Origin of the sequence: Ferrimonas sp. YFM (assembly GCF_030296015.1) — a bacterium.
Taxonomy (GTDB): domain Bacteria; phylum Pseudomonadota; class Gammaproteobacteria; order Enterobacterales; family Shewanellaceae; genus Ferrimonas.
Genome location: NZ_AP027368.1, coordinates 1,193,534 through 1,308,876 on the forward strand (window position 1 = coordinate 1,193,534; position 115,343 = coordinate 1,308,876).

At 54.7% G+C, this 115,343-nt stretch carries 98 protein-coding genes (2 of these 98 running past the window's edge); 80 read left to right on the forward strand and 18 right to left on the reverse strand.

From position 1 onward, the window contains the following. The 31 genes from QUE41_RS05720 to QUE41_RS05870 all read left to right on the forward strand — a co-directional run. On the forward strand, positions 1–224 hold the end of the coding sequence (locus tag QUE41_RS05720) for a sigma-54 dependent transcriptional regulator (RefSeq protein WP_286341928.1). 1,210 nt of this gene lie to the left of the window's left edge; the window shows 224 of its 1,434 coding nt (coding positions 1,211–1,434); its start codon lies beyond the left edge, outside the window; the stop codon is at positions 222–224. A gap of 146 nt (positions 225–370) precedes the next feature. Next, positions 371–1,408, forward strand: coding sequence for a sensor histidine kinase (locus tag QUE41_RS05725; RefSeq protein WP_286341929.1), 1,038 nt, complete (start codon positions 371–373; stop codon positions 1,406–1,408). Further along, positions 1,405–2,748 carry a sigma-54-dependent transcriptional regulator gene (locus tag QUE41_RS05730; protein WP_286341930.1) on the forward strand — a complete coding sequence of 448 codons (1,344 nt, stop codon included), beginning with the start codon at positions 1,405–1,407 and terminating at the stop codon, positions 2,746–2,748. The genes QUE41_RS05725 and QUE41_RS05730 overlap by 4 nt, the downstream gene beginning before the upstream one ends. 68 nt (positions 2,749–2,816) lie before the next feature. Beyond that, positions 2,817–3,131, forward strand: coding sequence for a flagellar hook-basal body complex protein FliE (gene fliE / locus QUE41_RS05735; protein WP_286341931.1), 315 nt, complete (start codon positions 2,817–2,819; stop codon positions 3,129–3,131). A gap of 18 nt (positions 3,132–3,149) precedes the next feature. Continuing rightward, a complete protein-coding gene (gene fliF, locus QUE41_RS05740; protein ID WP_286341932.1) occupies positions 3,150–4,889 on the forward strand; it encodes a flagellar basal-body MS-ring/collar protein FliF in 1,740 nt (579 codons plus the stop codon). Continuing rightward, positions 4,882–5,937 (forward strand): flagellar motor switch protein FliG, encoded by a 1,056-nt coding sequence (gene fliG / locus QUE41_RS05745; RefSeq protein WP_286341933.1) that lies wholly within the window; start codon positions 4,882–4,884, stop codon positions 5,935–5,937. Before fliF ends, fliG begins: the two co-directional genes overlap by 8 nt. A 3-nt stretch (positions 5,938–5,940) precedes the next feature. After that, the gene (gene fliH, locus QUE41_RS05750) at positions 5,941–6,906 is read left to right on the forward strand and encodes a flagellar assembly protein FliH (RefSeq protein ID WP_286341934.1); all 966 of its coding nucleotides are present in this window, start codon (positions 5,941–5,943) and stop codon (positions 6,904–6,906) included. Next, positions 6,893–8,233 (forward strand): flagellar protein export ATPase FliI, encoded by a 1,341-nt coding sequence (gene fliI / locus QUE41_RS05755; protein WP_286341935.1) that lies wholly within the window; start codon positions 6,893–6,895, stop codon positions 8,231–8,233. Before fliH ends, fliI begins: the two co-directional genes overlap by 14 nt. A gap of 10 nt (positions 8,234–8,243) precedes the next feature. Further along, positions 8,244–8,687, forward strand: coding sequence for a flagellar export protein FliJ (gene fliJ / locus QUE41_RS05760; RefSeq protein ID WP_286341936.1), 444 nt, complete (start codon positions 8,244–8,246; stop codon positions 8,685–8,687). A 135-nt stretch (positions 8,688–8,822) separates the two neighbouring features. After that, positions 8,823–10,757, forward strand: coding sequence for a flagellar hook-length control protein FliK (locus QUE41_RS05765; protein ID WP_286341937.1), 1,935 nt, complete (start codon positions 8,823–8,825; stop codon positions 10,755–10,757). A gap of 49 nt (positions 10,758–10,806) precedes the next feature. Beyond that, positions 10,807–11,316 (forward strand): flagellar basal body-associated protein FliL, encoded by a 510-nt coding sequence (gene fliL, locus QUE41_RS05770; protein WP_286341938.1) that lies wholly within the window; start codon positions 10,807–10,809, stop codon positions 11,314–11,316. A 10-nt stretch (positions 11,317–11,326) separates the two neighbouring features. Then, on the forward strand, positions 11,327–12,394 hold the full coding sequence (fliM, locus tag QUE41_RS05775; RefSeq protein WP_286341939.1) for a flagellar motor switch protein FliM: 1,068 nt from the start codon (positions 11,327–11,329) through the stop codon (positions 12,392–12,394). Next, on the forward strand, positions 12,387–12,794 hold the full coding sequence (gene fliN / locus QUE41_RS05780; RefSeq protein WP_286341940.1) for a flagellar motor switch protein FliN: 408 nt from the start codon (positions 12,387–12,389) through the stop codon (positions 12,792–12,794). The genes fliM and fliN overlap by 8 nt, the downstream gene beginning before the upstream one ends. A gap of 1 nt (position 12,795) precedes the next feature. Further along, on the forward strand, positions 12,796–13,170 hold the full coding sequence (fliO, locus tag QUE41_RS05785; protein ID WP_286341941.1) for a flagellar biosynthetic protein FliO: 375 nt from the start codon (positions 12,796–12,798) through the stop codon (positions 13,168–13,170). Positions 13,171–13,208: 38 nt separating this feature from the next. After that, the gene (fliP, locus tag QUE41_RS05790; protein ID WP_286342916.1) at positions 13,209–13,919 is read left to right on the forward strand and encodes a flagellar type III secretion system pore protein FliP; all 711 of its coding nucleotides are present in this window, start codon (positions 13,209–13,211) and stop codon (positions 13,917–13,919) included. Next, positions 13,916–14,185 (forward strand): flagellar biosynthesis protein FliQ, encoded by a 270-nt coding sequence (gene fliQ, locus QUE41_RS05795; RefSeq protein WP_136854335.1) that lies wholly within the window; start codon positions 13,916–13,918, stop codon positions 14,183–14,185. Before fliP ends, fliQ begins: the two co-directional genes overlap by 4 nt. Then, positions 14,185–14,970, forward strand: a complete 786-nt coding sequence (gene fliR / locus QUE41_RS05800; RefSeq protein ID WP_286341942.1) for a flagellar biosynthetic protein FliR — start codon at positions 14,185–14,187, stop codon at positions 14,968–14,970. Before fliQ ends, fliR begins: the two co-directional genes overlap by 1 nt. Beyond that, on the forward strand, positions 14,970–16,133 hold the full coding sequence (flhB, locus tag QUE41_RS05805) for a flagellar biosynthesis protein FlhB (protein WP_286341943.1): 1,164 nt from the start codon (positions 14,970–14,972) through the stop codon (positions 16,131–16,133). Before fliR ends, flhB begins: the two co-directional genes overlap by 1 nt. Before the next feature lie 773 nt (positions 16,134–16,906). Beyond that, positions 16,907–19,009, forward strand: coding sequence for a flagellar biosynthesis protein FlhA (gene flhA, locus QUE41_RS05810; protein ID WP_286341944.1), 2,103 nt, complete (start codon positions 16,907–16,909; stop codon positions 19,007–19,009). Between the two features lie 26 nt (positions 19,010–19,035). Then, a complete protein-coding gene (gene flhF / locus QUE41_RS05815; RefSeq protein WP_286341945.1) occupies positions 19,036–20,469 on the forward strand; it encodes a flagellar biosynthesis GTPase FlhF in 1,434 nt (477 codons plus the stop codon). After that, positions 20,462–21,352, forward strand: a complete 891-nt coding sequence (locus QUE41_RS05820) for a MinD/ParA family protein (RefSeq protein ID WP_286341946.1) — start codon at positions 20,462–20,464, stop codon at positions 21,350–21,352. The genes flhF and QUE41_RS05820 overlap by 8 nt, the downstream gene beginning before the upstream one ends. After that, positions 21,345–22,058, forward strand: a complete 714-nt coding sequence (locus tag QUE41_RS05825; protein ID WP_286341947.1) for an RNA polymerase sigma factor FliA — start codon at positions 21,345–21,347, stop codon at positions 22,056–22,058. The genes QUE41_RS05820 and QUE41_RS05825 overlap by 8 nt, the downstream gene beginning before the upstream one ends. A gap of 64 nt (positions 22,059–22,122) precedes the next feature. Next, positions 22,123–22,506: a chemotaxis response regulator CheY gene (gene cheY / locus QUE41_RS05830; RefSeq protein ID WP_028110171.1), complete on the forward strand. Its 384-nt coding sequence runs from the start codon at positions 22,123–22,125 to the stop codon at positions 22,504–22,506. An 18-nt stretch (positions 22,507–22,524) separates the two neighbouring features. Beyond that, the gene (locus QUE41_RS05835) at positions 22,525–23,250 is read left to right on the forward strand and encodes a protein phosphatase CheZ (RefSeq protein ID WP_286341948.1); all 726 of its coding nucleotides are present in this window, start codon (positions 22,525–22,527) and stop codon (positions 23,248–23,250) included. Between the two features lie 254 nt (positions 23,251–23,504). Further along, positions 23,505–25,742, forward strand: coding sequence for a chemotaxis protein CheA (locus QUE41_RS05840; RefSeq protein WP_286341949.1), 2,238 nt, complete (start codon positions 23,505–23,507; stop codon positions 25,740–25,742). A gap of 25 nt (positions 25,743–25,767) precedes the next feature. Further along, entirely contained in the window at positions 25,768–26,910 is a 1,143-nt protein-coding gene (locus QUE41_RS05845) for a protein-glutamate methylesterase/protein-glutamine glutaminase (protein ID WP_286341950.1), read from the forward strand. Beyond that, complete coding sequence (locus QUE41_RS05850; protein ID WP_286341951.1) at positions 26,907–27,263, forward strand: hypothetical protein; 357 nt, start codon at positions 26,907–26,909, stop codon at positions 27,261–27,263. Before QUE41_RS05845 ends, QUE41_RS05850 begins: the two co-directional genes overlap by 4 nt. 15 nt (positions 27,264–27,278) lie before the next feature. Continuing rightward, positions 27,279–28,064, forward strand: a complete 786-nt coding sequence (locus QUE41_RS05855) for a ParA family protein (RefSeq protein WP_286341952.1) — start codon at positions 27,279–27,281, stop codon at positions 28,062–28,064. Next, entirely contained in the window at positions 28,057–28,815 is a 759-nt protein-coding gene (locus QUE41_RS05860; protein ID WP_286341953.1) for a chemotaxis protein CheW, read from the forward strand. Before QUE41_RS05855 ends, QUE41_RS05860 begins: the two co-directional genes overlap by 8 nt. A 4-nt stretch (positions 28,816–28,819) precedes the next feature. Continuing rightward, positions 28,820–29,314: a chemotaxis protein CheW gene (locus tag QUE41_RS05865; protein WP_286341954.1), complete on the forward strand. Its 495-nt coding sequence runs from the start codon at positions 28,820–28,822 to the stop codon at positions 29,312–29,314. Next, positions 29,311–29,721, forward strand: coding sequence for a DUF2802 domain-containing protein (locus QUE41_RS05870; protein ID WP_286341955.1), 411 nt, complete (start codon positions 29,311–29,313; stop codon positions 29,719–29,721). Before QUE41_RS05865 ends, QUE41_RS05870 begins: the two co-directional genes overlap by 4 nt. A gap of 401 nt (positions 29,722–30,122) precedes the next feature. Here QUE41_RS05870 and QUE41_RS05875 read toward each other — a convergent pair whose 3' ends face one another. Then, positions 30,123–31,160, reverse strand: a complete 1,038-nt coding sequence (locus tag QUE41_RS05875; protein ID WP_286341956.1) for an IS110 family RNA-guided transposase — start codon at positions 31,158–31,160, stop codon at positions 30,123–30,125. Between the two features lie 500 nt (positions 31,161–31,660). Next, positions 31,661–32,698 (reverse strand): IS110 family RNA-guided transposase, encoded by a 1,038-nt coding sequence (locus QUE41_RS05880; RefSeq protein WP_286341956.1) that lies wholly within the window; start codon positions 32,696–32,698, stop codon positions 31,661–31,663. 180 nt (positions 32,699–32,878) lie between these two features. Here QUE41_RS05880 and QUE41_RS05885 point away from each other — a divergent pair, with 180 nt between their 5' ends. Then, positions 32,879–33,916 (forward strand): IS110 family RNA-guided transposase, encoded by a 1,038-nt coding sequence (locus QUE41_RS05885; RefSeq protein WP_286341021.1) that lies wholly within the window; start codon positions 32,879–32,881, stop codon positions 33,914–33,916. A 577-nt stretch (positions 33,917–34,493) separates the two neighbouring features. Here the strand turns inward: QUE41_RS05885 and glmM are convergent. From glmM to QUE41_RS05900, 3 genes are all read right to left on the reverse strand, one after another. Next, positions 34,494–35,831 (reverse strand): phosphoglucosamine mutase, encoded by a 1,338-nt coding sequence (glmM, locus tag QUE41_RS05890; RefSeq protein ID WP_286341957.1) that lies wholly within the window; start codon positions 35,829–35,831, stop codon positions 34,494–34,496. A gap of 180 nt (positions 35,832–36,011) precedes the next feature. Then, on the reverse strand, positions 36,012–37,079 hold the full coding sequence (locus QUE41_RS05895) for a response regulator (protein ID WP_286341958.1): 1,068 nt from the start codon (positions 37,077–37,079) through the stop codon (positions 36,012–36,014). 120 nt (positions 37,080–37,199) lie between these two features. After that, on the reverse strand, positions 37,200–37,961 hold the full coding sequence (locus QUE41_RS05900; RefSeq protein WP_286341959.1) for an MlaA family lipoprotein: 762 nt from the start codon (positions 37,959–37,961) through the stop codon (positions 37,200–37,202). A gap of 487 nt (positions 37,962–38,448) precedes the next feature. On the opposite strand from QUE41_RS05900, the gene QUE41_RS05905 reads away from it, so the two are divergent. Further along, positions 38,449–39,381 (forward strand): HIT family protein, encoded by a 933-nt coding sequence (locus QUE41_RS05905; RefSeq protein WP_286341960.1) that lies wholly within the window; start codon positions 38,449–38,451, stop codon positions 39,379–39,381. A 3-nt stretch (positions 39,382–39,384) separates the two neighbouring features. After that, positions 39,385–39,681 (forward strand): EscU/YscU/HrcU family type III secretion system export apparatus switch protein, encoded by a 297-nt coding sequence (locus QUE41_RS05910; RefSeq protein WP_286341961.1) that lies wholly within the window; start codon positions 39,385–39,387, stop codon positions 39,679–39,681. Positions 39,682–40,810: 1,129 nt separating this feature from the next. Here QUE41_RS05910 and QUE41_RS05915 read toward each other — a convergent pair. Beyond that, positions 40,811–42,277, reverse strand: coding sequence for a peptide MFS transporter (locus tag QUE41_RS05915; protein WP_286341962.1), 1,467 nt, complete (start codon positions 42,275–42,277; stop codon positions 40,811–40,813). A gap of 465 nt (positions 42,278–42,742) precedes the next feature. On the opposite strand from QUE41_RS05915, the gene QUE41_RS05920 reads away from it, so the two are divergent. From QUE41_RS05920 to galU, 24 genes are all read left to right on the forward strand, one after another. Beyond that, a complete protein-coding gene (locus QUE41_RS05920) occupies positions 42,743–43,228 on the forward strand; it encodes a transcription termination/antitermination NusG family protein (protein ID WP_286341963.1) in 486 nt (161 codons plus the stop codon). A 331-nt stretch (positions 43,229–43,559) separates the two neighbouring features. Further along, entirely contained in the window at positions 43,560–44,075 is a 516-nt protein-coding gene (locus tag QUE41_RS05925) for a transcription termination/antitermination NusG family protein (protein ID WP_286341964.1), read from the forward strand. Positions 44,076–44,408: 333 nt separating this feature from the next. Next, positions 44,409–47,144 (forward strand): SLBB domain-containing protein, encoded by a 2,736-nt coding sequence (locus QUE41_RS05930; protein ID WP_286341965.1) that lies wholly within the window; start codon positions 44,409–44,411, stop codon positions 47,142–47,144. 92 nt (positions 47,145–47,236) lie between these two features. Next, entirely contained in the window at positions 47,237–48,208 is a 972-nt protein-coding gene (locus QUE41_RS05935; RefSeq protein ID WP_286341966.1) for a Wzz/FepE/Etk N-terminal domain-containing protein, read from the forward strand. A gap of 243 nt (positions 48,209–48,451) precedes the next feature. Then, positions 48,452–49,225: a glucose-1-phosphate cytidylyltransferase gene (gene rfbF, locus QUE41_RS05940; RefSeq protein ID WP_286341967.1), complete on the forward strand. Its 774-nt coding sequence runs from the start codon at positions 48,452–48,454 to the stop codon at positions 49,223–49,225. 4 nt (positions 49,226–49,229) lie between these two features. Continuing rightward, positions 49,230–50,330, forward strand: coding sequence for a CDP-glucose 4,6-dehydratase (gene rfbG, locus QUE41_RS05945; RefSeq protein ID WP_286341968.1), 1,101 nt, complete (start codon positions 49,230–49,232; stop codon positions 50,328–50,330). Next, positions 50,318–50,725 carry a WxcM-like domain-containing protein gene (locus QUE41_RS05950; RefSeq protein ID WP_286341969.1) on the forward strand — a complete coding sequence of 136 codons (408 nt, stop codon included), beginning with the start codon at positions 50,318–50,320 and terminating at the stop codon, positions 50,723–50,725. The genes rfbG and QUE41_RS05950 overlap by 13 nt, the downstream gene beginning before the upstream one ends. Then, the gene (locus QUE41_RS05955) at positions 50,715–51,584 is read left to right on the forward strand and encodes an SDR family oxidoreductase (RefSeq protein ID WP_286341970.1); all 870 of its coding nucleotides are present in this window, start codon (positions 50,715–50,717) and stop codon (positions 51,582–51,584) included. Before QUE41_RS05950 ends, QUE41_RS05955 begins: the two co-directional genes overlap by 11 nt. 96 nt (positions 51,585–51,680) lie before the next feature. Then, entirely contained in the window at positions 51,681–53,069 is a 1,389-nt protein-coding gene (locus QUE41_RS05960; RefSeq protein ID WP_286341971.1) for a lipopolysaccharide biosynthesis protein, read from the forward strand. Continuing rightward, positions 53,062–54,135, forward strand: coding sequence for a nucleotidyltransferase domain-containing protein (locus tag QUE41_RS05965; RefSeq protein WP_286341972.1), 1,074 nt, complete (start codon positions 53,062–53,064; stop codon positions 54,133–54,135). The genes QUE41_RS05960 and QUE41_RS05965 overlap by 8 nt, the downstream gene beginning before the upstream one ends. After that, positions 54,132–55,355: an alkaline phosphatase family protein gene (locus QUE41_RS05970; protein WP_286341973.1), complete on the forward strand. Its 1,224-nt coding sequence runs from the start codon at positions 54,132–54,134 to the stop codon at positions 55,353–55,355. Before QUE41_RS05965 ends, QUE41_RS05970 begins: the two co-directional genes overlap by 4 nt. Next, positions 55,352–56,377 (forward strand): glycosyltransferase family 2 protein, encoded by a 1,026-nt coding sequence (locus QUE41_RS05975; protein WP_286341974.1) that lies wholly within the window; start codon positions 55,352–55,354, stop codon positions 56,375–56,377. Before QUE41_RS05970 ends, QUE41_RS05975 begins: the two co-directional genes overlap by 4 nt. Before the next feature lie 228 nt (positions 56,378–56,605). Next, positions 56,606–57,780 (forward strand): IS3 family transposase gene (locus tag QUE41_RS05980; protein WP_286341975.1). Its coding sequence is split into 2 segments (ribosomal slippage): positions 56,606–56,885 and positions 56,885–57,780, totalling 1,176 coding nucleotides; the frame shifts between segments, so codons are not numbered across the junction. A 269-nt stretch (positions 57,781–58,049) separates the two neighbouring features. Then, positions 58,050–58,979, forward strand: a complete 930-nt coding sequence (locus QUE41_RS05985; protein ID WP_286341976.1) for a glycosyltransferase family 2 protein — start codon at positions 58,050–58,052, stop codon at positions 58,977–58,979. Continuing rightward, on the forward strand, positions 58,972–60,030 hold the full coding sequence (locus tag QUE41_RS05990; RefSeq protein WP_286341977.1) for an EpsG family protein: 1,059 nt from the start codon (positions 58,972–58,974) through the stop codon (positions 60,028–60,030). Before QUE41_RS05985 ends, QUE41_RS05990 begins: the two co-directional genes overlap by 8 nt. Positions 60,031–60,308: 278 nt before the next feature. Then, positions 60,309–61,307 (forward strand): acyltransferase family protein, encoded by a 999-nt coding sequence (locus QUE41_RS05995; RefSeq protein ID WP_286341978.1) that lies wholly within the window; start codon positions 60,309–60,311, stop codon positions 61,305–61,307. Positions 61,308–61,341: 34 nt separating this feature from the next. Further along, complete coding sequence (locus tag QUE41_RS06000; protein ID WP_286341979.1) at positions 61,342–62,478, forward strand: glycosyltransferase family 4 protein; 1,137 nt, start codon at positions 61,342–61,344, stop codon at positions 62,476–62,478. After that, a complete protein-coding gene (locus QUE41_RS06005; RefSeq protein ID WP_286341980.1) occupies positions 62,478–63,440 on the forward strand; it encodes a UDP-glucose 4-epimerase family protein in 963 nt (320 codons plus the stop codon). Before QUE41_RS06000 ends, QUE41_RS06005 begins: the two co-directional genes overlap by 1 nt. Beyond that, on the forward strand, positions 63,437–63,991 hold the full coding sequence (locus tag QUE41_RS06010; RefSeq protein ID WP_286341981.1) for a sugar transferase: 555 nt from the start codon (positions 63,437–63,439) through the stop codon (positions 63,989–63,991). Before QUE41_RS06005 ends, QUE41_RS06010 begins: the two co-directional genes overlap by 4 nt. A gap of 21 nt (positions 63,992–64,012) precedes the next feature. Next, positions 64,013–65,989, forward strand: a complete 1,977-nt coding sequence (locus tag QUE41_RS06015) for a polysaccharide biosynthesis protein (RefSeq protein ID WP_286341982.1) — start codon at positions 64,013–64,015, stop codon at positions 65,987–65,989. A 38-nt stretch (positions 65,990–66,027) separates the two neighbouring features. After that, positions 66,028–67,026, forward strand: a complete 999-nt coding sequence (locus tag QUE41_RS06020; protein WP_286341983.1) for an NAD-dependent epimerase — start codon at positions 66,028–66,030, stop codon at positions 67,024–67,026. 289 nt (positions 67,027–67,315) lie between these two features. Then, positions 67,316–68,347 (forward strand): UDP-glucose 4-epimerase GalE, encoded by a 1,032-nt coding sequence (gene galE, locus QUE41_RS06025; protein ID WP_286341984.1) that lies wholly within the window; start codon positions 67,316–67,318, stop codon positions 68,345–68,347. A 121-nt stretch (positions 68,348–68,468) separates the two neighbouring features. Continuing rightward, a complete protein-coding gene (locus tag QUE41_RS06030) occupies positions 68,469–69,635 on the forward strand; it encodes a nucleotide sugar dehydrogenase (protein ID WP_286341985.1) in 1,167 nt (388 codons plus the stop codon). Positions 69,636–69,826: 191 nt separating this feature from the next. Beyond that, positions 69,827–70,714 (forward strand): UTP--glucose-1-phosphate uridylyltransferase GalU, encoded by an 888-nt coding sequence (gene galU / locus QUE41_RS06035; RefSeq protein WP_286341986.1) that lies wholly within the window; start codon positions 69,827–69,829, stop codon positions 70,712–70,714. 369 nt (positions 70,715–71,083) lie between these two features. Here galU and QUE41_RS06040 read toward each other — a convergent pair whose 3' ends face one another. Beyond that, positions 71,084–72,439 (reverse strand): capsule assembly Wzi family protein, encoded by a 1,356-nt coding sequence (locus QUE41_RS06040; RefSeq protein WP_286341987.1) that lies wholly within the window; start codon positions 72,437–72,439, stop codon positions 71,084–71,086. Between the two features lie 400 nt (positions 72,440–72,839). Here QUE41_RS06040 and QUE41_RS06045 point away from each other — a divergent pair, with 400 nt between their 5' ends. Further along, positions 72,840–73,085 (forward strand): hypothetical protein, encoded by a 246-nt coding sequence (locus QUE41_RS06045; protein ID WP_286341988.1) that lies wholly within the window; start codon positions 72,840–72,842, stop codon positions 73,083–73,085. A gap of 576 nt (positions 73,086–73,661) precedes the next feature. Here the strand turns inward: QUE41_RS06045 and QUE41_RS06050 are convergent. Beyond that, positions 73,662–74,699 (reverse strand): IS110 family RNA-guided transposase, encoded by a 1,038-nt coding sequence (locus tag QUE41_RS06050; RefSeq protein ID WP_286341021.1) that lies wholly within the window; start codon positions 74,697–74,699, stop codon positions 73,662–73,664. Between the two features lie 511 nt (positions 74,700–75,210). Beyond that, the gene (locus QUE41_RS06055; RefSeq protein WP_286341989.1) at positions 75,211–76,608 is read right to left on the reverse strand and encodes an MBL fold metallo-hydrolase RNA specificity domain-containing protein; all 1,398 of its coding nucleotides are present in this window, start codon (positions 76,606–76,608) and stop codon (positions 75,211–75,213) included. 724 nt (positions 76,609–77,332) lie between these two features. Between QUE41_RS06055 and QUE41_RS06060 the strand changes: the two genes are divergently transcribed. Both QUE41_RS06060 and QUE41_RS06065 read left to right on the forward strand, forming a co-directional pair. Beyond that, positions 77,333–79,120, forward strand: a complete 1,788-nt coding sequence (locus tag QUE41_RS06060; RefSeq protein ID WP_286341990.1) for an ABCB family ABC transporter ATP-binding protein/permease — start codon at positions 77,333–77,335, stop codon at positions 79,118–79,120. A gap of 116 nt (positions 79,121–79,236) precedes the next feature. Further along, entirely contained in the window at positions 79,237–80,274 is a 1,038-nt protein-coding gene (locus QUE41_RS06065) for an IS110 family RNA-guided transposase (protein WP_286341956.1), read from the forward strand. A gap of 632 nt (positions 80,275–80,906) precedes the next feature. Here the strand turns inward: QUE41_RS06065 and QUE41_RS06070 are convergent. Further along, positions 80,907–81,203 carry a GIY-YIG nuclease family protein gene (locus QUE41_RS06070; protein WP_286341991.1) on the reverse strand — a complete coding sequence of 99 codons (297 nt, stop codon included), beginning with the start codon at positions 81,201–81,203 and terminating at the stop codon, positions 80,907–80,909. Positions 81,204–81,363: 160 nt separating this feature from the next. Here QUE41_RS06070 and QUE41_RS06075 point away from each other — a divergent pair, with 160 nt between their 5' ends. Beyond that, complete coding sequence (locus tag QUE41_RS06075) at positions 81,364–82,401, forward strand: IS110 family RNA-guided transposase (RefSeq protein ID WP_286341956.1); 1,038 nt, start codon at positions 81,364–81,366, stop codon at positions 82,399–82,401. An 880-nt stretch (positions 82,402–83,281) separates the two neighbouring features. Here the strand turns inward: QUE41_RS06075 and QUE41_RS06080 are convergent. Continuing rightward, entirely contained in the window at positions 83,282–83,653 is a 372-nt protein-coding gene (locus tag QUE41_RS06080; RefSeq protein ID WP_286341992.1) for a DUF2750 domain-containing protein, read from the reverse strand. Between the two features lie 154 nt (positions 83,654–83,807). Between QUE41_RS06080 and QUE41_RS06085 the strand changes: the two genes are divergently transcribed. Beyond that, positions 83,808–84,791: an NAD(P)H-dependent flavin oxidoreductase gene (locus QUE41_RS06085; protein ID WP_286341993.1), complete on the forward strand. Its 984-nt coding sequence runs from the start codon at positions 83,808–83,810 to the stop codon at positions 84,789–84,791. A 72-nt stretch (positions 84,792–84,863) separates the two neighbouring features. On the opposite strand, the gene QUE41_RS06090 is transcribed toward QUE41_RS06085, so the two are convergent. From QUE41_RS06090 to QUE41_RS06105, 4 genes are all read right to left on the reverse strand, one after another. After that, positions 84,864–86,303, reverse strand: coding sequence for a PepSY-associated TM helix domain-containing protein (locus QUE41_RS06090; RefSeq protein WP_286341994.1), 1,440 nt, complete (start codon positions 86,301–86,303; stop codon positions 84,864–84,866). After that, on the reverse strand, positions 86,303–86,869 hold the full coding sequence (locus tag QUE41_RS06095; RefSeq protein WP_286341995.1) for a hypothetical protein: 567 nt from the start codon (positions 86,867–86,869) through the stop codon (positions 86,303–86,305). The genes QUE41_RS06090 and QUE41_RS06095 overlap by 1 nt, the downstream gene beginning before the upstream one ends. Continuing rightward, a complete protein-coding gene (locus tag QUE41_RS06100; protein ID WP_286341996.1) occupies positions 86,859–88,991 on the reverse strand; it encodes a TonB-dependent siderophore receptor in 2,133 nt (710 codons plus the stop codon). Before QUE41_RS06100 ends, QUE41_RS06095 begins: the two co-directional genes overlap by 11 nt. Positions 88,992–89,328: 337 nt before the next feature. Further along, positions 89,329–89,691 carry a four helix bundle protein gene (locus tag QUE41_RS06105; RefSeq protein WP_286341997.1) on the reverse strand — a complete coding sequence of 121 codons (363 nt, stop codon included), beginning with the start codon at positions 89,689–89,691 and terminating at the stop codon, positions 89,329–89,331. A gap of 463 nt (positions 89,692–90,154) precedes the next feature. Here QUE41_RS06105 and QUE41_RS06110 point away from each other — a divergent pair, with 463 nt between their 5' ends. Next, a complete protein-coding gene (locus QUE41_RS06110; RefSeq protein ID WP_286341021.1) occupies positions 90,155–91,192 on the forward strand; it encodes an IS110 family RNA-guided transposase in 1,038 nt (345 codons plus the stop codon). A 1,067-nt stretch (positions 91,193–92,259) separates the two neighbouring features. Here QUE41_RS06110 and QUE41_RS06115 read toward each other — a convergent pair. Next, on the reverse strand, positions 92,260–93,567 hold the full coding sequence (locus QUE41_RS06115) for a dicarboxylate/amino acid:cation symporter (protein WP_286341998.1): 1,308 nt from the start codon (positions 93,565–93,567) through the stop codon (positions 92,260–92,262). 339 nt (positions 93,568–93,906) lie between these two features. Here QUE41_RS06115 and QUE41_RS06120 point away from each other — a divergent pair, with 339 nt between their 5' ends. Next, positions 93,907–97,041, forward strand: coding sequence for an invasin (locus QUE41_RS06120; RefSeq protein ID WP_286341999.1), 3,135 nt, complete (start codon positions 93,907–93,909; stop codon positions 97,039–97,041). A gap of 665 nt (positions 97,042–97,706) precedes the next feature. Here QUE41_RS06120 and dusC read toward each other — a convergent pair. Further along, positions 97,707–98,693: a tRNA dihydrouridine(16) synthase DusC gene (gene dusC, locus QUE41_RS06125; protein ID WP_286342000.1), complete on the reverse strand. Its 987-nt coding sequence runs from the start codon at positions 98,691–98,693 to the stop codon at positions 97,707–97,709. A 225-nt stretch (positions 98,694–98,918) separates the two neighbouring features. Here dusC and QUE41_RS06130 point away from each other — a divergent pair, with 225 nt between their 5' ends. From QUE41_RS06130 to QUE41_RS06200, 15 genes are all read left to right on the forward strand, one after another. After that, the gene (locus QUE41_RS06130) at positions 98,919–99,347 is read left to right on the forward strand and encodes an HvfA family oxazolone/thioamide-modified RiPP metallophore (protein ID WP_286342001.1); all 429 of its coding nucleotides are present in this window, start codon (positions 98,919–98,921) and stop codon (positions 99,345–99,347) included. Positions 99,348–99,719: 372 nt separating this feature from the next. Next, positions 99,720–100,550: an HvfB family MNIO-type RiPP peptide maturase gene (locus QUE41_RS06135; RefSeq protein WP_286342002.1), complete on the forward strand. Its 831-nt coding sequence runs from the start codon at positions 99,720–99,722 to the stop codon at positions 100,548–100,550. Further along, positions 100,547–101,290 (forward strand): HvfC family RiPP maturation protein, encoded by a 744-nt coding sequence (locus tag QUE41_RS06140; RefSeq protein WP_286342003.1) that lies wholly within the window; start codon positions 100,547–100,549, stop codon positions 101,288–101,290. The genes QUE41_RS06135 and QUE41_RS06140 overlap by 4 nt, the downstream gene beginning before the upstream one ends. A 159-nt stretch (positions 101,291–101,449) precedes the next feature. After that, positions 101,450–101,845, forward strand: coding sequence for a response regulator (locus QUE41_RS06145; RefSeq protein ID WP_051215809.1), 396 nt, complete (start codon positions 101,450–101,452; stop codon positions 101,843–101,845). Between the two features lie 122 nt (positions 101,846–101,967). Then, positions 101,968–102,513, forward strand: a complete 546-nt coding sequence (apt, locus tag QUE41_RS06150) for an adenine phosphoribosyltransferase (RefSeq protein ID WP_286342004.1) — start codon at positions 101,968–101,970, stop codon at positions 102,511–102,513. Positions 102,514–102,625: 112 nt separating this feature from the next. After that, positions 102,626–105,043 (forward strand): DNA polymerase III subunit gamma/tau, encoded by a 2,418-nt coding sequence (gene dnaX, locus QUE41_RS06155; RefSeq protein WP_286342005.1) that lies wholly within the window; start codon positions 102,626–102,628, stop codon positions 105,041–105,043. 234 nt (positions 105,044–105,277) lie between these two features. After that, a complete protein-coding gene (locus QUE41_RS06160) occupies positions 105,278–105,607 on the forward strand; it encodes a YbaB/EbfC family nucleoid-associated protein (protein WP_028108078.1) in 330 nt (109 codons plus the stop codon). After that, positions 105,607–106,206 carry a recombination mediator RecR gene (recR, locus tag QUE41_RS06165; RefSeq protein WP_286342006.1) on the forward strand — a complete coding sequence of 200 codons (600 nt, stop codon included), beginning with the start codon at positions 105,607–105,609 and terminating at the stop codon, positions 106,204–106,206. The genes QUE41_RS06160 and recR overlap by 1 nt, the downstream gene beginning before the upstream one ends. Positions 106,207–106,382: 176 nt before the next feature. Continuing rightward, on the forward strand, positions 106,383–107,228 hold the full coding sequence (locus QUE41_RS06170; RefSeq protein WP_286342007.1) for a hypothetical protein: 846 nt from the start codon (positions 106,383–106,385) through the stop codon (positions 107,226–107,228). A gap of 229 nt (positions 107,229–107,457) precedes the next feature. Beyond that, complete coding sequence (gene htpG / locus QUE41_RS06175; protein ID WP_286342008.1) at positions 107,458–109,365, forward strand: molecular chaperone HtpG; 1,908 nt, start codon at positions 107,458–107,460, stop codon at positions 109,363–109,365. Between the two features lie 47 nt (positions 109,366–109,412). After that, positions 109,413–110,267, forward strand: coding sequence for a tetratricopeptide repeat protein (locus tag QUE41_RS06180; protein ID WP_286342009.1), 855 nt, complete (start codon positions 109,413–109,415; stop codon positions 110,265–110,267). A gap of 303 nt (positions 110,268–110,570) precedes the next feature. Continuing rightward, on the forward strand, positions 110,571–111,215 hold the full coding sequence (gene adk / locus QUE41_RS06185) for an adenylate kinase (RefSeq protein WP_286342010.1): 645 nt from the start codon (positions 110,571–110,573) through the stop codon (positions 111,213–111,215). Between the two features lie 148 nt (positions 111,216–111,363). Then, positions 111,364–112,350 carry a ferrochelatase gene (gene hemH / locus QUE41_RS06190; protein ID WP_286342011.1) on the forward strand — a complete coding sequence of 329 codons (987 nt, stop codon included), beginning with the start codon at positions 111,364–111,366 and terminating at the stop codon, positions 112,348–112,350. Positions 112,351–112,496: 146 nt separating this feature from the next. Continuing rightward, positions 112,497–113,798 carry an inosine/guanosine kinase gene (locus QUE41_RS06195; RefSeq protein ID WP_286342012.1) on the forward strand — a complete coding sequence of 434 codons (1,302 nt, stop codon included), beginning with the start codon at positions 112,497–112,499 and terminating at the stop codon, positions 113,796–113,798. Between the two features lie 210 nt (positions 113,799–114,008). After that, entirely contained in the window at positions 114,009–114,239 is a 231-nt protein-coding gene (locus QUE41_RS06200; protein WP_286342013.1) for a hypothetical protein, read from the forward strand. On the opposite strand, the gene QUE41_RS06205 is transcribed toward QUE41_RS06200, so the two are convergent. After that, positions 114,216–115,343: the 3' portion of a cryptochrome/photolyase family protein gene (locus QUE41_RS06205; RefSeq protein ID WP_286342014.1), read on the reverse strand. The gene runs 417 nt beyond the window's last position; 1,128 of the gene's 1,545 nt are visible here — the last part of the coding sequence; the start codon falls outside the window, past its right edge; it ends in the stop codon at positions 114,216–114,218. The genes QUE41_RS06200 and QUE41_RS06205 overlap by 24 nt on opposite strands.

The following is a 115,343-nucleotide window of genomic DNA, read 5'->3' on the forward strand; positions in this document are numbered from 1 at the left end:
TCTCCGGTGAAGAGCCGGTGGAACTGCCGGAGCAGCGTTTCTCCTCCGAGCTGCCCGAAGACGGGGTCAATCTCAAGGACATGCTGGCAGACCTGGAGGTGGAGATGATCCGCCAGGCGCTGGAGCAGCAGAACAGCGTGGTGGCCAAGGCCGCCGAGATGCTGGGGATGCGTCGTACCACCCTGGTTGAGAAGATGCGCAAGTACGGACTCGGCAAGTCCTGAATCCAGATCACAGAAAAAGGCTTTCCGGTCTCGATCGGAAAGCCTTTTTTTGTATGCTGGCCCCCACTCTCCACCAATATCTGGCATGGAACCTGCACATTTTGTGCGTTGCGTGACCATTTACGAATTTTTGACAGGACGACTACATGGCGTTAAGCCAAACCACCCCAGAGGCCAAGGAGAGATCAGAGAATCAGGCGGAGAGCCGGTTGCACCATCTGATGCAGTGTTTGCCTGCGGGCGTATTGCTGCTCAATGATATGGGTGTGGTTGAACAGGCCAACCCTGCGGCGGTGGAACTGCTGGGGATGGAGCTGGAAGGTCGCCCCTGGCGTCAAATCATTGACTCGGCGTTTGCCCCCCGGGCCGACGACGGTCACGAAGTCTCCCTGAAAAACGGTCGTCGTGTCAGCCTGACCACCCGCTCACTGACGCCGGAGTCCGGCCAGTTGCTGATGCTCACCGATCTCACCGAAACCCGGACCCTGCAGCGCAACGTCTCCCACATGGAGCGCCTGTCTGCCCTGGGTAAGATGGCCGCGTCTCTGGCGCACCAGATCCGAACCCCTCTCTCTGCCGCGCTGCTCTATGGTGCCAATCTCTCCAGCCCCCAGCTGGATGAGGCCGGTCGCAGCCGCTTCCAGCAGAAGCTGATGGCCCGGCTGGGCGAGCTGGAGCAGCGGGTGAACGACCTGCTGCTGTTTGCCCGTGGCGGCCATACCCAGAAGAGCGAGCCGGTCAAGATCTCTGCCCTGCTGGAGGAGCTGAAAACCAGCTGCGAGGCGGTGCTGGCCCAGCGTCATGCCGACCTGAGTCTGGTGATCGACTACGACGTGTGCATCCTGGCCAACGCCAACGCCCTGCAGGGCGCCCTGCAGAATCTGGTGAACAACGCCCTTGAGGCGGAAGCCACTGCCCTGCGCATCAGCACCAGTGAGCTCAAGGGCCGGGTGGTGATCCAGGTGGCGGACAACGGCAAGGGGATGACCCCGGAGCAGCAGCGTCAGGCGATGACCCCCTTCTTCACCACCAAGGCCAACGGCACCGGCCTGGGACTGGCGGTACTCCAGTCCATCTGCCGGGCCCACGACGGCACTGTCAGCCTGGCCTCCCTGCCCGGACAGGGCAGCCAATTTACCTTGACCTTTCCCCGAGTCGAACACCATGAGGAACTGACTGCATGAGTAAGCCCACCATCTTGGTTGTTGAAGATGACCTGGGACTCAGAGAAGCCCTGGTGGACACCCTGCTGTTGGGTGGCTACCAATGCCTGGAGGCCAGCGATGGCGCCGAGGCCCTGATCCAACTGGGTCAGCAGCGCCCCGCCATGGTGATCTCCGATATCCAGATGGCCGGCATGGACGGTCTGGCCCTGCTTAAGGCGATTCGGGCCAAGGACCTGAATCTGCCGGTGCTGTTGATGACCGCCTACGGCACCATCGACGCCGCCGTGGAAGCGATGCGCTGCGGCGCCAACGATTACCTGGCCAAGCCTTTCGCCCCCGAGGTGCTGCTGCATCAGGTGGAGCGCTACCTGCTGGCCCCGGCCGCCGAGGTACATCAGCCGGTGGTGGCCGATGAGGCCAGTCTCAGGCTGCTGGGCCTGGCGGAGCGGGTGGCCCAGTCCGACGCCTCGGTGATGATCACCGGCCCAAGTGGCTCCGGCAAGGAGGTGCTGGCCCGCTACCTGCACCAGTGCTCCCCCAGAGTGGATGCCCCCTTCGTGGCCATCAACTGTGCCGCCATTCCGGAAAACATGCTGGAAGCCACCCTGTTCGGCTACGAGAAGGGCGCCTTCACCGGTGCCGTTGCCGCCTGTGCCGGTAAGTTTGAGCAGGCCCAGGGCGGCACCATACTGCTGGATGAGATCACCGAGATGGATCTCGGCCTGCAGTCCAAGTTGCTGCGGGTCCTGCAGGAGCGGGAAGTTGAGCGCCTGGGCAGCCGCAAGACCATTCAGCTGGACGTGCGGGTGCTGGCCACCTCCAACCGGGACCTCAAGCAGGCGGTGGCCGAAGGGCGCTTCCGTGAGGATCTCTACTACAGACTGAATGTGTTCCCCCTCAACTGGCTGCCCCTGAGTCAGCGTCCCGGTGACATCGTGCCTCTGGCCGAGCACCTGCTGGGCCGCCACCTGGGAGCCAAGGGGGTGGTCCCCCGTCTGGACGACGCCGCCAAGGCCAAGCTGACCGCCCACAACTGGCCCGGCAACGTCCGCGAGCTGGAGAACGTGGTCCAGCGCGCCCTGATCCTCTGTGTCGGGGACACCATCGGGGCCAACGACCTCTTTATCGATACTCTGGAGATGCCCAGTGTGGCACCCAGGGTTCAGCCCGAGGTGGAAGTTAAGCCAGACAGCCTGGGTGATGAGTTAAAACTTCAGGAACATCAGATTATTGTGGATGCTCTTGAGCAAAATGGCGGCAGTCGCAAGGCGGTGGCCGAGCAGTTGGGCATCAGCCCCCGTACCCTGAGGTACAAATTGGCCAAGATGCGGGACATGGGGATTGAATTGCCAGCCTGAAGGCTGCACACTTGCCCCCCCGCCGTGTAGATAGATTGATGAACAGGTGTAACCAGGAGTAGCGCACAATGGAGATCGGCTCTAATCCCCTCATCAGCGAGATGCAACAGATGTCGCTGGAGGCAGACCCTACGGCCCTCAAGCCCACGGCGGGTCCGGCGGGCGACTTTGAGTCCCTGTTGGGCGATGCCATCAGTCACGTCAATGGCCTGCAGCAGACCGCGTCTGAACTGGCCACCCGCATGGAGCTGGGCGACACCAGTGTCACCCTGTCGGAGACGATGATCGCCAAGGAAAAGGCCGGCGTCGCCTTCGAAGCCACCATCCAGGTGCGCAACAAGATTGTAGAAGCATACAAAGAGATCATGAGTATGCCCGTCTAACGGGCTTAAGGTGTAGCGGTGGCAGAGGCGAATCAGTCAACACAATTGGCCCTGGGCGGTAATGACGCCCCCCTACCCGCCATTGGCGGTGAGGGCAGCGGTGCCGTCGAGGAGAACAAGGCCAGCCCCCTAGGGGCCTTGGGGAATTCCGATACCCTGCGACAGGTCTCGCTGATCCTGGCGCTGACGGTGTTCCTGCTGATGGCGGTGTTCATCTTCCTCTGGGCTCAGGAGCCCGAGTATCGCCCCCTGGGCAAGATGGACACCGGCGAACTGGTTCAGACCCTGGACTTCCTGGATCAGCAGAAGATCGACTATCAGGTCGAGGGCAACGTGATCTCCGTGCCCGAAGAGATGTACGCCGACATCCGTCTGCAGATGACCCGCGCCGGCCTCCAGGGCAAGAGCAACACCGAAGAGGACTTCCTTAATCAGGAGAGCGGCTTCGGGGTCAGTCAGCGCCTGGAGAGTGCCCGCCTCAAGCACACCCAGGAGCAGACCCTGGCCCGCGCCATCGAAGAGCTGCGCAGCGTCAACCGCGCCCGGGTGATCCTGGCTCTGCCCAAGACCAACGTCTTTGCCCGTCAGCAGGCCCAGCCCTCCGCCACCGTGGTGGTGGGCTTGACCCGCAACACCGAACTGCGTCAGACCGAAGTGGACGCCATCGTCGACATCGTCGCTTCCGCCGTGCACAACCTCTCCCCCAGCCGGGTGACGGTGACTGACCAGCATGGCCGCTTGCTCAACTCCGGCAGCCAGGACGCCATCTCCAGTCGTGCCCGCCGGGAGCTGGAAGTAGAGTCCCAGCAAGAGCAGGCGATGCTCAAGAAGATTGATTCCATCCTGATCCCGGTATTGGGCCTGGGCAACTACACCGCCCAGGTGGACGTCACCATGGACTTCTCCGCGGTGGAGGAGACCTCGAAACGCTTTAATCCGGACCTGCCGTCGCTGCGCAGTGAGATGGTGGTCACCGACAATCAGAACGGCCAGGGTTCCATGGGGATCCCCGGTGCCCTGACCAACCAGCCGCCCATGGAATCGGCCATCCCCCAGGAAGCGGGCGCCGGTACCAATGAAACCCTGGTTCAGGGCAACCGCCGTAACCGCTCCGAAGCCACCCGCAACTATGAGCTGGACTCCACCATCAGCCATGTGCGTCAGCAGGTGGGGGTGGTCAGCCGGGTGACCGTGTCCCTGGCGGTGGATTACGCCCTGGTGCCCGGTGCCGAGGGCGAGCCCGCCCGGCCTCAGCCCCGTTCCGCCGAGGAACTGGCCAGCCTGAAGCGACTGCTGGAGGGCAGCATCGGTTTTAACAATCAGCGCGGCGACCTGGTGGAGGTGATCTCCATCCCCTTCGCCGAAGGGATCTCCCTGGAGGAGCCGGAACTGCCGATGTGGGAGCAGCCCTGGTTCTGGCGTAGCCTGAAGATGGGCGGTGGCCTGATCATCATCGTGGTGTTGCTGCTGGTGGTGGTGCGTCCGCTGATCAACCGTCTGCTCAACCCCGATGGCGACAAGACCAAGGCCCTGGAGCCTGGCGAGGAGCTGGCGGAGATCGAGGACCAGTACGCCGCCGATACCCTGGGTGTGCTGGCCCAGACCGAAGGCGACTACAGCTATGCGGAAGACGGCTCCATCTTGCTGCCGGATCTTCATAAAGACGATGACATGCTGCGGGCCATTCGCGCCCTGGTGGCCAACGAGCCAGAGCTGTCGACCCAGGTAGTTAAACATTGGTTGGAAGAAGATGCCTGATCTGCCACAGACCACAGGCGGGGCGGTGACCCCGGCCGGCGACTTTGATGTCAACAATCTGAACGGGATTGAGAAGACCGCCATTCTGCTTCTCAGCCTGTCCGAGTCCGACGCCGCCCAGGTTCTGAAGAATCTGGAGCCCAAGCATGTCCAGAAGGTGGGCATGGTGATGGCCGGCATCAACAACTTCAGCCAGGACAAGGTGACCGCGGTCCATCGCCTGTTCCTGGAACAGATTAAGAAGTTCTCCTCCATCGGTCTCAACAGCCAGGAGTTTGTGCGTAAGGCACTGACTCAGGCCCTGGGTGAGGACAAGGCAGGCAACCTGATCGACCAGATCGTCATGGGCCACGGCGCCACCGGTCTGGACTCCCTGAAGTGGATGGACGCCCGTCAGGTGGCCAACATCATTCAGAACGAGCACCCGCAGATTCAGACCATTGTGCTCTCCTACCTGGAGCCGGATCAGGCGGCTCAGATCATGAGCCAGTTCACCGAGCGGGTGCGCCTGGATCTGATGCTGCGTATTGCCAACCTGGAGGAGGTGCAGCCCGCGGCCCTGCAGGAGCTGAACGACATCATGGAGAAGCAGTTCGCCGGCCAGGCCGGAGCCCAGGCAGCCAAGATGGGCGGCCTGAAGGCGGCGGCCAACATCATGAACTACCTGGATACCGGCATAGAGGGTCAGCTGATGGAGTCGATCCGCGACTCCGACGAAGAGCTGGGCCAGCAGATTCAGGATCTGATGTTCGTGTTCGAGAACCTGGCGGACATGGACGACCGGGCGATGCAGGTGATTCTGCGCGACCTGCAGCAGGAGGTGCTGATTCGTGCCCTCAAGGGCGCCGACGACCAGCTCAAGGAGAAGATCCTGGGCAACATGTCCAAGCGTCAGGCGGACCTGGTACGGGACGACCTCGAGGCGATGGGGCCGGTGCGCATCTCCGAAGTGGAAGCGGCTCAGAAAGAGGTGCTGGCGGTGGCCAGACGCCTGGCCGATGCCGGCGAGATCATGCTGGGCGGCGCCGGTGGCGAAGAGTTCCTCTAATCCATGAGTCAGGAAACCCGGGTCAAATTCAACCGTCGGCTAGCTGGCCAGTTAGAGGCCAGCGAGGCGGAGCAGTGGGAGCTTCCTGATGTGGGGGAGGAGATCACCGAACCCTCTCCTCTGGCACTGAACATCTCCAGCGGCGAGCCTGAACCCCAGGCCGACGAAGAGGAGGCTCCGGCGCCTCCGACCCTGGCGGAGATCGAATCCCTCCGTGAAGACGCCCGTCAGGAAGGTTATGACGAAGGCCTCAACCAGGGGACCCAGAAGGGTCTGGAAGAGGGTCGTCTCAAGGGCCTGGAAGAGGGCCACACCCAAGGTTATGAACAGGGCCTGGAGCAGGGTCTGGAGGAGGGCAGGGCCCGCATCCAGGCTCAGATGGCCCAGCTCGATGCCCTGCTGAACCAACTGGTGGCGCCCCTGCAGGCGGTGGACAACCAGGTGGAACAGGAGCTGGTGGAACTGACCCAGCATCTGGCCCGGGCGGTGATCGGCTGTGAGGTGAAAACTCAGTCGGAACCGCTGCTGCTGGCCCTGCGTCAGGCGATGGATGCCCTGCCCAGCCGGGATCAGAAGGTCACCATCCAGCTGTGCGCCGAGGATCTTCAGTTGGTGCGCGACAGCTACGGCGATGAGGAGCTGACGCGCCGCCACTGGCAGCTTGAGCTGGAGCCTAGCCTCAGCCGGGGCAGCCTCAAGGTGCTGACCCAACGCTCCGAGGTGGCCATGCCCCTGGCGGAGCGCATCGAGACCATCTTCAATCAGTTTATCAATCAGCCTCGTCCCGCGGTGGATGAGCCTGCCTATCCCCAGTTCCAGAGTGTGCCGCCTCAGCCCGAGGTGAACGATGCGCCGGACCAAGCCGGCCCGTCTTCAGAACCGGCGGACACCACCACTCAGGCTGCCGACGCCGAGGTTGACGCCGACGGCGCCACTGCCCAGGAGAGCCCGGGTCATGGAGCAGCGTAGTCAACGACTCACCCAGCGGCTGAAGGCCTGGCACTACAATGTAGCCAGCAACAAGCCGGTGGCCTCAGGCCAGCTGCTGCGGGTGGTGGGCCTGACCCTGGAGGCCGTAGGCTGCCGCGCCCCTGTGGGCTCCCTCTGCTCCATCGATACCCTCTCCGGTGAGATCCTCGCCGAAGTGGTGGGTTTCGACGACCAACTGCTCTACCTGATGCCCATCGAAGAGATGAAGGGGGTGCTGCCCGGTGCCAAGGTCACCCCCATCGGTGGCCGTCGCGGTCTGGCCGTTGGCGATGCCCTGCTGGGCCGGGTCATCGACGGCAATGGTGAGCCCATCGATGGTCTGGGTCCCTTAAAGACCCGCCACCGCGCCGCCCACAGTGCTCCTCTGCTCAACCCCATGGCCCGCCGGGCCATCAGTCAGCCCATCGACACCGGGGTGCGCACCATCAATGCCCTGCTGACCGTGGGCCAGGGGCAGCGCATGGGGCTGTTTGCCGGTTCCGGTGTGGGCAAGTCGGTGCTGCTGGGGATGATGACCCGAGGCACCAACGCCGACGTCATTGTGGTGGGCCTGGTGGGTGAACGTGGCCGCGAGGTGAAGGAGTTCATCGAGGAGATCCTCGGCCCCGAAGGCCGGGCCCGCTCCGTGGTGGTGGCCGCCCCGGCGGACAACAGCCCGATGATGCGCCTGCGCGCCTGTGAAACCGCCACCCGCATCGCCGAGTACTTCCGTGACTGTGGCAAGAACACCCTGCTGCTGATGGACTCTTTGACCCGTTACGCCCAGGCGCAGCGGGAGATCGCCCTGGCCATCGGTGAACCACCGGCCACCAAGGGCTACCCGCCCTCGGTGTTCGCCAAACTGCCCAAGCTGGTGGAGCGCGCCGGCAACGGCGGCCCGGGACAGGGCAGCATCACCGCGTTCTATACCGTACTGACCGAGGGTGACGACCAGCAGGATCCCATTGCCGATGCCTCCCGGGCCATTCTCGACGGCCACATCGTTCTCTCCCGACAATTGGCGGAGAGCGGCCACTACCCGGCCATCGACATCGAGGCGTCCATCAGCCGGGTGATGCCCATGGTCACCGAACAGCTGCACCAGACCGCCGCCCAGATGATCAAACAGCTGTGGTCCGCCTACCGTCAGAACCAGGACCTGATCGCCATCGGCGCCTACTCCCAGGGCTCCGACCCCAAGGTGGACAAGGCGATCGCCATGCAGCCGGCCTTCAACGCCTTCCTGCGCCAGGAGATGCGCCGCCCGGCCAACTACACCGAGAGCCTGGAACAGCTGGCCCGGCTTGCGGCCAACTGCAAGTACTAGGGGCTGAACCATGGCGGATCCCAAGCAGCTGGCAAAGGTACTGGAACTGGCGGACAGGGAGCTGGAAGCGGCCCAGTTGCAGCTGCGCAGTGCCCAGTCCCAGGCCAACGCCCTGCGGGAGCAACTTAAGAGCCTGGAAGCCTTTCGCATGGACTATGTGCGTCAGGCGGCGGAGAAGACCGGCGACAAACTGGCGGCCAACCATTACCAGCAGTACTACCACTTTGTTGCCCGCCTCGATGGCGCCATCGATCAGCAGCATCAGCAGATCCAGGCCGCGGATCAGGCGGTGGGCCAGTTCCAGCAGCAGTGGCAGAAGATACAGCAGAAGCAGAAGGCCCTGGCGCTGCTCATCGACAAGGAGCACGCCCGGCGTCGCGCCCGGGCGGACAAACAGGAGCAGGTGGAGCTGGACGAGTTTGCCCTACAGCAGTATCTCCGGCGTCAGTCGTAGGGCCTTCAGAGTTCAATTCAGTCTTTTGGCGGCAGTTGGGAGTTGTGGCACGAAGTTTGCTCTTAACTTGGCATTAACGTAGAGCCGTCACCGGCCTCTGCCGGTTCCATTGTCAGCCAGGAGTTGTAACGACCCATGGAAGCTCGACTGCAGGTCACACAGACCCCCTCGGTGCTCAGCACCGCCCCCACCTCAAAGGGTTCGTCCGACGACGGCTTCGAGGCGGCGCTGGCCAATGCGACAGAAGCCGGTCAAAGCCCGCTGTCGCAGCCCCAGGCGACAGACGAGCAACCCGATGAAATATCAGGTGCTTCGCAGGAAGTTTCCGAAGCGGAAAACGCAGAGGCGCCTGCCGGGTCCTCTGAGGCAAAGGGCGCGGCTGATGCCCAGGTGACGCCTCAGGGTGAAGAGCAACAGCAGACTCAGGCTGAAGGGAAGGGGCCTCTCCTTACTCAGGTGGTGCCGACCGAAGACGCAGGTGACGAGCAGGCCGCAGCATCTGAGCCGCGGGATCCCTTTGCCGCCATCGAGCCCAAGGTGGCAACCCAGGCTGACCCGGAGCGGCAACAATCTGCCCCCGGCAACACCCAGGGGAGTGGGGTGCCAGCGCCTGAGGAGGTTGAGCCGGGCACACTGACCGCCGCCACCGAAACCGAACAGGTGGCCGCCAAGGCCGCTCAAGCTGGTGGTGAGGGGAAACAGCCTCCCATGGACAGGGTGGACCCCATTAAGGGGCACCCAACCGCCGACAGCGAACATCCGAAGGCGGAAGCCCCAGGTCAGGGCGTTGCCGCCCAGGCCAAACCCAGAAGAGGCGCGTCTGAACAGGGTTTGGAAAGCCGTTCCGGCATCGCCGCGGTCGCTTCCGTCAAATCGGACGCTGCCCCCTCGGTAGAACCGGAAGGAGAGGGGCTTCAGGATAAGGTTGCCGAACACAAAGCCGTGGGGCAGTTGCCTGCAGAGAAACCGGTGGACACCAAGGCCGAGGGTCAACCTGACCAGGCTAAGACCGAGGCTTCGCCCTTCGCTGTGCTCAAGCAAAGTGACGGCGAACTGGTCGAGGGCGAAGAGCTGGCCGCGGCCAGCGACAGCCCAAGGGCGGTGACCAAAAAGGCGCTGGCCGAGGCCCTGGGGGCTCAGCCAGGCGGCAAACCGGAAACGCCTCAAGCGGCGGATGGCAAGGACTCCCCCAAGACCGGGGCTAAAGAGGGGCCCAGGGCGCTCTCAGGCAGTGAGCTGCTGGCCCAGCTGCAAGGCAGCCGCGAGGTTCAGAGCAAGCTCGAGGGAGAGCCCCAGCCTCAGAAGCTGGACGCGGCCACCCGCCAGGCCCAGGGTGATACCGGCGCCATGAGTCAGGCCCCTGTCAGTCAGAAGCTGGCCGGGGAGAAACTGGACCCAGAGCTGGCCAAAGAGGTCAATGCCCTGCAGGGGGCTCAGGCCAAAGCCGAATCTGGGCTGCGCACCGCCCAGGGCACCGCAGAGATGACGCTGCAGCCTCAATTGCCGGAGGCCGTGCCTGTGGCGGCCACCACAGAGCAGGGTGAGGGGCTGGAGCTGGACACCGCCCATCGACTCCAGCATGGCAGAACCCCAGAGGCGGCCAGACCCGCCCAGGCTGAGGCTCAGCAGGCCGCCCTGCGACAGCCGGTCGCCGCAGAGCGGATGGCGCCAGAGCTGCGTGAGCGGATGATGATGATGATCAACAGCCGCACCAACCAGGCGGAGATTCGCCTGGATCCGCCGGAGCTGGGTGCCCTGCAGATCAAGATTCAGATGAACGGCGACCAGGCTCAGGTGCAACTGCATACCCAGCAGGCCCAGACCCGGGAGATGGTGGAGCAGGCATTGCCCCGTCTCAGGGAGATGCTGGCTCAGCAAGGCATCACCCTGGCCGACACCCAGGTCAGCCATGGCGGCAGCGGCCAGGCCGGTGCCCAGGAGGGCGACGGCAGCGGTGACGGTTCAGGCTCCGGCGCAGACGGCATGGTGGAAGCCAGTGATGAGGCCCTGGTCACTGTCCAGCAAATGACCGGCCGCAACGCCGATGGCGGTATCGATTATTACGCATAATTCGGGGTATGTTACCCTGAACAGGTTTTAGAGAAGACGGACTGACAACATGGCAGAAGAAGAGTCCCTGCAACTGGAAGTGAACGAGCCGAAAAAGCGCCCCAAGTGGATGATGATCGCCATCATCGCCGGTGCCGGCGTCCTGTTGGCCGCCCTGGTGGCGGGTGTGGTGATGTTTCTCAGTGATGACGGTGAAGAGGGTGCCGAGCAGGTGGAGATCAGTACACCGCTGACCCCGGGGGATGCCCTTTACGTGGGGATGCCACGGCCGTTCCTGTTCAATCTGCCCGGCGAGAAGCGCAGCTACCTGGTGCAGATTAAGGTGCAGATCCAGGTTCGCGGCTATTCGGACCAGGAGATTGCCAAGAAGCATATCCCCCTGATCGAGGACTCTCTGCTCTCCACCTTCAGCGAGGCCGATGCCAAGCAACTCTCCTCCCGCGAAGGGAAAGAGGAGCTTCGCACCCAGGCGCTGATCAATGTGCAGACCACCCTTCAGGGAATCACCGGCAGGCCCGTGGTGGAACGTGTCCTGTTTACCGGCTTTGTGATGCAATAAGAGAGTCTGAATGAGCGACCTGCTTAGCCAAGACGAAATCGATGCCCTGTTGCACGGGGTCGATGAGGTCGAAGAGGATGTTGAGGAGTCTGGCGGTCCCGATGCCAAGACCTATGACTTCTCCTCTCAGGACCGCATCGTGCGTGGGCGTATGCCCACCCTGGAACTGGTGAATGAGCGCTTTGCCCGTCACCTGAGGATCAGCCTGTTCAACCTGATGCGCCGCTCTGCGGAGATCTCCATCAACGGCGTGCAGATGATCAAGTTCGGCGAGTACGTGCATACCCTGTTCGTACCCACCAGTTTGAACATGGTGCGCTTCCGCCCCCTCAAGGGGACGGGCCTTATCACCATGGAGGCCCGCCTGGTGTTTATCCTGGTGGACAACTTCTTCGGCGGTGACGGCCGTTTCCAGGCCAAGATTGAGGGGCGTGAATTTACCCCCACCGAACGGCGCATCATCCAGCTGTTGCTGAAAACCGTTTTCGAAGATTACAAAGAGGCCTGGTCTCCGGTGATGGACGTGGAGTTCGAGTACCTGGATTCCGAAGTGAACCCGGCGATGGCCAACATCGTCAGCCCCACCGAGGTGGTGGTGGTCTCCTCCTTCCATATCGAACTCGATGGCGGTGGCGGGGACTTCCACATCACCCTGCCATACTCCATGATCGAGCCCATTCGCGAACTGCTGGATGCCGGTGTGCAGTCCGACAAGCAGGATACGGATCAGCGCTGGGGTAAGGCGCTGCAGGAGGAGATCCTGGATGTGCCTGTGGAGTTCTCCGGTACCCTGCTGGAAACCGAGATGTCCCTGAGTGACATCATGGAGCTGCAGGTGGGTGACATCATCCCGGTGGAGATGCCGGAGGAGATGATGGTACGGGTGGAAGATCTGCCCACCTTCCGCGGACGCCTGGGACGGGCGGGAGATCACAAGGCAATTCAGATCACCGAGCGCATTCCCCGTCCGGAAAGCTTTAAGTCCGAACTGCAGCTGATGCAGGGGCGCGGCGGTGGCAGCGACGAGATGGCCCATACAATGTTGGAAAAACTGAAAGAGAGCTCAAGCGATGAGTAACGACGACGATCTGTTTAGCCAGGACGACCTGGCCGATGAGTGGGCCTCGGCCCTGGCAGAGCAGGATGATGCGGTCCAGCAGGTTGAGCTCGAGGACTTCAATGAGCCAAAGCCAAGCAGCGGCATCAGCGACGACGAGCGCAAGAAGCTGGACTCCATCCTGGATATTCCGGTGACCATCTCCATGGAGGTGGGTCGCAGCAGCATCAGCATCCGCAACCTGCTGCAGCTGAACCAGGGCTCGGTGGTGGAGCTGGACCGGGTGGCCGGTGAGCCCCTGGATGTGATGGTCAACGGAACCCTGATCGCCCACGGCGAAGTGGTGGTGGTGAACGAAAAATTCGGTATCCGTCTGACCGACGTGATCAGCCAGACTGAGCGAATCAAGAAACTCAAATAAGATGCGATTGTTACTATTGCCCCTGTTGCTGCTCAGCCTGCCCGCCGCGGCGGAGCCGGTCTCCTCCGGCGAGCAGCTGGCCACCACCATCGCCACCCTGGTGGGCGTGGTGGCCCTGATTCTGGTTCTGGCCCTGGTTGCCCGCAAAATGAACTTGCCCACCAAACTGGTGGGCAAGATTCGTCTTATCGCCAGCCTTCCCCTTGGCACCAAGGAGCGGGTGGCGGTGATTCAGGTGGGGGAGCAGCAGTACCTGATTGGTGTCAGCGCCGGCGGCATCCAGCTGCTGGACAAGCTGGAGACCCCCATCGAAGCCCCCCAGGGCGCAGACTTTGCCAAGGTGCTCTCCCGGGTGAACAAGGAGTCCAAGTCGTGAAGCGCCTGCTGACCTGGGCGGCCCTGCTGCTGCCGCTGATGATGCCGGCCCTGGCTCTGGCCAACACCGGCATCCCCGCCGTCACCGTGACCACCAATCCGGACGGCACCCAGGATTACAGCGTGTCGCTGCAGATCCTCGGCCTGATGACGGTGCTCACCTTCCTGCCGGCCATGGTGGTGCTGATGTCCAGCTTCACCCGAATCATCGTGGTGCTGGCGATTCTGCGCCAGGCCCTGGGCCTGCAGCAGACCCCGTCCAATCAAGTGTTGCTGGGGATGGCGCTGTTCCTGTCGCTGTTCGTGATGACCCCGGTGATGGACCGGGTCTATGAGGACGCGGTGGTGCCCTACATGGAGGAGCAGGTGACTGCGGTGGTGGCCCTGGAACGGGCCAGCGTGCCGGTGAAAGCCTTTATGCTGTCCCAGACCCGGATGTCGGATCTCAACACCTTCATCGAGATCAGCGGCGTCACCGGGCTGAACGGCCCGGAGGATACCCCCCTGCGGGTGCTGATCCCCGCCTTCGTCACCTCCGAACTCAAGACCGCTTTCCAGATAGGCTTCATGCTGTTCTTGCCCTTTCTGGTGATTGACCTGGTGGTGGCCTCGGTGCTGATGGCCATGGGTATGATGATGTTGTCGCCGATGATCGTCTCGCTGCCCTTTAAGATCATGCTGTTTGTTCTGGTGGACGGCTGGAGCCTGGTGATGGGCACCCTGGCCACAAGCTTCGGGGTGGGGACATGACCCCGGAAGCCTTCGTCGATCTGTTCCGCCACGCTCTCTATGTGATCCTGATGATGGTCTCCGCCATCATCGTGCCCGGATTGCTCATCGGCCTGGTGGTGGCGGTGTTCCAGGCGGCCACCTCCATCAACGAGCAGACCCTCTCCTTCCTGCCGCGCCTGCTGGTCACCCTGCTGACCCTGGCCTTCCTGGGCCACTGGCTGGTGCGCACCCTGATGGAGTTCACCTTCGAACTGGTGGACAGGATACCCTCGGTGATCGGCTGATGGAGCTGCCACTGGAGGTGATCTTCGATTGGCTCAGGGCCCTGTTGTGGCCGCTGATCCGCATCAGCTCCATGCTGATGGTGATGGTCACCATCGGCGGCTCCTCCACACCGGCCCGGGTGCGAATGGCCCTCTCCGTGGCCATTACCGCCGCGGTGGCGCCGGTATTGCCAGCGCCGCCCCCCATCGAACTGCTCTCCGCCCAGGCGGTGCTGGTGACCGCCCAGGAGATCCTCATCGGCGTCGCCGCCGGCTTTGTCTCCCTGCTGGTACTCAACACCTTCATCCTGGCCGGGCAGATCATCGGCATGCAGACCTCATTGGGTTTCGCCTCCATGGTGGATCCCAGCAACGGCCAGCAGGTGCCCCTGGTGGGGCAGCTGTTTTTGCTGCTCTCCACCCTGATCTTCTTCCTGGTGGACGGCCATCTGCTGATGATTCGGATGATGGTGGCCAGTTTCACCACATTGCCGGTGGGGCAGGGGCTGCTGCCGGACAATTTCATGGAGCTGGCCAAGTGGGGCAGCCTGATGTTTGCCGGGGCCCTGACTCTGGCCCTGTCGGCGGCCACCGCCCTTTTGATGATCAACTTCTCCTTCGGGGTGATGACCCGGGCCGCGCCCCAGCTGAACATTTTTGCCATCGGCTTCCCCATCACCATGCTGTCCGGCCTGTTGATTCTGTGGCTCTCCCTCTCCGGTTTCATGCCACACTTCGAGGCGGCCTGGGACAATGGCCAGCAGACCCTCTGTTCCCTGCTCAGATTGCAATGTGAGGTGCGCTGATGGCGGAAAACAGCAGCGACCAGGAAAAAACAGAAGAACCCACGGCGAAACGATTACAACAGGCCAAGGAGAAGGGCCAGGTTCCCCGATCCAAGGAGCTGGGCACCACCTTCGTGCTGGTGGGGGCGGCAGTAGCCATGATGATCTTCGGCCAGGCCATGGCCAACAGCCTGATGTCGGTGGCCACCTCTCTGTTTACCCTCAGCCGCAAGCAGGTGTTCGACGTAGGTGAGCTCTCCATGGTTTTCGGCCGCATCCTCACCGAGGTGGGCCTGCCGGTGCTCGGCTTCGTCCTCTTCCTCACCGTGGCCGCCTTCGTGGGCAACATCCTGCTGGGGGGCATGACCTTCAGCTGGAAGGCCGCGGCGCCGAAGATGAGCAAGTTCAATCCCCTCAGTGGCTTCAAGCGAATGTTTGGCATTCAGGCGGTGGTGGAGCTGGTCAAAGCCATCGCCAAGTTCTCCGTGGTGGCCCTGGTGGCCTGGATGCTGCTGAGCCTCTATTTTGACGACATCATGTCCATCTCCACCGGCACCCCCTTTGCCGCCATCGCCGGGTCGGTTTCCCTGCTCAATAAGCTGTTCACCTTCCTGTGTTGCTCCCTGCTGATCATCGTCATCATCGACGCCCCCTATCAGCTGTGGAACCACAACAAGCAGCTGAAGATGACCAAGCAGGAGATCAAGGATGAACATAAGGACAGCGAGGGTCGCCCCGAGGTCAAGGGCCGCATCCGACAGCTGCAGCGGGAGATGTCCCAGCGGCGGATGATGAGCGAAGTGCCCGAGGCGGACGTGGTGGTGGTCAACCCGACTCACTACTCTGTGGCGCTCAAATATGACAAGGAGCAGGCCAGGGCTCCCCTGGTGGTGGCCAAGGGCACCGATGAGGTGGCCCTGAAGATCCGGGAGATTGCCCGGGAGTACGAAGTGCCGGTGATCAGCTCCCCTCAGCTGGCCCGGGCCATCTACTACTCCACCAAACTGAAGAAACAGATTCCGGACGGCCTGTTTACCGCCGTGGCCCAGGTGCTGGCCTACGTGTTCCAGCTCAAGCAGTTCCAAAAAGGCAGTGGTCGCCGGCCCATTCCCCTGCCTGATCGCATGCCGATCCCCGACGAGCTGCAGGTGGATAATGACGGCAATCCCCTGGAGCGGGAGTAGGGCAGCTATCTGCGCCTAGACTGCTTCGACTGAACCCCTTCCTGGCCAAAGACACTGGCTCCCGGCCTGCGCCGGGAAGACGATTGTGCGTGTGGGTTGGGGAGCGCGTTGTCGCTGGTGAATGTGCGTGCTGAGAGACTGTTGAATCAAAGGAATTGTTTAGCTGAATTAGCAGATTCGCACAGAGCTGGCTTAACCCTGCGACGCTCCCTTTAGCACAGTCACTCCGGCGAACGCCGGAGCCCAGCGTCTTTTCTTTTTTGATCTTCGGGTTGAGGACGGACACTGGATCCCGGCCTGCGCCGGGAAGACGATGGTGCGAGTGAGCGTGTTGAGCACTTCGTAGTCGTTTGCGCAGTGGGCTGCAGGCTTGAATAGGAGCCGTTCAGACCAAGGCGGCCCATCTCAGCACAGTCACTGGGGCAAACGCGGTCGCCGAGCCTTTTTACCCACTGACGATGCCTTTACCCAACGGGGTGTTTTTACATCTGCGTCCATGGCGAAGTAACCACTCACCAACTCGTCATTTACAATGCCGGGTTTTTACAGGCCTTCTCAGGAAAACTTGATAAAGCGGCCATTTTTCGACGCAGACACCATAAAGCCAAGGGATAAGCCAAACTGAAAAGCCAAATCACCATCAGTGGGAGTTATTGAATTGTAGATTTTTTCTACGGTAAATCCACCACTGTAGCGGTTCTGAGGCGGGTTACTGGTATACTCCTTGCTTATTGGGTAGCATGCCCTCCACGGCGTCAATTTTAAGACGGAAGATGAATTTACAGGCCAGCGCAAACACCCTATTCCAGAAATATGGCATCTACCTGAAAGGGATAGGCACTCCGGTCATGGTTCTGGCGACCCTGGCCATGGTGACCCTGCCCATGCCGGCCCTGCTGCTGGACATGCTGTTCTCCTTCAACATCGCCCTGGCGCTGGTGGTCCTGCTGGTCTCCATCTACACCCTGCGTCCCCTGGATTTTGCCGCCTTTCCCACGGTTCTGCTGATCGCCACCTTGCTGCGATTGGCGCTGAACGTAGCTTCCACCCGGCTGGTGCTGCTGGAGGGCCACAATGGCGGCGATGCCGCCGGTAAGGTGATTGAGGCGTTCGGCTCCGTGGTGATCGGTGGTAACTACGCCGTGGGCCTGGTGGTGTTTACCATCCTGGTGATCATCAACTTCGTGGTGGTGACCAAGGGTGCCGGTCGTATCTCCGAAGTGACCGCTCGCTTTACCCTGGACGCCATGCCCGGCAAGCAGATGGCCATCGACGCCGACCTCAACGCCGGCCTGATCAACCAGGAACAGGCCAAGCATCGCCGGGAAGAGGTGGCCAAAGAGGCGGACTTCTACGGGGCGATGGACGGTGCCTCCAAATTCGTTAAAGGGGATGCCATCGCCGGCATCCTGATTCTGTTTATCAACATTCTCGGCGGCTTTGTCATCGGCATGGCCCAGCACCAGCTCACCTTCGGTGAAGCGGTGGAGATCTACACCATGCTCACCATTGGTGATGGCCTGGTGGCGCAGATCCCCGGCCTGCTGCTCTCCATCGCCGCCGCCATCATCATCACCCGTCAGAACGAAGCCCAGAAGATGGGCGAGACCCTGATCACCCAGATGTTCGACGACCCCAAGGTGATGATGGTGACCTCAGGGGTGCTGGTGGTGATGGGCCTGGTGCCCGGCATGCCCAAGCTGGCCTTCCTCGGCTTCGGCCTCACCGGCGCCGGCCTGACCTATTGGAGTTACAAGCGTCGCCAGAAGCAGGCGGCCGATGCGGCCAAGGAGGCGGAGGAGACCGCCGTGGCCCAGCGAGTGGAATCCGACAGCAAAGAGCTCTCCTGGGAGGACGTCAATCAGGTGGATACCATCGGCCTGGAGGTGGGCTATCGGTTGATTCCCCTGGTGGATAAGGCGCAGAAGGGCGAGCTGCTGGCGCGCATCAAAGGGGTGCGCAAGAAGCTGTCTCAGGAGCTGGGCTTCCTGGTGCCGGCGGTTCACATCAGAGATAACCTGGATCTGGCGCCCAACGCCTACCGCATCAGCCTGATGGGCGTGGTGGTGGGGGAAGCGGAGATCCGTCACGATTGCGAACTGGCCATCAACCCGGGTCAGGTGTTCGGTCAGTTGGAGGGACAGACCACCACAGACCCCGCCTTCGGCCTGGAAGCGGTGTGGATCGGCGCCGACCGTCGTGATCACGCCCAGACCCTGGGGTATACCGTAGTGGACGCCGCCACCGTGGTCGCCACTCACCTCAGTCAGCTGCTCACCAACAACGCCTCCCAGCTGCTCGGCTACGAAGAGGTTCAGCAGCTGCTGGATATCCTTGCCAAGGATTCGCCCAAGCTGGTTGAGGGCCTGGTGCCCGAGACCCTGTCCCTTGGGGTCATCGTCAAGGTGCTGCAGAACATGCTCAACGAAGGGGTGCCGGTGCGGGATGTCCGTACCCTGGTTCAGACCCTGGTGGAGTATGGGCCGAAGAGCAAAGACCCGGATGTGTTGACCGCGGCAGTGCGCATTGCCCTGAAGCGGCTGATTGTTCAGGAGATCAACGGCGCAGAGCCTGAGATACCCGTCATTACTTTGTCTCCTGAGCTGGAACAGATATTGCATCAATCATTACAATCCAGTAACGGCGAGAATACCGGATTGGAGCCTGGCCTGGCGGAGCGACTGCAACGCTCGCTGTCGGAGATGGCTCAGAAGCAGGAGATGGTGGGTGAACCGGCCGTCCTGCTCACCTCAGGGGTGCTGCGCACCACCCTGAGCCGGTTCGTCAAACACACTATCCCATCCCTGAGGGTGCTGTCCTATCAGGAGATACCGGATGATAAGCAGATTAGAATCGTCCATTCCGTGGGCCAGTAAGCGGTAGGAGTGGGGAGTAACCCAAAGTGAAAATAAAGCGTTTTTTTGCCAAGGATATACGTACTGCACTGGCCGAAGTGAAAGAGACTCTCGGCACCGACGCGGTGATCATGTCCAACAAGAAGGTCAACGGCGGCGTCGAAATTGTGGCGGCCGTAGACTTTGACGATCAGAGTGGCGCCAGTATTCCGACGCCCAGCGTCAGCACCCCTCGTCCTGCCACCGACCTGGCCGAAGACCGGGTGACCCTGGGGCAGCCTCGCCCCAGCCGTCCTGCCCAGCCTCTGCGCACCGAAGCGCGCCGACCTGCGCCCAGCGAGCCAGGACCCGGCGACAGCCTGCGCGGCCTGCTGGAGCGTCAGCAGCAGCGGATGAAGCAGCGCGGTTTCGAAGAGGAGCAGCCCCGCCAGGCCTCCGGTCGCCCTGAAGCGCTGCCGGATTGGGCCAAAGAGGCGTTCGGCAAGAAGGAGCAGCCCAAGAAGGCGCAGCCTCCTCGTGCCAAGGCCCGCTCTGCCGATGCCCGCCCCAGCCAGGGCGCCCAGGAGCTTAAGGCGGTACGCGACGAGATGGCCTCCATCCGCCAACTGTTGGAGCACCAGGTGGCTGGCCTGATGGACCAGGACCTGGCCCGTCGTGAGCCGGTCCGGGCCATGCTGGCCGACAAACTCCGGGAGAACGGCTTCCACCGCAGCGTGGCGGATCACTTCGCCTCCCTGGTGCCCGAGCACCTCTCCCTGCACGAGGCCCTGGGTCAACTGCCGCGCCTGATTGGCGCCGAACTGACTCAGACCACAGAAGAATCACTCAGCCGGGGCGGCGTCATCGCTCTGGTCGGTCCAACCGGCGTGGGCAAAACCACTACTGTAGCTAAATTGGCCGCACGATACGCCGCCCGCTACGGTGTAGATCAAGTTGCGCTGATCACGACCGATAACTACCGTATTGGCGCTAAAGAGCAGCTGGCCACCTATGGCAAGATCATGGGTTGCCCGGTGCGAGCCGCCAGTAACGTGAAAGAGTTGGAAAATGTGCTGTACCAGCTGCGTAGCCGTCGATTGATTCTGATCGACACCGCCGGTATGGGGCAGAGAGACATGCGTCTGGTGGAGCAGCTGGATAACCTGGTTGCCGCCACACGCCTGCCCATTCGCCCCTACCTGGTGCTCTCCTCCACCGCCCAATACCGGGTGTTGAAGGAGACGGTGGAACAGTTCCGCCGCATCGCCCTGGCCGGGTGCATTTTCACCAAGCTCGACGAGGCCCACAGCATCGGCGAAGCCCTCAGTGTACTGATTCAGAATGACTTACCAATCAGCTACCTGACCGACGGACAGCGCGTTCCCGAGGATCTGAGGATCGCCGAACCCGAGTATCTGGCACGCCGTGCCGTGGTGCTTGAGGAGACGCAGCAGTGGGATGAGCCCGTGCAACGACAGAGTGTGGCGGGCAGCTATGAATAGATGGTTTCTGCAGGATCAGGCAAGCGGACTAAGAAAGATGGCACAGCAAAAGCAAAAGATGGTAAAGGTCATCGCGGTAACCGGTGGCAAAGGCGGTGTCGGCAAAACCAATGTCTCCATCAACCTGGCAACCTCCCTGGCCCAGAAGGGGCAGAAGGTGCTGGTACTGGATGCGGACCTGGGTCTGGCCAACGTGGATGTATTGCTGGGGCTTCGGGTGAAGTACAACCTGTCCCATGTGCTGTCCGGTGAGTGCAAGCTGTCCGAGGTACTGGTGGAGGGCCCGCAAGGGGTGTTCATCGTGCCTGCGGCGTCCGGCACCCAGGCGATGGTGGAGCTGACCCCAGCCCAGCATGCTGGCCTGATCCGGGCGTTCAGTGAGCTGGAGGAGGAGTTTGACGTTCTCATCGTGGATACCGCAGCCGGTATCTCAGAGATGGTGCTCAGCTACTCCCGGGCCGCCCAGGAGGTGGTTGTGGTGGTGTGCGATGAGCCCACCTCCATCACCGACGCCTACGCTTTGATCAAGATTCTCTCGCGGGAGCATGGGGTGTTCCGCTTCCGCATCGTCGCCAACATGGTGCGCAGTCTCCGTGAAGGGATGGAGTTGTTTGCTAAGCTCTCCAAGGTGACGGATCGCTTCCTGGATGTGGCCCTGGAACTGGTGGCCACCATCCCGTTCGATGAGAACGTGCGCAAGTCGGTCCGTAAGCAGCGGGTGGTGGTGGAAGCCTTCCCTCGCTCACCGGCGGCCATCGCCTATCAGGGACTCTCCAATAAGGTGATGAGCTGGCCGACGCCGGACAATCCTGGCGGCCATCTGGAGTTCTTCGTTGAGCGCCTGGTCCGCCGCAACATGTATGGAGAAGCGGTTGGTGAATAAGGCGGCGGCCTACACCCAGTTCGATAACCGGGCCTCCCTGGTGGAACGCTATGCCCCTCTGGTGAAGCGCATTGCCCACCACCTGATGGCCCGCTTGCCTGCCAGCGTCCAGTTGGACGACCTGCTCCAGTCGGGGATGGTCGGTCTGCTGGAGGCTTCCCGGAACTTCGACGCCTCCAAGGGCGCCAGTTTCGAAACCTTTGCCGGCATCCGCATTCGCGGAGCCATGCTCGATGAGATCCGCCGCGGAGACTGGGTGCCGCGCTCGGTTCATCGAAACTACCGACAGGTTACCGACGCCATCAAGGAGCTGGAAAAGCGTCTGGGTCGGGACCCCCGCGACAATGAAGTTGCTGATTATCTTGATATTTCAATCGACGACTACCACCAGATGCTGAATGAAGCCAGCATGGGTAGGATGGTTGGCATTGAAGATCTTGGCGTATCGGTCGATAGCTTTGTTGATGAGGATGCGCCACAACGTAACTTCGAGCAGGTGGCCCAAGAGCGGTTCCAGGAGGCCCTTTCGGCCGCCATCAAGAGCCTTCCCGAAAGGGAAGCCCTTGTTTTGTCGCTCTATTACGACGAAGAACTCAACTTGAAAGAGATAGGTCAGGTCATTGGCGTCAGTGAGTCGCGAGTGAGCCAGATCAACAGTCAGGCAATGATGCGCCTGAAAAGTCGCTTATCAAGTTGGCAACAATAAGATTTAGATTAATAATGCTCGCTGCAACAGTGGCTCTATGGGGAAACCCCGGTTGGAGGATGTTTTGAACACTAATATGAAGATTCTGATCGTTGATGACTTTTCAACAATGCGTCGGATCATCAAAAACTTGCTGCGCGATCTGGGGTTTAACAACACCTTCGAAGCGGACGACGGCAACACCGCTCTGCCCATGCTGAAAGAGGGTGACTTCGATTTCGTGGTCACCGACTGGAACATGCCTGGCATGCAGGGCATCGACCTGCTGCGCGCCATTCGTGCCGACGCCAACCTCAAGCACCTGCCTGTGCTGATGGTGACCGCGGAAGCCAAGCGTGAGCAGATCGTCATGGCTGCCGAAGCCGGCGTAAACGGCTACGTAGTGAAGCCCTTCACTGCCGCCACACTGAAAGAGAAGCTCGAAAAGATTTTTGAACGCCTCAACTGATAGTCACTGGGAGCGCATATGCAACAGGACGCTTTGATCTCGTTGGATGATGCCCGTGAACTGGTGACCATGCTGGAACAGGGGCAAGTAGAACAGGCAAATCAACTGATCCAGATGGTGTCCGCACCTCTGAATCAGCAGCTGTTTGATGAAGTGGGAAAACTGACCCGACAGCTGCACGATGCACTGAGGGACTTCCAATTGGACGATCGCATCTCCGATCTGGCCAAACATGAAATTCCCGACGCAAAAGAACGGCTTAACTACGTTATTGAGATGACGGAGCAGGCCGCTAACCGTACCATGGACGCTCTGGACGAGAGCATGCCCAAGGTTTCCGACCTGCAGAACCGCATCAAGGGGCTGCAACCGGGTTGGAACAAGCTGATGCAGAAGCAGATTGAACTGGCTGAGTTCAAGACCCTGTGTCACGAGATGGACGCCTTCATGACCACCTCTGTGGATGACGCAGAGCTGATCAAGGACCACCTCAACCAGGTGCTGATGGCCCAGGATTTCCAGGACCTCACCGGTCAGGTGATTCGTCGGGTGATCGAGCTGGTGCGCGAGGTGGAAGAGAACCTGGTGTCCATGCTGACCGTGTTTGGTGAACAAGCGGACGTCAACCGTCAGACCGTGGACAGCACGGCGGCTGAAGGTCCGGTAGTGAGCTCGGAAAACAAAGCGGAAGTGGTCAACGGCCAGGATGAGGTCGACGATCTGCTTTCCAGCCTCGGATTCTAGGGCTAGTTGACCTTTGGTGGTGAGAATTTGACCGAGGATGACGGCAATCAATTAAGGCGTTCGATGACAGGCAGAGTTGCCTAGATGAAAATCGAACCACCTGGAGTGGGTGTCGTCAGACCGGGCCCGCAGGGCGCAGCATACGGCCTGAGTCACTGGCCATTGTGAGCAAGCTCGATTGGGGTTGCTCCGTAATAGTTAAACTTTGGCGCAAAAATATGCAGCAAAGATCAATAGGCCCTAGGAGTTAGGCGATGGGTTTTGACATAGATGATGAGATTCTGCAGGACTTTCTAGTCGAAGCAGGCGAAATTCTAGAGCTTTTGCAGGAGCAGCTGGTGGAGCTGGAGAACAACCCCACCGACGCAGATCTGCTTAATGCTATTTTCCGGGGATTCCATACCGTTAAGGGTGGCGCGGGCTTCTTGAGCCTGACTCACCTGGTAGACGCCTGTCACGGCGCCGAGAACCTCTTCGATATGTTGCGCAATGGCCAACTCGACATGTCTTCAGATCTGATGGACGTGATCCTTCAGGCTCTGGATACGGTCAACGAGATGTTTGGCTGTGTGCAGAACGGTGAAGAGCTGGAGCCGGCCGACCCAGAGCTGCTGGCGACCCTGCACGCCATCACCGATCCCAATACCCCATCGCCCTTCGATGCCCCAGCCCCAGCCCCAGAGCCCGAGCCACAGCCTGAGCCCGTGGTCGAAGCGGCCCCCGAGCCTGAGCCGGTGTCACTCAATGGTGGCGGCATCGACAGCATGACCCAGGGTGAGTTTGAGCACATCCTCACCGGCCTCGACGGCGACGCGGCCCCCCTGCCAACGGCAGACAGCCAGACTGCTGCTGAGCCTGCGGCGGCCTCCGACAGCGATGAGATCTCCGACGACGAGTTCGAAAAGCTGCTGGACGATCTTCACGGCAAGGGTAAGTTCAGCGGTGAAGTGGCTCAGAAAGCCGAGGCAGAGCCTCAGGCTTCTGCCGGTGGTGGCGACCTCATCTCCGACGACGAGTTTGAGAAGCTGCTGGACGATCTTCACGGCAAGGGCGGAGCCCCGGGTAAGGCCGAGGCTACCGTCGCCGCCGAGCCTGAGTCCGATGAGATCACCGACGACGAATTTGAAGCCCTGCTGGATCAGCTTCACGGCAAGGGCAATGCCCCCAAGGCCGTAGATAGCGCCCCGGCAGCGCCCCAGCCAGCCCCCGCGCCTCAGGCCGCCCCAGCGGCGACGCCCAAGCCAGCGGCTGCCCCGGCGCCGAAAGCGGCGTCTAAGCCTGCGGCCAAGGCCAAGGCAGGCAAGGGACAGGCCGCCGCCAGTGGTGAAACCACGGTGCGTGTGGATACCGCCCGCCTCGATGAGATCATGAACATGGTCGGCGAACTGGTGCTGGTGCGTAACCGCCTGGTGAACCTGGGCGTGGAGCGCGAAGACGAAGAGATGAGCAAGGCACTGGCCAACCTGGATCTGGTCACTGCCGATCTTCAGGGCTCGGTGATGAAGACCCGGATGCAGCCCATCAAGAAGGTGTTTGGCCGATTCCCCCGGGTGGTTCGCGACCTGGCCCGCAGCCTCAACAAGGACATCTCCCTGACCATGGAAGGGGAGGAGACCGACCTGGATAAGAACCTGGTCGAAGCCCTGTCCGATCCCCTGGTGCACCTGGTGCGTAACGCGGTTGACCACGGCATCGAGATGCCCGACGACCGGGAAGCCGCCGGCAAGCCCCGTCAGGGTAACATTCTGCTGTCCGCCTCCCAGGAGGGGGACCACATCCTGCTGTGCATCCGCGACGACGGTGCCGGCATGGATGCGGAGAAGCTCAAAGGGATCGCCATCAACCGCGGCATCCTCGACGAAGACGGCGCCGCTCGCATGAGCGATCAGGAAGCCTATAACCTGATCTTCGCCCCTGGCTTCTCCACCAAGACCGAAATTTCCGACATCTCCGGCCGCGGCGTGGGGATGGACGTAGTGAAGACCCGCATCACCCAGTTGAACGGTTCGGTTTACATCGACTCCCACAAGGGCAAAGGCACCATCCTGGAGATCAAGGTTCCCCTGACTCTGGCGATCATGCCCACCCTGATGGTGGAGGTGGGCAAACAGATCTTTGCCCTGCCGCTCTCCTGCATCAACGAGATTTTCCACCTGGATCTGAGCAAGACCAACGTGGTGGATGGTCAGTTGTCGGTGACCGTTCGGGACAAGGCGATTCCCCTGTTCTATCTCGACAAGTGGCTGTGCCACGGTCCGGGCAGGGTGGAGCGCGAAGACGAGGGCCATGTGGTGATAGTCCACATCGGCACCATGCAGGTGGGCTTTGTGGTGGACGGCCTCATTGGCCAGGAGGAGGTGGTGATCAAGCCACTGGGCTCCCTGCTCCACGGCACCCCCGGCATGGCCGGCGCCACCATCACCTCTGACGGTGGCTGTGCCCTGATTCTCGATGTACCTGGACTGCTGAAACAGTACGCGAAGCGTCAGTAGTCGTAGGAATGGTTGAAGGATAGGTATGTCGATTAAAGTGTTGGTGGTGGACGATTCCAGTTTCTTTCGTCGCCGCGTGTCAGAAATCATTAACGCCGACCCCATGCTGGAAGTGGTCGGCACCGCCTCTAATGGTAAAGAGGCGATAGAACAGGTGCGCCGCCTGCGTCCGCAGGTGGTGACCATGGACATTGAGATGCCGCAGATGAACGGCATCGAAGCGGTGCGTGAGATCATGCGCACCAACCCGGTTCCGGTGCTGATGTTCTCCTCCCTCACCTATGAGGGCGCGCGCTCGACCCTGGAGGCCCTGGAAGCCGGTGCCGCCGACTTCCTGCCGAAACGCTTCGAGGACATCGCCAACGACCGGGCCAATGCCATTGCCCTGCTGCAGCAGCGGGTCAAGGCCATTGCTTCCCGTCGCAGCTTCAGTGCACCGCGGCCAACGGCTGCGCCAGCGCCCCGCGCCAGCGCGACCCCCACCCGCAGCGTGACTCAGCCCAGCACCCAGTTCTCCTCTGCGCGTCCGGCGGCCAAACCGTCCGCCAGTGAAGTGGGGGCGCCGCGCCTGCCGACCCGTCCCTCCGGCAAGAGCTACAAGCTGCTGGCCATCGGCACCTCCACCGGCGGTCCGGTGGCACTGCAGAAGATTCTGACCCAGCTGCCGGCGGACTTCCCTCTGCCTATCGTTCTGGTGCAGCACATGCCTGCGGCCTTTACCCCGGCCTTTGCCCAGCGCCTCGACAGCCTGTGCAAGATCTCGGTGAAAGAGGCCCAGGGTGGCGAGATGCTCAAGCCCGGCTGTGCCTACCTGGCACCGGGTGGCAAGCAGATGCTCATCGACGGCAGCAGCCGCGCCGCCAAGCTCACCATCCGCGAGGGTGGTGAGCAGCTGAACTACAAGCCCTCGGTGGACGTGACCTTCGGCTCTGCTGCCCGCATCTACAGCGGCGACGTGCTCGGTGTGATCCTTACAGGCATGGGCGCCGACGGCCGCGAAGGCTGCCGCATGCTCAAGCGGGAAGGGGCCCACATCTGGGCCCAGGATGAAGCCAGTTGCGTGGTCTACGGCATGCCCCAGGCGGTGGCCGCCGAGCAGATCTCCATGTACTCCATCCCCCTGGATAAGATGGCGGACTGCATCCTAAAAGAGGTCGGGCGCCGATGAGCAGCGCCTCAGGCTATAAGTTCAGGGGCTACCTGCTGGCGCTGACCGCCAGTGTGGCCCTGATCAGCCTGATGTGGGCCGTAGACAAGCACCACTACGCCGCCGAGTTGCAGCAGCAACTGGTGAATGAGCAGGCCAAGAGTGCCCAGCAACAAGAGCAGCTGGAGACTCTGGCCGAAGAACTGCGCCAGTGGCGTCAGCTCGAGGAGCAGCGCCGGGAGATCCGCCGCCGCTATCAGGAAGCTCAGGAGAGCGGCAAGCCCGTGGTGCTGGAGACTAACGGCAAGGGTGTCACCATCTTTGCCCAGCCCCATGGCGGGGTAAAGATCACCCGGACGCCCGACGTCCAGTAACAGTGGGGTTCCTCTTTGCAGGTCTGGACCGTATCCAATCAAAAAGGTGGTGTAGGTAAAACCACCACAGTCATCACCCTGGCCGGGCTTCTGGTGAAGCGCGGCTACCGGGTGCTGGCCGTCGATACCGATCCTCAGGCCTCCTTGGGTTACTATCTGGGCGTGGACCCCGATGAGCTGCCCGGCTCCCTGTATGACCTGTTTCGTGGCCACGATGAGCTGGACCTGCCCATGGTGGAGTCGGTGATTGTGCCCACAGGCACCCCTCAGCTCGACCTGCTGCCTGCCAGCACCGCCCTGGCGACCCTGGACCGCACCCTGGGTACCAAAGATGGTATGGGCCTGATTCTCAAGCGCATCCTCTCCATGGTCGCCCATCGTTATGACGCCGTTCTTATCGATTGTCCCCCGGTGCTCGGAGTATTGATGATCAATGCCCTGGCAGCCTGTGACCGCATCGTGGTTCCGGTGCAAACGGAGTTTCTGGCGCTGAAGGGACTGGATAGAATGGTCCGGACCCTGGACATGGTGGGCCGTTCAAAGGGCACCAGTTACCCCTTCACCATAGTGCCCACCATGTTTGATAAGCGCACCCGCGCCTCGTTGCAGGCGCTGACCGCCCTGACCCAGAAATACCCCAGGGACCTGTGGCACTCGGTGATCCCGGTGGACACCCGCTTCCGTGACGCCAGTCAGGCCCACCTGCCGCCGTCCCATTTTGACGCCGGCGCCCGCGGGGTTCAGGCTTACAGTCAGTTGCTGGATGCGCTGCTGGACCAACAGGGGGTGGCCCATGTCTAAAGCCGCCGAAAAGGCGTTGATGGAGTACTTCGACGTGATGCTGACTCCTCCCAAGGAGCAGCTGGACGAGGTACAGAAGGCCAACGTCAGCCGCTTGCTGGAGCAGGCGGCGGAGCCCGAAGCGGCCCCCGAGCCACAGCCCGAACCCGTGGCGGAAGTGCCCGAGGTGGTGGCCCCGTCAATCGTGGTTGAAGAGACGATTGAAGCAACACAACATTCTGAGGTGGCCGAACCCGAGATAGAATCGGAGCTGGCCACCGAAACCGCGCCTCCCTCCATCGACAATTGGCGGGAGGAGCTGGATGAGGAGTTCCAGTGCCTCTACTTCGAAGTGGCCGGCTTGGTGATCGCCGTCCCTTTGCTTACACTGGGTGGTATTAAAAGACTGGGCAAACTGAACCACCTTCCCGGCAGCCCCGACTGGGTGCTGGGGGTGCAACTGGATGCCCAGGATGGAAAACTCAACGTGGTGGACAGCGGCCGCTGGTTCCTGTCTGACCGACCACAGAGTGACGCCGACGAGTGCGACTACAAGTTCGTGGTGTGTCTGGGGGAAACCCCCTGGTCCCTGGCTTGTGAGTCCCTGTTGGATGCGGAGCCGCTGCTTAAGTCCGAAGTGAACTGGCAGTCGTCGTCGAAGCGTCCATGGCTTGCCGGTATCGTACGGGATAAGAAGTGTGTGGTGCTCGATGTCCCTGAGCTGACCCGCATGCTGGATGCTGGTTTGGATATTACCGTTAAGGAGTCCTGATAGGATGAGTGAATTACGCGCAGCGGTGGGAGAGTCCACCGAAGGTGAAGACAAGGTGCTGCAATGGGTCACCTTCCGCCTGGATAACGAAACCTATGGTGTAAACGTGATGCAGGTGCGCGAGGTGCTGCGTTTCAGCGACATCGCCCCTGTGCCTGGCGCGCCTCACTACGTTCTGGGGATCATCAACCTGCGTGGCAACGTGGTGACCGTGATCGATACCCGAGCCCGTTTTGCCCTGCCTCAGGCTGAGGTGACCGATACCACCCGTATCGTCATCATTGAAACCGAGAACCAGGTGGTGGGCATTCTGGTCGACAGCGTTGCCGAGGTGGTTTACCTCAAGTCCTCCGAAATCGATACCGCGCCAAACGTGGGTACCGAGGAGAGCGCCAAGTTCATCCAGGGCGTAAGCCACCGCGATGACGAGCTGCTGATCCTGGTCGACCTCAACAAGCTGTTGACCGACGAAGAGTGGCAGGAGATCGCTGGACTGTGATCGAACTGATCCTCGCTGCGGCAGCCGCAGCCGTTTCCCTGGTTGCATTGCTGTACGCCTGGACGTGTCACCGTAAGATCAAAGGGGTTGAACGTAAGCAGGATGCCCTGTCATTGCTTCTGAAGGAAGCGGAGCGACAGCGGGACGGACTGCGCCGGGAACTCAATGAGCTGCGCAGCGGCGCCCTGGGCGTTGGCCGTAAGGTCAAGGGCCTGGAGGAGCAGCTGGCACACACCCAGGCTCGTCAGGACGAGATGTCCCATAACGACCCTGACGCTCGCCTCTACAGCCGCGCCATGAAGATGGTGGAGCTTGGAGCCGGCGTCGAGGAGATCGTCAAGGAGTGCGAAATCCCCATGGCAGAGGCCCAGCTACTGGTCACCCTGCACAAGGCGCCCAAATCCTAGAGGCGGTAATATCGAATCCAAAAGCGGAGCCTGGGCTCCGCTTTTTTGTGCCCGTAACTAAGCGCTGGGGGAGCGCGCCGAGCCCTGGGTTCATTTGGTCCGAACCTGCAGCCAAGTGCGCGGGCAGCTACAAAGTGCCTGGCCCGCTTCATCGCACAATGTCTTCCCGTATATGGACTCCTCCCGAGTTTCAACCTCCAGCGCAAACAGAAAAAGTAAGATGCAGGCGTATATTCGGGCTCTTGATGGGTTGCGATCCCTGGCCACTGATGTTTTCGCACCACCATGCCTCTACGCGAACGCGGAATTGAATTCTCGCCGGCAAGATCAGGCTCTTGGTGGTCGGTCTCACCTGTTTGTTATGCGCTCTTGGTTGTCACTCTTAACTCTTGAATCGATGGTTAGATAGCTTGAGATTGTTGATAATCCTGATCTCGGTGCAACATGGCCCAGGCAGTGCGAATGGTTTTGTTAACTAGCGCCACTGCCGCGCGTCGAAGCCCGCGTCGCTCAATAATTGCCAACAGCCATCTTTCTTTGAGTGTCTTAGGTGGCCTACGGCCTAATTGCATGGCCACAGCTAATGCCCCCTGAATCAGGTTGGCGCGCAGCCGCTTATGGCCTATCCGCTTGCCAATACCACCTAAAGAAGTGACGCCCCCGGTACTGAATTGCTTAGGCGTCACTCCAATGCAGGCCGCGGCTTCCCGGCCATTCTTAAACCCTTCACCACGCTCACCTAAGATGAGATACAAGGCCAAGGCATTAACCTCGCCAACGCCTTCAAGCTTCATGAGCCTCTTGCAGGGCGACTGCTGCTTTATCAATTCTGATAGCTGCTTCTCTATTTGTTTGAGCTCATCTCTCCCCCGTTGCCATTGCTGGTACACCTTTGAAAGCTGAGCTTTGAAGGCCTGAGGAAGAAGCTCAGACGAGCCGTCTAGAAGCTCTGGCATGATCCGTATAAGTGCTGTATTCCCTTTTGCGATGGTGATACCAAACTCATAGAGCAAGCTACGCATCATGTTGCTGGTTGAGCGGTTATGATCCAGCCAGTGCTGACGCATCCGCTCAATGCTTTGCAAAGCTTGTTGTTCAACCGATTTGACTGCTGCAGAGCGAGTGCTTGGCTGACGGGCTGCTATCGCGATGGCCAGTGCATCGTTGCTATCGGTTTTATGGCCCTGCCGATATGGGGTGACTGTTTTGGGGGCGATGATCATGACGGTGTGGCCAAAAGATTCAGCGAAGCGGCCCCAGTAGTGGGCGGAGCCACAGGCCTCCATGGCAACAATGGAGGGTTTCTGCTTGGCCAGCCATTGCTCAAGTCGTGCGCGTGACATACTGCGGTTATTCAACACTTGATGTTCCGGACTGAGCGTTGCCACTTGGAAAGAAGATTTTGCCAGGTCGATGCCGATGATATTAAGGTTAAGCATGTATGGGCTCCTTTCGCTGTTAGAGCGGTTGTGGTGACTTAACTCTAGCCCCTTAGGGGAGGGAGGAGTCCATACATCGCGAACGCCGGGATCCAGCGTCTTTGGAATCCAGGTGCAGTGCAAGCCAAGCCACTGGGCGACCGCGTGCGCCGGAGTGACCGTGCTGGGGGAGCTGCAGAGGTTTGAATTGACCCAACACGAACCTGCAGCCATGCTCGTGGGTTACTACGCAGTACCTAACCCGCTTCATAGCACAATCGTCTTCCCGTATATGGACTCCTCCCGAGTTTCAACCTCCAGCGCAAACAGAAAAAGTAAGATGCAGGCGTATATTCGGGCTCTTGATGGGTTGCGATCCCTGGCCACTGATGTTTTCGCACCACCATGCCTCTACGCGAACGCGGAATTGAATTCTCGCCGGCAAGATCAGGCTCTTGGTGGTCGGTCTCACCTGTTTGTTATGCGCTCTTGGTTGTCACTCTTAACTCTTGAATCGATGGTTAGATAGCTTGAGATTGTTGATAATCCTGATCTCGGTGCAACATGGCCCAGGCAGTGCGAATGGTTTTGTTAACTAGCGCCACTGCCGCGCGTCGAAGCCCGCGTCGCTCAATAATTGCCAACAGCCATCTTTCTTTGAGTGTCTTAGGTGGCCTACGGCCTAATTGCATGGCCACAGCTAATGCCCCCTGAATCAGGTTGGCGCGCAGCCGCTTATGGCCTATCCGCTTGCCAATACCACCTAAAGAAGTGACGCCCCCGGTACTGAATTGCTTAGGCGTCACTCCAATGCAGGCCGCGGCTTCCCGGCCATTCTTAAACCCTTCACCACGCTCACCTAAGATGAGATACAAGGCCAAGGCATTAACCTCGCCAACGCCTTCAAGCTTCATGAGCCTCTTGCAGGGCGACTGCTGCTTTATCAATTCTGATAGCTGCTTCTCTATTTGTTTGAGCTCATCTCTCCCCCGTTGCCATTGCTGGTACACCTTTGAAAGCTGAGCTTTGAAGGCCTGAGGAAGAAGCTCAGACGAGCCGTCTAGAAGCTCTGGCATGATCCGTATAAGTGCTGTATTCCCTTTTGCGATGGTGATACCAAACTCATAGAGCAAGCTACGCATCATGTTGCTGGTTGAGCGGTTATGATCCAGCCAGTGCTGACGCATCCGCTCAATGCTTTGCAAAGCTTGTTGTTCAACCGATTTGACTGCTGCAGAGCGAGTGCTTGGCTGACGGGCTGCTATCGCGATGGCCAGTGCATCGTTGCTATCGGTTTTATGGCCCTGCCGATATGGGGTGACTGTTTTGGGGGCGATGATCATGACGGTGTGGCCAAAAGATTCAGCGAAGCGGCCCCAGTAGTGGGCGGAGCCACAGGCCTCCATGGCAACAATGGAGGGTTTCTGCTTGGCCAGCCATTGCTCAAGTCGTGCGCGTGACATACTGCGGTTATTCAACACTTGATGTTCCGGACTGAGCGTTGCCACTTGGAAAGAAGATTTTGCCAGGTCGATGCCGATGATATTAAGGTTAAGCATGTATGGGCTCCTTTCGCTGTTAGAGCGGTTGTGGTGACTTAACTCTAGCCCCTTAGGGGAGGGAGGAGTCCATACATCGCGAACGCCGGGATCCAGTGATGTGATGGACGCCCCCTACGATACGGCGTCAAATGCGCCAGAATTAAGTTGCGACACATAATTCAGAGAGGAGCGTCCATCATGTCTATTAAAGCCATTGGAATTGATTTAGCCAAGAGTGTTTTTCAGGTTTGCGTTCTGCTGGAGGATGGCTCCATCCTTTGGAACCGCAAGGTCAAAAGAGAAAAGCTGCTGCACACACTCCTTGAATTCCCAACGGATACACTGGTGGCCATGGAGTCTTGTGCTCGTTCTCACTATTGGGGAAGGCGGCTCCAGCAAGCCGGTTACCAGGTGAAGCTCATCCCCGCACAACATGTAAAACCCATGGTGTCTGCGCAAAAGAACGATGCCAATGATGCGCTGGCCATTTGCGAAGCGGCTTTCCGCCCTAAGTTGCATCCAGTTCCCATAAAGACCATTGAGCAGCAAGACATTAAGGCTCTGCGCTGCGTCCGGCAGAGAATGGTCGACTACAGAACGGCACTGGCCTGTCAGATACGTGGCTTGGCAGGAGAATATGGCGTTAACTTCAGTACCGGGATAAAGCTGTTGAGAAATCAGTTACCCGAATCCGTTGAAGATGGCGATAACGGGTTGAGCTTTGTCATGCGGGGGCTGTTGCTGCGGATGGAGCGGGAGCTCAAGGCTCTGGATGAGGAGATCAAAGCCATAGAGCAGGAGATTCATCAGCTGTGCAAACAGCAACCCCGCTATCAACTTTTGCAGAGCATTCCGGGGTTCGGTCCCATTGTCGCGGCAGCTTTCGTCAGTGAAGTGGGTGACGGCCGACAGTTTTCCAACGGTCGTCAACTGGCGGCTTGGTGTGGCTTGGTTCCAAAGCAGCACAGCACCGGAGGCAAAACCCGGCTGGGCAGCATTACCAAGGCAGGAAACAAGCAACTGCGGGTGCTGTTAATTCACGGGGCAAGAGCGGTCTTCGCTCATGTGGCCAAACGAAATGACAGGCTGGGAAGATGGCTGAGCAATCTGATAGTGCGCCGGGGCAAGCGCAAGGCAATCGTGGCCCTGGCCAATAAACTGGCCCGGATTGCCTGGAGCATGACGGTCAGCGGCAGCCAGTTCGAGTTGAATCACGCTTTCACAGCTTCCAAATAACCACTTCCTCCACTTTAAGAGGGGAATAGAGGGTACCAAGCAACCTGAGTTTGCATAACTTGATGAAAAACGGTTATCCGGCCTGGCAAGAGCCTGACATAAGACCGACAGAGAATGTCGTTCCAGCGTGAAGGTGGTCAGGTTCGGACCACATTGTGGCGCTACCTCTCGAAGGTAATACAGACGCCGGATATACGTCCGCAAACCGATCTCATCAATGTCTTGCAACTGCAGGGGCGTCCATATACGTCTTTAGGAACCAAGCAAAGTCACTGGGCTCCGGCGTGCGCCGGAGTGACCGTGCAGGGGGAGACTGTCGAGTATTGAATTACCTCAATGCGAACCTGCAGCTATGTGCGTGGATTCCTACGCAGTGCCAAACCTATTCCTTCGCACAATGTCTTCCCGGCGCACGCCGGGATCCAGTGTCTTTCAATCTCAGGCCTGTCAACAAAGCGCCATAGCAACTCATTCGTACAATCGCCTAGCCGATGCATATTGGGGAATTCAGCCAAGGGCAGAAAACAAAAAAGCTCCCAGTTGGGAGCTTTTTGAAGCAAAGGAGAGCTCGAAGGCCTTAGGCGCCTTCTGCCCGAATAACGTCGGCGATGGAGTCAGCCAGTTGCTGTACCTGAGCTTGGTCTTCGCCTTCCACCATCACCCGGATTAGGGGCTCGGTGCCGGATTTACGCAGCAGAACTCGGCCTCGGCCTGCCAGAGCCGTTTCGGCATCAATCACAGCCTGCTTGACGGTCTCGGCTTCCAGGGGCGCATTCTCACCGGAGAACTTCACGTTAACCAGCACCTGAGGAAGCAGGGTCATCCCTTCGCGGGCTTCACCTAGGGTCTTGCCAGTTTCTGCCAGGACCTGAAGGACCTGCAGGGCAGCGATGATGCCATCTCCGGTGCTGGAGTGCTCCAAGGAGAGGATGTGACCGGAGTTTTCACCGCCGAGGGACCACCCTTTCTCTTTGAGCATCTCGACCACATAGCGGTCACCCACTTTGGCGCGGGCAAAGGGAACCTGCATCTCGTTGAGAGCCAGCTCCAGGCCCATATTGGCCATCAGGGTGCCGACAACACCGCCAAAGGCGATGTTCTTCTCTTTCCAGTGCTTGGCCAGGATGTAGAGAATGACGTCACCGTCGAGCACGCTGCCATCGGCATCGACCATCATTACGCGGTCGCCGTCGCCGTCGAAGGCGATACCGTAATCGGCGCGAACCTCGACAACCTTTTTACGCAATGCGGCAAGGTGGGTCGCGCCGCAGTGGTCGTTGATGTTAGTGCCGTTGGGTTCATTGCAGATGGTGATCACTTCGGCGCCCAGTTCGTTGAATACCGGTGGACCTACGTGGTAGGTGGCACCATTGGCACAGTCGAGAACAATGCGCTGGCCCTTCAGGCTGAATTCACGGCTGAAAGATGCCTTGCAGTACTCGATGTAGCGACCGGCAGCATCACTGATGCGGCTGGCTTTGCCCAACTCTTCGGAGGCCACGCAATCCATCTCTTTATCCAGCCAGGACTCAATCTCCAGCTCGATTTCGTCGTTGAGCTTGGTGCCGTCGGCGGAGAAGAACTTGATGCCGTTGTCATGGTATGGATTGTGGGATGCGCTGATGACAACCCCAGCTTCACTGCGGAAGGTGCGGGTCAGGTAAGCAACAGCAGGAGTAGGCATGGGGCCCAGGAAGGCGACATCCACACCTGCGGCGGCGAAGCCTGCCTCCATGGCGGATTCCAGCATATAGCCAGAGATGCGGGTATCCTTGCCAATGAGTACTCGGCTGCTGCCCTTGCTGGCCAAGACCTTACCGGCTGCCCAGCCCAGTTTCATTGCAAACTTTGGAGTGATGGGGTATTTCCCCACCAGGCCGCGAACACCGTCGGTGCCAAAATACTTTCTAGACATAGTCAAACTCTTTGCTGCTTTCCCTTCACTGGGAGCACTGCGCTAGCGGCACAGTGCGCTGTATACCTGTGAGTTCATTAGGGGGCGTTGATTTTTGGGGTGGCTCTGCTTCTGAAAAGCAGGGCGTTTCTCTGGGTTAAGATATTACAGAAAAGAGGAAGGCATTGACAGTTAGCCGCGTCACTCCACCTGCAGATAACCGCCTTCTATCAGCGCTTCCTGGAAGCCTGGGTACTCATCGTTGAGCAGCTGTTTGCGTAGGCTGGAGTTGCCGCCAAAGAGCACCAGTTGGCTGTCAGGCTCCAGGGTGCGGGTGACGGCGGCGCACATCAGTGGCGAGTCCAGCAGAGAGCGGCCTGAGCGCAGCATGATGGGGGTCAGGTGCTGGTTTTGACGCACATAGCCCTTAATCTCACTGCCCACCAGAGCCAGGGAGAGTTTGCGCTCGACACTTTGATAGGTGTAGAAGCCTACCTGCACCGGCGCCTTCAAACCGGAGGCGGCCACCTCGTGGGCCAGGGTATTGAGTATCACCTCGGCGTGCAGGGCGATCTGCTGGTCCTGACGACGCCTGCGGCGCAGGCCATTGAGGTAGGTTTGCAGCATCAGGCTGACAAAGGCCACCTGCTCATCTTCGGCGGGTATATAGGCCACAAAGCCGGCGACGGTGTCGTCGGTCAGTTGAGTATGGCTGACAAACCACTTGGAAATAAGTCCCTTGCTGTAGACGCCGTAGCGGGTGAGGGCACCGGCCTGGGTCAGCTTGGGGTCCTGAAAGATCAGTTGCTGGGAGAGAATGGCCACGCCAGGATCGGAGAATACGTCCATGTTGATTTCGGAGAGCTCTCCCTTGAGGCTACCCCGACGATCCTCTTTGGGGGTCACCGCGTCTTCGATGGTGTTGCCCAGCTCGGCCAGATCATGGATAGGCTTCTCGAAGCTGGCAACGATAAAGGGGTAGCGGGAGCGTACCTGAGTGGTCAGCAGCGTCTTACTGGAGATCAGGATCAGTGGTGGTGGTTCATCGATTTCACCCATGGAGCGAAGCAGCCCCACGCCATCCATGCCAGGTAGGTTGAGATCCATCAGGATGATGTCCGGCCGACGGCCAATCACCTTTCCAAGCGCCTGGCCGGCGGTTTCGGCCAGGTCTACGGTTAACCCCATTGATTTCAGGTATTCTGTCAATCTGCCGGAAACGGCAGCATCGCCCTCGACCAGCAGGGCTCTAACAGAGCTTAACGTCATTGTTGTTATCCTTGGCACCGCTGGCGCGATGTCCGACCCATGAGTTTAGGGCGGTCTGTTGTCCGCCCCCAAGGATGGCTTTCCTGGCCGCATCTGTTGCAGCTCTATAGTAGTCAGGACTTACTCAATTTCGTCGAGGTACTCTTCCAGCAGCTCGTCATCGTCCTCTTCAATGGGCGGATTGCCATCGTACAGATTGTAGGCAATATACTGGTAATAACCCTCTTTCACAAACACATATGGGTCAAGAGAGTTGTCCAGGATTGGTTCCTGATCCACCAGTTTGGCGCGGGTAGCCAGACCATCTAGCGCCCAGTGAGCTGCCTTTTGCCAAAGGTTCAAGTTGGCATAGGGAAAGTAGAGGCCATCCACGTAGTCACCTACTTCATCCCGCACAGAGCTGGGACCAAACACCGGAATCATCAGGTAGGGGCCATCGGGTACGCCATAGAACCCCAGCACTTCACCAAACTCGTCCTGCTTGCGCTCCAGCCCCATATCTGAGGCCACATCGAACACACCGGCAATGCCCAAGGTGGTGTTGATAACAAAGCGCCCCGCAGCATTGGCAGACCATTTCACTTTGCCCTGTAACAGGTTGTTGACCACCGAGTAGGGTTCATCGAAATTCTTGACGAAGTTCTCCACCCCAATCTGGGCGCCTACTGGGACCCAGTCGATGTAAAAGTAGGTCACCGGCCGATACAGGTGTTTGTCGAGCACGTTGTAGTTGAAGTCCCAGATCCAGCGGTTCACCGACTCAAAGGGGTCGCGGGGGTCTCTATACTCAACGTCGGCCATATCCTGGTCAGGCTCTTCAGCCTGGGCCGGAGCAACGAACAGAGCTGCCGCGGCCAACCACAGTGGCAGGCAACGTCTCAAAACGGTTCCATTGCGTTTAAGAAAGTTGTTCAATCGTCGATATCCTAGTTAAGGTGCAGTCACACTCTGTGGCTGTCTCCCTCTGCGGGTACAGCACCTGAACGATTTTACCCTTGGGCTGCGCTAGCTTGCAGGGCACAAAAGGAACCTATTGAGTTCCTTCTGGAGTTTTAAGTATATGGCCATTATGCCAACGGCGCCCGTAGGGGCGGCGGCGAACGCGACATCGGGACAAACCCAATCTTCTCTGCTGGCTACGGTTCAGTCTCAGTCTGGCGGACTGCTGAATCTGAAGCTGGGCAGTCAGATGTTGTCGCTGGAGTCACAGGCGCATCTGCCTGTGGGGGCCATGGTGGCACTCAAGCGTTTCGGGCGGCAAGCGTACCAGGTTCGTACTTTAACACTGGTGCAGAACTTAACAAACTCCAGTGTATTTAAAAATATTGAACAGGGTGTTTCTAAAAATTCATCAATGTTGATGGAGTTGATGATTAACAGCCGTGGGCAACTGGTCCCCAAGGGGGGCGGAAAGCCCATCGCCGAAGGCCTTTCCGGTCAGCAACCCGGCCCGATATTGGGGAGAGTGGAGACCCAGGGGGGTAAGCCCTCACTCGCTCTTTATCGCCCAGGTGATGTGAAAAACCTGTCCATTCCCACCAGTACTCAGGCGGCCAGCGCCACGCCGGTGATGACCCAGTCGCTGTCCCCCGGATTGCTGGAGCTTCTGGGGGCGCGGCCCGAACTGGCGCCCATACTGGCGGCACTGGGTCGGCGCATCGGTGATACCCAGGAACAGACAACCCTGAATTCCCTTGCCCGGCTGGCGGACCCATCCATGTTGCGCGCTCTGATGGGCGCCTCACCTCTGGCCAGCGGGCCCGCGTTGCCGCTTTTGCTGAAGCTGTGGTATCAGCTGCAGGGAAGGGCGGCTCAGGCGGGGCAGGGCAGCACTACCCTGAATGCTTTGCCTGATGAGCTTAAGGCACTGCTGGGGGGCAAGGCGGCGGAGATGCTGACCGGTGCCTCGGAGTTTCACCGACACAGCCAGGCGGACGGTGATAACCTCATCCTCTACTATGCGCTGCCCTATGAGCAGGAGCGGGTGCAAAGAGAACTGCAGTTGGCCCTGGCGCGTTACAAGGAGAAGCAGGGAGAGTTCTGGTTGCTGACGTTGCGATTTGAGCTGTCACTGGGGCATTTATTGGTGAGGGCTCGCTATCAGGATGAGTCACTGCAGCTGGCGATGGTCAGCGACAGCCGCGCCTTGGCTCATCAGGTGGATGATCGCATCGAAGCCCTGGGTGAGCGCCTGACACAGCAGGGGCTGTCCACCAGCTTTAACCGTTGTCAGGTGGGCGAGGTGCCGGACTCCATTGCCCAGCCTGCCCGCAAGATGACCTACGGCGCCATGGGAAGGTAACCGATGAGTGATAAGAAGGCGGTAGCCCTCCAGTATGATCAGAAAAGCGCCCCCAAGGTGGTGGCCAGCGGCGAAGGGGCCCAGGCCTACGACATTGAGCAGGCTGCTTTGGAGGCCGGCATTCTGGTGCACGAAGACCAGCAGCTGGCGGAGGTGCTTTCCAAGCTGGAGGTGGGCCAGGAAGTGCCGCCGGCACTCTACGTGGTGGTGGCCGAGCTCATCGCCTACGCCTACATGCTGGAAGGGAAGTTCCCCGAGCAGTGGACCAACATCCACAACAAGATCGACTTTAAGGTGTAGCATCCTTAGAAATAGGGCCTATCTTACAAACTCTTACGAAATAGTCTCCTGCAGCGTTATTATTCACATCGTTTAAAAAAGCATGCGAATAATTCCCTCGACTCATTACTGGCCACTAAGGCAAATAACTAATAATTGTGTGGTTCTTAGATTCTATTTGAAAGCTGTGCAGGGAATTAAATTTAACTATTTCGTACAATCATCGTCCCGGTGAAGGTCGAGGCACAGTGTCTTTCAGCTAAGTATTAGCAGGCCCTCTGTAGCAAACTACGTAGTGCTCCCATTCGTACACGCACAATGTCATCCCGCAGCATGCTGGGATCCAGTGTCTTTCAGACTGGAATAATCGTGCGAGCCAAGCCACTGGGCTCCGGCCTTCGCCGGAGTGACCGTGCTAGAGGGAGGTACTGAGTATTAAAGTGCTTCAGAGCGACCCTGCAGTCACGTACATGTATAGCTACAAAGTACCAAGCTAACCCCACCGCACAATGTCATCCCGGCGCACGCCGGGATCCAGTGTCTTTCAGCTCGGTATTAGCATGCCCCCGAAGCAAGCTACGTAGTGCTCCCATTCTTATACGCACAATCGTCATCCCGCCGCATGCCGGGGTCCAGTGTCTTTCAGACTGGAGTAATCGTGCGAGCCAAGACACTGGGCTTGGGCTCCGGCCTTCGCCGGAGTGACCGTGCCAGGGGGAGTCAAAGTGACCTCAGCTTCTTTAGCTCTAACCTGCAGCTACCCACGGAGCAGCTACAAAGCACTACGCTAACCGCACCGCACAATCGTCTTCCCGGCGCATGCCGGGATCCAGTGTCTTTCAGACTGGAATAATCGTGCGAGCCAAGCCACTGGGCTCCGGCCTTCGCCGGAGTGACCGTGCCAGTGGGAGCTAAAGTAGCCTGATCTTCTCTAGCCCGAACCTGCAGCTACCCACGGAGCAGCTACAAAGCACTACGCTAACCGCACCGCACAATCGTCTTCCCGGCGCACGCCGGGATCCTGCGTCTTTAGATATCAGGCCCTAACCCCTACACCGGCTCTTCAATCAACCACTCAACCCCAATCCCAATCACACAAAAACAAAAAGCCCGGCGCTAGGCCGGGCTTTTCAAACTCAAAAGAGGGCTATCAGTTCTTGATGCCTTCGTGTTCGGCAGTAACCGCCACTTCCTCTTCCAGAGCTTCTTCTTCGGTCTTGGGGTGAGAATCCTCGGCACCGTGCATCCAATCAACCAGCTTGTCGGAGATGAAGTACAGCAGAACACCGGAGGCTACCGCAGTGATGAAGATACCGGAGAAGATGGACATGGCGTTGGCCAGCTGCTCTTCGGCTTCGCCACCGTGACCAATGAAGGAACCCACGAAACCGGCAACCTTGTTGGCTACGGCTACGAACAGGAACCAGGCACCCATCATCAGTGAGGCGATACGCAGGGGAGCCAGCTTGGTTACCATGGACAGACCGATGGGGGACAGACACAGCTCACCCATGGTGTGGAAGAAGTACGCACCTACCAGCCACATCATGGAGGACTTGTTGGAAGCGTCGCCGTCCATCTGAACTACGGCACCCATCATGAACAGGAAGCCGATACCCAGCAGTATCAGACCCATAGCAAACTTCACGGGGGAAGTCGGCTCGCGGTCACCCATGCGCACCCAGATGGACGCAATCACAGGGGCGAATACCACAATGAAGATGGCGTTCAGAGACTGGAACCAGGTGGTGGGGACTTCGAAGGAACCGATCATACGATCGGTGAAGTCATTGGTGAACAGGTTCATCAGACCACCGGCCTGCTCGAAGCCTGCCCAGAATACGATGGTGAACAGACCCAGCACCATGATCACCTTGATGCGGTCTCGCTCAACGGCGGTCAGGGGCTCTTTGCGAACTTCGGTGGCTTGCTGACGCTCCAGCTTTGCAGCGGGAACGGTACCGATGTTACCCAGCAGCTTCTGTGCGAAGGCAAACTGGATGATCAGGGACAGCACCATACCGATACCGGCACAGATAAAGCCAGCCTGGAAGTTGCCGTCGTAGGCTTCAACCACGGAGCCTACAACAATACCGGACAGAGCGGCACCGATGTTGATACCCATGTAGAAGATGGTGAACGCACCGTCACGGCGGTGATCGCCTTCCTGGTACAGGTCACCCACCATGGTGGAGATGTTTGGCTTAAACAGGCCGTTACCGATGATCAGGGTAAACAGACCGGCGTAGAACATCTCGGTTTCCATGCCTGGAACCCAGGCGTGAGGAGTACCCAGCATAAATTGGCCGGCGGCCATCAGGGCGCCACCAATGATGATGGTCTTACGCTGACCCAGCAGGTTATCGGCGATCCAGCCACCGAACAGAGGGGTCAGGTACACCAGACCAGTAAAGGTACCGTAGAGATCCAGCGCTTCGGCTTGGGTCCAGCCCAGACCGTGACCGCCTTCAGATTGAACTTTGTCTACCAGGTAAAGTACCAGGATGGCACGCATAGCGTAGTAGCTAAAACGTTCCCATAGCTCGGTAGTGAACAGCAGGAACAACCCCTTAGGGTGTCCCAGCATGGTGCCGGCTTGCGGTTTCGCTGCGCTCATTGAGTATGTAACCTTCTTTGCATTTTTAAACAGAAAAGCCCGCGTCCTTGACGGATGAGCAGGCGCCCCACCCAAATGTTGTGATAGTTGAAAGCGGAGGGATGCACTTGTATACCCTTTATTGCCCTGTTAAGTCAATGTGGACGGGCAGTTGAAGCCCCGTTGACAGCGGCTTTCAGCCCGTATGAGTCATCTTCAGCGATAGGGTGGCGCAGTGAATAAAGTGCAGATAGATACAGCTTCGACAGGGGGTTAACTGCGTGTGAGCCTGATCACAAGAATCTGTGCCAAAGCGAGGGCGACCTCACGGAATGAACAACTAAAGTCGCGAACGGGATTTTTTTGACGTGTGGGGCTGGGAATGGCGTAATAGTCGTGTCACAATCTTCGGCCGTCGTTGACTGGACCGAGCAGTAGACAAGGATATGTCGCTGAAGGCCGCGCTGAGAAAACAAGGAAGTACCTATGCTGCAGTGGTATCTGTTCCGCGTTCGTGTGTGTAGCGAACGCAAAGTCTCCCAACAGGTGGAAGCCATGGGCTTCAGCACCTTCTTGCCCCAGATTCAGAATGACGCCAAGGGCGCCAAGCTCAAGCCGTTGTTTCCCGGGTATCTGTTCATTCGCCTGGATCCTTATCAGTCCAGTTTCTCGTCGGTACTGCGCCTGTTCGGTATGATCGATGTGGTACGCACCACAGGCGAGCTACGCCCCGTAGAGTTGTCCATAGTGGTGAATCTGCGCCGCCGCTGTAAGCTTCAGCCGCAGCTGAAACAGCCTGTTCCGGTAGAAGTGCCCAAGACCGGCGAGTCGGTGGTATTCAGCCATGGCGCCTTCCACGAAGTCGAGGCACTGTTCCAGGAGATGTCCGATGATGAGCGTTGCCGCTTGTTGGTTAAGTTAATTAATCGTCAACATGAAATTGAAGTGCCTTTAAATGCGCTGAGGTTTTAATTTGATAGATTGTCATTTTATTGGTGGCGTCAAATTTCTGGCTGCCACTATTTGCTTTTAACATTGCTTGTGGCAATTTCGTCATAAAAACGACGCATGATGTAAATTCCCTTTTTCTTTGCATGTTATTTTACAGAAGAAAAATACTAGGCATTACAGTTCGATAGAGATGAATAAATATTTAACTCATTGATCTTTTAGGTCGACGAATAGCTTTTGTTAAAGCTTATTAGTTCGTTTGGTATACAGTTTGCACAAGACAGAGTCGGCCCATGCTGGTAGTATCGAAACTCTTTTCTCTCTGACTTGGCAATTTAGGAAACGCTTATTTATGTTGGGATGGTATCTGTTCAGAACCAAAGCTAGGTGTGAGCTTCAGGCTGAGCAGCAACTCAAGAGCTTGGGCTACCAGGTGTACCTGCCAGCCATCCCAGCTAAGACGAGCACGCACCAAGAGGCTGAAGCATCCGAGCGCGCGCAGCCGCTGTTTCCTGGGTACCTTTTTGTCCGTCTTGACCCTTTCCAGGACTCGATTCGAAAGATAGTCACCCTCTCCACCATCTCCCAGGCAGTAAAAACTTGCGGTGCACTGTTGCCCGTAGAGTTAGCTCTGGTGAGAGAGTTACGAAAACGTTGCATGAAGTTTCTTGAAAGCCCTTCAAAAACAACATTTTGTTCTGGTGATAGAGTGACGGTTAAAGAAGGACCATTTGCGCAAGTCGACGCCATTTTCAGTGAGACAGTAGGCAGCAAACGCTGTAAGCTATTGCTCGAAATGCTGGGCAAGGTTCAGGTCGTCGAAACGGACATGAACAACCTGGCTATTTGCGATCGCATCGCAAGCTAACACACTACAGAATTCGGTGGCCTTTGTTGTCACCACCCTCCGGCCCGCCTAGCGGCCAGAGTCAAAAACTTGGAACTTGTGGTCATGGCTAGCCAGAAAGCATGGGCGGAGCTATATCACGAGAAAATGTTTTTGATTTATCATTTTCAAAATTATCAGAAACTTGCATGTTAGTATGTGCTAACCTGTGCTGGTTTTTTAATCAGTCCTATACGGGCAATATTTCGGGGTGCTGACGGCGATAGCTGTTGGCTTGGGCTTGGTCTGCCTTAGACCTAATCACTGCTTGTGGTACCACCTTGCCGGTACCACGCATTATTCAGATACGGACAGATGAAACGCTCTTTTATCAATAAGCTTAAATCCACTTTGCTGATCCTGGGCCTTGGGATCGGTGCATTCCAGGCCAATGCGGTGTCGGTTTCTCCTCAAATGATTGAGCAGTTCAAGCAACTGCCCGTCTCTGAGCAGCGCCGCCTTGCGCAGCAGTATGGAATCGACCCCTCTATGTTAGGAGGAGACAGCAGCAGCTCCCAGGGAATTCAGCAGCCGAAGCAGCCAGTAGTCCAACCACGCCCACCTGCGGAATCTGCCGCTGTTTCGCCCAGTGCCAGTGCGGTAAGTGCTAAAGAGGAGCAATCCCTGAAGCCTTTTGGATATGACCTGTTTGCTGGCCAGCCAACCACCTTTGCCCCGGTTTCAGACATCCCAGTGCCTGCGGATTACCGTATTGGCCCTGGTGACAGCATCAACGTGCAGCTCTATGGCAAGGAGAGCAAGCGCTTCACTCTGGTGGTTGATCGGTTGGGCAACGTTCAAATTCCCGATATGGAACCTGTCACTGTCATTGGTATGACGTATGGTGAGTTAAAAGAGGCGATTCAGTCCTTTGTTGCTGAGAAGATGATTGGCCAAAGCGCCCATATAAGCATGGGCGAGCTGCGCTCCGTTCGCATCTTTGTTGCCGGTGACGCTTATAACCCCGGCTCCTATACAGTCTCTAGCCTATCTACCGTATCTCAGGCGCTCTTTGTTGCCGGTGGCCTGAAAACCATTGGTTCGTTGCGTAACATTCAGGTGAAGCGAGCCGGAAACCTGGTAGCCACTTTCGATGTGTATGACTTGTTGATGCGCGGTGACGCTTCAGGTGATGTGCGCCTTCAGTCTGGTGATGTTGTGTTCATTCCACCGGTCGGTGACACCGTATCTGTCACGGGAGAGGTACTTCGTCCGGCTATCTATGAGCTGAAAGGCAGCGAAACTATGGCTGATATCGTCGCCATGGCCGGTGGTGTTAAACCCGGTGCTTATCCCGCAGCTTCTATTGTGGAACGTTATGGCGAGGATTATCTAAAAGAGATAATTCAGGTAAATCTGACGAGCAAACAAGATAGAAATCAAAAGGCTAAAGGTGGTGATACTTTGGTGGTTCGTTCTACCTCTGCTCTAGCTAATGATTCCATTACTTTGCTTGGTCAGGTGACTCGCCCCGGGCAGTATCAATGGACTCCTGGTATTCGTATTAGTGATATTGTTGCTTCTGTTTCCGCAGACCTTACTTGGAATGCTGAAACAGACATGGCATTGGTAGTGCGTCAAAAGAATATTCAGGGCGATATAGAAGTTCTCGGAGTTGATCTACTGGATGCTATAAGTAAAAAAAGCAGTGAGAAAGATCTTATTCTGAAACCTAATGACAAGCTGATTGTGTTTGCAGATCGTGATGAAGCTCTAGATCGTAGAGACCTCGGGGAGTTTTTCGCTAAGGTAAAACAAGATCAAACCCTTCAACAGGTTGCTCAACAAAACTACCAACAGCTTGAAGATCAGCAATTAGCTGAGCTGGATAATAATAAACGACTGTCTTCTGTTGCTGGTGTTGCGGTTACTGAAAGCATAGCTGCTGAAGAACAAAAGCAAAAAGACTTGGCTCTTGCTAACTTGATGCTACTGGGCTTATTCAATCAACCAAAGTTGATTTCACTTTCGGATGAAATGACTCGCCGCGAACTGCTTTTCCCGGTAATGGCCAAGCTTCAGTCTCAAGCACGCTCTTCAGTACGCTCTGAGGAGGTAAGCGTTACCGGCGATGTACGTTATCCGGATAACTACCCGCTCATAAAAGGAGCTGCAGTCGCTGATCTCATTGAGTTAGCTGGTGGTCTGAAAGAAAGCGCATACTTGCCTAATGCAGAGTTGTCTCGTTCGTATTATGACAATACTGAAGGAATGCGAGTACAACATTGGAATATTGACCTAACTAAGGCAATGGAAGGTGATAAAACTCAAAACTTGATGTTAGCTAGTCGTGATCGTTTGAATGTTCTCACTAAGCCTTCTTGGGCGACTAATGAAACTGTAGAAATTCGTGGGGAAGTACGTTTCCCTGGTACATACATAATCCAACGCGGGGAGACGCTTAGTGAGGTGGTAAAGCGTGCAGGAGGTTTTACGGACTACGCATACCTCTACGGTGCTGTTTTTACACGTGAGTCAATGAAGAAGCAAGAAGCTTTGGAAATTAAACGGGTTACTAATTCACTACGAAAAGAGATAGCTAACCGAACATTATCGCAGCAGGGAACATTTGCTTCAGTAGCTGACACTGATGCTATGTTAGCTCAGTTAGAGCAAGTACAGCCTGTAGGCCGTTTAGTCATTGATCTCGAATCATTAATGCAAACTTCTAAAGCTGACGATTTTCGTGTGGAAGCTGGTGATCTTTTATATATTCCGCCTATGAGACAGGTTGTATCCGTTATGGGCGAAGTTCAACATGCGACTGCACATAGATATGATGGTTCGCTTTCACTCGATGATTATATGAGAATGTCTGGTAATACTACACAACGTGCAGACGATAGTCGTACTTATGTTGTTCGCGCTGATGGATCTGTGATGTTGCCTGAGGATTCTTACTGGTTTGGTAGTGCGCAACAGCTTAAACCCGGTGATACCGTAATTGTGCCTCTTGATACAAATTATAAAGATAATCTAACTCTTTGGAGCCAAGTGACAAATATTATATATAACTCAGCGGTTGCGTTGTCTGCATTGAATGTACTGTAGGTTTTCCATATATTTCACTCATTAAACTCGTAGGGATTATGTTCAGAACGAGCCTCGACTTACATTATTGAAGAGCCTAGACCTAGAACCTTATGAATCAAAATAACTCTTTAATTAGAAATAGTAGCGCAGATAACGCCGATGCTAACTTTACTAATGACGAAATCGATCTCCGAGATCTAATATCCGTCCTATGGGCGGGAAAGTTGTTAATCATTGTTATTACTACACTATTTGCTATTACAGGCTTGGTATATGCGTTGACTCAGCCTAATACTTATGTTTCTGAAGCGACACTGGTACCTGCGGCGTCAGAAGGAAGATCCGGCTTAGCTGGTATGGCTGCTCAATTTGGAGGGTTAGCTTCTTTAGCTGGCATTAATTTAGGTGCTAGTGGTGGTGATGATACGACGATCGCACTGGCAACATTAGAATCAAGACAATTTATCAATGCGTTTATTACGAAACATCAATTATTAGTACCCTTGATGGCAAGTAAAAAATGGGATCGATCCACGGGTGAACTGATTGTGGATGATGAATTGTATGATGTTGAAACCGATCAATGGGTTCGTGATGTTGATCTACCTAAAAAGCCAAAGCCGTCTGATTGGGAGGCATATGAACAATTTAAAGAGGAAGTACTTAATGTTTCCCAGGCGAAAGACTCTGGTTTAGTAACCATTGAAGTAACTCACAACTCACCAATTATTGCACAGCAGTGGGCTACTTTATTAGTTGAAGATTTGAATGCTTGGATGAAGCAAAAATCCTTAATGGAAACTAAGCGCAACATTGCATATTTGACACAACAACTTGAAAAAACGTCTATTACTGAGATGCGTTCAGTCTTTTTTCAATTGATTGAAGATCAAACAAAACAGCTGATGTTAGCAGAAGTAGAAACCGAATTTTCATTTAGAACCATTGATCCTGCAGTAGTGGCCGAAGAAAAAGCTGGACCCAAACGCGCGTTGATTTGTGCATTATCAGTACTACTTGGATTCATGCTCTCGGTTTTGATAGTACTAGTTCGGAATTTTATCTACAAGGATAGTAATTGATATTGCTTAGAGCTCCGAATCCTTGTTCTAATAATACGATTTATAATGATATACCTGTGCTTGATGTTAATGTTTTTATAAAATTCAAGTGCTATTTTCAAAAACCAATTAGAAGTTCTAAAAGATCAGCTTTGAGTATGTTAAAGCTAGAGATTTTATTTTCTAATGCTTGTAAAGTGATGTGATTACAATTTGTGATTCATCACATGACCTTATAATTTAGATGTTTAGTTAGGAACAGTTATGAAAGCAGTTATTCTTGCTGGGGGCTTAGGTACACGGTTAAGTGAGGAAACATCAACACGACCTAAACCAATGGTAGAGATTGGTGGAAAGCCGATATTATGGCATATAATGAAACAGTATTCAGCGCATGGTATAACTGACTTTATTATTTGCTGTGGCTATAAAGGATATGTTATTAAAGAGTATTTTGCCAACTACTTCCTACACATGTCAGATGTCACATTTGATATGAAAGAAAATAAGATGGAGGTTCACCAAAAGCGAGCTGAGCCATGGACTGTGACATTGGTTGATACTGGTGATAATTCAATGACTGGCGGCCGTCTAGGTAGAGTCCGAAAGTATGTTGAAAATGAAGAAGCGTTTTGCTTTACCTATGGTGATGGTGTTGGTGATATCAACATTACAGAAAGTATTGCTTTTCACCGTGCGCATGGTAAACAAGCCACATTGACAGCGACGTTTCCTCCAGGACGATTTGGCGCTCTTGATATGAACTCTGGCAAAGTAAACTCGTTTAAAGAGAAACCGCGCGGAGATGGAGCAATGATCAATGGTGGTTTTTTTGTTTTGTCCCCTAAAGTTCTAGAGCATATTAGTGATGACAGTACTGTATGGGAACAAGAGCCTCTCAAAAATCTTGCTGAAAGCAATGAATTGATGGCCTTCGAACATCATGGTTTTTGGCAACCAATGGATACTCTACGGGACAAAGTGTATCTAGAAGAACTATGGAATAAAAATATGGCACCTTGGAAGATTTGGGAGTAATTTAATGTTTAATAATATCTATAAGGATAAAAAGGTACTAGTCACCGGACACACTGGTTTTAAAGGTGCATGGTTAACTACTTGGCTCATTAAACTGGGTGCAAAAGTTGTTGGTGTATCAAAAGATATACCTACTACTCCCTCAATGTTTGAAGAACTTAAGCTTCAAAGTCAGATAGTACATTATAAAGAAGACATAAGAGATTTAGGCAAGATAACGCAAATTGTTGAAGGCGAGAAACCTGATTTCTTGTTTCATCTTGCAGCGCAGCCGATAGTATCAACATCATACAGTGATCCTATTGAAACAATATCATCGAATGTTATGGGGACTGCCAACGTATTAGAGGCGTTGAAAGTGTCAAACCATAAGTGCACCGCAGTTATTATTACAAGCGATAAAGCATATGATAACGTTGAGCAGGTTTGGGGATATAAAGAAGATGACATGATGGGAGGAAAAGACATTTATAGCGGAAGTAAAGGAGCTGCTGAACTTATAATTAAGTCTTACTTCCACTCATTTTTTAAAGCGGACCACTGTAAAGTTAAGCTCGCTATTGGCAGGGCTGGCAACGTTATTGGAGGCGGTGATTGGGCTAAAGATAGAATTGTCGTAGATTGTATGGAAGCTTGGAGTGAAAAGAGAAGCGTTGAGATCAGAAGCCCTGAAGCTACGCGTCCCTGGCAACATGTTCTGGAACCTCTGAGTGGATATTTGAATTTGGGACAAGCGTTGTACTTCAATGATGAAATAAACGGAGAAGGATTTAACTTTGGCCCTAGAGCAGAACAAAATCATACAGTAAAACAGTTATTAGAAGATCTTAGCAAACATTGGAATTTTGAGGACGTAAATCATGCGTTTACGGTCACTGATAACATTCCGTTTCATGAGGCGGGATTGTTAAAACTGAATTGTGATAAAGCTTTGTTTTATCTTCATTGGCAAGCAAACATGGCATATGAAGATACCATAAAGTTCACCAGTGAATGGTATTATGACTTTTATAACAGCGACAAGAATATATTAGACAAAACAATTGAACAAATCTGTGATTATGAGCGTATGGCCTGCGAAAAAGGACTATCATGGACGGAGTAATATTAACGCCTCTTAGACGGATACATCACCCAAAAGGCGATATTTTACACGCAATGAAGCTCAGTGACTCTGGTTTTGATGGGTTCGGTGAAGCGTACTTTTCGTCTATTCATAAGTCGAATATAAAGGGCTGGAAAAAGCATACTCGAATGACTCTCAATTTAGTTGTGCCTCAAGGTGCGATTGAATTCGTAGTCTACAACGAGGAAAATCAACAGTTTTTCACGACCAAATTATCAGAAGATAACTACCAGAGACTTACGGTTAAACCCAACCTTTGGTTAGCCTTTAAAGGAATCGAAGAAAATAATTTATTGCTAAATCTAGCTAGCATTGAGCATGACCCAACTGAGGCAGTAAGCTTGGATCTAGAGAGTATTAGATATGAGTGGTAGAAAAGTTTTAATTACTGGTTCTAATGGCATGCTAGGCAGTAGTCTGACAAAATTACTTCCTTACAAATTAATTGCTCTTAACTCTCAAGAGTTAGATATAACTGACTCAAATAAGTGTTTCGATGTTATTGAGAGAGAAAAGCCAAATATTATCATTCATACGGCTGCTTACACAGATGTAGAAGGCTGTGAATTGGATGCTGATAAAGCTTACAAGATAAACACAATTGGAACCCAAAATCTAGTAAACTGTTGTATTGATAAAGATATTCTTTTTATCTATATATCAAGCACAGGGATCTATGGAGAAAGTAAGGAAAAAGAACTTTATAATGAATTTGATAAAGTTAATCCAACAACCATACATCATAAATCTAAATATGAAGCTGAGAAAATTGTTGAAAGACACTTAAGTAGATACCTGGTTCTTAGAACAGGATGGCTCTTTGGTGGCGACGTAGAGCATCGAAAGAACTTTGTTTATAAAAGATATCTAGAAGCAAAAAATACGAAAGAAATGTATAGCGATGAGTCTCAAATAGGCAATCCTACATATGTAAACGATTTGGTCGACCAAATTAAAGTATTAATAGAAGAAAACCAATATGGACTGTTTAACTGCGTAAACAAAGCCGAAGGAGTATCTAGGTTTCATTATGTAAGCAAGATAATAGATAGCTTTAAACTGACTTGCGATGTGAAAAGAGCATCTAGCAAAGACTTTAAACGAGTTGCAAAAGTATCTAAAAATGAGTCAGCTCAAAATTATAAGTTAGAGCTTTTGAAGCTTAATGTGATGAGTGATTGGGACAATTCTTTAGAAAAATACATTGCTGCATTGGAAAAGAAGATAGATTAGTTCTAACACGTTATCCTGTAGGATGAAAATCTGAATATGTTCAGACCTAGATCTTTGTAAGTTGATGTTATATCAACCTCAAGGTTTGTTCCTGTTATGAGCAATGGAGAGTCATTTTTTGTGCTAAAAAACATATCACTCTATGCTATATTTGGTGTTGTCGCAAAATCATTTTCATTGCTTATAACCCCTATTATTGCACGTAGTCTATCTGTTGAGGACTTTGGTACTTATATCGTACTTGTTTCAGCTATAATGCTGATTCAGAGTGTTTTTCTATTTGGATTCGAAAGTTCATTAAATTACTTTTTTAATAAGTTTAAATCCGAAGTGAACAAAAAAACACTGGTCAGTACTCAGACCTTGTTTATATTGATAACTACAGTAATTTCAGCATTGATTATAAGCTTAGTCTTATCCGATACTGTAGAAAATATCAATATAGTATTGACCTGGGGTGTGTTATCTGTAGTTGCTGTATACTTTGCGACCTTGCTAAAGGTCGATATGAACGTTAGCGCGTACATAAAGAATCAGGTCCTTCAGTCCGTTTCACTATTATGCTTCATTTATTTACTCGTTGTTGCATTCTCGCAGTCATTGGAAGGTATAATATATGCAAATATAATAACCCTAATTCTATCGATTGTATTTACATACTTTTTTATTAAAAAGTACTTAGGTATGAGATTTAGTACAAAATTGCTTAAAAAAGTACTAATTTATGGTTTGCCTCTTATGCCATCCGGTGCTCTGCTATGGGCATCAATGCAGTTAGATAGGTATTTTATACTTTACTTCTTAGATGATCTTTCTCTTGGGATCTATTCATTTGCAATTGCAATTGTTATGATTCCGATGTTTTTAAAGACTGCAGTTAAAAGTGCCATCGATCCATTCATTATGAAAAGCTTTCATAAGGATGCTGTTAAAACAAAAAAAGTTATAAGTAACTATTTTTCACTAAACCTATTGGTGTTTAGCTTTTTATTTTTGCTCTTGTCACTATTTTCTCATGAAATAGTCCTACTAATGGGGGGGGTGAAGTATTTAGATTCAGTTCCATACATACCATGGCTGGTTTTAATTACATGTCTGACCACCTGCAATCAATACTTTATATATGGACTGAATTTTTCGAAACGGAATGCCTTCATTTTGAAAGGTCTTATATATATGTTAGTCATCAATGTCCTGCTAATGTTCTTTTTCATTAGAGGATTTGGTATTAATGGAGTCATAGCGGCAAGTTTCATAGCGAACGCGTTTTACACATTATATATATATAATAAGTCAAATAGTCTTTATCAAGTCAGTTATCAGACAAAGAAAAATACGTTAATTGTAGCTAGTGCATTACTTCTATTTTCTGTTAATCACTTCATTTTTCCAGACGATTATTTTTTAAAATTTGTATCATTGTTCCTTTTTATTGCTGTGAATATTCGCAAACCTGTTATATCAAGAGATGCATTACATGATTGAAATTGAAGAAAAACTAAAGAGCGACATCGAAAAAATTAAAAAAATAACGTTATCCATGCTAAATAGAGACAACATAATTTCTATTTATTTATACGGAGGGTATGGAAGGGATGAGGGAAGCTGGGTATTGGAAAAAGAAGACGGCCAAACTCGTGTGAAGCCCTATAATGATTATGATATTGCTCTCATAGTAAAAAATAAATTTTCACTTTCTGAATTGAGAAAGCTGGAAGATGAGTTGAAACAGCACTTAGAAGTGAAATGGATAGACCTATCACAGTATAAAACCATAAATTTAAAGTTATTCAAACCGACAATTAAAAATTATGACTTCAAATACGCATCAAAATGGATTTATGGTGATAAAGATGTATTAGGTAACATTCCGACCATAGATAGAAAATCTATTACGTTAAAAGATGTTGAGACTCTATATATTACAAGATTGTGGACATTGCTCGGCTCTTTCCCTGAAAAAGGGTTAGTCGAAATGTCAAAAGAAGAAGAGATGTTCTTCAGAAATCAAATGGCTAAGTCCATTCTTGCGATTGTCGATAATATCTTAGTTTTAAATAAAGATTATGATGCAAGTTATATAAAAAGAGTTAAAATCTTAGAAAATCACTCAAATGACAATGATCTATTAGATTTGTCTAAATGGGCATTAGAAGAAAAGCTCTTCCCCAAAAGCGAAGGAATGAGTGCTGAACAAGTAAAGGAATTATACGAAAAAGTTAACACCTTATACTTTAAGTATTTCTACTCGACCTTAAGCTTGTATTATAAGAGAAAAATAGAACGACCAGAGGATATAGATAAGTATATTATTTATAATCCTATGGACCTTATTAAGAGAAAAATTAAGAAGTTTGTACTCAATGATGAGCGACGTGAGTTGAATATGCATCTTTCAATCTTGCAGGGATATATAGGATATTACTATTTTAATATGACTAAAGAACATGCTGACAAAATTAAAATGGTAATGAAAAAAGAGTTTAATTTCTTTTCCGATGATATGGATGAAATCAGATTGAAGGTGGCAGATTTGAGGGCGGGACTTTGAGCGATAACAAAGTTATATTGGTACTGGTTGATGCATTGAGAAGTGACTACATCACAGAAGAGGATTCTCCATTTTTATATGACTTCTCAAGAAAAAACAAATATTGTAAACATGTAACCCAAAGCCGTTCTTTTTGCGAGAGAGCAGAAATTTTTACTGGCTTATCTCCTCGAGAGTCTGGATATTTTACCGCTATAGGCTATTGTCCAGATGAATCTCCATTTAAAAATATGAAAATACTAATGGTGTTTTCATTCTTCGAAAAACTTTTTGGTAGAAGCAGATATTCCAGGGCGGTAAAGAACAGAGTTTTGCGATTCTTAACTAGAAAAAAGCAAAATGGTATGCGCAGTTACTCTATTCCTACTGAGATATTAAAGTACTTCTCTCTTACTGAAGATAAGTTCGATTTTAGAGACGAACGTGCATTTGATGGTAAAGACAATATTTTCAAAGATTGCAGAGATAGAGGGCTAAAAATTTACTATGATTCTTTTACTGCTTTAAACTTTACCAAGTCATCTTCTGATGACTGCAGATTAGCAATGGTTGAGGATAACATAAACTCTGATTATAACTTATATCTAACGTATATAGGTGTGATGGATAGTTGTGCTCATACTTATGGGCCTCAGAGTGACGAAAGAAAGCAAGAACTAAAAAATCTTGATCGTAAGCTCAAAATCTTTTATGAGAATGTCATTTCGAAAAACAAGAATGCGAAATTTATTTTCCTCGGCGATCATGGAATGGCCGATGTTCATACGGAAATAGATATCGGAAAAGAGATCGAAAATATAGCCATCGAAAATCATTTTACTCTTGGCAAGGATTATATTTATTTCCTAGATTCCACGATGCTCAGAATTTGGTACTTGAATAAGAGAGCTCTTGAGGTCATAGACGAAAAGATCAAGCAAAATAAGAGTCTAAAAAGTAATGGGATCTTTGTTAATGAAGAGACTGCAATAAAGGAAGAAATACCCTTTCCCGATGAGCGATATGGGCATACTCTTTGGATGGCTAATTTGGGAGTGTTGGTGTTTCCTGACTTTTTTCACAGTTCCAAAGCATATAAAGGAATGCATGGGTATAACATCGACGATATAAGTAGTAAGGGGACTTGCATAGTTTCGTCAGATAGCTATGAATACGTTAATAACATAAAACTAACGGATGTATATAGCATACTTAAAGAAGAGTTGGATATAAATTCATGACCAAAAAATCAATCTACACTGTTTCCGTATGCATTTCGGTTCATAATACTGAACGACTTTTAAGACGATGTCTTGACTCTGTAGTTTCCCAGACTTTAAAGAATATTGAGGTTATTCTAGTTAACAACGGCTCTACAGACTCTTCCTTGGATATAATGCTAGAATACAAAAAGAATTACCCCGATATCATAAAAGTTTACTCACAAGAAGATATGGGACTAGCTCAAGGAAGGCAAACAGGTATTAATAATGCAACCGGAGAATATATCACCTTTTTGGATGCTGATGATTACGTAAAAAATGATGCTTATGAAAAGATGTACACAAGTGCAGTTGAGCACAAAGTGGATATTGTTGAGTGCCGCACTTCCAGAGATGATGAAATAATCGAATCTAAATATTTTGGTGTGCATGAAACACATGATTTATTAAAAGATTACTTCCTTTACAGTCGGATTCCTCCAATGATGTGGTTGAGGCTGTACCGAAGGAATTTATTCGAAAGCCCCGTGCTTCCGGATATGTATGTGAATAACGAAGATATATTTGCGTTTCCTTGTTTGTTATATAAAGCAAAAAATATTTTTTTCTTGAAAGAACAATTGCACTACTATACAACAGATAATGAAAACTCTGTTATGAATGTTGTAAAAAACAAAATTATAAATGAAGAAAGAGTTATAAGTAACAGAGTTAAAACTCTGTCTGTGATTGAACACATTAAAGATAAAATCGGCAATGAAAATATTGAAAAATACTTTTTGAGCGAATTTAAGACGTATACTGCTAGAGTGATACTAGATTTTTGCTTGAATAACTTTAAGTCGCTTAAGCCTCGTGATAGCGTCAATATTGCTTTTAAGAACACCGGTGCTAATTTGTCTGAGGTAAGACAGTGCTTTAAGGGTATTAGGTATAATAATAAACTGATTCAAAAGTCAATTAATACGCTTGGGCTTAGAAAAACTATAGCATTATATCGCTTTTCAATGAAAATTAGATCATCGCTTCAATTTGGTTAAGGACCAATAATGAGTCTTATAACCTATTTCAAAATTTCTAAATCTAACTCTATCTAGCTTAGGTGAAATCTATTATTCGACGATGGGTTTGTTGTAATCTAAACCGCTTGCGCTACATGCTGTGTTAAGCGATTGGAGTCGCAAGTCAAGGTCAAACAGTAACTAACACAAGACCTTGAAGTTGACCCGTTTTAGTGGACACCAAAATCGTTAGATTGAGGTGTCACAATGCCTGCCTACAAGACAGGAAAACGAACCCAGCAGTACAGTGTAGAGTTCAAGGTAAAAGCGGTGACTTGGTCACACCTTCCTCATCGTTCAGTAAAGGAAGTAGCCCAAGCTCTGGACATTCATCCGTTCATGTTGTCTCGTTGGCGCAAAGAGTATCGAGACGGCAAATGGGGCATGACAAAAAAGACTAAAAAGCAGCCAGATCAGCTTTCCAAAAGTGATGAAATCAGCCAACTCAAGCGGCGTCTTGCTGAGTTAGAGCTGGAGAATGATCTGCTAAAAAAGTGGCAACGGTTTCAAGCCGAGGAACAGAGGAATCGTTCCGATTCGTAGCGCGCTATCAGGGTAAAATCCGACTATCGAGATTATGCCAGTTTGTCGGCGTTTCACGGTCAGGTTTCTATGCCTGGAAGAAGCGTCAGCCCAGCCAACGCGCCCAAACTGATAGTGTCCTGAGCAGAGAGATTCAGCGGCTTTTCCGTTTGTCCAAAGAGCGCTACGGCAGCCCTCGAATTCATGCCCAGTTGAAGCAGAAAGGCATTAGCGTGGCTCGAAAGCGAGTGGCTAGGCTAATGCGTGAACTTGGCCTTAGGGCGCGTTCTGTGAGGGTTTACCGTCAAATGAATAAGCGGCGGCAAACTTTGAAGGCAACAGAAAACCTGAGGCTGACTAGTGACGCCCCAACTGCTGTCAATCAGCAATGGTCCGGCGACGTTACCTACTTAAAGCACGGACGGAAATGGTACTACCTGGCAGTGATTATCGACCTGTACTCCAGAAAGGTTGTTGGTTGGTCATTCAGCGATAACCGGACGTCAAAATTGACCGAAGGTGCCTTGGTGAAAGCGCTACGTACGCGGCGCCCGAAAGAGGGCTTACTGTTCCATTCTGACCGAGGTATTGAGTACCTGAATGAAAACCTACAGGGTTACTACAAGCGTCATGGAATCAGACACAGCTTGAACCGAGCTGGTTGCTGTACTGACAACGCCGAGGTGGAGTCATTTTTCCATACATTGAAAGGCGAAATGTTCCAGGGAGCACGGTTCCGAGATCATTGGAAGTTGAGAGACGAACTGGCTAACTATATTGACCAGTTCTATAACCGTCGACGTTTACACTCGAGCTTGGGCTACCAAAGTCCACACCAGTTCGAGAGACTCGCGGCATAACAAACCAGTGTCCACTTTATCGGGTCAGGATCACCTACATCTTCGAGTTCAGGCAGAAAGCACTCAATCTTATCGAAAAATTTGACCCTGCTATTGCCGTCAAGATTTCTGTCTTCTGAACTCGGAGGGTCAGAGGGACCAAGGAAAGCGAGCTAGCTATCTCAAACCATAATTCCTAAGTTGAGTGCGCCAAAATCCAGGGTTAACTCCATGAAATCTTATGATTTTTCTTCTTACACTTACTGCATGTGAAAATGAGAACTTTGGCAATGATATCAGTAGTAATTCCTTTATATAATAAAGCCTCAACTATACGTAGATGCTTAAAGTCTGTTTTCTCTCAAAGTGAACTGCCAAGTGAGTTGATCATCATAAATGATGGAAGCGTCGACAACAGTCTAGCTATTGTGAGAGAAACAGTAGATCTCAGTTCGGGAATGTCGATCAATATAGTAGATCAAGAAAACTCGGGAGTTTCCTATACTAGGAATAAAGGAGTAGCATTAGCTAAAAACGATTATGTTGCATTTCTGGACGCTGATGACGAATGGCATGAGGAATTTATCGCAAACGCGAAAAACTTGATCCATAGCTATCAGAATATATCTCTAATCACTTGCAAACATAGCATCAATGATATTAGTTTGGGATGCTACATTCCTAAACAGATTTTTGGTACCGATGAAACCGGGATTATTGATAATTACCTTTCTCGAGCTAAGTCTTATCCTATCGTAAATAGCTCTAAAGTCGTCGTTAATAAGAAGTACTTCTTAGATGTTGGTGGATTCCCCGAGGAAGCTAAAGTCTCAGAGGACTTATTCTTATGGATTAAACTCTCAGAATGTGCCCCAATTGCATATACCGACAAACTGCTAGTCACGGTTCATCAAGCGCCGGATAACAGCAGAAGTGCTCGAGTAGGCGAGGTTCCTTACCCAATCGTATATTTTTCATCAAAAAATGTAAATGTGACAACAAACAGCGATCTGTATATGCTGTTGTGGTCGATTCACTTTAAGCATATATTGGGATCTTGTACGATTAATAAGAGAGAAGCATTTAATAGGGTTGTATTTGGTTTAAGGTTATTCAAGTATAAAGGTGCATTACTTTTCCCCTTATTGCTCATCCCCAAGTTTGTCTTTAACCACATAAGAATTAGAAGAAGAAGTAAGATGGTTCAAAACAATGTATAAAGTAAAGTCTTTCAGCGTATTTATCTTTTTAAGTATGTTGATCTCTATTTTTACTGGCATTAGATTACCTGACGTAGGTCGCGATACAGAGGCTTATATAGAATACTTTCATGATTCCTCAATAGATGATGGATTTTATGATCGGTTTGAGCCTGGATTTTCTCTTTTGATGCAACTGTTATCTAAGGCAGGATTAAGTGTAGAAGTGTTTTTTACTTGTGTTGCGTTTATAATAACAGTTACCTACTTATATATCTTTAAACGCACTTATAAGCATTGTTTTTTGGATAAGAACCCTTCCACTAGTATCATAACTATATTCTTTTCGTTGTTGTTATTCTCAAGTTGGTATATTGCTTCCACTACAAACGGATTGCGACAGGGATTAGCGTTGGTTTTTTTATATCTGTCTCTGTTGGAGTTTTTTTATAACAGTCATAAGCTGAAATTTGTTTTTTTATTTGTTATAGCGACATTATTTCATTATAGTTCTATATTAATATTACCATTTTTAGCGCTTCACTATCTGCGCTTTAGGTTTGTTTTTATAATTTGGGTACTGGTGGGCTTAGGTTTTGCGTTGGGAGTAAATGAACTTGGCGTAAAGTTGATTTCAGAGACTTTTGGTTTGCCTATCTATGAGTATGTTAAGTACTACTCATTGGAAAAAGGATCTGAAGAATTAGGGGGAGGGATGTATGAGGGCTTTATTACGAGTTTCTTTATATATACCATATTATGGCCGCTGATTCTTCTTTTCGTCTTAAAAGTTAAGACTCCTATAAAAGAAAAAATGATAAATACCGAAAATGTCTATATTTTACTGAAAATATATTTTTCACTTTCACTAGTTTATTTTGTCATGGGGTTTGGGCCTTTTTCTAATCGATATGCATTGTTTTCTTGGATGCTTGTACCGATAATGCAAATCGTTATATTTAGATTATCTATTCGTTTGCAGACAGAAAAAATAATACCCCTGTTTTTTCTGTTTTCGTCTTTGGTATTCTTTTTATACTTGAGGCTTGATTGGATCCGATTTATTAAATGATCAGTAAATGAAAGTAAGAGCATGAAAGTCAATTGAACACTCAGCTTTATAAATAAAATTTTACTCTGTCTTTTATGTTAGACGAACGCAAAAAATCCAGTTGTAGAAGACTCTTAAAAAGTTACCTTTTTGAAAATTGACTCGTAAATCTTCTCTATAAATGAATCTAGTAGACTTAGGCAGCCTATTTAAGTTTTAAAAAATATAAAACCAGAACATATTATTATGCTCTTGTTTTTTGATTGAATGTAATGAAGGAATATTAGGTTTAAATTGTAATGTTAATATCGGTACAATATCTACGTGCATTCGCGGCAGTCATGGTGGTTTTAACTCACACTGCACATAAACTAAATGTAAACAGTGTAAATATACTCGATTGGTTCGAAATTGGTCACTATGGAGTAGATCTTTTCTTTATTATATCTGGCTTTATTATGTGCCTGACTGTAGAAAAGAAAAGTATTTCCTTTCATAGTTTTATGAAGGCTAGGTTTATTCGGATTTTGCCCTTGTACTGGGTGTTGACTACTGTTGCTCTAATAATTTATTTAGTTGAACCTTCATTAGTAAATAGTTCAGGAGGAAACACGTCGATATTAACATCTTACTTCCTGATCCCTACCGAAAGTAAGTTTTTGATAAGAAATGGATGGACTTTAAGCTACGAGTTTTTGTTTTATCTGATTTTTGCAGCATTTATTTTTTCAAGCAGACAAAAGTTTTATTCTTCTCTTTGTTTAGTCTCTCTAGTGTTGTTAGGAACAATTTCACCAATCGATACAGTTATTTTTGATTTTATAACATCTCCGTTATTATTAGAGTTTTTCTTTGGGATTTTGTCTTATAAGATAATAAAACAAGAAATTGTCTCTCCTTGGGTTGCTTTATTATTAATCATAATTAGTGTTTCACTGCTCATAACATTAAATGCTTTTGGTCCAATTAATAGTTTTTTAGATCGTTCATTATATGCTGGTCTACCGATGTTCATTTTCTTTGTAGGTTTTGTTTCTTTAGAAAAATACATGCCCAAGTTTAAATTTCTATATAATGTCGGCATGTCGTCATATTCATTATACTTATTACATCCGTTTGCTCTATCTGGAGTCACTGTCGTATTTAAGGTGTTTGGTTTGATTGAGATACCATATTTATATATGCTTTGCATGATAATAGGGTCTGTAGTTTCATCTTATCTATGTTATATTTGGGTTGAATTAAGATTGGACAAAGCCATAAAAAACAAAAGCTATGTGGCAACACTTGCAAGATGATGATGTGACCTGATATCAAGAGTTTTATAATATAATGAAAAAAATACTTTTTGTTGTTAATGTGGATTGGTTTTTTATATCTCACAGACTTCCAATTGCATTAAAGGCTATAGAGAATGGTTATGATGTTCACCTTGCTTGCACTTTTAGCGATTGTAAAGCTAAGCTTGAAGCACTTGGCATAACTTGTCATGATATTACATTTTCACGGAGCGGCAATTCGTTAAAAAGGGAATTTAGTTCAATACTCTCAATTCGGAGATTGATAAAGACTCTCAAAGTAGACATTGTGCATGCAATAACGATAAAACCTGTGCTTTATACAGGAATTGCCTTGCAGACGATCAGCAGTCCGCCAGCTTTTGTAGCTGCAATTTCTGGTCTGGGCTATGTATTTACGGCAGAAACTGCTAGAGCAAGAATAACGAAGCTATTAGTTTCATTAATGTATAGGTTTGCGTTACGTACGCAACACAAAGTTGTTATTTTTCAAAACAACTCTGACCAAGCCATTTTGTCCGAAATCGTTAAGTTAACAGTGCATGATAGGACCTTGATAAAGGGATCCGGTGCTGATCTTTCTGTCTATCGTAATGAGCCAGAACCTTCAGGACATAGGATGGTAGTAAGCATGGCGTGTCGATTACTACGTGAAAAGGGCGTTTACGACTTTGTTGATGCTGCTAAGATTGTTCAGAGTAAATGGCCCAATGTCGACTTTTGGTTGATTGGCGATGTTGATCTAGAAAATCCTAATTCGGTAATGCAAGAAGAGGTAGACGACTGGGTAAAGCAGGGTATTATCACAGCTTTAGGTCATCGCGATGATATTCCTGAACTATTCGCTAAATCGAATATCGTCACAATGCCATCATTTTACGGGGAAGGTGTTCCTAAAGTTCTTATTGAGGCTGCTGCTTGCGGGCGACCCATTGTTACTACAGATAATCCAGGCTGCAGAGATGCAATTGTTGACGGAGAAACAGGCCTGCTTGTACCGATAAAAAACGCTGATGCGCTTGCCGAAGCTTTGATGATGTTGCTTTCAGATAAAGAAGAGAGGGTTAGAATGGGCGAGCGAGCAAGGATGTATGCTGTAAAAGAATTTGATGTGAGCAATGTCATATCTAGACATTTAGAGATCTATCAAACATTAATGGTGGGTAGATAATGACGGTACTAGTTACTGGAGCATCCGGATTTGTTGGCACTAAACTGTTAACTCGCCTCTCCCTTAAAGATGTTGTTGCCTTCGGCCGAAAAAGGCCTCAATCACTTGAGTCAAGCCAGTATTTTGAGGGCGAAATTGATGGGGAATCTGACTACTCCTCTGTTCTAGATGGTGTTAGTGTTATTGTCCATTTAGCCGCTAGGGTTCACGTGATGGGAGACTCTGTTGAAAATCCTTTACAAGCCTATCGCAAAGTTAACACTGCCGGTACTATAAATTTAGCAAAGCAAGCTGCTGCTGCGGGTGTAAAGCGTTTTATATTCATCAGTTCAATTAAAGTAAATGGTGAAAGCACCACTGGTGGTAAGCCGTTTACTGAAAGAGATGCTCATGCATTTGAGGATCATTATGGGCAATCTAAATCTGAGGCCGAACTAGAGCTACAAAAGATATCAAATGAGACTGGGTTAGAAGTTGTTATTATTAGACCTACCCTGGTTTATGGTCCAGGTGTAAAGGCCAACTTTGCTTCATTAATGAACTTGGTTTCGAAAGGTATTCCTTTACCATTTGGCGCTATCAACGCTAATCAACGTAGCCTTGTTTCGGTCGATAATCTTGTAGATCTAATTGTCATCTGTATAACTCATCCAAAGGCTGCCAATCAAACCTTTTTGGTTTCAGATGATCATGATGTTTCTACATCTTCGATGGTCAGAGAAATGGCAAAGGCTCTCGGCAAATCTGAATGGCAAGTGCCGATTCCAGTTTGGTGTTATATAGTTTTGGGTAAATTGCTCAAGAAATCGGATGTAGTAGATAGGTTAACTGGTTCTCTACAGGTCGATATCACACATACAAAGAAGACTTTGGGTTGGACACCTCCTCAAACATTACAAGCCGGCTTTAAGCAAACCGCTGATGCCTTTTTGAAATCCAAGGAATGTAGTAATAGATTATGATTCGTATAGTTGATTTTTTTGCAGCTTTGATAGGCTTAGCGCTTTTATGGCCCGTGTTACTTATTGTCACTTTGGTTGGTTTCTTTGATACTGGTTCACCTATATTTATTCAAAAACGTGTTGGCCGAAACAAGAAATCGTTTAGTCTAGTCAAGTTTCGCACTATGGCGATTGAGACAGAGTCAGTAGCTAGTCATCTCGCCAGTAATAGATCTATAACTAAGTTTGGTAAGTTTTTGCGTAGGACAAAGATAGATGAACTTCCTCAATTGTTAAACGTCTTGCTTGGCCAGATGAGCCTCGTAGGTCCTAGGCCTAATCTATATAACCAAAAGGAACTTATCGAAGAGAGAAGTAAGTTGAAGGTTTATGAAGTGTTACCTGGCATTACTGGGTTAGCACAAATAAACAATATAGATATGTCTACACCGGAGTTGTTGGCTAAAACCGATAAAGAAATGATCGACTCATTAAGCTTGAAAAACTACTTTACTTATGTGTTAAAGACCATTGCTGGTAGCGGGAAGGGTGATGCTGTTCTTAAGAAATAATAGTCATAGGAGGCAATGAATATGGAAAGACTCAATTTCTTCTGGAGTTTGCCACGCTATCAGAAACGCATATTGAGCTTAGTGATCGATTTTGCTCTAATTTGTTTTTCTTTTTACTTGTCTTTGTTAATTAGATTGGGTGAGATTGATGTAGCCATTAGTACGGAAGCAACCTATACCTTAGGTGCCACTATTCTAATGACTCTTATTGCATTTGCTAAGTTGGGTTTGTACAGAGCAGTATTACGATATTTAACGTTTCATGCTTTAACTGTGATTCTAGTAGGGGCAGGATTTTCTTCGCTATGTCTCTTCTTATCCTCTTACTTATTTGATGCACAATTACCTAGAACGTTACCTGTTATATACTTTACATTCTTATCAATTTTGTGTGGTGCAACTCGGTTGACCGCTAGGTCATTAATCGTATCTTCAAATAAGAAGGGGTGCGAGAGTGTGCTTATTTACGGTGCTGGCACAACCGGAAGGCAACTTGCAATTGCGCTAAGGAACTCGGAAAGTTATCAAGTTAGGGGTTTTATTGATGACGATCCATATAAGAAAAAGTCAATAATTCAAGGTGTTACTGTATACTCCGGTCGGAATATCGAGTCCCTTGTTAAAAAAATGGGCATCAAGAAGATATTGCTAGCTATTCCTCAGTCATCACGTACTCAGCGAAAGTCAATAATAGATAGTTTGATCCATTTACCTCTTGAAGTGCTTACTGTGCCGAATTTTAAGGATATTGTAGAAGGCAATGCAAAAGTCGATGAGTTAAAGGACGTTCCTATTGAGGACTTACTCGGAAGAGAACCTGTAGATCCGAATAAAAAACTTATGGCAGCAAACATTCAGAACCAAGTCGTTATGGTGACTGGAGCCGGGGGTTCTATTGGTTCGGAACTTTGTCGACAGATCGTAAGACAAAAACCGAAAAAGCTAATATTGTTTGAAGTTTCGGAATATGCTCTATATCAGATAGACAAAGAACTTGGGAAGTTAATTGTAGATGGCTCGTTAGACGTTTCCGTAATTCCGTTGCTGGGCTCTGTCCAAAGGATAAATCGTCTAGTAGCAACTATGAAGTCTTTTAAGGTAGATACAGTATATCATGCAGCTGCATACAAACACGTTCCATTAGTTGAATACAATGTAGTAGAAGGTATTAGGAATAACGTGTTTGGTACATATTATTGTGCAAGGGCTGCTATTGAAGCTAAAGTAAGTTCTTTTGTACTAATTTCTACTGATAAAGCCGTACGACCAACCAACATAATGGGAACATCCAAAAGGATGGCTGAACTGGCCTTACAGTCATTAGCGGATGGTGCTGTTGGACAACAAACTTGCTTTAGCATGGTTCGATTCGGAAATGTTTTAGGTTCCTCAGGATCTGTTATCCCGCTTTTTAAGAAGCAAATAGCAGAAGGCAATACTGTTACGGTTACTCATCCTGAGATAATTCGTTATTTTATGACCATACCCGAAGCCGCTCAGCTAGTTATACAAGCGGGCGCGATGGCAAAGGGGGGCGATGTGTTCGTTCTTGATATGGGAGAACCTGTAAAGATTTTAGATTTAGCTAAAAAGCTTATAAGGCTGTCTGGACTAGAAGTGAAAAGTCCGAGTAATGAAAGTGGAGATATCTCCATTGAGTTTACCGGCTTGAGGCCAGGGGAAAAACTCTTTGAGGAACTGTTGATTGGCGACGATGTTAAGAGTACCAGCCATGATCGAATAATGACAGCTAACGAAAAATTTATGAAACGCGCCGACTTTGAATCACTGCTTGAAGAACTCGACGATGCCTGTCATAACTTTGAGCATGAGAAGATAAGAAACTTGTTGTTACAGGCACCTACAGGCTTTAATCCTACAGATGGAATTGGTGATTTAGTATGGAATGAGTCACATGGTTTAGAGGAAAATTTGAAGTTAGAAAGTTCATTTTCAAAGTACTCAAGAGCAACCAGATTTAAAGAAGTTTCAATTTGAAGAAGTTGTTTGTAAGACAGAAATTAAGGTTATCTTAGATGCGAATATTAGTTACCGGCGCCGCCGGTTTCATCGGCTTCTACACCAGCAAACGTCTGCTGGCCATGGGCCACCAGGTGGTGGGGCTGGACAACCTCAACGACTACTACGACGTGGCCCTCAAGCGTGCCCGTCTGGAGCAGTTGCTGCCGGAGGAGAATTTCAGCTTCGTTGAGCTGGACCTGGCAGATCGGGAGGGGATGGCCCAGCTGTTTGCCAGCGACCAATTTGACCGGGTGGTGCACCTGGCCGCCCAGGCCGGGGTGCGCTACTCCATCGACAACCCCATGGCCTACCTGGATTCCAACCTGGCGGGGATGATGACCATTCTCGAGGGCTGTCGTCAGCAGAAGGTGCCGCACCTGGTGTATGCCTCCTCCTCCTCGGTGTACGGCATGAACAAGAAGGTGCCCTTCAGCGAGAGCGACGCGGTGGATCATCCGGTGAGCCTGTACGCCGCCACCAAGAAATCCAATGAGCTGATGGCCCACACCTACAGCCACCTGTATGACCTGCCCACCACCGGGCTGAGGTTCTTCACCGTTTACGGCCCCATGGGCCGTCCGGACATGGCCTACTTCAGCTTCACCCGCAAGATCCTCGCCGGTGAGCCCATCGACGTGTTCAACCACGGCAAGCTGTCCCGGGACTTCACCTACATCGACGACATCGTCGAGGGCGTGGTGCGGGTGATGGAGGCGATCCCCCAGCGGGACGACAACAACGACTGCGCCACTCCGGACCAGTCCAGCGCCCCCTACCAGCTGTTCAACATCGGCAACCATCAGCCGGTGGAGCTGCTCACCTTCATCCAGACCCTGGAGCAGGCTCTGGGGGTCAAGGCCAAGTTGAATATGAAGCCGATGCAACCCGGTGACGTCTACACCACCTTCGCCGACACCGACAACCTGCAGCAGGCGGTAGGCTTCAGCCCGGATACCTCTCTGGCAGAGGGTCTGCAGCGGTTCGCTGATTGGTATAAGGTATTCTATTCTTAGGTTAACCTACTGGTATGAAATGGAATATGTTGTGGGGCTATAGGCTTTTGGGGGATAGCTAAAAGCATGAAGCGTCCTAGATATAGGTGGCTAGTCATAAAAGTAAGTTATTCCTTTCGATTCTTCTAAAGCTAGCCGAGGTTTACGTTTGCCAAGCTGGGTGAACGAAGTTGTTAGCTTAAGGCGCGCAGAGTTGTCATCTATCTAAGCTAGCTTCAATTTCTAGTCCAACATAGACTGCAGCAATTGAACTATAGTGATTGATAGTAAAGGCAAAAGAGGCGTACTCATGGAATCAGACTCTTCGATCGTTTTAGTTACCGGTGGATGTGGTTACATAGGTAGCCACACTCTGGTTGAGTTGCTTAACGCTGGCCATCAAGTCGTAGTGGTAGACAATTTGTCCAATGGCTCTGATGAGTCTCTGAGACGTGTTCAGCAGATCACTGGAAAATCGGTTGCCTTCTATAAGGCAGACTTGACTGAGCAGGGCGTTCTTGAGGCCATTTTTTCCTGCTACCCCATAGATGCTGTTATCCACTTTGCCGGGTTAAAGGCGGTTGGAGAGTCGGTGAGCCAGCCACTGCGTTACTATCAGAACAATCTGGTTAGTACGATTGCGCTTTGCGAAGTTATGGCCAAGGCTAACGTGTTCAATTTGGTCTTTTCGTCATCTGCAACGGTGTATGGCGATCCAAAGAATCTGCCTATTCGGGAGGACTTCTCTGTAGGCGAGACCACCAATCCGTATGGTACTAGCAAGCACATGATTGAGAGGATGCTGCAGGATCTTCATAAGTCGGACTCTCGCTGGAACATAGCAATGCTGCGGTACTTCAACCCAGTCGGTGCCCATGAAAGTGGGCTTATCGGAGAAGACCCTACCGACATTCCTAACAACCTGATGCCCTACATTAGCCAGGTTGCTGTGGGTAAAAGGGAGGTGTTGTCAGTCTTCGGTAGCGACTACGATACGGTTGATGGTACCGGAGTACGTGACTACATTCACGTCGTTGATCTCGCTTTAGGGCACCTGCTTTCTCTAAATAGACTAAGAAGCAATCCTGGGTTAGAGGTGTATAATCTCGGTACAGGGGAAGGGCACTCAGTTCTGCAGGTAGTTAGAGCGTTTGAAGACGCAAGTCAGCAACGAATTCCATACCAGTTGGTTGAAAGAAGACCCGGTGACATAGCTGCGTGTTACGCCGACCCCTCGAAAGCTGAGCGCGAGTTGGGTTGGAAGGCAACCCGCGATATTCGCCAGATGGCCCAGGATACGTGGCGTTGGCAAAGACTCAACCCCGAGGGCTACCCCAAGTAAAAGCAGCCGAAAGTTGAACTTTATCCCATTTTTTTGAGCCGGTCAGATCTACCATGACCGGCTTATTATTTGATTCGATAACGTTTTTATATTTTAGATTTATCGTACTGGAAGAACGTAGATGAAGATTGCCATTGCCGGAACCGGCTATGTTGGTTTGTCCAACGCAGTGCTGTTAGCTCAGCACAACGAAGTGGTTGCACTGGACATCGTGCCGGAGAAGGTTGCTCTGCTGAATGAGCGCCAGTCGCCCATTGTGGATGCTGAAATTGAAGACTACCTGGCTCATCGGGAACTCAATTTTCGGGCTACGCTCGATAAAGAGGACGCATACCGTGAAGCGAAATTCGTAGTGATTGCCACGCCGACGGACTATGACCCTCAAACAAACTACTTCAATACTAAGTCCGTAGAAGCAGTCATCCAGGATGTAATAGCCATCAACCCTAAAGCGGTCATGGTGATTAAGTCCACAGTACCAGTCGGGTACACCCAAAGTGTAAAGGAGAAGTTCGGCTGCGAGAACATCATCTTCTCACCTGAATTCCTACGTGAGGGTAAGGCGCTTTTTGACAACCTTCACCCATCTCGTGTCATTGTTGGTGAGCGCACAGAGCGAGCAAAAGTGTTTGCAGACCTTTTGGTTGAGGGTGCAGAGAAGCAGGATATCCCAGTTCTGTTCACCGACTCGACCGAGGCAGAAGCGGTAAAGTTGTTCTCCAACACCTACTTAGCGCTTCGAGTTGCTTACTTCAATGAATTGGACAGCTATGCAGAAACACATGGCTTGAATACTCGCCAGATCATTGAGGGAGTAGGCCTCGATCCTCGCATCGGTAGCCACTACAACAACCCTAGCTTCGGTTACGGCGGCTACTGCTTGCCCAAAGACACCAAGCAACTGCGTGCTAACTATGAAGAGGTGCCCAATAACATCATCTCTGCGATCGTTGACGCAAACCGCACCCGTAAGGATTTTGTGGCAGACGCCATCATTGCCAAGCAGCCTAAGGTGGTTGGTGTCCATCGTCTGATCATGAAGGCAGGCTCAGATAACTTCCGAGCGTCTTCCATTCAAGGCGTCATGAAGCGAATTAAGGCCAAAGGCATTGAAGTGGTAGTCTATGAACCTGTACTCAAAGAGGAGCACTTCTTTCACTCCCGCGTGATCGCCGATCTGGAAGAGTTCAAGAAGGTCTCTGACGTGATTGTGGCCAACCGCTTGACCGATGACATCAGGGATGTTGCTGATAAGGTCTACACTCGCGACTTGTTCGGTAGCGATTAGTAGAAACTGCTGAATCTTTTCTAAGCCGGTTCAAGGATGGACCGGTTTGTTGCTGTCTAGCTTCTTTGTCTTGAGCTTGCAAAACATTTCTTTCACGCTGAGTTCGTCAGACTGCCTAAGTCAAATATGAATGCCTGGTCGAGTCAGTAGTACTCCTTTATGGTTTAACAAATCCACTTCGAGTGAACCAGATGATTTCTAAAGTAGTGATTCCTGTCGCGGGGTTGGGAACCCGCATGTTGCCTGCCACAAAGGCCATCCCTAAAGAGATGCTCCCTTTGGTGGATAAGCCATTGATTCAGTACATCGTCAATGAATGTGCAGCTGCAGGCTTTAAAGAGATTGTGTTGGTGACTCATGCATCCAAAAATGCCATCGAGAACCATTTTGATACCTCTTTTGAGCTTGAGGCAACCTTAGAAAAGCGGGTAAAGCGCCAGCTTCTGGACGAGGTGCAGTCTATTTGTCCGAAAGGCGTCACCATCATGCATGTGCGTCAGGGCGAGGCTAAGGGGCTGGGGCATGCCATTCAGTGTGCTCAGCCGTTGGTTGGCGACAACCCCTTCGCCGTGGTGCTGCCAGACGTGATTCTGGATGAGTACACAGCTGACCAGAAATCTGAAAACCTGGCTGCGATGAAGCAACGTTTCATTGAGACTCGCAGCAGCCAGATTATGGTTGAAGCCGTACCTCGAGAAGATGTCTCTAAGTATGGTATTGCAGATTGCGATGCTTCTGGCCTTCGTCCAGGTGAAAGCGTTGAGATGAAGGGGGTCGTTGAGAAGCCTGATGCTGAAGAGGCACCATCCAACATGGCAGTAGTAGGCCGTTATGTGCTTTCCGGTGCTATCTGGCCTCTGTTGGAGAAGACTCCCCCTGGAGCCGGTGGTGAGATTCAACTGACCGATGCCATCGCTATGCTGATGGAATCGGAAACCGTTGAAGCGTTCCAGATGTCCGGTGAGTCCCATGACTGTGGTGACAAGTTGGGTTATATGAAAGCCAATATTGATTATGCTCTGCGACATTCCGGTCTTGGTGATGAGTTTAGAGAGTATCTGAAGTCTTTGGACTTGTGATTCTGTTTCGCTGAGTTGAAAAAGCGCTGCTTTGCAGCGCTTTTTTTGGTTTTGGGGTTTGATACTTGTTGGTGCATCTAAAGAGCCTTGAAACTAACTGGAGTCTGGTCGACTGTCCTTGATGTGGGAAAGCCACTGGATCCCGGCCTGCGCCGGGAAGACGATTGTGCGGGTGGGAGGAAGGAGCCTCGTTGCCGGCCTCTGTACGGTCAGTCAGTGTCGAGTTCAAAGCCGCTAGGTTCTTGCCTGTATCGGGAAGGCGATCTTGCGCGGAGTTTGAATATAGCACTGCGCATAGGACGGTAAGACAGTAAGGTTGAAGATGTGTTTTGAGGGCCAGGTACTAGATAGTTCCTGGCCCTTTTTGCGTTAGAAGCGGTAGCGCCAGTCGGCCCAAACACTGCCGTCAGTTTTTGAGTCGATATCGTCTTCGAAGCTGGAGTGGTGGATCTCTGCGCCAACTTCTAGGCGGCCCTTAAACAACGGCATGATGTAGCTGAAGTCTATCTGCTTCATTACTTCTGCACGCTCAGCTGCAGTATTGCCACCTGGGTAGGCCCTATTACTATTGTCGTGGTTCAAGTCCAAGTAACGAATGTTGGCTTTCCACTGATGGCCATTGGATGCAAAGCCTATATTGCCTAGAGCATAAGTATAGGCGTCGTTGTCGTAGGTACTCCCGATACTACGTTGGTTATAGCGGTATCCAGAACGATAAATGTGATGTTCGTAAGTGCAATTGAATTGTCCATTACACCAGGCTGCAGTGTCAGAATACTCTAGAAAGGTGCGAACCTGTTGTTCTCCAACTTGATAGCTTATGTCTGCGCCGTAGACATAGCTTTTGGCTTGGAAAGGGGGAAACTTATCTAGGCCGAAGGAGTCCTCGCCCATGGTTTCCCAATAGACGCCATATGGAATGTCATTGATAGAGCCGCCCCATCGAATGTCGATAGAAGCTACTTGGTTGCCGGGTTGCTGCTCTGGGCCACCGGTATTGTCGTCCCCGAGAAGCATATCTTTCCATGTACTGAGGTTGCACGGTCTTCCTTCGCCACAGAGCTGTGCCGCACGAGACACGCCAATTTCCAATTGGGGAAGCGGCTTGGCGGTTGCACGAAAGGTCCACAGCAGGGCATCTTCCACATGGCGCTCATCATCCATCAGGCTAATGCCGGTGGTTAACGTCCAAGGGCCAATCCAGGAGAGCCATTTGGTCTCAAATGCATCGGCGCGGTTGCGGCTGAGTGAAATAGTGGGCATGGGGCGGGCATTGCTGCTCATCAGCAGGGCGGAGTCCCAGCCGGGGCCCCACCATTTCTCCTGCATATCGGCGCTGAATACCCAGTTACCTAGCACCATGGCCATGTAGGAGCCATCAAAACGTGCCTTGTCGCCGTCTATAGGGTCATGGGCATAGGTGGCAGACAACTGGCCGGCAAAACGGCTGCCTTGGTAGGCAACAGTAACGTTGGCTTCACCTTGCTCACGCAGTGGTGAACCAAAGTGCTGGAAGCGCGCTTCTTCTGAAGCGCCGCCGATGCCAAGTTCGACAGAGGCACCGGTTTTGGTGTCCATGTAGGCGCGGTGCTGTACCCGGGTAAAGGCGGGACGGGCCGACGGTGAAAGATCTCGCAGTGAAGTATTTTCCAGGTCGGTCAGAATGCTTGCCCACATTAGTGGGAAGGTGTTGACCGGAACCTTGATAACGCCCTCATCTGCCAAGCGTTGTATGTCTGCTCTAAGGTGCAGATCATTGGGGGATACCCAGGGGGCACTCATGGCTTGAGAGGAGCCAAGGGCGAGTAGCAGGGGAAGAAGGCGTAGCGGTCTGGTCATCTGTCGAACTCTGGTACAACAACTCAAAGGGGCGATTATATACAGTGGTGGCCGATTATCCTACGGAAATTGCTGTGAACTTTGTGTAACCGTTTGAAAGCAAAGGGGCGGGACAGCATGGGCAATATTGGTTCATCGGCGTGGGATGAGCCATTGGTTTCCGTTGTGGTGATGACAGTTGGGCTCTGCGTGTAAATATCAAGTGAATCAATCTGTTTGCGCATTGAACTAACAGTAACCATTTGTTAACTTGAAAGCCCCGCTTATGAGTCAAGGATGGCGAAGAATGAGGTACAAGGCACTGATTCCGGTTGTTCTGGCATTGTTGGTGCTGGGCTGGATTCAGGTTCAGCAACCCAGTGAGAGCAAAGCGGTGCAGACCAACAGTTATGAAGGCAGCCGTTTAAGTGCCGCAGAGCATGACAAGGCCCTCAAGGCGTTTCCCTTTCGTGCGGAAGTGACTGCGACTGAAGCATCGGCTGAAGAGAGCGGTCCTGCCCCAGAGGGCGAGAGCGCTCCAACCAAATTATAAAGTACTGCTTTCCAATGAGTGGATGCAGTAAAGAGCCCCGGCATAGCCCGGGGCTTTTGCGTTTTTGGGGTTTGTTCGAGAGGTGCATGTTCTGTTTCGTTGCAAGTCCTAATCGGCTCTTTCAAAAGACACTGGATCCCGGCGTTCGCCGGGATGACATTGTGCGTGTGGTGAGTGAGTCTCTTCGTTGTTGGCGTCGGTGCAGTTGGTGAGTGTCGTTTCAAAGACACTGGGCCCTGACGTGCGTCAGGGGGACGATTGTGCGTGTGGGTAGGGGCGTACTTCGTTGCTGACCCCTGTGCGGTTGGTCTGTGTCGAATTCAAAGACGTATATGGACGCCCCTGCAGTTGCAAGACATTGATGAGATCGGTTTGCGGACGTATATCCGGCGTCTGTATTACCTTCGAGAGGTAGCGCCACAATGTGGTCCGAACCTGACCACCTTCACGCTGGAACGACATTCTCTGTCGGTCTTATGTCAGGCTCTTGCCAGGCCGGATAACCGTTTTTCATCAAGTTATGCAAACTCAGGTTGCTTGGTACCCTCTATTCCCCTCTTAAAGTGGAGGAAGTGGTTATTTGGAAGCTGTGAAAGCGTGATTCAACTCGAACTGGCTGCCGCTGACCGTCATGCTCCAGGCAATCCGGGCCAGTTTATTGGCCAGGGCCACGATTGCCTTGCGCTTGCCCCGGCGCACTATCAGATTGCTCAGCCATCTTCCCAGCCTGTCATTTCGTTTGGCCACATGAGCGAAGACCGCTCTTGCCCCGTGAATTAACAGCACCCGCAGTTGCTTGTTTCCTGCCTTGGTAATGCTGCCCAGCCGGGTTTTGCCTCCGGTGCTGTGCTGCTTTGGAACCAAGCCACACCAAGCCGCCAGTTGACGACCGTTGGAAAACTGTCGGCCGTCACCCACTTCACTGACGAAAGCTGCCGCGACAATGGGACCGAACCCCGGAATGCTCTGCAAAAGTTGATAGCGGGGTTGCTGTTTGCACAGCTGATGAATCTCCTGCTCTATGGCTTTGATCTCCTCATCCAGAGCCTTGAGCTCCCGCTCCATCCGCAGCAACAGCCCCCGCATGACAAAGCTCAACCCGTTATCGCCATCTTCAACGGATTCGGGTAACTGATTTCTCAACAGCTTTATCCCGGTACTGAAGTTAACGCCATATTCTCCTGCCAAGCCACGTATCTGACAGGCCAGTGCCGTTCTGTAGTCGACCATTCTCTGCCGGACGCAGCGCAGAGCCTTAATGTCTTGCTGCTCAATGGTCTTTATGGGAACTGGATGCAACTTAGGGCGGAAAGCCGCTTCGCAAATGGCCAGCGCATCATTGGCATCGTTCTTTTGCGCAGACACCATGGGTTTTACATGTTGTGCGGGGATGAGCTTCACCTGGTAACCGGCTTGCTGGAGCCGCCTTCCCCAATAGTGAGAACGAGCACAAGACTCCATGGCCACCAGTGTATCCGTTGGGAATTCAAGGAGTGTGTGCAGCAGCTTTTCTCTTTTGACCTTGCGGTTCCAAAGGATGGAGCCATCCTCCAGCAGAACGCAAACCTGAAAAACACTCTTGGCTAAATCAATTCCAATGGCTTTAATAGACATGATGGACGCTCCTCTCTGAATTATGTGTCGCAACTTAATTCTGGCGCATTTGACGCCGTATCGTAGGGGGGCGTCCATCACATCACTGGGCCCTGACGTGCGTCAGGGGGACGATTGTGCGTGCGGTGAGAGAGGCGCTTTGTTGCTGACCCCTGTGTGGTTGGTCAGTGTCGAATTCAAAGACACTGGGCCCTGACGTGCGTCAGGAAGACGATTGTGCGTGTGGTGAGAGAGGCGCTTTGTTGCTGGCCTCTGTGCGGTTGGTCAGTGTCGTTTCAAAGACACTGGGCCCTGACGTTCGTCAGGGTGGCGATTGTGCGTGTGGTGAGAGAGGCGCTTTGTTGCTGGCCTCTGTGCGGTTGGTCAGTGTCGTTTCAAAGACACTGGGCCCTGACGTTCGTCAGGGTGGCGATTGTGCGCGCGGTGAGAGAGGCGCTTTGTTGATGGACTCGGTGCGGTCGGTCAGTGTCTTCTTTAGAGCAGTTGTGATTTGCTCAGTCTCTTTTGTCGACTAAGCCGGCGCGTTGTGCCGCTTGCTGTGTCGTATCAGTGAGGCCAGCTCCACTTTGACACCTGGCATGTTGCGCTTTAGGCAGTTTGCCAGCCCCTTTTGAGCCACAGGCGAACCGTGGACCAGCCTGATGCAGGCTGGGGGCAGCGCCATGCCGGAGACAAACCTCAACAGGTCTGGTTGGTCGGCATGGGCAGAGAAGCCACTCAGGCTGTGAATCTTGGCATTCACCTGAACTAGTTCATCGTCGAAGGCCACTTTTCCCGGGCCGGCAAGCTGTTGCAGCTTGTGTCCCGGAGTACCAGGCGCCTGATACCCCACAAATAGGATGTCGGTGCGCTCATCGCCCGCCAGGGCCTTGAGGTAGTTGACGATGCGTCCGCCGCTGCACATGCCGCTGGCGGCCAGCACTATGGCGGGCTCTCCGCTGTGACTCAGCCGGTTGACCAGCGCCTGGTGCTGTTGATGCTCCTCGATGGTAATCAACTGGTCGAAGTCCAGCGGATGACGGCCTCGGCTGACGCGACCTTTGGCTTCGCTGTCCCACAAGTTCTGCAGGTGTCGGTAACTTTGGGTGATGCGTGCGGCCAGGGGTGAGTCAACCACGATGGGCACCTTGGCCAGTGCGCTTTCGCCGAGCATCTGGAACAGCAACTCCTCCAGCTCATAGAGGAGTTCTTGGGTCCGGCCAATGCTGAAGGCGGGGATCAGGGTGGTGCCGCCGTTCTCCAGTGTGGATTCCAATATGGCGCGCAGTTTGTTGCTGCGCTCCGCCCGGTGCTCATGGCGACGGTTGCCATAGGTGGTTTCCAGCACCAGCAGGTCGGCCATCTCCGGTGGGTCGGGATCGGGCAGCAGAGGGGTATTGTAACAGCCCAGATCGCCACTGAAGGCCACCCGGCGATGGCTGTCCATGGCAATCTCGACCACGGCTGAGCCAAGAATGTGGCCGGCGGGGCGCAGCCTCACCATGCCCGGTGCTTTACCCGGTATCGCATGCCACTGGTGGTAGGGCAGTGGTTTGAGCCGGCGTTGAATCAGGTCGAGGAAACGCTCTATCAGATCGCGGTTGCGGGTAAAGCCCAGCTTGATGGCGTCTTCCAGTATCAGGGGCATAAGGTGAGCGCTGGCTTCACTGCAGAAGATGGGGCCATCGAACCCGGCGGCCATCAGGTAGGGGATGCGGCCAATGTGGTCGATGTGACAGTGGGTGACGATCAGCGCCTCCACCCCGTCGAGGCTGAACTCTATCTCCAGGCCGGAAGGGTGACGGCGCTGCAGGTCTTCCCCCTGGAATAGGCCGCAGTCCACCAATACCGAGTGGTCTGAGTCGAGCCAGAGCTGATGACAGGAGCCGGTGACGCCAGCGGCGGCGCCGTGATGCAGCAGTTTGATCATTGGATAAATCCTTTTATCCCCTACCTATTTTAACCCTAGCAGCCTTTAGGCTGTTGGGTGGGGAAATTCAGGGAGATATCCCGGTTCATAGGTGGTTGTGGGGTGAAGGGCTTAAAGACACTGGATCCCGGCGTTCGCCGGGATGACATTGTGCGTGTGGGTTTGGGAGCACTTTGTTGCTGGCATCCGTGCAGTCGGTGAGAGTCGTTTCAAAGACACTGGGCCCTGACGTGCGTCAGGGAGACGATTGTGCGTATGGGCCGGGGAGTGCTTCGTTGCTGGTGGTGGTGCTCGCTGAAAGTAACTTCTATGGGTTTGTTGATTTGGCTAGCAGGTTCGTACTTCGTCAATTCAATCCACTACAGCTCCCTCTAGCACAGTCACTCCGGCGAACGCCGGAGCCCAGCGTCTTAGCTTGCACAATGATTGGACTTACGAAAGACACTGGATCCCGGCGTGCGCCGGGATGACGATTGTGCAATGAATGAAGCAAATTGCTTCGTAGTGGTCGATGCATGTTGCTGCAGGTTCGAACACAGGTGATTCATAGCACTGTGCTCCCCCCCAGCACGGTCACTCCGGCGAAGGCCGGAGCCCAGCGTCTTAGCTTGCACTTACGACAGACACTGGACCCTGAACCCTCCTCGGAAAACCAAACAGGAAATCCCACGTAAAAAGGAGGATAATGTGCGCGCGGTCAACAGTTTGGGTATAGGAAGAGTTAATGCGGCGATACGGTTCGGTAGTCCACTATAAAAGCGTCAACTTTGGCGTGCTCAAGTCGCTGTTTCCCTACCTGCTGGAGTTCCGCACCATTTTAGGCCTCTCCCTGGCCTGTCTGATAGCCGCCAAGGTCGCCAGCGTCGGCCTGCCCTTCATCCTGAAACACATCGTCGACAACCTAGATGGTGTTGGCGAGATGGCCAATGTGACTGCCATCCCTCTGGCATTGCTGCTGGCCTATGGCCTGGTGCGCTTCTCCAATGTGCTGTTCGGCGAACTGCGTGACACCCTGTTTGGTCGCATTACCGAGCGGGCCATGCGCCGGGTGGGCCTGAAGGTGTTCCGCCACTTGCATAGCCTCGACTTGGCTTTCCACCTGGAGCGCCGAACCGGCGGTGTGTCCCGTGACATAGAACGGGGCACCAATGGCATCAGCTTCCTGATGCGTTTCATGGTGTTCAACATTGTTCCCACCCTGCTGGAGATCGCCTTGGTGGTTGGCTTGCTGTGGTGGAACTACCATGTGGGCTATGCCCTGATCGTGCTGCTGGCGGTGGTGGCTTACATCGGCTTCTCAGTGGTGGCCACCGAGTGGCGCACCGACTTTGTCCGCCAGGTGAACGAGGCGGAATCCCAGAGCAGTACCCGGGCGGTGGATAGCTTGCTGAACTTCGAGACGGTGAAGTACTTCACCAACGAGGAGCATGAAAGCCATCACTACGACAAGGAGCTGGAACAGTGGGAAAGCGCCCGGCGTCGCAATCGTCTCTCTCTGTTTGCCCTAAACGGGGGTCAGGCGCTGATCATTGCCCTGGCGATGACTGCGGCCATGGTGCTGGCGGCCTCGGACGTGGTTGACGGTGACATGACCCTGGGTGACTTTGTGCTGATCAACAGCTTTATGATGCAGATCTTCATGCCGCTCAACTTCCTCGGGTTTGTCTATCGGGAGATGAAGGGGTCATTGGCGAACATCGAGAAGATGTTTGATCTGCTGGGCCGCAAGCCCTTGGTGGAGGATAAGCGTGATGCCGGCCAGCTGGCGGTCACCGACGGTGTCATCGAGTTTGATGATGTCCATTTCCACTATCACCCTGAGCGCCCCATCCTCAAGGGGGTCAGCTTCCGGGTGGAGCCCAGGCAGAAGGTGGCCATTGTGGGCAGCAGCGGCGCCGGTAAGTCTACCCTGTTCAAGTTGCTGTTCCGTTTTTACGAGGTCAGCGGTGGGGCGATTCGAGTGGATGGTCAGGCCATCGATTCGGTGACTCAAACCTCGTTACGCCGGGCCATCGGCGTGGTGCCCCAGGATACGGTGCTGTTTAACACCTCCATCTTTGAGAACATTCGCTACGGCAAGGTGGATGCCACCGATGAGCAGGTGTGGGATGCCATCAAACTTGCTCACCTGGACCAGTTCATTGCCCGCCTGCCGGATGGGGAGCAGACCCTGGTGGGTGAGCGCGGCCTGAAACTCTCCGGCGGCGAGAAGCAGCGGGTGGCCATCGCCCGGGCGATTCTGAAGCACCCGCCCATCATGGTGTTCGACGAGGCGACTTCCTCTTTGGATAGTCACTCCGAGCAGCACATCCTTACCGCCCTGTCTGAGATTGCCCGCGAGCAGACGACCCTGGTGATTGCCCACCGCCTCTCCACCGTGGTGGACGCGGATAAGATCCTGGTACTGGATCAGGGCGAGATTGTGGAGCAGGGCAGCCATCAGGAGCTTCTGACCAAAGAGGGCCACTACGCCGCCCTATGGCGAGTGCAACAGCAGGAGCGGTCGGCATAAGCCTCGGCTTTCTAAAGACACTGGATCCCGGCGTTCGCGATGTATGGACTCCTCCCTCCCCTAAGGGGCTAGAGTTAAGTCACCACAACCGCTCTAACAGCGAAAGGAGCCCATACATGCTTAACCTTAATATCATCGGCATCGACCTGGCAAAATCTTCTTTCCAAGTGGCAACGCTCAGTCCGGAACATCAAGTGTTGAATAACCGCAGTATGTCACGCGCACGACTTGAGCAATGGCTGGCCAAGCAGAAACCCTCCATTGTTGCCATGGAGGCCTGTGGCTCCGCCCACTACTGGGGCCGCTTCGCTGAATCTTTTGGCCACACCGTCATGATCATCGCCCCCAAAACAGTCACCCCATATCGGCAGGGCCATAAAACCGATAGCAACGATGCACTGGCCATCGCGATAGCAGCCCGTCAGCCAAGCACTCGCTCTGCAGCAGTCAAATCGGTTGAACAACAAGCTTTGCAAAGCATTGAGCGGATGCGTCAGCACTGGCTGGATCATAACCGCTCAACCAGCAACATGATGCGTAGCTTGCTCTATGAGTTTGGTATCACCATCGCAAAAGGGAATACAGCACTTATACGGATCATGCCAGAGCTTCTAGACGGCTCGTCTGAGCTTCTTCCTCAGGCCTTCAAAGCTCAGCTTTCAAAGGTGTACCAGCAATGGCAACGGGGGAGAGATGAGCTCAAACAAATAGAGAAGCAGCTATCAGAATTGATAAAGCAGCAGTCGCCCTGCAAGAGGCTCATGAAGCTTGAAGGCGTTGGCGAGGTTAATGCCTTGGCCTTGTATCTCATCTTAGGTGAGCGTGGTGAAGGGTTTAAGAATGGCCGGGAAGCCGCGGCCTGCATTGGAGTGACGCCTAAGCAATTCAGTACCGGGGGCGTCACTTCTTTAGGTGGTATTGGCAAGCGGATAGGCCATAAGCGGCTGCGCGCCAACCTGATTCAGGGGGCATTAGCTGTGGCCATGCAATTAGGCCGTAGGCCACCTAAGACACTCAAAGAAAGATGGCTGTTGGCAATTATTGAGCGACGCGGGCTTCGACGCGCGGCAGTGGCGCTAGTTAACAAAACCATTCGCACTGCCTGGGCCATGTTGCACCGAGATCAGGATTATCAACAATCTCAAGCTATCTAACCATCGATTCAAGAGTTAAGAGTGACAACCAAGAGCGCATAACAAACAGGTGAGACCGACCACCAAGAGCCTGATCTTGCCGGCGAGAATTCAATTCCGCGTTCGCGTAGAGGCATGGTGGTGCGAAAACATCAGTGGCCAGGGATCGCAACCCATCAAGAGCCCGAATATACGCCTGCATCTTACTTTTTCTGTTTGCGCTGGAGGTTGAAACTCGGGAGGAGTCCATATACGGGAAGACGATTGTGCGTGTGGATCGGTGAGTGCTTTGTAGTTGGCGGTGGTGCTCACTGAAAGCCGCTTCTAAGAGTTCGTTGGTCCGGCTAGCAGGTTCGTACTTCGTCAATTCCATCCACAACAGCTCCCTCTAGCACAGTCACTCCGGCGCACGCCGGAGCCCAGCGTCTTAGTTCGCAGGTTATTTGAATGCTCCTTTGAGCCGTATCTATTCGAAACAGCTTTTGAAAGACACTGGATCCCGGCATGCGCCGGGAAGACGATTGTGCGATGAATGAAGCAAAGCGCTTCGTAGTGACTGATGTATGTTGCTGCAGGGTCGCACGCAGATGATTCAGAGCACTGTGCTCTCCCTCTAGCACAGTCACTCCGGCGCACGCCGGAGCCTAGAGTCTTCAATTTCCGCAAATGTCTTCCCACAGGTCCCGCCAGTAGGGGTTGGTTTGTTCAATCAATTCTATCTTCCATTGCCTTTGCCAGTTCTTGAGTTGCTTCTCTCGGGTGATGGCTTGGTACATGGAGCTGTGCATTTCGAAATAGACCAGCTTGGTCAGGTGGTGCTGTTTGGTAAACCCTTCCACAACGTGGTTACGATGCTCCCACACTCTTTTGTGCAGGTTGGAGGTTACGCCGATATACAAAATGCCGTTTCTGGCGTTTGTCATCAGGTAGACGCAGGGGAGTTTGTCCATTTTTTCTCTCCTTCCTTGGAGTGAGGGTTTAAAGGTAGTCGGTGGATTTAAAGATCTAAAGACACTGGATCCCGGCGTTCGCGATGTATGGACTCCTCCCTCCCCTAAGGGGCTAGAGTTAAGTCACCACAACCGCTCTAACAGCGAAAGGAGCCCATACATGCTTAACCTTAATATCATCGGCATCGACCTGGCAAAATCTTCTTTCCAAGTGGCAACGCTCAGTCCGGAACATCAAGTGTTGAATAACCGCAGTATGTCACGCGCACGACTTGAGCAATGGCTGGCCAAGCAGAAACCCTCCATTGTTGCCATGGAGGCCTGTGGCTCCGCCCACTACTGGGGCCGCTTCGCTGAATCTTTTGGCCACACCGTCATGATCATCGCCCCCAAAACAGTCACCCCATATCGGCAGGGCCATAAAACCGATAGCAACGATGCACTGGCCATCGCGATAGCAGCCCGTCAGCCAAGCACTCGCTCTGCAGCAGTCAAATCGGTTGAACAACAAGCTTTGCAAAGCATTGAGCGGATGCGTCAGCACTGGCTGGATCATAACCGCTCAACCAGCAACATGATGCGTAGCTTGCTCTATGAGTTTGGTATCACCATCGCAAAAGGGAATACAGCACTTATACGGATCATGCCAGAGCTTCTAGACGGCTCGTCTGAGCTTCTTCCTCAGGCCTTCAAAGCTCAGCTTTCAAAGGTGTACCAGCAATGGCAACGGGGGAGAGATGAGCTCAAACAAATAGAGAAGCAGCTATCAGAATTGATAAAGCAGCAGTCGCCCTGCAAGAGGCTCATGAAGCTTGAAGGCGTTGGCGAGGTTAATGCCTTGGCCTTGTATCTCATCTTAGGTGAGCGTGGTGAAGGGTTTAAGAATGGCCGGGAAGCCGCGGCCTGCATTGGAGTGACGCCTAAGCAATTCAGTACCGGGGGCGTCACTTCTTTAGGTGGTATTGGCAAGCGGATAGGCCATAAGCGGCTGCGCGCCAACCTGATTCAGGGGGCATTAGCTGTGGCCATGCAATTAGGCCGTAGGCCACCTAAGACACTCAAAGAAAGATGGCTGTTGGCAATTATTGAGCGACGCGGGCTTCGACGCGCGGCAGTGGCGCTAGTTAACAAAACCATTCGCACTGCCTGGGCCATGTTGCACCGAGATCAGGATTATCAACAATCTCAAGCTATCTAACCATCGATTCAAGAGTTAAGAGTGACAACCAAGAGCGCATAACAAACAGGTGAGACCGACCACCAAGAGCCTGATCTTGCCGGCGAGAATTCAATTCCGCGTTCGCGTAGAGGCATGGTGGTGCGAAAACATCAGTGGCCAGGGATCGCAACCCATCAAGAGCCCGAATATACGCCTGCATCTTACTTTTTCTGTTTGCGCTGGAGGTTGAAACTCGGGAGGAGTCCATATACGGGAAGACATTGTGCGTGTGGGTCAGGGAGTGCTTTGTTGCTGGCGGTAATGGGGCCTACTGTACCGAGTTGAAAGACGCTGGATCCCGGCGTCCGCCGGGAAGACATTGTGCGTGTGGGTCAGGGAGCGCTTCGTCGCTGACGGTATTGGGGCCGATTGTACTGAGCTGAAAGACACTGGATCCCGGCGTGCGCCGGGAAGACGATTGTGCGTATGGGCCAGGGAGCGCTTTGTTGCTGGCGGTAATGGGGCCGACTGTACCGAGTTGAAAGACACTGGATCGCGCCTTCGCCAGGAAGACGATTGTGCGATGAATTAAGCAAAGAGCTTCGTAGCGGAAGGTGTATGTTGCTGCAGGTTCGCACGTCGATGATGCAAAGCACTGTGCTCTCCCCCAGCACAGTCACTCCGGCGCACGCCGGAGCCCAGCGTCTTTGGTCGCACAGTGCCCAGCAAGTCTTCGAATGATTTATCGGAAGCCTGGGGTTGGCTATTTCGAATTGTCTTGATTGAGGGTTGGGAGCCGAAACCTGGCCGTGCAGGTAAGCGCTCGCTTCTTTGTTGGGGCTGGTTGAGCCAATGACTCCGAGGCAGGGCTTGGCCATGGGCCAAAACAAAACGGGGCCGTCTGGGCCCCGTTGTTGTGTTACTCGGCGGTGAGTTCGCCGGCCAGTTCTTCCGGGGACATCACTTCCCCTTCGCCGGCGCGGGTGGGCACCAGGGCCACGTCGAAGCCGTCCTGTGCCATGCCGGGTACCCACTTGGCCAGGAAGTCGTCCAGAGGAATGCCCATGGCGCGACAGCCCTGGTACTCCTCGGTGGCCCAGCTTTCCGCCAGGTCCTCGTCGTGCCACAGCAGCAGGCACTGCTCTTCACCGGTGTCCACCAGTACGCAGCCCTGATCATTGGCCAGGGTCCACACCACCTTCTTCTCCTGCACCTGGGCCACAAACTGGCCAAAGCGCTCTTTGCTGGTCAGGCGGTAGAAGTCGTTAATCTGTTCTTCGGTCAGGGACATGGGCTGGGTCTCGATAATGGAATAGGGCGCGGATTATAACAGTTGCCGGGTTCCATAACCAAAGAGAACCCTTCGATAAGCTTGAAGGTCTTCTAATTTGCCCGGTTAGCCGAGCTTGGTAACAATATGGGCGAGTGTTTTTGGAGAACGCACTATGTCACTGCCAAGTCTGCTGCAGAAGACCCTGCAGCTTCCGGCCGTTGCCGCCCCAATGTTTCTGGCGTCCGGCCCGGATTTGGTGATCGAAACCTGTAAAAGTGGGGTTGTAGGCAGTTTCCCCGCCCTGAACCAGCGCACCAGCGAGGGTTTTGAGCAGTGGTTGATCACCATTAATGAAGCCCTGGTCAAGCATGGCTATGGGGCGGGAGCCAGGGTGGCTCCCTATGCGGTTAATTTGATTGTCCATCCGTCCAACCCCAGGTTGGAGGCGGACCTGGAGCTGTGCATCAAGCACAAGGTGCCCATCATCATCACCTCCCTCGGGGCGGTGCCTGAGCTGGTGGAGCGGGTGCATGAGTATGGCGGCCTGGTGTTCCACGATGTCACCACGGTACGGCACGCCCGTAAGGCGGCCGCAGCCGGGGTGGACGGGTTGATCCTGGTGGCCGCCGGTGCCGGTGGTCATGCGGGCACCATGAGTCCCTTTGCCCTGCTGGCGGAGGTGCGCCAGCTGTTCCAGGGCACCCTCTTGCTGGCGGGCAGCCTCTCCAGCGGACGGGATATTGCCACCGCCCTGCAGATGGGCGCCGACCTGGCCTACATGGGCACCCGCTTTATCAATACCCAGGAGTCCACGGCCGACCCGGGCCATAAGAAGATGATCCAGTGCGCCAGCGCCGCGGACATCCTCTACACCCCGAACATCTCCGGGGTGGCGGCCAACTTCCTCAAGGAGAGTATCGCCAATGCCGGGCTGGACCCGGATGCCCTGGCGCCCAAGACCGACATCGATTTTGGTCAGGAGCTGACCCCGGGGGAGAAGCAGGGCGGGGCCTGGTCGAAGATCTGGTCTGCCGGTCAGGGAGTGGGTGCCATCAAGGACATTCCCACGGTGGCCAACCTGGTGCAGCAGCTGAAGGTGGAGTACAAGGAGGCGGTGTTGGACCACCATGAGATGGCCAAGCTCTACCTGAAGTAGCGTTCAGCCGGCGAGTGTTGGCGCTTGCTGAAATGGCGAATAGAAAAGGGCTCCCTCGGGAGCCCTTGTTGATCATGGCGTGTCGGTGGAGGGGGTGGCTTCGATGGCGGGCCACAGCTTTTTGCGGGTACGCCACAGCAGCCAGAAGGCGCTGGCGGCCATCCCCAGGTTCAGCGCCAGGGCGGCGCCGTTCTGAGTCCAGCCCGGGTGTTTAAGGCCGTAGCTGAGCAGCAGGGCCAGAATCCCCAGGGCCAGCAGTCGTTGCAGGCGTCTGTGAGGCACTCTCTGCTGCACCGAGGCCCACAGCAGGGTCAGCCCCAGGGTGAACAGCAGCACCCCCAGTGGCGGAGTGCCCAGGCCATGCTCCATGGCCGCGGCCACCACCAGGGCCAGGGGCGTCCCCCACACCCAACCGGCCCACAGGCTCTGCAGGCGCACACTGCGGGGCGTCTTTCTCAGCCACAGGTTGATGCCGGAGACACAGACCACGGTCAGCGACAGTCCCATCACCAGGTAGAGCAGCTTGATGGGCAGGCCGCCGAAATGGCCAAAGTGGAGCCGGTAGACCGAGTAGATCAGCTGGCGGCCCCAGGGGCCGTCAGACATCCCCTGTTTGCCCAGGTAGTTGCCAGAGGTGTCGAAGAAGTAGTTCTCCGAGTAGATCAGCCGTCCCGGCAGGCTGGCGGCCACCTCGATGTACTGGCTGCGCTGGTTAGGATCTTGCCAGATCAGGTAGATGGGGCTGGCTTGCGGCGCTTCGGTGGCCAAGGTGTTCAGGATGCGGTCCAGGTTGACCGGGGCGGGCTCCTGGTCCAGTACCGGGTCGGAACCATACACCTGGTCGATAAGCGCCTGCTGGTTACCCTGGTATTTCAGCGGTACCGCCAGGGCCAGCAGCAGCAGTACTACGCCGAAGAAGGCGCCGGTCAGGGCGATCATCAGGTGGAAGGGCAGGCCCCAGACCGACAGCCGGTTGTGCAGGTCGACCTGCCCCTGGGGGCCGCGGCTGCCAAAGCGGGCCCGAAAGGCGTCCTTGAACAGGCGGCGATAGCTCAGCAGCCCTGAGAGGGTCAGGCCCAGCATCAGCACCCCGAGGATCCCCACCAGGGTAATCCCCAGTTGGCCGGGTACCAGCAGATGGGTGTGCAGCTCTGCCAGGGTGTGAACCGCGCCTTCATTGACGTCGGGGCCCCGGGCACCGTTTGGTTCCAGCCAGTATTCGGTGTCTCCGGCGGTGAGGTGGCCCCTGGGCTGCTCCTCTCGGGGAAACACCAGCCATACCCGTTCGGGCACCTCTTCGGTGGCCTCCATGAAGTCATCCAGGGCCCGTTGGCCTGAGGCCGCAGGCAACTGTGAGTACTCACTCACTTCGGGTTGTTGCCAGCGCTCCCACTCCGCCTGAGTCACCAGCAGGGTGCCGGAGAGGCAGAGGATGTAGAGCAGCGCCGCGATCAGCAGGCCGACTCGGGTGTGGGACAGGGCCAGTTGTTTTTGAAAGTCTCGGACACTCATTACATGACTCCCCAATAGAGGCCCAGGCTCACCAGCGCCAGGGCACCGAGTGACAGGGATTTCTTCAGGTGGCTGTCTCCCATGGTGACCCAGACGGTCACCACAGCCCAGAGCAGGGGAAACAGCAGTGAGGCCACCACCATGCGATTGACCTGGTCCATGGGCATCAGGCTGCACAGGGCCAGGGTGATCAGCGCCGCGGCGGGTGCCCCCAGCAGGATGGCGTTGGCACTGGCGGCGGCCAGACGTTTTTTCGAGGCGCCAACCGGTTGGGGCGGGCGAGGCTGTGGGACCTTGGCAGAGAGCTTCTGTCTGCCCAGCATTGCCAGGCTCCAGGTGCACAGAGACAGGGTGGTGAGCTGATAGATGACGCCAAACTCCGGACCGGCGTGCATGACCCAAAGCGGGGTGGCCAGGGCAATGGCGCCCCAACCACCCCACAACAGTGCGCTGTGTTTGCTGATCTGGCACCAGTGGCGCCAGATCAGCAAGCTGCCCAGGATCATCAGCCCAAGGGCCGGCAGTGCCGGCCCGGGCAGGGGCATCATCAAGGGGTTAGAAGACATACTTGATGCGACCGTTGATGGTGCGCTCATCTCCGGGGAAGCAGTCGCCACGGTAGAGACAGGTGGCGTAGTACTCCTTGTCGGTGAGGTTGCGCACGTTGAGGGTGAAATCCCACTGCTCCAACTCATAACCGACCATCAGGTCCATCAGGGTGTAGGAGGGGGTCTTGTACAGATCGGCGCCGTCGTAGCTGCTGCCCATGTAGCGCACACCAAGGCCGGACTTGAAGCCGTCCAGGGCCGCCGGGCGATAGCCAACCCAGGTGGAGGCCTGGTACTCGGGCACACTGGCCAGGCGGAAGCCGTTGGGATCTTCGGTGTCCAGCTTGCTGGCATTCAGCTCGACGGTGAACTCACCCAGCTCCACGAAGCTTTCCAGCTCCAGCCCGGTGATCTTGGCCACCCCTTTCTGCTGCTGGTACTCGCCAATCTGAGACAGAGGGTCGGACAGGTTGCTCTGTTCGATGTCGAACCAGGCCAGGGTTACCAGGGCTGGGAAGTTGTTGGGCTGATACTTCAGGCCCACTTCAAGCTGTTCGCCCTCCTGGGGTTTGAGCGGATTGCCCCGACCGTCGTCACCAATCACAGGGTCGAAGGACTCGGCGTAGCTGACGTAGGGGGCAAAGCCGTTATCGAAGTTGTAGATCAGGCCGGCACTGAAGCTGTAGGCGTCGTCGCTTTGCTTGGCGTTGGTCGCCTCGGTTTCGGTGTCGTCGTAGCGCAGCCCCAGGGTCAGGCTCCAGTTTTCCAGGGAGATCTGGTCGCTGATGTAGATCCCCAGATCGGTGCTGTTGGTGCTGGGCTGGTACTGATATTTGCTCATCAGCAGCTCCATGGGAGGCAGGTTGCTGCCGTACACCGGATTGAAGGGGTTCTGCCAGTAGGTGTCACCATACTGTTGGAATTCCGTGCCTGGGGCACCCAGGCCTCGAATTCGGGAAAAGTCGTTATCTGTTGTGACGTCCTGGTACTGGATGCCCATCAGCAGTTCATGTTCCAGGGCGCCGGTCTCGAAGCTGCCGAACAGGCGGATATCACCGGCGGTCTGGCGGGAGCTGGCGTCACTGATGTAGAAGGTGCGCGGGGTCAGGCCATCTTTGTAGAGGCTGCCATCGGGCAGGGTAATGAACCGGTCTGCGCCCATCACCAGTGGGTTGCTGGTGGGCAGGAAGGTGGTCCAGGCCTGGTTGTAATCGGCCTCGGCGTCGGTGTAGCGGCCGGTGAAGCCCAGACGCCAGTAGTCGTTCAGATCCAGGCTGGCCAGGATGGTGGTGGACAGGGTTTCGGCGTCGTAGTTGTTGAAGTCCGGATCGCCCACATTGGTGCTGGCGTCGATCTTCTTGCCGTTGGGGGAGGGCAGCAGGGTGCCAACCATGGGCAGAAACTGAGCGGCAGGATCGCTGTCGGTCTTGGTGTAGTTCACCAGCAGGGTGATCTCGCTGGCGTCGGTGGGGCGCCAGGTGAGGGAGGGGGCGAACACCTTGGTGTTGTCCTCCACATGGTCAATCTGGGAGTCGGAGTCACGCCACAGGCCCACTACCCGGTAGAGCAGGTCGGCGTCGTCGGTGATGGCGCCGGTGGAGTCGAAGGCAAACTGTTTGCGGTCGTGGGTGCCGTACTCAAACACCACCTCGTGACTGGCCACATCCTTGGGCAGCTTGCTGACCACGTTCACCAGACCGCCTGGAGAGCCTTTACCATAGAGTACCGAGGCCGGGCCCTTGAGGATCTCCACCTGCTCCAGGGTGTAGACCTCGGCGCGGGTGTTGTTGTAGTTGCCAAACAGCGACTGCAGGCTGTCCTGGTACTGGGGCACATCCAGGCCGCGGACCTTAATCCAGTCACCCCGGGTGGCGAACCCGTAGGTCTGACCGGTCACACCGGCGCTGTAGTTAAAGGAGTGGTCCAGGGAGAGCACCCCTTTGTCCAGCAGCTGTTGCTGGGTTTCGATGGTGATGGAGCGGGCGGTTTCGATGATGGGGGTATCGGTCTTGGTGGCCGAGTAGCGGTTCAGCTGACCCACCACCTCAATGCGCTCAATGTCCTGCATCTCATCGGCCATTGCGGCGACTGGGGCGGTCAGCAACACACCGCAGGCAGCCCAGCGATAGGAAGGTTTCACAATCAACTCCTTGTAGAAATATTGTAATAATGCTGATAATGAGAGGTATTCTCATTATCACAGAGTCATATGTCAATGGATTTCTGAGTTGGATTCGCAAGGGGGTATGAGTTTTGAGGGGTGACGCAAAATTGAGCGCATCGGAGGCCAGCGAAAGGACAAGGAGGCTGTTTTTACGATGTGATCTAATTTGGGGTTTTCGTGATTTTTGGCCTGGTTATCTCGGCGAGTTGTCGACTTTTTGCTTCACTTTTGATCGCGGGCAAGCGAGAAAAGGTAGTGACCGCTTGGGTTCTGGGGCCCTAGTTTTCCGGCGAGAATAAGCCTTGGCAAGGTGTCAGGCAGACTGATTGCTGGGGCTTAACTGATGGCACTGGGCCAGCAGTTGTTCCACCTGATTGCGCAGAGTTTTCACTTCCTGCAACCAGTTGTGGGTGGTGGCCAGGGGCAGCAGGTTGTGTTCATGGGCCTGTTCAATGTGTACTTGAAGCTCTCCCAAGGCGCCATTGGCGGCGTTGAGACTGGACTCGCACAGAGGTTTGGTTTCGTAGCAGTTGGCCAGGTGACTGGAAACGGCGATCACCGATTTGGACAGCCGCTGCCCCAGATCGGTGTGGAGCTGATTGACCAGGTCGTTGTGCAGGCTGATCACCAGCTGGCAGCTGCGCTCCCATACCCCTAACAGTTGCAGTCGTTGCATTGTTTTTCCCCATTTCCTGCGCCTTCAGAGATCAGTGTAGACAAGGAACCGGTCGCACCGGGGAAACTTAGGGCACATGCAAGTCAGGCTGAATCTTGTGACTGAAAGCGCTTATGGGTGGCCTTTGCTGGTGAGTGACCGTTCACAGACACTGGATCCCGGCGTGCGCCGGGAAGACGATTGTGCGTGTGGGTTGGGGATCGCGTTGTCGCCGGCGGCAGTGGGTGCTGAGAGGTTGTTGATTCGGGTGGGGCTCGGTTCGGTGAGCAGAAAAGTTCCTAGGTGGCCCGGGCTTTGAATCTGGCAGATTCGCACATAGCCAAAACAATCCAGCGGCGCTCCCCTAGCACAGTCACTCCGGCGAACGCCGGAGCCCAGTGATGTGATGGACGCCCCCCTACGATACGGCGTCAAATGCGCCAGAATTAAGTTGCGACACATAATTCAGAGAGGAGCGTCCATCATGTCTATTAAAGCCATTGGAATTGATTTAGCCAAGAGTGTTTTTCAGGTTTGCGTTCTGCTGGAGGATGGCTCCATCCTTTGGAACCGCAAGGTCAAAAGAGAAAAGCTGCTGCACACACTCCTTGAATTCCCAACGGATACACTGGTGGCCATGGAGTCTTGTGCTCGTTCTCACTATTGGGGAAGGCGGCTCCAGCAAGCCGGTTACCAGGTGAAGCTCATCCCCGCACAACATGTAAAACCCATGGTGTCTGCGCAAAAGAACGATGCCAATGATGCGCTGGCCATTTGCGAAGCGGCTTTCCGCCCTAAGTTGCATCCAGTTCCCATAAAGACCATTGAGCAGCAAGACATTAAGGCTCTGCGCTGCGTCCGGCAGAGAATGGTCGACTACAGAACGGCACTGGCCTGTCAGATACGTGGCTTGGCAGGAGAATATGGCGTTAACTTCAGTACCGGGATAAAGCTGTTGAGAAATCAGTTACCCGAATCCGTTGAAGATGGCGATAACGGGTTGAGCTTTGTCATGCGGGGGCTGTTGCTGCGGATGGAGCGGGAGCTCAAGGCTCTGGATGAGGAGATCAAAGCCATAGAGCAGGAGATTCATCAGCTGTGCAAACAGCAACCCCGCTATCAACTTTTGCAGAGCATTCCGGGGTTCGGTCCCATTGTCGCGGCAGCTTTCGTCAGTGAAGTGGGTGACGGCCGACAGTTTTCCAACGGTCGTCAACTGGCGGCTTGGTGTGGCTTGGTTCCAAAGCAGCACAGCACCGGAGGCAAAACCCGGCTGGGCAGCATTACCAAGGCAGGAAACAAGCAACTGCGGGTGCTGTTAATTCACGGGGCAAGAGCGGTCTTCGCTCATGTGGCCAAACGAAATGACAGGCTGGGAAGATGGCTGAGCAATCTGATAGTGCGCCGGGGCAAGCGCAAGGCAATCGTGGCCCTGGCCAATAAACTGGCCCGGATTGCCTGGAGCATGACGGTCAGCGGCAGCCAGTTCGAGTTGAATCACGCTTTCACAGCTTCCAAATAACCACTTCCTCCACTTTAAGAGGGGAATAGAGGGTACCAAGCAACCTGAGTTTGCATAACTTGATGAAAAACGGTTATCCGGCCTGGCAAGAGCCTGACATAAGACCGACAGAGAATGTCGTTCCAGCGTGAAGGTGGTCAGGTTCGGACCACATTGTGGCGCTACCTCTCGAAGGTAATACAGACGCCGGATATACGTCCGCAAACCGATCTCATCAATGTCTTGCAACTGCAGGGGCGTCCATATACGTCTTTGTTCGCGGATGCTTGGGATGGCAAGCTAGCACAGGCCCAATGTAATCCAGCGGTGCTCCCCTTAGCACGGTCACTCAGGCGCACACGGTCGCCCGGCGTCTTTGCTCGTGAGGACTTTGCGGAAATTGAAAGCCACTGGATCCCGGCGTGCGCCGGGAAGACGATTGTGCGTGTGGGTTCGGGAGCGCGCTGTTGCTCGCGGCAGTGCGTTCTGGGAGATTGCTCGATGAAGCAAGGGTACGTGTTTAGCTGAGCTTGCAGGCTCGCACAGGGCTGATGCATTTTTGCGGCGTTCCCCCTCGCACAGTCACTCCGGCGCACACGGTCGCCCAGTGTCTTTGCTCTTGAGGATTCTGCGGAGTTCTAAGGCCACTGGATCCCGGCGTGTGCCGGGAAGACGATTGTGCGTGTGAGTTGGGGAGCGCGTTGTCGCTGGCGGTAGTGGGTGCTGGGAGGTTGGCATTGGAATGCATGAGTTGGCCACCGATTGGTAAAGCTTGCTGAGGCAAGGAGTGTTGTATCTGCCAGGCACGCACGGAGCCGATGCAATTTTGCGGCGCTCCCCCTCGCACAGTCACTCCGGCGCACACGGTCGCCCAGCGTCTTTGTTCGCAGGAACTGGGAGTGTTGTATCCGGCAGGCTCACACTGAGCCAACACAATCCAGCGGCGCTCCCCTTAGCACGGTCACTCCGGCGAACGCCGGAGCCCAGCGTCTTTGTTCAGGTAACTTTGAATGGTGTAACAGGCGGTTCGCTGAACCCCCAGAAAAACAAAAGGGCCCCGCAGGGCCCTTGGTCACGTTAACTGGCGATTAGGCGTTGTCAGCCTTGCGGTCGCCCATCAGGTGAGCACCGGCCAGGGGATCGTGGTAGACGTCGGCTTCAAACTCACCTTCGGACTTGGCCACAATCACGGTAACGGCGGCATCACCGGTGACGTTCACCGCGGTGCGCACCATATCCAGCAGACGGTCCACACCCAGGATCAGGGCGATACCCTCAACAGGCAGGCCTACCTGGTTCAGTACCATGGCCAGCATCACCAGGCCGACGCCGGGTACACCGGCGGTGCCGATGGAGGCCAGGGTGGCGGTGATGATCACCATGATGTAGTCACCAATGGTCAGATCGATGCCAAACACCTGGGCGATAAACACCGTGGCCACACCCTGCATGATGGCGGTACCGTCCATGTTGATGGTGGCACCCAGGGGCAGGGAGAAGGAGCTGATGTTGTTGTGCACACCCAGACGGTAGTTGGCGTTCTCAATGGTAACCGGCAGGGTCGCGTTGGAGCTGGCGGTGGAGAACGCGAACAGCTGAACACTGCGCATCTTCTTCAGGAAGGTGATGGGGTTCAGGCCGGTGGTTACCTTCAGCAGAGTGGGGTAGGTCACCAGGCCGTGGATGAACAGCACCGCCAGTACCAGGAAGAAGTACTTGATGACGCTTCCGAAGGTTTCCAGACCCAGGGTCAGCGCCAGCTTGGCCATCAGGGCGAATACGCCGTAGGGGGCCAGCTGCATCAGGATGGTGACCAGCTTCATCACCACTTCGTTGATGTCTTCGAAGAAGTTACGTACCCGGGCACCACGCTCGCCGCTCTGGCTGATGGCCACACCGAAGATGATGGCGAAGACGATGATCTGCAGCATGGAGCCTTTGGCCATGGCATCGATGGGGTTGCTGGGGACAATGTTCACCAGCACCTGGCTCAGCGGTGGCGCCGCTTTGGCATCAAAGGCCAGGCCTTCTGCCGCCAGGGAGGCGTTGCCAGGCTGCACGATGATGGCTGCGGTGATCGCCAGGGTGATGGCGATGGCGGTGGTGGTCAGGTAGAACGCCAGGGTTTTGCCACCGAGGCGGCCCAGCTTGCCTGGATCAGACAGGGAGGCGGTACCACACACCAGGGATACGAATACCAGGGGGACCACCAGCATCTTCAGCGAGGAAACGAAGATGTTTCCGATAACGCTGAACAGGCCGTCCACCAGATAGGTTTCTACCAGCTCACTGCCTGGGAAAAGGACCCGCAACAATCCGCCGATGGCAATACCGGCGAACATGCCAATCAAAATCTTGGCAGTCAGACCCATTTTCTTTTGCATTTTTTCAGACATGCAACTTCCTTCATTCGGTTCTCTTTTTTATTTGCGGCCTAAGCCTAGCAGGAACTTTGCAGCGGAAAAAAGGGGGTAAATGTAGAAATCTGCAATCTCAATGGGTTGATATTGCTTTGATGATGGTTCGGGGTGGCAAACTCGTTGTGAGTGATTAGTCTTAAGGTTGTCGGGATGCTAAGGAGTGGTGTCCCCGGTGTGACAGGGAGTCCCACAATGGATTTTGTCATTCGTCAGATTTTTGTCTCTTTTTTTCTGATTTTGTTGGTGAGTTGCGGAGGTGGGGATGGCCTCGAGGAGGGCAGTGCAGAGGAATCCCCTGCCACGTATGCCCTGAGTTTGCAACTGCTTAATGGGTCAGGACAGCAGGTTGAGCAGTTTTTTTCCAGTGAAGAGTTGCAGCTGGTTGCTCGCCTGAGCTCTGTCAGAGGAAGCGTTGCTTCCAGAGATCTCAGCATTGAGATCAGCGGCTCCAAGATGGAGACTGCGCTCTCTTACCAGCTTTCCACCAATGGCGCCGGGGAGGCCAGGGTCACCCTGGCTGCGGGCAGCCTCAAAGGGCAGGGGGAGGTCCGGGGCAGCTATGGCACCCAGGCCCAAGTGAGCACCCCCTTTGATGCCCAAACCCTGAATCTCGAGCTGACCCTTACCGATACTCAGGGCCAGCCTCTGCAGACCCTCTCTTCCACCCAGCCCGGTCAGCTTCGGGCGCACCTGACCGATGATGGCCAGCCTCTGGCCGACACCCTGGTGAGCTTTACCCTGGGCGAGGTGGGGGCGATGACCCCCTCCATGGGCACCGCCCTGACCGACGCTGAAGGCATCGCCAGTGTCACCCTGCTGGCGGGCAGCGACGCCGGTGCGGGCCTGGTGCACGGCGCGGTCAGCATAGAGGGTACGGTGCTAAGCCGATCCCTGGCCTTTGCCACCTTAGGAGAGGAGAGTGCCGGCGAGACCGCAGGCGGGGAGCAGTTGCAGCTGTCGCTGGTAAGCAGCCAGAGTGGCGCGGCCACCAGTCAGATCTCCGCCTCGGACCCCGGATTGATTCAGGTGCAGTTGCTCGATGCTTCTCAGCAGCCTGTAATGGGACGGGTGGTGAGCTTCAGCACCACCCTGGGCCAGTTTCTGCCTGCCAGCGCCACCGCCCTGACCGACAGCAACGGCCGCGCCAGCATCTTGCTCAAGGCGGGTAGCGTGCAGGGGGCTGCGGAGGTGGAGGCCAGCTTCGATTCGGTGACCAGCCGCCTGGGCTTTGTCACCCTGGGGGATGAGATTGACCCCAGCTCGGTGGTGCCGGAAATTGCCCTGGCCCTGTATGACTGCAGCGCAGCTTCGGGCTGGGATCGCAGCGCCCGCAATTTCGAGGTGTGCCAGGCCACCTCCAACATCACCAATACCCAGCCCGGGATCATCGCCATTACTCTGACCCAAAGCGGCAGCGACCAGCCCCTGGCCCAGCGGCTGGTGACCGCGTCCACTACCTTGGGGGCCATCAGCCCGGCGGCAGGCACCGCCATCACCGATGCCCAGGGGCGGGCCCTGCTGGATCTCTATGCCAATGGCGACCTCGGCGCCGGCGAGCTGACCGTGGGCATCGCCAACCAGTCCCAGCAACTGGCGTTTGAGGTGGGCAGGGTGAGCGTCAGCCTGTCGGTCAGCAATTCCCTGGATAGCCAGACCTTGCCCGCCGGCGGCAGCGCCATCATCCGGGTGGAAACCCTGAATCCGGATGGCTCCCTGGCGGTGGACCAGCCGCTTGAGCTGGAGCTCAGCTCCCAGTGCGCCGCGGCCGGGCTGGCGGTCATCGACTCCCCGGTGACCACGGTGGCCGGAGTGGGGCTGGCCACCTACCTGGCACAGGGATGTCAGGGCGAGGACAGGATCAGCGTCAGTGCCCAGACCGGTGGCAGCACCGTGGTGGGCCAGACCCTGGTACAGGTGGCGGACGCGGCCATCGGCTCGCTGCAGTTTGTCTCGGCCGAGCCCGGCTTGCTGGCGCTCAAAGGCAGTGGCGGCATCCAGGGGGCCGGGGTGCGCTCCGAAACCGCCCTGGTCAGTTTCCGGCTGCTGGACCAGTCCGGTGCGGCGGCGACCCAGGAGAAGGTGTGCTTCGAGCTCTCCACCGAGGTGGGTGGTTTGACCCTAAGCCCCGAGCCTCTGCCGCAGGATCTGGCGGATTGTCCCAATGTGCCTGAAGGCACCTCGGATCTCAGCCGCTTCGCCGTGGGTTACTCCAACGGTGAGGGGGTGGTGTCGGTGACCGTGGGCGCCGGGGATGTGCCGACTCAGGTGAAGGTGTTTGCGGTGTGGGCCGGCAGCGACAGTGGCGGTCACCCTGCGGTGGTGTCGAACCTCTCCGATGCCCTGGTGGTGACCACGGGGCTGGCGGACGACAACAGCCTCTCCCTGAGCGCCAGCGTGCTCAATCCCGAGGCCTGGGAGTTCGACGGTGAACAGGTGCTGCTGACCATGATGGCGGCGGATCACTTCAATAACCCGGTCCCGGACGGCACCATGGTGGTGTTTACCACCGAGGGGGGCGCCATCGATGCCAGTTGTGAAACCGGCCCCAAGGATGACCGCCCCAACCCCGAGGGGGCCTGTCAGGTGGCCTGGCGCAGCCAGAGCCCAAGGCCCTTTGCCTCAACCCCCGTCAGCTGTCCCGATGCTTCCCTGCCTCCCTGTCTGGGGGCCACCATGGCCGATCACGTCAGTGGCCAGGACTCCATCATCGCCGAGCCCAGGCCCGGGCGCGCCTCGGTGATGGTGCGGCTCATTGGCGAAGAGAGCTTCGTGGATCTTAATGGCAACGGGGTGTTTGATGGCGCGCCGGAGACCTTTGTCGACCGCACCGAGGCGTTCCGGGATGACAATGAGGATGAGCACTATCGTAACTACAGCACCGATGGCTTGAGCGTGAGTGGGGCGGTGCCCGCCGGGGCCGTGGAGGAGGAGTTCTTCGACTATGACAATGATGGTCAGTTTGATGGCGTGGATGGCCTCTATACCGGCCTGCTTTGCCACGGGGATGCGGCGGCTCAGTGCGTGGATACCGGGTTGGATCCTCAGCACGCCCAATTGATGCTGTGGCGTAACCTGACTCTGGTGATGTCCGGCAGTGTACCCTTTGGCAAACTGCGTCAGGTGGGCAGCGGCGGCGCGCTCGAGAACGTCAGTCAGTTGGATCTGGTGAGCAACGCCAGTCAGTCAGTGCTGCTGTTCCTCTCTGATGAGAACAACAACCCGCTGCCCTACGGCACCACCATCACCGCATCCGCCTCCAACGGTGAGCTGGTGGGGGTGACCGAATACAGCGTGGGCAGCACCAACAGCCTGATTCCCATGGCCTTTGGCTTTACCGTCGAGCAGGAGACCAGCCCCAATGAGCGCACCCTGGGCAGCCTGTTTATTACGGTGACCACCCCCAAGGGCAGTCCGGCCTCCTTCTCGGTGTCGGTGCTGGACGGCGGGTAGAAGCCTCTCGAAAGTGGTTGGCTATATATAGTGGGATCAGGGGCAAAAACTGCCCACGAAGTTTGAGCTGCATCGGGAGGGCCACCTCCCGGTGTGGGCTCGGGCTTACGGACTTGGGGCAGACAGGTTCGTAATCAGTCGATTCAATCCTGCGGCGCTCCCTCTAGCACAGTCACTCCGGCGAACGCCGGAGCCCAGTGTCTTTGATTTTTAGGACTTTGCGGTGGTTGAAAGACACTGGATCCCGGCGTGCGCCGGGAAGACGATTGTGCGTGTTGGCAGGGGAGCGCGTTGTCGCTGGCGAATGTGGGTGCTGAGAGAGTGTTGAATCAAAGCGATTTATTTAGCTGAATTTGCAGACTCGCATGATGCTGACGCAATTCTGCGGCGTTCCCCCTCGCACAGTCGCTCCGGTGTGCGCGGTCACCCAGCGTCTTTGCTCACAGGAACTGGGAATGTTGTATCTAGCCGATTCGCACAGAGCTGGCTTAACCCTGCGGCGCTCCCCCTAGCACAGTCACTCCGGCGAACGCCGGAGCCCAGTGTCTTTAGGTCGCGGAGTCTGGGTATGCTCCGGAAACAGTTCCTGTCCGACTCAAAGGCACCCCCTCAGTTTTCTAAATCCCCCAACAAAAAAGGAGAGCCGCGGCTCTCCTTTTCTCTCTTTATATAGAGGGGAACACCGGCTCGCCCTTCTGCTCCAGTTCGAACGCTCTATCCTGCTCCCGCTTGAGCAACTCGACGATGGCGTCGACGCAGCGCAGAACTCGCAGCTCCACGAAGAAGGGCTCCGCCTCTGGGTATTGCATCAGGATATAGCGCAGCCACTGCTTAACGCGGTTGGGGAAGTAGATGGACTTCTCTCCGCTGATCTCCCGCTCTGCGTAATCGGCCATCAGCGCCGCCACCTGCGACCAGGAGTAGGCGGACTCGGTGCCGCGCACCACGTTGGCCAGGTTGGGCACCGCCAGGGCGCCGCGGCCCAGCATGATGTCTTCACAGCCACTCAGTTGCTGACAGGCCAGGGCATCGGCCCGGTTCCAGATTTCCCCGTTGGCGATCACCGGAATGGACAGCGCTTTGGCGATGGGGGCGATGGCGGTCCACTTTATTCGTTCGGCCCGGTAGCCATCCTCTTTGGTGCGGGCGTGAACTACCAGCTCTGCGGCACCGCCGCTGGCGGCGGCATCGGCGATCTCCATGGCTCTGTCGCCGCTGTCCCAGCCCAAGCGAACCTTGGCGGTGACCGGCAGATGAGCGGGCACGGCGGCGCGTACCTGGCGGACCACCTGGTGGATCTGTTCCGGGGTTTTCAGCATTACCGCGCCACCATTGGAGCGGTTGACCGATTTGGCGGGACAGCCGAAGTTCAGATCGATGCCTGGCGAGCCTAACTCCGCGGCCACCGCGGCGTTTTCGGCCATCCACTGTGGGTGCTGTCCCAGCAATTGAACTCGCACCGGGGTGCCGGCCAGGGTTTTCCCCCCCTGATCCAACTCGGGACAGAGACGGCGAAATACCTTTGCCGGCAGCAGCTGTTCCACCACCCGAACGAATTCGGTGACGCACAAATCGTAACTGTTTATCTCTGTGAACACTTGCCGCATCAGGGGATCCATCACCCCTTCCATCGGCGCCAGAATCACTCTCATAGCCCGCCAAACCCACTTCTATCAAGGCGCGACAGTGTACCAGCACCTTGAGGTTGCATCATCCCTAACAGGATAAAACCGGCTTGAAAACCGGCAAGATCAAAAAAAGTTGTTATATTGTGAAATAGATCCTGAGGTCGCTGGGTCTATTCTCGTAAGCCAGCGAACTACGGCGCTGGGTTAACAATGGTTTAAAAATCGAAGATATAGAGAAGGAAGCTTAAGATGAATACTATGAAGAAAACCACTGTTGCTGCAGCTTTGGGTCTGTGTGTAGCTGGCGTATCCATGGGCGCTGCGGCGGCCGATACCAACCCCTTTGCCGCTCAGGAACTGACCGCGGGTTACCAGCTGGACGGTGACAAGCACAAAGAAGGTAAGTGTGGCGAAGGTAAGTGCGGCGGCGAGTCCAAGGGTAAAGAGGGCAAGTGCGGCGAAGGTAAGTGCGGCGGCGAGTCCAAAGGTAAAGAGGGCAAGTGCGGCGAAGGTAAGTGCGGCGGCGAGTCCAAGGGTAAAGAGGGCAAGTGCGGCGAAGGTAAGTGCGGCGGCGAGTCCAAGGCCAAAGAGGGCAAGTGCGGCGAAGGTAAGTGCGGCGGCGAGTCCAAGTCCAAAGAGGGCAAGTGTGGCGAAGGTAAGTGCGGTGGCGCTGCCTAAGGTCCCAGCCTGACCTAACCTCAGAGAAAGGCTGGCGTTTGCCAGCCTTCTCATTAGGGTCTGTAGACCTTCGCTGATTGCTTTTGCGCCAGAAGCACTTTGATGTGTTGATGACTATCGAGTTTCGCGAAGGCATCTTGATGATATAAGCGATACTGGCGCCCTGCGGGGCTGGACTGACGACGACCACTCTGTGTCGCTCGATTTTGACGTAGGACCACTATGCCTGCAATCGAGCTCCGTGATTGCTCGCCGTCATCCTCAGCCAAAAATTTACCACCGAAGATCAACAGACCCTAGGCGATGGAAACCAGATTCATATGGATTAATGTTGCAGTCAGCCTTAATCCATAGGATCAGAAGGAGAGCAGTATGATTTCAGGGGCCGGACTCGGTTTAAAGCGTGAAATGGTGGATGAGTTTATCCAGGATGGTGTACCGCCTTCGGTGAACTTCCTGGAGGTGGCGCCGGAAAACTGGATGAAGGTGCCGCCTAAGCTGGCGCGCAAGTTCAAGGCCCTGACGGAGCAGTACCCCTTCGTCTGCCACGGCCTGTCCCTCTCCATCGGCGCCCCGGCGCCTCTGGATGTGGGGTTTGTGAAGCAGGTTAAGGTGTTTCTCGACACCTATGGCATCGACCTCTACTCCGAGCACCTGAGCTACTGCTCCGGCAATGCCCATATGTACGACCTGATGCCCATCCCCTTCACCGAGGAAGCGGTCACCCATGTGGCTGAGCGCATCCGCACCGTGCAGGAGATCATTGAGCGCCCTCTGATCATCGAAAACGTCTCCTACTACGCCGAACCCGGCGCCACCATGGATGAGGTCAGCTTCATCAATGCGGTGCTGGCGGAGAGCGACTGTAAGCTGCTGCTGGATGTGAACAACATCTATGTGAACAGCATCAACCACAAATACGATGCCGACGCCTTCCTCGAAGGGATCGATGGCAGCCGCACCGCTTACTATCATGTGGCCGGTCACTACCGTCAGGCCGATGATTTCGTGGTGGACACCCATGGCGCGCCGGTGATCGACCCTGTGTGGCGATTGCTGCAGCGGGCCTACGAGCTGCATGGCATCCACCCCACCTTGCTGGAGCGGGACTTTAACCTGCCCCAGACTCGCGAACTGGTCGCCGAAATCGACCGCATTCACCAGATTGCCGACCAGGTTAAAGGGGTCAAGGAGAGCGCATGATCGATTTCAAATCCCGCCAACAAGCCTTTATGGCCCACATTCGCGATCCCAACAACCCGGCGCCCGAGGGGATTCCTGCCGAGCGGATGGCGGTCTACCGAGAGCTGATGCTCAACAACATCGGCAACTTTGTCGACAGTGGCTTTCCTGTACTCAAGTCTCTGTATCAGGAGGCGGACTGGGCCGAGCTGAGGGAGGCGTTTTTCGCCGCCCACGACAGTCACTCCCCGCTGTTTGTGGACATCGCCGCCGAGTTCCTGTTGTTCCTGCAGGGCTGGCAGCATCGCCACTGCGATCCTCACTACCTGGAAGCCCTGGCGGCCTATGAGTACCTGGAGCTGAAGCTGGATGTGATGCCCGAAGCCCTGCACCAGCAAGCGTTGTCGGTGAACGACGATCTCTATCAGGTGCCGCTGCTGCTCAATCAGGTGGTTGAGATTGGCGAATATGACTATCCGGTCCATCAGGTGTCTGAACACAACCGGGATGTGGATCCAGCGCACACCCTGCTGCTGGTGTACCGCAACCTGGATCTGGATATCGCCTTTATGGCGATCAACCCCATGACTCAGGCCCTTCTGGCCAAGCTGGATGCCACTCAGCCCATCTCCACGGAAGCGCTGATCCTGTCGATGCAGGGGCAGTTCCCTCAGTTTGAGCCGCAAGTGATCGAGCAGGGCGTGATCCAGATCCTGGGTCAGATGGCCCGCGCCGGGGTGGTGGTCAAACCTTGTTCATGATTTGAGAGTCCACGCGAGCTTGTTGTGAATTTGGCGGGAAACTGTTTCAAACATATTCCAATTTCGCCGAATCTGCTTCTTTGGTTGTGATCTTAAGCACACCATCCTGGGTGCGGGTTACGTAGACTGCGCTCAGGATTAAAGAGTCGGGTGTGGATTATGACCAAACACATTTTAGTGGTGGACGATAACCCCGGCAGCCGGGCGAGGATCCAGGAGGTCCTGACGGCGGCAGGGATGTCAGTGGTGACAGCAGACAACGGCATGCAGGCGTTGCTTGCGGCCAAGAGTACCAAGTTCGACGGTGTGGTGACCGATCAGGTGATGCCCATGATGGATGGGTGCCACCTGTGCCGGATGCTTCGCGAGATCCCTGCGTTTAAGCAGGTGCCCATCATCCTGTTAACTACCGAGGCCGGGCCGGCCTTTCAGGAGGAGATGGAGGAGTGCGGAGTACCGGTGTGGATGGAAAAACCACTTACGGAACAAAAGCTCGCGTTAATTGCGGCGGAAATGTTACATCCGTCTGTTGCAACCAAAACTAAAGCTGCTTAAGCTATAGCCGAAAAAGGTAGTAGTCATAAAAGGCCCATCTGCTGAACCTTATTTCAGCGCAGTGGGCTTTTTTGTTGTTTTTTTGCCGTCGCATCTGCGGCGAAATGGTAAGCCCTTTAACCATGAACCAAGATAAACTGACGCTGATCAAAAACAGCATCAAAACCGTTCCAGATTACCCCAAGCCAGGCATCATGTTCCGTGATGTGACCTCCCTGATGGAGGATGCCGAGGCCTACAACGCGTCTATCGACCTGTTCGTCGAGAAGTTCCGCGATTGTGGCATCACCAAGATCGTGGGCACCGAAGCTCGCGGCTTCCTGTTTGGTGCGCCTCTGGCCATCGCTCTGGGTGTGGGTTTTGTTCCTGTACGTAAGCCGGGCAAACTGCCCCGCAAGACCATCGGCCAGTCCTATGAACTGGAATATGGTCAGGACACCCTGGAACTGCACGTTGATGCCATTGAAGCCGGTGACAAGGTCCTGGTAGTGGACGACCTGCTGGCCACCGGTGGCACCATCGAAGCCACCGTGAAGCTGATCCGCTCCCTGGGCGGTGAAGTGGAACACTCCGCTTTTGTTATCTCCCTGCCTGACCTGGGCGGTGAGCAGAAGCTGGAAGCGCTGGGTCTGACCATCACCAAACTCTGCGAGTTTGACGGAGATTGATGGTCGACTAGCTAAGCCGGGCATTGAGCCCGGCTTTTTTGTACCTGGGTTCCCGTGATAGCATCAACCTCTTAACGAAGCATCGCCTTCGAAGGATTTTACGGGACATACCATGGCTTATCAGGTTCTGGCGCGTAAGTGGCGCCCGGCCAGTTTTAAAGAGGTGGTTGGTCAGCAGCATGTGCTTAAGGCACTGACCAACGCCCTGGAGCAGGACCGCCTGCACCACGCATACCTTTTCACCGGCACCCGCGGGGTGGGCAAAACCAGTATCGCCCGTCTGTTCGCTAAAGGGCTGAATTGCGAACAGGGGGTAACCGCCAACCCTTGCGGTCAGTGTGCCGCCTGCCAGGAGATCGCCCAGGGTCGTTTTGTCGACCTCATGGAGATCGACGCCGCGTCTCGCACCAAGGTGGATGACACCCGCGAGATCCTGGACAACGTCCAGTACCAGCCGGTGCGTGGCCGCTTCAAGGTGTACCTCATCGATGAGGTGCACATGCTGTCCCGACACAGTTTCAATGCGCTGCTCAAGACCCTTGAGGAGCCGCCTCCGCACGTCAAATTCCTGTTGGCCACCACGGATCCGCAGAAGCTGCCGGTCACCGTGCTCTCCCGCTGCCTGCAGTTCAACCTCAAGAGCCTGCCCGCCGAGCGCATCGCCGAGCATCTGAGCCGGGTGTTGCAGGCGGAGTCTGTGCCCTTTGTCCCCGAGGCGATCAACCTGCTGGCCAAGGCCGCCGAGGGCAGTGTCCGCGATGCCATGAGCCTGACTGATCAGGCCATTGCCCACGGCAATGGCGATCTGGCTTTGGCCGAGGTTCAATCGATGCTGGGCACCCTGGACGCCAGCTACAGCCTGCGGTTGCTGCAGGCCCTGGTGGCCGGAGACCTGGCCGCCATGATGGCGACCCTGGAGGAGATCGACCAGTTTGCCCCGGATTATGACGACCTGCTGAAACAGCTGCTGGAGTTACTTCATGCCCTGGCGATGACCCAGTTCTCCGTCAATGCGGCCCGGCTTCAGGAGCAGGGAGCGGCGCTGTTGCCCCTGGCCAGCCGCCTGAGTCGAGAGCAGGTGCAGCTGTGGTACCAGATGCTGGCAGAGGGGCGCCGGGACTTGACCCTGGCACCGGATCCGCGCAGTGGCCTGGAGATGACCCTGCTGCGTACCCTGGCCTTCTCTCCGGTGACTGAGGTTCCGCCTCTGTCACCGACTTTGACCGAGCAGCCGGCGGCCATTGCGCCCCAGGCGCCCATGGCTCAGGTTGCGCCTGCGCCCCAGCCTCAGCCCGCCCAGGTGGGCAGCAGCGATCCGGATGTCCTGGCTGCGGAGCAGCAGATGCTGCTGGACCAGGCGGAGCAGCTTCGGGGTGCACCGACGGCAGAGGTTGAGCCCCAAGCTCCCGCTCAGGCCACAGTGCCTGAGACAACCGAGCAGCCCGAGTCTCAGATGGAAGCGCCCCAGCCCAGTGAGTCGCAGGCCGAGGCCCCTGTGGTGGACGCCCCTCAGCCAGTGTCTGAGCCAGCGCCCGAGCCGCAGGATGTTCAGCCGCCACAGAGCGGTGCCCCTGAGGTCGCGCCGACCCAGGAGCCCGCGGCGACCGGTGGACCCATGAGCCTGGTGGAGCGAGCCCTGGCCAACCGGGAACGCCTCAGCCAGATGGGTCAGGCCGAGGAGCAGGAATCAAAAAAGCCGACGCCCCTGGTGAGCGCGGCTCCCAGGGGAGGCAAGGCCGCTAGCCCCAAGCCCGAGCAGGCAGAGCCTGCCGCAGATCACAAGGCAGAGGCTGTCATTCAAAGTGGGGACAGCCCAGAGCCAGAGAAGCCTGTGGCCGAAGTTGCCCAAGCTGAGCCTGCCCAGGAGGCCTATGCCCCGGAGTCCATCCCCCTGGAGGCCTATGGCGACTATGGCAGCCAATCTCAGCCACAGGAGAGGGCGCCTCACCACGAAGCGGTGATGACCCAACCCAAGGCTGAAGAGGTGACCACTCAGCCCAAGGCTGAGGTGGTGGCCCCGCCGCAGCCTCAGGCCCCTGAGGCAACCGTGCAGCCGCCATCAGCGCAAGCCGAGACGCCAGCACGCCAAGCTGCGGCACCGGTGTCACCGGCGCAGCAGGCCAGTGACGGCCCGGCGCCATCGGGCAATCCGGAGGATCTGGCTTGGTATCAGGCAATTTTTGACCTGGGCGTGGCCGCCCGGGCCAGGCAGCTGGCGATCAACTCGCTGATGCAGAAGCAGGAAAACCGGGTCACCCTGTTGCTCAAGCCCGAGCAGCGCCACCTGATGCACAAGAGCGTGATGGGGCAGATCCAGGAGAAGATGGTGGCCCTGTGGCAGCAGCCCATCGAGCTGGAGGTGGAGATCGGTGAGCTGCCCGGGCGGGAGACGCCACTGGATATTCGCCGTCGCCTGCACCGTGAGCGCCTGGCCCAGGCCAAGGTCACTCTGCTGGAAGACCCCAGTGTCAGCTGGCTGATGGAAGAATTTGACGCACAACTCATCGATGAATCGATCAGTTATAAATAAACTTAGCTAACGGGAACGAATCCGTTAACATACGGCCCTTAATACCAGCGTCATTAAGTAAGTGGTCAACCTAGGGCGCCGGAGAAATTGTTCCAATCAAGGCGTGGGGCGCAACTGCTGGTTGTTCTAACAGTAAGCCCCGCAACGTAGAGTGGAGCAATTTAAGCAAGCCATAGTGATCAATTACTTAGTGAAGTTGGTATCAAGCTTCAACCAGTAAAGAGAGAACCGAATATGTTTGGTAAAGGTGGTATGGGCAACCTGATGAAGCAGGCCCAGCAGATGCAAGAGAAGATGCAAGCGGCTCAGGCTGAGATCGCGGCCATGGAAGTGACCGGTGAAGCGGGCGCGGGCATGGTCAAGGTCACCATGACTGGTAGCCACAGCGTTCGTCGCGTTGAGATCGACCCCTCCCTGATGGAGGATGAGGTTGAGATGCTGGAAGATCTGATCGCCGCAGCCTGCAACGACGCAGCCCGTCGTGTGGAGGAGACCTCCAAAGAGAAGATGGCTGCCCTGACCGGCGGCATGGGTCTGCCCCCAGGCTTTAAGATGCCCTTCTAATGAAGTTCAGTCCCCTGGTCGATGACCTGATCAAAAGCCTGCAGTGCCTGCCTGGTGTGGGTCCACGTTCGGCGCAGAGGATGACATTCCAGTTGCTGGAGCGGGACAGGGCGGCCGGCCATAAGCTGGGCGAGGCTCTGTCCAAGGCGATGGCGGACGTGGGCCACTGTGGCCGCTGCCGCACCTTCACCGAGGAGCCTCTGTGCCCCGTGTGCGCCAACCCCAAACGGGGCGAGTCCGGTCAGGTCTGTGTGGTGGAGTCACCGGCAGACGTACTGGCCATCGAGACCAGCGGTCAGTATGACGGTCGCTACTTTGTGCTGATGGGGCACCTGTCGCCCCTGGATGGCCTGGGTCCCGATGAGATTGGCCTGGACAAGCTTGAAGCGCTGATCCGCGAGGAGACGCCCAAGGAGCTGATCCTGGCCACCAACCCCACGGTTGAGGGGGAGGCCACCGCCCAGTACATCGCTGACATGTGCAAAGGCAGCGGCATCCGCGTCAGTCGCATCGCCCACGGCGTGCCCGTAGGTGGTGAGCTGGAGTATGTGGATGGCACCACACTGGCCCTCTCCTTGAGTGGCCGCCGCGAACTCTAGAGATGGCTGACAGAAGTTTCAGCCTTGTCTGACAGCAGCTGTATAAAAAATCCCGCCCGTTGTGGCGGGATTTTTATTGGGGAACTACACTCAAGCCCATACAGAGATACATCTATTAAAACTCTATAACTATGGGTTGCTTAGGCACCCGCCCATGCTGGATTCATGGGAATAATATGGATTTTCGGGTAATGGACGACGACGTACTTTTCGACCTGATCGAGCAGGCCTACGACAGTGCCATCGATGGTCAGTGGAATGGCCTGCTGGATCGCATCTCTCCCGCCTTTGGCGGTTCCAAAGTGTTTCTTTCTGCCACCCGCGAGCCCGGACAGGGGCAGCATATGATCTGCACCACCCATGGTCTTGAGGATCTGCTTCAGGGCTACATGAGGCAGATCCATCTCGACCCCTGCTTTCAGGTGGTGATGCAACGCCCCGATGAGGCGCTGTGCATGAGCGACAGGATCAAGCCCCGCCTCGAAGCCAGTCCCGTATACCGCTGGTACCGGGAGATGGAGGCGGATCATGCCATTGGCCGGGTCTACCCGGTCAAGGAGTTGTCCGCCCTGTTTGCCATTAATCGGACTGCGCGCCAGCGTCAGTACAATGCCGGCGAGCAGGCGGGGTTCAGAGTGCTGTCATCCCATGTGGGCGGGGCGGTGCGCACTGCCCGGGCTCTGGCGGATCAGGTGCATCAGAGGCTGTGTCAGTGGGACGCGGACAAGGTCAATAATGATGCCGCCCTGGCCATAGTGCGCGCCGATGGCAGCCCGGTGTTCATGAGCCGGGCCATGGAGCAGTTGCTGGAGAGCGATGGGCCGCTGCGCTGGTTTCGGGGCTGCCTGAAACTCAAGGACCCCTGGCACGATCTGATTCTGGCCCGGGCCCACCTGCTGGCGGTGAACACCAAAGTAACCCGTCGCTTTGGCAGTTCCATTCCCGTGGGCGAGCGCCGGATGCAGGTGATCCCCCTGTCCGCCTCCGTCTATGAAAACGCCAGCCTGTGGCTGATCTCCTAGCGGTGACCGTCCGGCTCTGGACGACGATGCCAGGGCCGCCGCTCGCTGATGTACAACGGCCCTCCCGCTGAGGGCCGGGATCCCATCGCTTTTCATCAGGATTGGTGTAAAAACCACCATCAAAGTGAAACACACCCTAAAATTCTTCTGTGAGTGGTTGAAATCATTGAGGGCGACCCCATCTGAGAAAGAGAACAGATTCAACTTAGACTGCCAGGAGAAATAGAGCATGTCCGTGCAACAGGAAACCCATGGTTTTCAGACCGAAGTGTCCCAGCTTCTGAAGCTGATGACCCACTCTCTGTATTCCAACAAGGAAATCTTCTTGCGCGAGCTGGTGTCCAACGCCGCCGACGCCGCCGATAAACTGCGCTACCGCGCCCTGTCCGACGCCGACCTGTATCAGGGCGACGGCGAACTGCGGGTTCGCCTGAGCGTCGACACCGATGCCGGTACCCTGACCATCAGCGACAACGGCATCGGCATGACCCGCGACGAGGTGATTGAGCACCTGGGCACCATCGCCAAATCCGGCACCGCCGACTTCTTCTCCCAGCTCTCCGGAGACGCCGCCAAAGACTCCCAGTTGATTGGCCAGTTCGGCGTGGGTTTCTACTCCGCCTTTATCGTGGCCGACAGGGTGACCGTTCGCTCCCGCGCCGCGGGCTTCGATGCCGACGCCGGTGTCCAGTGGGAGTCCGCCGGTGAGGGTGACTTCACCGTGGCCAACATCGAGAAGGCCCAGCGCGGTACTGACATCATCCTGCACCTGCGGGATGAGGAGAAGGAGTTCCTGGATGAGTGGCGCCTGAAGTCCATCATCGGTAAATACTCTGATCACATCTCCATCCCGGTGGAGATGTGGCAGGAGGGCGAGCCTGAGCGTGAGCAGGATGGCGAGACCATCCCCGCCACCGAGGGCCAGTGGAGCGGGGTGAACAAGGCCACCGCCCTGTGGACCCGCAACAAGTCCGATATTTCCGAGGAGGAGTATCAGGAGTTCTACAAGCACGTCGCCCACGACTTTGAGGATCCCCTGGCCTGGGTACACAACAAGGTTGAGGGTAAGCAGGAGTACACCTCTCTGCTGTACATCCCTGGCCGTGCCCCCTTTGACCTGTGGAACCGTGAGCGTCAGCAGGGACTGAAGCTCTACGTGCAGCGGGTGTTCATCATGGACGACGCCGAGCAGTTTATGCCTCAGTACCTGCGTTTCGTCAAAGGCCTGCTCGATTCCAATGACCTGCCGCTGAACGTCTCCCGTGAGATTCTGCAGGACAACAAGGTAACCCAGAGCCTGCGCAGCGCCCTGACCAAGCGGGTGCTGACCATGCTGGAGCGTATGGCCTCCAACGATGCCGAGAAGTACCAGAAGTTCTGGGGCGAGTTCGGTAACGTGCTGAAAGAGGGCCCGGCCGAGGACCAGGGCAACAAGGAGAAGATCGCCAAGTTGCTGCGCTTTGCCTCGACTCACAACGACACCAGCGCCGAGACCGTCTCCCTGGAGGAGTACCTGAGCCGCGCCATCGAAGGCCAGGAGAAGGTCTACTACATCGTTGCCGACAGCTACCAGGCGGCCAAGAACAGCCCCCACCTGGAGCTGCTGCGTAAGAAGGGCATCGAAGTGCTGCTGATGTCCGAGCGCATCGATGAGTGGCTGATGAGCCACCTGACCGAGTTTGACGGCAAGCAGTTCGTCTCCGTCACCCAGGGTGACCTGCAGCTGCCTGAGTCCGACGAGGAGAAGGCCGAGGCCGAGAAGCAGGCCCAGGAGCACCAAGCGCTGCTGACCCGTTTCCAGGAGTCTCTGGGTGACAAGGTGAAGGAGGTGAAAGTCTCCCAGCGCCTGACCGATTCCCCCTCCTGCATCGTGACCTCTGATCAGGATATGTCCAGTCAGATGGTGAAGATGATGAAGGCGATGGGCCAGGAGGTACCGGAGGTGAAGCCGGTGTTCGAACTGAACCTGGAGCACCCCCTGGTGGCCAAGCTGGAGCAGGAGCAGGATGAGGAGCGTTTTGGCAAGTGGGCCGAACTGCTGCTGTCCCAGGCGATGCTGGCGGAGCGCGGCAGCCTGGAGGATCCCTCCCAGTTCGTGGCCCAGATGAACAGCCTGTGGCTGGAACTGTCCAAGTAATACCCTAACCCGGGCCGGAGCCAGCCTCCGGCCCCACAGGACCCTATATGCAACAGCAAGCACAGATCCTCGAAGCGAACGCCCAGAACATTCAGCAGTTGGTGGACCAGTCCATGGACCGCCCTGTGGTGCTGAACTTCTTCTCTGAACAGGCGCCAGAGTGCCAGCCGGTGACCGCCCTGCTGACCCGTCTGGCCACCGAGCGCGCCGGCCAGTTCATCCTGGCCAACGTCAACTGTGATACTCAGATGGAGCTGGCGGGCTATTTCCGCATTCAGGCGCTGCCCACGGTGCTGGTGCTCAGCAAGGGCCAGAGCGTCGACGGCTTCGCCGGCCCCCAGCCGGACGCCATGGTGGAGCAGATGCTGGAGAAGCACCTGCCCAAGTTGTGGCAGCTGAAACTGGAGCAGGCCAAGGCTCTGGCAGAGCAAAAACTGTGGGATGAGGCTTTGCCTCTGCTGCGCGATGCCCTGGCTCTGGAGGAGAACAGCGAGGTCAAGCTGGCCCTGGCGGAAGCCTATCTGCAGTTGGGGCGTCCCGGCGAAGCGGAAGTGCTGCTCGAGACCATTCCCATGGCGGATCAGGACAGCCAGTACCGGGTGCTGATGGCTCAACTGGAGCTGGCTCAGCAGGCGGCGGACACCCCGGAGATCCGGGCATTGCAGTCCAAGCTCGAAGCCAACCCGGATCAGCCAGAGGTGGTGGTGGAGCTGGCGGTGGCCCTGAATCAGGCGGGCCGTCAGGAGGAGTCTCTGGAGGCGCTGTTTGCCCTGCTCAAGGGCAACATGACCGCCGCCGACGGCGAAGCCCGGCGAGTTTTCATGGACATAGTCAACGCATTGGGGCAGGGCGACCCTGTGGCCAATCAATACCGCAGAAAATTGTACAGCCTGTTGTATTAGTGCTGCAAAACCGTCAAAATCGTGAAGCCGAGCCTATGCTCGGCTTATTAGGGTCTGTTGTTCTTTGGTGAGGCGTAAAATTGCCCAGTAAAGAGAAACAGTCCCTGAGATTTGCCCCTAATAATAACCCTACCACTGATTGCCAGTGCGGTTATGGCATGAAAGTTAATGAATTTTGAGCATCAGTGAACTAGATCGCGCTGAATTAACCAAAAGTCTACCTTAACTGCCCTTCACATCCACCTTGGGCTGTGCCAAGATCGCCGGATCAGAAGTCAAGAGAAATAGTGAGAGGACTGTCGAATGCGCATTATCCTGTTGGGAGCGCCGGGCGCCGGAAAGGGAACTCAAGCCCAATTCATTATGGAGAAATATGGGATTCCCCAGATCTCCACCGGTGACATGCTGCGAGCGGCCATCAAGGCTGGTACCCCTCTGGGTCTGGAAGCCAAGAAGGTGATGGACGCAGGTCAACTGGTTTCCGATGAGATCATCATCGGTCTGGTTAAGGAGCGTATTGCACAGGAAGACTGTGTAAACGGCTTCCTGCTGGATGGTTTCCCCCGCACCCTGCCTCAGGCCGACGCCATGAAGGACGCCGGCATCAGCGTGGATCATGTGATTGAGTTCGACGTTGCCGACGAGGTGATCGTAGAGCGCATGAGCGGTCGCCGCGTGCACCCCGGTTCCGGCCGCGTGTACCACGTGGTGTACAACCCGCCCAAGGCGGAAGGCAAGGATGACGTAACCGGCGAAGAGCTGGTGATCCGTGCCGACGACGAAGAAGCCACTGTGCGCAAGCGCCTGGCGGTATACCACGAGCAGACCAAGCCTCTGGTGAGCTACTACAGCGCCGCTGCCGAGCAGGGCCTGAACAAGTACCACAAGCTGGACGGCACCCAGGCCGTGGCCGCAGTGTCCGGTCAGATCGCCGAGCTGCTGGCCTAAGCGCCAAAGACTCAGCGTCAAAATGTGATTCTTTTCGAAAAGCCCGCGAACAGCGGGCTTTTTTCGTTGTCTATTCAGGCAATTGTTAAACCAAACTCTGCAGTCTCACGTATACTGGCGACAGGCCAATTTTGGATAGGTTTCATCGATGGACAAGAGCACTACCGGCGTTCTGCTGGTTAACCTGGGGACACCCGAAGCCCCGACTCCCAGCGCGGTTCGCGCCTTCCTCAAGCAGTTTCTCAGCGACCCCCGAGTGGTGGATCTGCCTCGCTGGCAGTGGTGGCCCATTCTCAACGGTATCGTGCTGACCTTCCGCCCCAAGAAAGTGGCCAAAGCCTATCAGTCCGTGTGGCAGGAGCAGGGCTCGCCGCTGATGGTGATCTCCCTGGAGCAGCAGAAGGCTCTGGAAGCCAGGCTGGAGCAGGACATGGGCGTTAAGGTGCCGGTGGCCCTGGGGATGACCTATGGCTCTCCCTCCCTCAGCGATGGTCTGGAGAGCCTCAAGGCTCAAGGGTGTGACAAGGTGGTGGTGCTGCCGCTGTTTCCCCAGTACTCCTGCTCCACCACAGGCGCGGTGTTCGACGGCCTGGCGGCGGAGTTTGCCAAGATGCGCACCATTCCCCACACCCGCCTGGTGCGCGACTACCATGACCATCCGGCCTACATCAGTGCCCTGGCCGGCAGCATTCAGGCTCACTGGAACAAGAAGGGCCGCGGCCAGAAGCTGCTGCTCTCCTTCCACGGCGTGCCCAAACGCTTCGTCGATGAGGGCGACATCTACCAGAGCCAGTGCCTGCGCACCGCCGAGCTGGTGGCCGAGCGCCTTGGGTTGTCCCCGGGGCAGTGGATGGCCTGTTTCCAGAGCCGCTTTGGCAAGGAGGAGTGGCTGACCCCCTACACAGACGAGACCCTGGAAGCCCTGCCCAAGCAGGGGGTGACCGCCATCGACATCATCACCCCGGCCTTCTCCGTCGACTGTCTCGAGACCCTGGAGGAGATCGCCATCGAGGGCAAAGAGGAGTTTATGGAGGCGGGCGGCAAGGCGTATCAGTTTATCCCCTGTCTCAATGCGGAGCCGGATCACATCCAGATGATGTCTGAGTTGATCCAGGCCGAGATGCAGAGCTGGTAATCCCCACCGGCAACTGCTAGAATCCCGCGCCAATCCGGGCCCGTAACGGGTCCGGCAGGGTCACCCCGCCAGGGAGCGCAATGACGCAAGGCGGGGTCTACACTAGCAAGGACGTTTCGCTCCTTTTCTGCCATGGTTACCGCCCAATGAAATTCCCTGGCCAACGCAAGTCAAAGCACTATTTTCCAGTTGATGCCCGTGATCCGCTGACCAATGAACTGAATCCGGTCATTCGTCCCAAGAACATCCACATTACCGGCATCGACCAGACCCTGGTGGACATCGAAGCCAAGGTCGACGACGACTTTATCGCCCGCCACGGACTGCGCAAAGGCAACTCCATGCTGATCGACGACGCCGCCGCTCACGCGCTCTACGAGGAGCTCAAGGGCAAGGCGCTGGTCACCAACGAGTTCGCCGGTGGCACCATCGGCAATACCCTGCACAACTACTCCACCCTGGCGGATGACCGCTCGGTGCTGTTTGGGGTGATGAGCCGCAATATTCTGATTGGCAGTTACGCCTACCGCTACCTGAGCGCCACCTCCAGCCGGGTGGACTTGAACCACCTGGAGCCGGTGGACGGCCCCATCGGTCGTTGTTTTACCCTGATCAGCCAGTGCGGTGAGCGTACCTTCGCCATCTCCAAGGGCGCCATGGATAAGCTGACCCCGGGGTTCATCGATAAGACCCTGGTGCAAAGCGGTGCCGCCCTGGTGTTGACCGCCTACCTGATGCGTGCCGGCGACGACCCCATTACCGACGCCGCCATGACCGCCATCGCCTACGCCAAAGAGGCGGGCGTGCCTGTGGTGCTGACTCTGGGTACCCGCTTCCTGATTGAAGAGGATCCTCAGTGGTGGCAGGAGTTCATCAACGACCATGTGGACGTGCTGGCGATGAACGAGGAGGAGGCGGAAGCCCTGACCGGTAAGCGGGACATCCTGCTGGCCTGTGATCAGACCCTGGAGTGGTGTGATCTGGTGCTGTGCACCGCGGGTCCTGCCGGCCTCTACATGGCGGGTTACTCCAGCGACGAGGTGAAGCGCCCCACCAGCCACACCCTGCTGCCGGGCTCCATCCCCGAGTTCAACCAGTACGAGTTCTCCCGCCCCATGCGCAAAGAGGACTGTGAGCAGCCGCTGAAGGTGTTCTCCCACATCGCTCCCTTCATGGGTGGCCCGGAGAAGATCCGCAACACCAACGGTGCCGGTGACGGCGCCCTGTCTGCCCTGCTGCACGACATGGCGGCCAACTTCTATCACAAGAAGAACCTGCCCACCTCCAGCAAGCATCGTTATGACGGGCTGTGTTACTCCTCCTTCTCTCAGATCTGCAAGTACGCCAACCGGGTGAGCTACGAGGTGCTGGCTCAGCACTCTCCGCGTCTGTCCCGGGCGCTGCCTGAGCGTGAGGACAGCCTGGAAGAGGCCTACTGGGAACGGTAAGCCGCTGCCTGAGCAAAGAGAAACCCGGCCTGTGCCGGGTTTTTTTTATGGCTGATGCATGGAGCTGAGAATCTATCTGCCATGGGCTTTTGCTCGGCGTGAGTCAGTAGCTGGGTTTGTGACAGCAATGGTCTTATTTCTGCTACGGGCGTGTCACACAGGGGCACCATAATGCCACCGTTTTCGATAATTCTCCTGGACACACCAACCATGAACGGACGGGCTTTTTTCAAGATACTGACCAAGCGCGGCATCCCCTGCAGCGCCCTGGCACAGAAGACTCAGACCCAGCTGTCACACCTCTATGGACTGAAGCACGCCTCAACGGTGCCCAACCACTACCTGCGGGCGGTGGTGACCCATTATCGGGACCAGCTCACCATCGATGATCTGGCCTGCCTGTCGCTCTACAGCTCTTCAGAGATCCTCAAGGTTGCCTAAGTACTGCTCCGCCTGAGCCAGTACCGCTTCCTGCTGCTGTGGGTCCATGCCGAACCAGTGTCGGTAGATCATTCCCATCCTGGGGTGGTGAGCGAAGCGGTCGCTGTGGCGGTTGATGAAGTGCCAGTAGAGGCTGTTGTAGGGGCAGGCGTTGTCCCCCACCTTGGCCTTGGGATCGTAGGCACACTGGCGGCAATGGTTGCCCATCTTATTGAGATAGTTGGCACTGGCGGCGTAGGGCTTGGTGGCCAGCACCCCACCATCGGCGTACTGGCTCATCCCCCGGGTATTGGGCAGTTCCACCCACTGGAAGGCATCGACATAGATCCCCAGGTACCACCGGTCCACCTCGTCCGGGTCGATGCCCGCCAGCAGGCAGAAGGTGCCGGTGACCATCAGTCGCTGAATGTGGTGGGCATAGCCGTAATTCAGTGACTGGCCTATGGCCTGAGACAGGCAGCGCATCCGGGTGTCCCCGTTCCAGAACCAGGCGGGCAGGGAGCGGGTGGCATCCAGGCTATTGAGCCGTTCATAGTCTGGCATGCGGCTCCAGTAGATCCCCCTGACATACTCGCGCCAGCCGAGGATCTGACGGACGAACCCCTCCACCTGAGCCAGACCGATCTCCTGTGGGTGGTGCTCATGGGCGGCGATGGCGGCGCGGATCACCTCCATGGGGTGCAGCATCTTGGTGTTGAGGGCAAAGGAGAGCCTGGCGTGATACAGGGTCCAGGCATGGGGGCCGGTTTCCGTCAGGGCGTCCTGAAACTGCCCGAAGTGGGGCAGCAGGTAGCGGCAGAAATGCTGGAGTTGCTGCAGCGACTGCAGCCGGGTTACTGGCCAGATCAGCTGCTCAGGGCAGTGTCCCAGGGTGTCGACGCCGTGCCGCTTTAGGCGTGCCAGGGTGGAGTGACAGTCATTGGCAAACAGGCAGGGGCTGGGCACCGCCAGGGCTTCCATGTCGCTGATGGGATTGCGGTTGCGGGCGTCAAAGTTCCACTGGCCGCCCTGGGGCTTGTCCCCGTCCATCAACAGGCGCTGCTCTCGTCGCATCCGGCGGTAGAAGGTTTCCATCTTCAGCGGGCGATCCGCCGGAAAGTAGTC

Bases quoted from the DNA above. Each gene is read 5' to 3' on its own strand.
- QUE41_RS05725 (WP_286341929.1), top strand. From the start codon at position 371: ATGGCGTTAAGCCAAACCACCCCAGAGGCCAAGGAGAGATCAGAGAAT.
- QUE41_RS05730 (WP_286341930.1), top strand. From the start codon at position 1,405: ATGAGTAAGCCCACCATCTTGGTTGTTGAAGATGACCTGGGACTCAGA.
- fliE (WP_286341931.1), top strand. From the start codon at position 2,817: ATGGAGATCGGCTCTAATCCCCTCATCAGCGAGATGCAACAGATGTCG.
- fliG (WP_286341933.1), top strand. From the start codon at position 4,882: ATGCCTGATCTGCCACAGACCACAGGCGGGGCGGTGACCCCGGCCGGC.
- fliH (WP_286341934.1), top strand. From the start codon at position 5,941: ATGAGTCAGGAAACCCGGGTCAAATTCAACCGTCGGCTAGCTGGCCAG.
- fliI (WP_286341935.1), top strand. From the start codon at position 6,893: ATGGAGCAGCGTAGTCAACGACTCACCCAGCGGCTGAAGGCCTGGCAC.
- fliJ (WP_286341936.1), top strand. From the start codon at position 8,244: ATGGCGGATCCCAAGCAGCTGGCAAAGGTACTGGAACTGGCGGACAGG.
- QUE41_RS05765 (WP_286341937.1), top strand. From the start codon at position 8,823: ATGGAAGCTCGACTGCAGGTCACACAGACCCCCTCGGTGCTCAGCACC.
- fliL (WP_286341938.1), top strand. From the start codon at position 10,807: ATGGCAGAAGAAGAGTCCCTGCAACTGGAAGTGAACGAGCCGAAAAAG.
- fliM (WP_286341939.1), top strand. From the start codon at position 11,327: ATGAGCGACCTGCTTAGCCAAGACGAAATCGATGCCCTGTTGCACGGG.
- fliN (WP_286341940.1), top strand. From the start codon at position 12,387: ATGAGTAACGACGACGATCTGTTTAGCCAGGACGACCTGGCCGATGAG.
- fliO (WP_286341941.1), top strand. From the start codon at position 12,796: ATGCGATTGTTACTATTGCCCCTGTTGCTGCTCAGCCTGCCCGCCGCG.
- fliP (WP_286342916.1), top strand. From the start codon at position 13,209: ATGATGCCGGCCCTGGCTCTGGCCAACACCGGCATCCCCGCCGTCACC.
- fliQ (WP_136854335.1), top strand. From the start codon at position 13,916: ATGACCCCGGAAGCCTTCGTCGATCTGTTCCGCCACGCTCTCTATGTG.
- fliR (WP_286341942.1), top strand. From the start codon at position 14,185: ATGGAGCTGCCACTGGAGGTGATCTTCGATTGGCTCAGGGCCCTGTTG.
- flhB (WP_286341943.1), top strand. From the start codon at position 14,970: ATGGCGGAAAACAGCAGCGACCAGGAAAAAACAGAAGAACCCACGGCG.
- flhA (WP_286341944.1), top strand. From the start codon at position 16,907: ATGAATTTACAGGCCAGCGCAAACACCCTATTCCAGAAATATGGCATC.
- QUE41_RS05820 (WP_286341946.1), top strand. From the start codon at position 20,462: ATGAATAGATGGTTTCTGCAGGATCAGGCAAGCGGACTAAGAAAGATG.
- QUE41_RS05835 (WP_286341948.1), top strand. From the start codon at position 22,525: ATGCAACAGGACGCTTTGATCTCGTTGGATGATGCCCGTGAACTGGTG.
- QUE41_RS05840 (WP_286341949.1), top strand. From the start codon at position 23,505: ATGGGTTTTGACATAGATGATGAGATTCTGCAGGACTTTCTAGTCGAA.
- QUE41_RS05845 (WP_286341950.1), top strand. From the start codon at position 25,768: ATGTCGATTAAAGTGTTGGTGGTGGACGATTCCAGTTTCTTTCGTCGC.
- QUE41_RS05850 (WP_286341951.1), top strand. From the start codon at position 26,907: ATGAGCAGCGCCTCAGGCTATAAGTTCAGGGGCTACCTGCTGGCGCTG.
- QUE41_RS05860 (WP_286341953.1), top strand. From the start codon at position 28,057: ATGTCTAAAGCCGCCGAAAAGGCGTTGATGGAGTACTTCGACGTGATG.
- QUE41_RS05865 (WP_286341954.1), top strand. From the start codon at position 28,820: ATGAGTGAATTACGCGCAGCGGTGGGAGAGTCCACCGAAGGTGAAGAC.
- QUE41_RS05875 (WP_286341956.1), bottom strand. From the start codon at position 31,160: ATGCTTAACCTTAATATCATCGGCATCGACCTGGCAAAATCTTCTTTC.
- QUE41_RS05880 (WP_286341956.1), bottom strand. From the start codon at position 32,698: ATGCTTAACCTTAATATCATCGGCATCGACCTGGCAAAATCTTCTTTC.
- QUE41_RS05885 (WP_286341021.1), top strand. From the start codon at position 32,879: ATGTCTATTAAAGCCATTGGAATTGATTTAGCCAAGAGTGTTTTTCAG.
- glmM (WP_286341957.1), bottom strand. From the start codon at position 35,831: ATGTCTAGAAAGTATTTTGGCACCGACGGTGTTCGCGGCCTGGTGGGG.
- QUE41_RS05895 (WP_286341958.1), bottom strand. From the start codon at position 37,079: ATGACGTTAAGCTCTGTTAGAGCCCTGCTGGTCGAGGGCGATGCTGCC.
- QUE41_RS05905 (WP_286341960.1), top strand. From the start codon at position 38,449: ATGATTAACAGCCGTGGGCAACTGGTCCCCAAGGGGGGCGGAAAGCCC.
- QUE41_RS05910 (WP_286341961.1), top strand. From the start codon at position 39,385: ATGAGTGATAAGAAGGCGGTAGCCCTCCAGTATGATCAGAAAAGCGCC.
- QUE41_RS05915 (WP_286341962.1), bottom strand. From the start codon at position 42,277: ATGAGCGCAGCGAAACCGCAAGCCGGCACCATGCTGGGACACCCTAAG.
- QUE41_RS05920 (WP_286341963.1), top strand. From the start codon at position 42,743: ATGCTGCAGTGGTATCTGTTCCGCGTTCGTGTGTGTAGCGAACGCAAA.
- QUE41_RS05925 (WP_286341964.1), top strand. From the start codon at position 43,560: ATGTTGGGATGGTATCTGTTCAGAACCAAAGCTAGGTGTGAGCTTCAG.
- QUE41_RS05930 (WP_286341965.1), top strand. From the start codon at position 44,409: ATGAAACGCTCTTTTATCAATAAGCTTAAATCCACTTTGCTGATCCTG.
- QUE41_RS05935 (WP_286341966.1), top strand. From the start codon at position 47,237: ATGAATCAAAATAACTCTTTAATTAGAAATAGTAGCGCAGATAACGCC.
- rfbF (WP_286341967.1), top strand. From the start codon at position 48,452: ATGAAAGCAGTTATTCTTGCTGGGGGCTTAGGTACACGGTTAAGTGAG.
- rfbG (WP_286341968.1), top strand. From the start codon at position 49,230: ATGTTTAATAATATCTATAAGGATAAAAAGGTACTAGTCACCGGACAC.
- QUE41_RS05950 (WP_286341969.1), top strand. From the start codon at position 50,318: ATGGACGGAGTAATATTAACGCCTCTTAGACGGATACATCACCCAAAA.
- QUE41_RS05955 (WP_286341970.1), top strand. From the start codon at position 50,715: ATGAGTGGTAGAAAAGTTTTAATTACTGGTTCTAATGGCATGCTAGGC.
- QUE41_RS05960 (WP_286341971.1), top strand. From the start codon at position 51,681: ATGAGCAATGGAGAGTCATTTTTTGTGCTAAAAAACATATCACTCTAT.
- QUE41_RS05965 (WP_286341972.1), top strand. From the start codon at position 53,062: ATGATTGAAATTGAAGAAAAACTAAAGAGCGACATCGAAAAAATTAAA.
- QUE41_RS05975 (WP_286341974.1), top strand. From the start codon at position 55,352: ATGACCAAAAAATCAATCTACACTGTTTCCGTATGCATTTCGGTTCAT.
- QUE41_RS05985 (WP_286341976.1), top strand. From the start codon at position 58,050: ATGATATCAGTAGTAATTCCTTTATATAATAAAGCCTCAACTATACGT.
- QUE41_RS05990 (WP_286341977.1), top strand. From the start codon at position 58,972: ATGTATAAAGTAAAGTCTTTCAGCGTATTTATCTTTTTAAGTATGTTG.
- QUE41_RS05995 (WP_286341978.1), top strand. From the start codon at position 60,309: ATGTTAATATCGGTACAATATCTACGTGCATTCGCGGCAGTCATGGTG.
- QUE41_RS06000 (WP_286341979.1), top strand. From the start codon at position 61,342: ATGAAAAAAATACTTTTTGTTGTTAATGTGGATTGGTTTTTTATATCT.
- QUE41_RS06005 (WP_286341980.1), top strand. From the start codon at position 62,478: ATGACGGTACTAGTTACTGGAGCATCCGGATTTGTTGGCACTAAACTG.
- QUE41_RS06010 (WP_286341981.1), top strand. From the start codon at position 63,437: ATGATTCGTATAGTTGATTTTTTTGCAGCTTTGATAGGCTTAGCGCTT.
- QUE41_RS06015 (WP_286341982.1), top strand. From the start codon at position 64,013: ATGGAAAGACTCAATTTCTTCTGGAGTTTGCCACGCTATCAGAAACGC.
- QUE41_RS06020 (WP_286341983.1), top strand. From the start codon at position 66,028: ATGCGAATATTAGTTACCGGCGCCGCCGGTTTCATCGGCTTCTACACC.
- galE (WP_286341984.1), top strand. From the start codon at position 67,316: ATGGAATCAGACTCTTCGATCGTTTTAGTTACCGGTGGATGTGGTTAC.
- QUE41_RS06030 (WP_286341985.1), top strand. From the start codon at position 68,469: ATGAAGATTGCCATTGCCGGAACCGGCTATGTTGGTTTGTCCAACGCA.
- galU (WP_286341986.1), top strand. From the start codon at position 69,827: ATGATTTCTAAAGTAGTGATTCCTGTCGCGGGGTTGGGAACCCGCATG.
- QUE41_RS06045 (WP_286341988.1), top strand. From the start codon at position 72,840: ATGAGGTACAAGGCACTGATTCCGGTTGTTCTGGCATTGTTGGTGCTG.
- QUE41_RS06050 (WP_286341021.1), bottom strand. From the start codon at position 74,699: ATGTCTATTAAAGCCATTGGAATTGATTTAGCCAAGAGTGTTTTTCAG.
- QUE41_RS06055 (WP_286341989.1), bottom strand. From the start codon at position 76,608: ATGATCAAACTGCTGCATCACGGCGCCGCCGCTGGCGTCACCGGCTCC.
- QUE41_RS06060 (WP_286341990.1), top strand. From the start codon at position 77,333: ATGCGGCGATACGGTTCGGTAGTCCACTATAAAAGCGTCAACTTTGGC.
- QUE41_RS06065 (WP_286341956.1), top strand. From the start codon at position 79,237: ATGCTTAACCTTAATATCATCGGCATCGACCTGGCAAAATCTTCTTTC.
- QUE41_RS06070 (WP_286341991.1), bottom strand. From the start codon at position 81,203: ATGGACAAACTCCCCTGCGTCTACCTGATGACAAACGCCAGAAACGGC.
- QUE41_RS06075 (WP_286341956.1), top strand. From the start codon at position 81,364: ATGCTTAACCTTAATATCATCGGCATCGACCTGGCAAAATCTTCTTTC.
- QUE41_RS06080 (WP_286341992.1), bottom strand. From the start codon at position 83,653: ATGTCCCTGACCGAAGAACAGATTAACGACTTCTACCGCCTGACCAGC.
- QUE41_RS06085 (WP_286341993.1), top strand. From the start codon at position 83,808: ATGTCACTGCCAAGTCTGCTGCAGAAGACCCTGCAGCTTCCGGCCGTT.
- QUE41_RS06090 (WP_286341994.1), bottom strand. From the start codon at position 86,303: ATGAGTGTCCGAGACTTTCAAAAACAACTGGCCCTGTCCCACACCCGA.
- QUE41_RS06095 (WP_286341995.1), bottom strand. From the start codon at position 86,869: ATGTCTTCTAACCCCTTGATGATGCCCCTGCCCGGGCCGGCACTGCCG.
- QUE41_RS06105 (WP_286341997.1), bottom strand. From the start codon at position 89,691: ATGCAACGACTGCAACTGTTAGGGGTATGGGAGCGCAGCTGCCAGCTG.
- QUE41_RS06110 (WP_286341021.1), top strand. From the start codon at position 90,155: ATGTCTATTAAAGCCATTGGAATTGATTTAGCCAAGAGTGTTTTTCAG.
- QUE41_RS06115 (WP_286341998.1), bottom strand. From the start codon at position 93,567: ATGTCTGAAAAAATGCAAAAGAAAATGGGTCTGACTGCCAAGATTTTG.
- dusC (WP_286342000.1), bottom strand. From the start codon at position 98,693: ATGAGAGTGATTCTGGCGCCGATGGAAGGGGTGATGGATCCCCTGATG.
- QUE41_RS06130 (WP_286342001.1), top strand. From the start codon at position 98,919: ATGAATACTATGAAGAAAACCACTGTTGCTGCAGCTTTGGGTCTGTGT.
- QUE41_RS06135 (WP_286342002.1), top strand. From the start codon at position 99,720: ATGATTTCAGGGGCCGGACTCGGTTTAAAGCGTGAAATGGTGGATGAG.
- QUE41_RS06140 (WP_286342003.1), top strand. From the start codon at position 100,547: ATGATCGATTTCAAATCCCGCCAACAAGCCTTTATGGCCCACATTCGC.
- QUE41_RS06145 (WP_051215809.1), top strand. From the start codon at position 101,450: ATGACCAAACACATTTTAGTGGTGGACGATAACCCCGGCAGCCGGGCG.
- apt (WP_286342004.1), top strand. From the start codon at position 101,968: ATGAACCAAGATAAACTGACGCTGATCAAAAACAGCATCAAAACCGTT.
- dnaX (WP_286342005.1), top strand. From the start codon at position 102,626: ATGGCTTATCAGGTTCTGGCGCGTAAGTGGCGCCCGGCCAGTTTTAAA.
- QUE41_RS06160 (WP_028108078.1), top strand. From the start codon at position 105,278: ATGTTTGGTAAAGGTGGTATGGGCAACCTGATGAAGCAGGCCCAGCAG.
- recR (WP_286342006.1), top strand. From the start codon at position 105,607: ATGAAGTTCAGTCCCCTGGTCGATGACCTGATCAAAAGCCTGCAGTGC.
- QUE41_RS06170 (WP_286342007.1), top strand. From the start codon at position 106,383: ATGGATTTTCGGGTAATGGACGACGACGTACTTTTCGACCTGATCGAG.
- htpG (WP_286342008.1), top strand. From the start codon at position 107,458: ATGTCCGTGCAACAGGAAACCCATGGTTTTCAGACCGAAGTGTCCCAG.
- QUE41_RS06180 (WP_286342009.1), top strand. From the start codon at position 109,413: ATGCAACAGCAAGCACAGATCCTCGAAGCGAACGCCCAGAACATTCAG.
- adk (WP_286342010.1), top strand. From the start codon at position 110,571: ATGCGCATTATCCTGTTGGGAGCGCCGGGCGCCGGAAAGGGAACTCAA.
- hemH (WP_286342011.1), top strand. From the start codon at position 111,364: ATGGACAAGAGCACTACCGGCGTTCTGCTGGTTAACCTGGGGACACCC.
- QUE41_RS06195 (WP_286342012.1), top strand. From the start codon at position 112,497: ATGAAATTCCCTGGCCAACGCAAGTCAAAGCACTATTTTCCAGTTGAT.
- QUE41_RS06200 (WP_286342013.1), top strand. From the start codon at position 114,009: ATGAACGGACGGGCTTTTTTCAAGATACTGACCAAGCGCGGCATCCCC.